General features: G+C 66.6%; 101 protein-coding genes, 3 tRNA genes and 2 pseudogenes (1 of these 106 running past the window's edge). 42 read left to right on the top strand and 64 right to left on the bottom strand.

The window, feature by feature from the left end:
* The 10 genes and pseudogenes from EO141_RS18425 to EO141_RS18470 form a co-directional block, all read right to left on the bottom strand.
* Positions 1–157 (bottom strand): annotated as a pseudogene (locus EO141_RS18425) (xylose isomerase); the annotation flags it as partial.
* Positions 158–204: 47 nt separating this feature from the next.
* A complete protein-coding gene (gene xylB / locus EO141_RS18430; protein ID WP_127169915.1) occupies positions 205–1,698 on the bottom strand; it encodes a xylulokinase in 1,494 nt (497 codons plus the stop codon).
* Entirely contained in the window at positions 1,695–4,067 is a 2,373-nt protein-coding gene (locus EO141_RS18435) for a glycoside hydrolase family 95 protein (RefSeq protein WP_164739307.1), read from the bottom strand. Before EO141_RS18435 ends, xylB begins: the two co-directional genes overlap by 4 nt.
* A 91-nt stretch (positions 4,068–4,158) precedes the next feature.
* Entirely contained in the window at positions 4,159–7,062 is a 2,904-nt protein-coding gene (locus EO141_RS18440; RefSeq protein ID WP_127169917.1) for a TIM-barrel domain-containing protein, read from the bottom strand.
* 121 nt (positions 7,063–7,183) lie between these two features.
* The gene (gene galD, locus EO141_RS18445; RefSeq protein ID WP_104582969.1) at positions 7,184–8,854 is read right to left on the bottom strand and encodes a GH35 family beta-galactosidase GalD; all 1,671 of its coding nucleotides are present in this window, start codon (positions 8,852–8,854) and stop codon (positions 7,184–7,186) included.
* A gap of 83 nt (positions 8,855–8,937) precedes the next feature.
* Positions 8,938–10,854 (bottom strand): sialate O-acetylesterase, encoded by a 1,917-nt coding sequence (locus EO141_RS18450; RefSeq protein ID WP_127169918.1) that lies wholly within the window; start codon positions 10,852–10,854, stop codon positions 8,938–8,940.
* Positions 10,855–10,960: 106 nt separating this feature from the next.
* Positions 10,961–13,222 (bottom strand): cellulase, encoded by a 2,262-nt coding sequence (locus EO141_RS18455; RefSeq protein WP_127169919.1) that lies wholly within the window; start codon positions 13,220–13,222, stop codon positions 10,961–10,963.
* A 109-nt stretch (positions 13,223–13,331) separates the two neighbouring features.
* The gene (locus EO141_RS18460; RefSeq protein ID WP_119128403.1) at positions 13,332–16,055 is read right to left on the bottom strand and encodes a TonB-dependent receptor; all 2,724 of its coding nucleotides are present in this window, start codon (positions 16,053–16,055) and stop codon (positions 13,332–13,334) included.
* Between the two features lie 340 nt (positions 16,056–16,395).
* Positions 16,396–19,326 (bottom strand): TonB-dependent receptor, encoded by a 2,931-nt coding sequence (locus EO141_RS18465; protein WP_047130315.1) that lies wholly within the window; start codon positions 19,324–19,326, stop codon positions 16,396–16,398.
* A gap of 262 nt (positions 19,327–19,588) precedes the next feature.
* On the bottom strand, positions 19,589–20,560 hold the full coding sequence (locus EO141_RS18470) for a LysR family transcriptional regulator (RefSeq protein WP_104582918.1): 972 nt from the start codon (positions 20,558–20,560) through the stop codon (positions 19,589–19,591).
* A 374-nt stretch (positions 20,561–20,934) separates the two neighbouring features.
* Between EO141_RS18470 and EO141_RS18480 the strand changes: the two genes are divergently transcribed.
* The 5 genes from EO141_RS18480 to fdxA all read left to right on the top strand — a co-directional run bounded on the left by EO141_RS18480 (position 20,935) and on the right by fdxA (position 24,932).
* Positions 20,935–21,567, top strand: coding sequence for a 2-dehydro-3-deoxy-6-phosphogalactonate aldolase (locus EO141_RS18480; RefSeq protein WP_104582917.1), 633 nt, complete (start codon positions 20,935–20,937; stop codon positions 21,565–21,567).
* Positions 21,564–22,712 (top strand): galactonate dehydratase, encoded by a 1,149-nt coding sequence (gene dgoD / locus EO141_RS18485; RefSeq protein WP_104582916.1) that lies wholly within the window; start codon positions 21,564–21,566, stop codon positions 22,710–22,712. The genes EO141_RS18480 and dgoD overlap by 4 nt, the downstream gene beginning before the upstream one ends.
* Positions 22,706–23,617: an SMP-30/gluconolactonase/LRE family protein gene (locus tag EO141_RS18490; RefSeq protein ID WP_127169920.1), complete on the top strand. Its 912-nt coding sequence runs from the start codon at positions 22,706–22,708 to the stop codon at positions 23,615–23,617. The genes dgoD and EO141_RS18490 overlap by 7 nt, the downstream gene beginning before the upstream one ends.
* Complete coding sequence (locus tag EO141_RS18495) at positions 23,614–24,492, top strand: 2-dehydro-3-deoxygalactonokinase (RefSeq protein ID WP_127169921.1); 879 nt, start codon at positions 23,614–23,616, stop codon at positions 24,490–24,492. Before EO141_RS18490 ends, EO141_RS18495 begins: the two co-directional genes overlap by 4 nt.
* Positions 24,493–24,608: 116 nt before the next feature.
* Positions 24,609–24,932 carry a ferredoxin FdxA gene (fdxA, locus tag EO141_RS18500; RefSeq protein WP_006453280.1) on the top strand — a complete coding sequence of 108 codons (324 nt, stop codon included), beginning with the start codon at positions 24,609–24,611 and terminating at the stop codon, positions 24,930–24,932.
* Positions 24,933–25,029: 97 nt separating this feature from the next.
* Here fdxA and EO141_RS18505 read toward each other — a convergent pair whose 3' ends face one another.
* Positions 25,030–25,548: a hypothetical protein gene (locus tag EO141_RS18505; RefSeq protein WP_104582913.1), complete on the bottom strand. Its 519-nt coding sequence runs from the start codon at positions 25,546–25,548 to the stop codon at positions 25,030–25,032.
* Positions 25,549–25,564: 16 nt separating this feature from the next.
* Positions 25,565–26,473, bottom strand: a complete 909-nt coding sequence (dapA, locus tag EO141_RS18510; protein ID WP_104648540.1) for a 4-hydroxy-tetrahydrodipicolinate synthase — start codon at positions 26,471–26,473, stop codon at positions 25,565–25,567.
* Positions 26,474–26,565: 92 nt separating this feature from the next.
* Between dapA and EO141_RS18515 the strand changes: the two genes are divergently transcribed.
* The 10 genes and pseudogenes from EO141_RS18515 to EO141_RS18560 all read left to right on the top strand — a co-directional run bounded on the left by EO141_RS18515 (position 26,566) and on the right by EO141_RS18560 (position 32,741).
* On the top strand, positions 26,566–27,192 hold the full coding sequence (locus EO141_RS18515; protein WP_002813792.1) for a glycine cleavage system protein R: 627 nt from the start codon (positions 26,566–26,568) through the stop codon (positions 27,190–27,192).
* Positions 27,193–27,205: 13 nt separating this feature from the next.
* Positions 27,206–27,556 carry a ribonuclease E inhibitor RraB gene (locus EO141_RS18520; protein WP_104582911.1) on the top strand — a complete coding sequence of 117 codons (351 nt, stop codon included), beginning with the start codon at positions 27,206–27,208 and terminating at the stop codon, positions 27,554–27,556.
* Positions 27,557–27,593: 37 nt separating this feature from the next.
* Positions 27,594–28,076 carry a peroxiredoxin gene (locus EO141_RS18525; RefSeq protein WP_104582910.1) on the top strand — a complete coding sequence of 161 codons (483 nt, stop codon included), beginning with the start codon at positions 27,594–27,596 and terminating at the stop codon, positions 28,074–28,076.
* Positions 28,077–28,158: 82 nt separating this feature from the next.
* Positions 28,159–29,556: a PhoH family protein gene (locus tag EO141_RS18530; RefSeq protein ID WP_104582909.1), complete on the top strand. Its 1,398-nt coding sequence runs from the start codon at positions 28,159–28,161 to the stop codon at positions 29,554–29,556.
* Positions 29,556–30,038 (top strand): hypothetical protein, encoded by a 483-nt coding sequence (locus EO141_RS18535; RefSeq protein ID WP_126971707.1) that lies wholly within the window; start codon positions 29,556–29,558, stop codon positions 30,036–30,038. Before EO141_RS18530 ends, EO141_RS18535 begins: the two co-directional genes overlap by 1 nt.
* A gap of 6 nt (positions 30,039–30,044) precedes the next feature.
* Complete coding sequence (locus tag EO141_RS18540; RefSeq protein ID WP_127169922.1) at positions 30,045–30,716, top strand: YoaK family protein; 672 nt, start codon at positions 30,045–30,047, stop codon at positions 30,714–30,716.
* A 37-nt stretch (positions 30,717–30,753) separates the two neighbouring features.
* Positions 30,754–31,563, top strand: a complete 810-nt coding sequence (gene thiD / locus EO141_RS18545) for a bifunctional hydroxymethylpyrimidine kinase/phosphomethylpyrimidine kinase (protein WP_164739309.1) — start codon at positions 30,754–30,756, stop codon at positions 31,561–31,563.
* Positions 31,560–32,440 (top strand): annotated as a pseudogene (locus EO141_RS18550) (alpha/beta fold hydrolase). The gene thiD and the pseudogene EO141_RS18550 overlap by 4 nt, the downstream one beginning before the upstream one ends.
* A 40-nt stretch (positions 32,441–32,480) precedes the next feature.
* A tRNA-Arg gene (locus EO141_RS18555) sits at positions 32,481–32,557 on the top strand.
* 107 nt (positions 32,558–32,664) lie between these two features.
* Positions 32,665–32,741: transfer RNA gene (locus tag EO141_RS18560), tRNA-Arg, on the top strand.
* A gap of 146 nt (positions 32,742–32,887) precedes the next feature.
* Here EO141_RS18560 and EO141_RS18565 read toward each other — a convergent pair.
* Together EO141_RS18565 and EO141_RS18570 are read right to left on the bottom strand one after the other, a co-directional pair.
* Positions 32,888–33,880 (bottom strand): DedA family protein/thiosulfate sulfurtransferase GlpE, encoded by a 993-nt coding sequence (locus EO141_RS18565; RefSeq protein ID WP_104648534.1) that lies wholly within the window; start codon positions 33,878–33,880, stop codon positions 32,888–32,890.
* Between the two features lie 44 nt (positions 33,881–33,924).
* On the bottom strand, positions 33,925–34,869 hold the full coding sequence (locus EO141_RS18570) for a LysR substrate-binding domain-containing protein (protein ID WP_104582903.1): 945 nt from the start codon (positions 34,867–34,869) through the stop codon (positions 33,925–33,927).
* 137 nt (positions 34,870–35,006) lie between these two features.
* Between EO141_RS18570 and EO141_RS18575 the strand changes: the two genes are divergently transcribed.
* The gene (locus tag EO141_RS18575) at positions 35,007–35,708 is read left to right on the top strand and encodes a pirin family protein (protein ID WP_127169924.1); all 702 of its coding nucleotides are present in this window, start codon (positions 35,007–35,009) and stop codon (positions 35,706–35,708) included.
* 197 nt (positions 35,709–35,905) lie between these two features.
* On the opposite strand, the gene EO141_RS18580 is transcribed toward EO141_RS18575, so the two are convergent.
* The 17 genes from EO141_RS18580 to rlmE all read right to left on the bottom strand — a co-directional run bounded on the left by EO141_RS18580 (position 35,906) and on the right by rlmE (position 53,746).
* Positions 35,906–37,870, bottom strand: a complete 1,965-nt coding sequence (locus tag EO141_RS18580; RefSeq protein ID WP_241236693.1) for a PAS domain-containing methyl-accepting chemotaxis protein — start codon at positions 37,868–37,870, stop codon at positions 35,906–35,908.
* A gap of 234 nt (positions 37,871–38,104) precedes the next feature.
* A tRNA-Ser gene (locus EO141_RS18585) sits at positions 38,105–38,197 on the bottom strand.
* A gap of 83 nt (positions 38,198–38,280) precedes the next feature.
* On the bottom strand, positions 38,281–38,493 hold the full coding sequence (gene csrA, locus EO141_RS18590; protein ID WP_003481884.1) for a carbon storage regulator CsrA: 213 nt from the start codon (positions 38,491–38,493) through the stop codon (positions 38,281–38,283).
* Positions 38,494–38,631: 138 nt separating this feature from the next.
* The gene (gene alaS / locus EO141_RS18595; protein WP_127169926.1) at positions 38,632–41,280 is read right to left on the bottom strand and encodes an alanine--tRNA ligase; all 2,649 of its coding nucleotides are present in this window, start codon (positions 41,278–41,280) and stop codon (positions 38,632–38,634) included.
* Positions 41,281–41,381: 101 nt separating this feature from the next.
* Positions 41,382–41,870, bottom strand: coding sequence for a recombination regulator RecX (recX, locus tag EO141_RS18600; protein WP_104582899.1), 489 nt, complete (start codon positions 41,868–41,870; stop codon positions 41,382–41,384).
* A 275-nt stretch (positions 41,871–42,145) separates the two neighbouring features.
* Positions 42,146–43,180 (bottom strand): recombinase RecA, encoded by a 1,035-nt coding sequence (recA, locus tag EO141_RS18605; RefSeq protein WP_016904265.1) that lies wholly within the window; start codon positions 43,178–43,180, stop codon positions 42,146–42,148.
* A gap of 172 nt (positions 43,181–43,352) precedes the next feature.
* Positions 43,353–43,997, bottom strand: coding sequence for a transcriptional repressor LexA (lexA, locus tag EO141_RS18610; RefSeq protein WP_104596802.1), 645 nt, complete (start codon positions 43,995–43,997; stop codon positions 43,353–43,355).
* A 91-nt stretch (positions 43,998–44,088) separates the two neighbouring features.
* Positions 44,089–45,765, bottom strand: a complete 1,677-nt coding sequence (ubiB, locus tag EO141_RS18615; RefSeq protein ID WP_115677095.1) for a 2-polyprenylphenol 6-hydroxylase — start codon at positions 45,763–45,765, stop codon at positions 44,089–44,091.
* Positions 45,765–46,043, bottom strand: a complete 279-nt coding sequence (locus tag EO141_RS21445; RefSeq protein ID WP_164739310.1) for a hypothetical protein — start codon at positions 46,041–46,043, stop codon at positions 45,765–45,767. The genes ubiB and EO141_RS21445 overlap by 1 nt, the downstream gene beginning before the upstream one ends.
* Positions 46,044–46,119: 76 nt before the next feature.
* On the bottom strand, positions 46,120–46,347 hold the full coding sequence (locus tag EO141_RS18620; protein ID WP_127169927.1) for a hypothetical protein: 228 nt from the start codon (positions 46,345–46,347) through the stop codon (positions 46,120–46,122).
* Positions 46,348–46,570: 223 nt separating this feature from the next.
* Complete coding sequence (locus EO141_RS18625) at positions 46,571–47,065, bottom strand: CinA family protein (RefSeq protein ID WP_164739311.1); 495 nt, start codon at positions 47,063–47,065, stop codon at positions 46,571–46,573.
* Between the two features lie 351 nt (positions 47,066–47,416).
* Entirely contained in the window at positions 47,417–48,736 is a 1,320-nt protein-coding gene (hflX, locus tag EO141_RS18630) for a ribosome rescue GTPase HflX (RefSeq protein ID WP_104648528.1), read from the bottom strand.
* A gap of 11 nt (positions 48,737–48,747) precedes the next feature.
* Complete coding sequence (hfq, locus tag EO141_RS18635; protein WP_005915027.1) at positions 48,748–49,026, bottom strand: RNA chaperone Hfq; 279 nt, start codon at positions 49,024–49,026, stop codon at positions 48,748–48,750.
* A gap of 77 nt (positions 49,027–49,103) precedes the next feature.
* Positions 49,104–50,087 carry a tRNA (adenosine(37)-N6)-dimethylallyltransferase MiaA gene (gene miaA, locus EO141_RS18640; protein WP_127169929.1) on the bottom strand — a complete coding sequence of 328 codons (984 nt, stop codon included), beginning with the start codon at positions 50,085–50,087 and terminating at the stop codon, positions 49,104–49,106.
* Positions 50,087–50,989, bottom strand: coding sequence for a dihydropteroate synthase (gene folP, locus EO141_RS18645; RefSeq protein WP_126971685.1), 903 nt, complete (start codon positions 50,987–50,989; stop codon positions 50,087–50,089). The genes miaA and folP overlap by 1 nt, the downstream gene beginning before the upstream one ends.
* A 123-nt stretch (positions 50,990–51,112) precedes the next feature.
* Positions 51,113–53,053, bottom strand: coding sequence for an ATP-dependent zinc metalloprotease FtsH (gene ftsH, locus EO141_RS18650; RefSeq protein WP_164739312.1), 1,941 nt, complete (start codon positions 53,051–53,053; stop codon positions 51,113–51,115).
* 60 nt (positions 53,054–53,113) lie between these two features.
* The gene (gene rlmE, locus EO141_RS18655) at positions 53,114–53,746 is read right to left on the bottom strand and encodes a 23S rRNA (uridine(2552)-2'-O)-methyltransferase RlmE (protein WP_104582893.1); all 633 of its coding nucleotides are present in this window, start codon (positions 53,744–53,746) and stop codon (positions 53,114–53,116) included.
* Positions 53,747–53,811: 65 nt separating this feature from the next.
* Between rlmE and yhbY the strand changes: the two genes are divergently transcribed.
* A complete protein-coding gene (yhbY, locus tag EO141_RS18660) occupies positions 53,812–54,117 on the top strand; it encodes a ribosome assembly RNA-binding protein YhbY (protein WP_104582892.1) in 306 nt (101 codons plus the stop codon).
* Between the two features lie 14 nt (positions 54,118–54,131).
* Positions 54,132–54,506: an Mth938-like domain-containing protein gene (locus EO141_RS18665; RefSeq protein ID WP_104648525.1), complete on the top strand. Its 375-nt coding sequence runs from the start codon at positions 54,132–54,134 to the stop codon at positions 54,504–54,506.
* Between the two features lie 181 nt (positions 54,507–54,687).
* On the opposite strand, the gene EO141_RS18670 is transcribed toward EO141_RS18665, so the two are convergent.
* From EO141_RS18670 to surE, 4 genes are read right to left on the bottom strand one after another with little or no spacing between them, the layout of a single operon-like run.
* Positions 54,688–55,464 carry a peptidoglycan DD-metalloendopeptidase family protein gene (locus EO141_RS18670; RefSeq protein ID WP_164739313.1) on the bottom strand — a complete coding sequence of 259 codons (777 nt, stop codon included), beginning with the start codon at positions 55,462–55,464 and terminating at the stop codon, positions 54,688–54,690.
* A complete protein-coding gene (locus tag EO141_RS18675) occupies positions 55,461–56,075 on the bottom strand; it encodes a YqaA family protein (RefSeq protein ID WP_104648524.1) in 615 nt (204 codons plus the stop codon). Before EO141_RS18675 ends, EO141_RS18670 begins: the two co-directional genes overlap by 4 nt.
* 18 nt (positions 56,076–56,093) lie before the next feature.
* Complete coding sequence (locus tag EO141_RS18680; RefSeq protein ID WP_104582889.1) at positions 56,094–56,771, bottom strand: protein-L-isoaspartate(D-aspartate) O-methyltransferase; 678 nt, start codon at positions 56,769–56,771, stop codon at positions 56,094–56,096.
* Positions 56,768–57,547: a 5'/3'-nucleotidase SurE gene (gene surE / locus EO141_RS18685; protein WP_127169930.1), complete on the bottom strand. Its 780-nt coding sequence runs from the start codon at positions 57,545–57,547 to the stop codon at positions 56,768–56,770. Before surE ends, EO141_RS18680 begins: the two co-directional genes overlap by 4 nt.
* Before the next feature lie 99 nt (positions 57,548–57,646).
* Here surE and EO141_RS18690 point away from each other — a divergent pair, with 99 nt between their 5' ends.
* On the top strand, positions 57,647–58,186 hold the full coding sequence (locus EO141_RS18690; protein WP_164739314.1) for a Smr/MutS family protein: 540 nt from the start codon (positions 57,647–57,649) through the stop codon (positions 58,184–58,186).
* A 141-nt stretch (positions 58,187–58,327) separates the two neighbouring features.
* Here the strand turns inward: EO141_RS18690 and truD are convergent, their stop codons facing one another.
* The 8 genes from truD to EO141_RS18730 form a co-directional block, all read right to left on the bottom strand.
* On the bottom strand, positions 58,328–59,437 hold the full coding sequence (gene truD, locus EO141_RS18695) for a tRNA pseudouridine(13) synthase TruD (protein WP_127169931.1): 1,110 nt from the start codon (positions 59,435–59,437) through the stop codon (positions 58,328–58,330).
* A 254-nt stretch (positions 59,438–59,691) separates the two neighbouring features.
* Entirely contained in the window at positions 59,692–60,183 is a 492-nt protein-coding gene (ispF, locus tag EO141_RS18700) for a 2-C-methyl-D-erythritol 2,4-cyclodiphosphate synthase (RefSeq protein ID WP_104582885.1), read from the bottom strand.
* A 146-nt stretch (positions 60,184–60,329) separates the two neighbouring features.
* On the bottom strand, positions 60,330–61,103 hold the full coding sequence (gene ispD / locus EO141_RS18705) for a 2-C-methyl-D-erythritol 4-phosphate cytidylyltransferase (RefSeq protein ID WP_104582884.1): 774 nt from the start codon (positions 61,101–61,103) through the stop codon (positions 60,330–60,332).
* On the bottom strand, positions 61,100–61,456 hold the full coding sequence (ftsB, locus tag EO141_RS18710) for a cell division protein FtsB (protein WP_016904016.1): 357 nt from the start codon (positions 61,454–61,456) through the stop codon (positions 61,100–61,102). The genes ispD and ftsB overlap by 4 nt, the downstream gene beginning before the upstream one ends.
* 3 nt (positions 61,457–61,459) lie before the next feature.
* Positions 61,460–62,752: a phosphopyruvate hydratase gene (gene eno / locus EO141_RS18715; protein ID WP_104582883.1), complete on the bottom strand. Its 1,293-nt coding sequence runs from the start codon at positions 62,750–62,752 to the stop codon at positions 61,460–61,462.
* Between the two features lie 283 nt (positions 62,753–63,035).
* The gene (gene kdsA, locus EO141_RS18720) at positions 63,036–63,869 is read right to left on the bottom strand and encodes a 3-deoxy-8-phosphooctulonate synthase (RefSeq protein WP_127169932.1); all 834 of its coding nucleotides are present in this window, start codon (positions 63,867–63,869) and stop codon (positions 63,036–63,038) included.
* Positions 63,870–64,073: 204 nt separating this feature from the next.
* Entirely contained in the window at positions 64,074–65,738 is a 1,665-nt protein-coding gene (locus EO141_RS18725; protein ID WP_104582881.1) for a CTP synthase, read from the bottom strand.
* A gap of 176 nt (positions 65,739–65,914) precedes the next feature.
* Entirely contained in the window at positions 65,915–66,163 is a 249-nt protein-coding gene (locus EO141_RS18730; protein ID WP_164739315.1) for a hypothetical protein, read from the bottom strand.
* Between the two features lie 162 nt (positions 66,164–66,325).
* Here EO141_RS18730 and parE point away from each other — a divergent pair, with 162 nt between their 5' ends.
* Both parE and EO141_RS18740 read left to right on the top strand, forming a co-directional pair.
* The gene (gene parE, locus EO141_RS18735; RefSeq protein WP_104582880.1) at positions 66,326–68,215 is read left to right on the top strand and encodes a DNA topoisomerase IV subunit B; all 1,890 of its coding nucleotides are present in this window, start codon (positions 66,326–66,328) and stop codon (positions 68,213–68,215) included.
* A 373-nt stretch (positions 68,216–68,588) separates the two neighbouring features.
* A complete protein-coding gene (locus EO141_RS18740) occupies positions 68,589–70,088 on the top strand; it encodes a S10 family peptidase (protein ID WP_127169933.1) in 1,500 nt (499 codons plus the stop codon).
* Between the two features lie 236 nt (positions 70,089–70,324).
* On the opposite strand, the gene EO141_RS18745 is transcribed toward EO141_RS18740, so the two are convergent.
* The 3 genes from EO141_RS18745 to EO141_RS18755 all read right to left on the bottom strand — a co-directional run bounded on the left by EO141_RS18745 (position 70,325) and on the right by EO141_RS18755 (position 72,971).
* Positions 70,325–71,086 (bottom strand): YdcF family protein, encoded by a 762-nt coding sequence (locus EO141_RS18745; protein ID WP_115676773.1) that lies wholly within the window; start codon positions 71,084–71,086, stop codon positions 70,325–70,327.
* Between the two features lie 121 nt (positions 71,087–71,207).
* On the bottom strand, positions 71,208–72,335 hold the full coding sequence (locus EO141_RS18750) for an inorganic phosphate transporter (protein WP_104582878.1): 1,128 nt from the start codon (positions 72,333–72,335) through the stop codon (positions 71,208–71,210).
* Between the two features lie 9 nt (positions 72,336–72,344).
* A complete protein-coding gene (locus tag EO141_RS18755) occupies positions 72,345–72,971 on the bottom strand; it encodes a DUF47 family protein (protein ID WP_104532321.1) in 627 nt (208 codons plus the stop codon).
* 274 nt (positions 72,972–73,245) lie between these two features.
* Between EO141_RS18755 and EO141_RS18765 the strand changes: the two genes are divergently transcribed.
* Positions 73,246–74,586: a hemolysin family protein gene (locus EO141_RS18765; protein ID WP_104582877.1), complete on the top strand. Its 1,341-nt coding sequence runs from the start codon at positions 73,246–73,248 to the stop codon at positions 74,584–74,586.
* Positions 74,570–75,241: an exopolysaccharide biosynthesis protein gene (locus tag EO141_RS18770; RefSeq protein WP_164739316.1), complete on the top strand. Its 672-nt coding sequence runs from the start codon at positions 74,570–74,572 to the stop codon at positions 75,239–75,241. Before EO141_RS18765 ends, EO141_RS18770 begins: the two co-directional genes overlap by 17 nt.
* Positions 75,242–75,275: 34 nt before the next feature.
* On the opposite strand, the gene EO141_RS18775 is transcribed toward EO141_RS18770, so the two are convergent.
* Both EO141_RS18775 and EO141_RS18780 read right to left on the bottom strand, forming a co-directional pair.
* Positions 75,276–75,776, bottom strand: coding sequence for a pyridoxamine 5'-phosphate oxidase family protein (locus EO141_RS18775; protein WP_127169934.1), 501 nt, complete (start codon positions 75,774–75,776; stop codon positions 75,276–75,278).
* A 60-nt stretch (positions 75,777–75,836) separates the two neighbouring features.
* A complete protein-coding gene (locus EO141_RS18780) occupies positions 75,837–76,838 on the bottom strand; it encodes an LLM class flavin-dependent oxidoreductase (protein ID WP_104582876.1) in 1,002 nt (333 codons plus the stop codon).
* Between the two features lie 365 nt (positions 76,839–77,203).
* On the opposite strand from EO141_RS18780, the gene EO141_RS18785 reads away from it, so the two are divergent.
* Positions 77,204–78,613, top strand: a complete 1,410-nt coding sequence (locus tag EO141_RS18785; RefSeq protein ID WP_164739317.1) for an MFS transporter — start codon at positions 77,204–77,206, stop codon at positions 78,611–78,613.
* 32 nt (positions 78,614–78,645) lie between these two features.
* Here the strand turns inward: EO141_RS18785 and EO141_RS18790 are convergent, their stop codons facing one another.
* The gene (locus tag EO141_RS18790; RefSeq protein WP_164739318.1) at positions 78,646–80,343 is read right to left on the bottom strand and encodes an ABC transporter ATP-binding protein; all 1,698 of its coding nucleotides are present in this window, start codon (positions 80,341–80,343) and stop codon (positions 78,646–78,648) included.
* Positions 80,344–80,461: 118 nt separating this feature from the next.
* On the bottom strand, positions 80,462–81,517 hold the full coding sequence (locus EO141_RS18795; protein WP_127169935.1) for a serine kinase: 1,056 nt from the start codon (positions 81,515–81,517) through the stop codon (positions 80,462–80,464).
* 156 nt (positions 81,518–81,673) lie between these two features.
* Here EO141_RS18795 and EO141_RS18800 point away from each other — a divergent pair, with 156 nt between their 5' ends.
* Together EO141_RS18800 and EO141_RS18805 are read left to right on the top strand one after the other, a co-directional pair.
* Positions 81,674–83,227 (top strand): radical SAM protein, encoded by a 1,554-nt coding sequence (locus EO141_RS18800; protein WP_127169936.1) that lies wholly within the window; start codon positions 81,674–81,676, stop codon positions 83,225–83,227.
* A gap of 56 nt (positions 83,228–83,283) precedes the next feature.
* Positions 83,284–84,498, top strand: coding sequence for a nucleotidyltransferase family protein (locus tag EO141_RS18805; protein WP_127169937.1), 1,215 nt, complete (start codon positions 83,284–83,286; stop codon positions 84,496–84,498).
* Positions 84,499–84,766: 268 nt separating this feature from the next.
* Here EO141_RS18805 and EO141_RS18810 read toward each other — a convergent pair whose 3' ends face one another.
* The 11 genes from EO141_RS18810 to EO141_RS18860 all read right to left on the bottom strand — a co-directional run bounded on the left by EO141_RS18810 (position 84,767) and on the right by EO141_RS18860 (position 95,907).
* Positions 84,767–85,882, bottom strand: coding sequence for a glycosyltransferase family 4 protein (locus EO141_RS18810; protein WP_127169938.1), 1,116 nt, complete (start codon positions 85,880–85,882; stop codon positions 84,767–84,769).
* Positions 85,879–87,009, bottom strand: a complete 1,131-nt coding sequence (locus EO141_RS18815) for a glycosyltransferase family 4 protein (protein WP_127169939.1) — start codon at positions 87,007–87,009, stop codon at positions 85,879–85,881. Before EO141_RS18815 ends, EO141_RS18810 begins: the two co-directional genes overlap by 4 nt.
* A gap of 136 nt (positions 87,010–87,145) precedes the next feature.
* The gene (locus tag EO141_RS18820; RefSeq protein WP_104648511.1) at positions 87,146–87,844 is read right to left on the bottom strand and encodes a class I SAM-dependent methyltransferase; all 699 of its coding nucleotides are present in this window, start codon (positions 87,842–87,844) and stop codon (positions 87,146–87,148) included.
* A complete protein-coding gene (locus EO141_RS18825) occupies positions 87,841–89,073 on the bottom strand; it encodes an amidohydrolase family protein (protein WP_164739319.1) in 1,233 nt (410 codons plus the stop codon). The genes EO141_RS18820 and EO141_RS18825 overlap by 4 nt, the downstream gene beginning before the upstream one ends.
* Before the next feature lie 12 nt (positions 89,074–89,085).
* Positions 89,086–89,928: a class I SAM-dependent methyltransferase gene (locus tag EO141_RS18830; RefSeq protein ID WP_127169941.1), complete on the bottom strand. Its 843-nt coding sequence runs from the start codon at positions 89,926–89,928 to the stop codon at positions 89,086–89,088.
* Positions 89,929–90,086: 158 nt separating this feature from the next.
* Positions 90,087–90,938, bottom strand: coding sequence for a Wzz/FepE/Etk N-terminal domain-containing protein (locus EO141_RS18835; RefSeq protein WP_127169942.1), 852 nt, complete (start codon positions 90,936–90,938; stop codon positions 90,087–90,089).
* 43 nt (positions 90,939–90,981) lie between these two features.
* Positions 90,982–92,124 (bottom strand): hypothetical protein, encoded by a 1,143-nt coding sequence (locus tag EO141_RS18840; RefSeq protein WP_127169943.1) that lies wholly within the window; start codon positions 92,122–92,124, stop codon positions 90,982–90,984.
* The gene (locus EO141_RS18845) at positions 92,124–93,062 is read right to left on the bottom strand and encodes a glycosyltransferase (RefSeq protein WP_127169944.1); all 939 of its coding nucleotides are present in this window, start codon (positions 93,060–93,062) and stop codon (positions 92,124–92,126) included. Before EO141_RS18845 ends, EO141_RS18840 begins: the two co-directional genes overlap by 1 nt.
* Positions 93,059–94,312, bottom strand: a complete 1,254-nt coding sequence (locus tag EO141_RS18850; protein WP_127169945.1) for an O-antigen translocase — start codon at positions 94,310–94,312, stop codon at positions 93,059–93,061. The genes EO141_RS18845 and EO141_RS18850 overlap by 4 nt, the downstream gene beginning before the upstream one ends.
* Positions 94,309–95,433, bottom strand: coding sequence for a DegT/DnrJ/EryC1/StrS family aminotransferase (locus EO141_RS18855; RefSeq protein ID WP_127169946.1), 1,125 nt, complete (start codon positions 95,431–95,433; stop codon positions 94,309–94,311). Before EO141_RS18855 ends, EO141_RS18850 begins: the two co-directional genes overlap by 4 nt.
* A complete protein-coding gene (locus EO141_RS18860) occupies positions 95,434–95,907 on the bottom strand; it encodes an FdtA/QdtA family cupin domain-containing protein (protein WP_127170004.1) in 474 nt (157 codons plus the stop codon).
* Positions 95,908–96,261: 354 nt separating this feature from the next.
* Here EO141_RS18860 and EO141_RS18865 point away from each other — a divergent pair, with 354 nt between their 5' ends.
* The 14 genes from EO141_RS18865 (at position 96,262) to EO141_RS18930 (ending at position 107,735) form a co-directional block, all read left to right on the top strand.
* A complete protein-coding gene (locus tag EO141_RS18865) occupies positions 96,262–96,828 on the top strand; it encodes a cytochrome b/b6 domain-containing protein (protein ID WP_184363505.1) in 567 nt (188 codons plus the stop codon).
* A gap of 83 nt (positions 96,829–96,911) precedes the next feature.
* Positions 96,912–98,255 carry a cytochrome C gene (locus EO141_RS18870; RefSeq protein WP_127169947.1) on the top strand — a complete coding sequence of 448 codons (1,344 nt, stop codon included), beginning with the start codon at positions 96,912–96,914 and terminating at the stop codon, positions 98,253–98,255.
* Between the two features lie 33 nt (positions 98,256–98,288).
* Entirely contained in the window at positions 98,289–98,720 is a 432-nt protein-coding gene (locus tag EO141_RS18875) for a c-type cytochrome (RefSeq protein ID WP_104582860.1), read from the top strand.
* A gap of 451 nt (positions 98,721–99,171) precedes the next feature.
* Complete coding sequence (locus EO141_RS18880; RefSeq protein ID WP_104582957.1) at positions 99,172–99,894, top strand: hypothetical protein; 723 nt, start codon at positions 99,172–99,174, stop codon at positions 99,892–99,894.
* 63 nt (positions 99,895–99,957) lie between these two features.
* Entirely contained in the window at positions 99,958–100,539 is a 582-nt protein-coding gene (locus EO141_RS18885) for a sigma-70 family RNA polymerase sigma factor (RefSeq protein WP_127169948.1), read from the top strand.
* Positions 100,536–101,192, top strand: a complete 657-nt coding sequence (locus EO141_RS18890; RefSeq protein WP_164739320.1) for a zf-HC2 domain-containing protein — start codon at positions 100,536–100,538, stop codon at positions 101,190–101,192. Before EO141_RS18885 ends, EO141_RS18890 begins: the two co-directional genes overlap by 4 nt.
* Positions 101,189–102,514, top strand: coding sequence for a S8 family serine peptidase (locus EO141_RS18895; protein ID WP_127169950.1), 1,326 nt, complete (start codon positions 101,189–101,191; stop codon positions 102,512–102,514). The genes EO141_RS18890 and EO141_RS18895 overlap by 4 nt, the downstream gene beginning before the upstream one ends.
* Before the next feature lie 10 nt (positions 102,515–102,524).
* Entirely contained in the window at positions 102,525–103,283 is a 759-nt protein-coding gene (ccmC, locus tag EO141_RS18900; RefSeq protein ID WP_104582856.1) for a heme ABC transporter permease CcmC, read from the top strand.
* Positions 103,280–103,489 (top strand): heme exporter protein CcmD, encoded by a 210-nt coding sequence (gene ccmD / locus EO141_RS18905; protein ID WP_127169951.1) that lies wholly within the window; start codon positions 103,280–103,282, stop codon positions 103,487–103,489. Before ccmC ends, ccmD begins: the two co-directional genes overlap by 4 nt.
* Positions 103,486–103,956 (top strand): cytochrome c maturation protein CcmE, encoded by a 471-nt coding sequence (ccmE, locus tag EO141_RS18910; protein WP_104582854.1) that lies wholly within the window; start codon positions 103,486–103,488, stop codon positions 103,954–103,956. Before ccmD ends, ccmE begins: the two co-directional genes overlap by 4 nt.
* Before the next feature lie 62 nt (positions 103,957–104,018).
* Positions 104,019–106,007 carry a heme lyase CcmF/NrfE family subunit gene (locus tag EO141_RS18915; protein WP_127169952.1) on the top strand — a complete coding sequence of 663 codons (1,989 nt, stop codon included), beginning with the start codon at positions 104,019–104,021 and terminating at the stop codon, positions 106,005–106,007.
* A complete protein-coding gene (locus EO141_RS18920) occupies positions 106,004–106,546 on the top strand; it encodes a DsbE family thiol:disulfide interchange protein (RefSeq protein WP_104582852.1) in 543 nt (180 codons plus the stop codon). Before EO141_RS18915 ends, EO141_RS18920 begins: the two co-directional genes overlap by 4 nt.
* Positions 106,546–107,028 (top strand): cytochrome c-type biogenesis protein, encoded by a 483-nt coding sequence (locus EO141_RS18925; protein ID WP_164739321.1) that lies wholly within the window; start codon positions 106,546–106,548, stop codon positions 107,026–107,028. The genes EO141_RS18920 and EO141_RS18925 overlap by 1 nt, the downstream gene beginning before the upstream one ends.
* Positions 107,022–107,735, top strand: a complete 714-nt coding sequence (locus EO141_RS18930; RefSeq protein WP_206514823.1) for a C-type cytochrome biogenesis protein — start codon at positions 107,022–107,024, stop codon at positions 107,733–107,735. Before EO141_RS18925 ends, EO141_RS18930 begins: the two co-directional genes overlap by 7 nt.
* A 96-nt stretch (positions 107,736–107,831) precedes the next feature.
* Here EO141_RS18930 and EO141_RS18935 read toward each other — a convergent pair whose 3' ends face one another.
* Both EO141_RS18935 and EO141_RS18940 read right to left on the bottom strand, forming a co-directional pair.
* Complete coding sequence (locus EO141_RS18935) at positions 107,832–109,904, bottom strand: PAS domain-containing sensor histidine kinase (protein WP_104582849.1); 2,073 nt, start codon at positions 109,902–109,904, stop codon at positions 107,832–107,834.
* Positions 109,891–111,405 (bottom strand): ATPase domain-containing protein, encoded by a 1,515-nt coding sequence (locus tag EO141_RS18940; RefSeq protein WP_104582848.1) that lies wholly within the window; start codon positions 111,403–111,405, stop codon positions 109,891–109,893. Before EO141_RS18940 ends, EO141_RS18935 begins: the two co-directional genes overlap by 14 nt.
* A 237-nt stretch (positions 111,406–111,642) precedes the next feature.
* Between EO141_RS18940 and EO141_RS18945 the strand changes: the two genes are divergently transcribed.
* Positions 111,643–111,987, top strand: a complete 345-nt coding sequence (locus EO141_RS18945) for a response regulator (protein WP_127169954.1) — start codon at positions 111,643–111,645, stop codon at positions 111,985–111,987.
* Positions 111,988–112,024: 37 nt separating this feature from the next.
* Here the strand turns inward: EO141_RS18945 and EO141_RS18950 are convergent, their stop codons facing one another.
* Positions 112,025–114,883, bottom strand: coding sequence for a PAS domain-containing protein (locus EO141_RS18950; protein ID WP_119128374.1), 2,859 nt, complete (start codon positions 114,881–114,883; stop codon positions 112,025–112,027).
* A gap of 416 nt (positions 114,884–115,299) precedes the next feature.
* Here EO141_RS18950 and EO141_RS18955 point away from each other — a divergent pair, with 416 nt between their 5' ends.
* Positions 115,300–115,343 carry the 5' end (the start) of a MarR family winged helix-turn-helix transcriptional regulator gene (locus tag EO141_RS18955; RefSeq protein ID WP_104582845.1) on the top strand. The gene runs 421 nt beyond the window's last position, so only the first 44 of its 465 coding nucleotides appear in the window; its start codon is at positions 115,300–115,302; the stop codon falls past the right edge of the window.

The following is a 115,343-nucleotide window of genomic DNA, read 5'->3' on the forward strand; positions in this document are numbered from 1 at the left end:
CAAAGCGCAGATGCTCGGCCATGGTCTTGTCGCCGATCTGCTTGTTGGCGTCGTAGACCTTGAAGGCCAGCGGGTTGTCCGAGTCGCGGCCTTCGAAGCCGATCTTGCCGATACCGGGGAAATATTCTTTGGCGCCGATGTAGACGGTGTTGCTCATGGGGTGGAATGTCCTTGCTGCTGGGGGAGTTGTAGAAAGCGGGTCGATCAGCCGGCGTAGAGCGGGCTGACCACCTGCAGGTGCTTGAGGAAGGTCTGATAGTGCTGCTGGTACTGGGCCACGCGTTGCGGATCCGGGCGCGCCGACAGGTCCTGGTCGATCTGCAGATGCTCCAGCACCACATCCGACAATGCGTCCGCACCGCCGTCGTCGCGATCGCAGGCCCACAGGGCCTGCAATGCGGCACCGAAGGCAGCGCCTTCGGGCTGGGTCGGCACCACGACCTGCAGATTGAAGACATCGGCCACCATCTGCCGCCATTGCGCGCTCTTGCTGCCGCCGCCGGTGAGCAGGATGGTGTCGAACTGCAGACCCGCCGCGACAAAGGCATCGAAGCCGTTGCGCAGGCTGTAGGTCGCCCCTTCCATCGCGGCGCGATAGAAATGCGCGGCGGTGGTGTTGTGCAGGTCCATGCCGAACAGGCAGCCGCGGGCGTCCGGCAAATTGGGCGTGCGCTCGCCGTTGAAGAACGGCAGCAGCACCAGGCCATCGGCGCCCGGCGTGGTGCTGGCGATCAAGGCCTCGGTCTGCTCGCGGGTGATCGAGAACATGCGCATCACCGCCTCGGTGGCGACGGTGCAGTTCATGGTGCAGATCAGCGGCAGCCAGCCGCCGCTGGACGAACAGAACGCCGCCCAGCGTGCCTCGTCGTCCACCACCGGGTGATCGGCGTAAGCGAACAAGGTGCCCGAGGTGCCCAGGCTCATGGTCAGGCGACCGGGCACGACGTTGCCGGTGCCGATCGCGGCCATCATGTTGTCGCCGCCGCCGGTGGTGACACGCACGCCGGCCGGCAGGTTCAATGCGTCGGCGGCTGCGTTGGACAAGGCATAGACCGCGCCGGTCTCCACCAGCGGCGGCAATGCCTCGCGCAGGTCGCGCTGTGCGTCCACCGCGCCTAGCATGCGTTCGGACCACTGCCGTGTGCGCACGTCCAGCCAGCCGGTGCCGGAGGCATCGCCGACTTCGGCAAAGCGCTCGCCGGTGAGCCAGAAATTCACGTAGTCGTGCGGCAGCATCACCGTGGTCATCGCTGCATACGCCTCGGGACGATGCTTGCGTGTCCACGGCAATTTGGAGGCGGTGTAGCCGGCCATGATCGGGTTGCCGGCGGCGGCCACGCTGCCTGCCGCACCACCCACCGCGTCCATGATTTCGTCGCATTCCAGCGCGGTGCTGGTGTCGCACCACAGCTTGACCGGCGCGGTGACGCTGCCATCGGCGGCCACCGGCACGAAGCCGTGCTGCTGGCCGGAGACCGAAATACCGCGCACCCGTGCACGCTGCTCGCCATCGAGCTGGGCGAAGCAATGCACGATGCCGTCGATCCACCACTGCGCCTGCTGCTCGCGGGTGCCATCGTCGCGGCTGATCAGCTCCATCGGCGCGGCGATCGTGGCGACCACGGCGCGCTCCTGCGGATCGTAGGCAACCAGCTTGACGCTCTGCGTGCCCACATCCAGTCCTACGTACAAGCTCATTGCATCACCAATCGGTTGTTGTTGAGGCCCACCTGCTGGGTGCGACCGGCGCCCAGTTCCAGGTCCAGGGTCTGCCCTGCGTAAGACAGTTGATAGCGCCCGCCACGATCGCTGTGCACGCGGGCCTGCTGCAGGCGGCCGCCGTCCCAGTGCAGGTCCACGCTGGCGCCGCCGCGCACGCGCAAACCCCGCACACTGCCGCGCGGCCAGGCCTTGGGCAGGGCGGGCAGCAGGAACACGCTGCCGCCCCAGCTTTGCAGCAGCATTTCGGTGATGCCGGCGGTGCCGCCGAAGTTGCCGTCAATCTGGAACGGCGGATGCGCGTCGAACAGATTCGGGTAGGTGCGTTCGGGCGAGATCAGCAGTTGCAGGATGCGGTAGGCATGCTCGCCATCGGCCAGCCGCGCCCACAGGTTCAGCCGCCAGCCGATGCCCCAGCCGGTGGTGTTGTCGCCACGGGTTTCCAGCGTGCGCCTTGCGGCAGCCGCTAGCTCGGGCGTATCGCGCAGATTGATCTGGCTGGATGGATGCAGCGCGTACAGATGCGAGACGTGGCGGTGATGGATCTCCGGTGCCTGCATGTCCCAGTCCTGCTGCCACTCCTGCAGCTGCCCTGCCTTGCCGATGCGGTTGGGCGGCAATTGCTCGCGCAATTCACCCAGGCGTTGCGCAAAGGCAGCGTCGACCTTGAGCAGCTTGCTCATCGCGATGCATTGGGCGAACAGATCGCGCAACAGCTGCGCATCCATGGTCGGCCCGGCACATACCGCCGCGCCGAACGGATGCTGGTTTTCCGGCGACATCGAGGGGTTGGTCACCATCGCGCCGGTCTGCGGATCCTTGACCAGCGTGGCGACGAAGAACTCCGCCGCGCCCTTGAACAGGGGATAGATCCTGCCCAGATAGGCACGGTCGCGGCCGTAATCCCAGCGATCCCATAGCTGTTGCAGCAGCCAGACGCCGCCCATCGGCCACAGGCTCCACTTGGCGCCATCGATCGGCCCGGCCTGGCGCCACAGATCAGTGTTGTTGTGCACCACCCAACCCGGTGCGTCGTACATCGCGCGTGCGGCGTGCGCGCCGGTTTTGGCCAGATCGAACAGCATGGCTTCCAGCGGTTCGACGCACTCGTGCAGCGCATTGGCCTCGCTGGGCCAGTAGTTCATCTCGGTGTTGATGTTGATGGTGTACTTGCTTTCCCACGGCGGCTGCATCAGGTCGTTCCAGATGCCCTGCAGATTGGCCGGCTGGGTGCCGGGCCGCGAGCTGCAGATCAGCAGGTAACGGCCGAACTGGTGATACAGCGCGGCCAGCGCCGGATCGTTGCCCTGTGCAAAACGCTGCACGCGTTCGTCGGTGGGCAGCTTGGCTGCGTCGCTGCTGCCCAGGTCGATCGCCACGCGCCGGAACAGCCGCTGGTGATCGGCCAGATGCGCACGCAGCAATGCCGGGTAATCCAGTTTGCCCGCCTTCTGCATGCTTGCCGCGGTCAGCGCGAGCGGGTCGCCATCGACGGCGTCGTAGCGCTGGTAGCTGGTGGCGGCGGTGAGCAGCAGCACCACTTCATCGGCCGCTTCGATGCGCAGACGGTCGCGCAGGCCACTGAGCGTGCCGCCCTTGACCTGTGGCAGCACGCGCAAGGCAAAACGCAGCTTGCCCTCGATGCCGGCGAAGCTGCCGTTGCGGCCGCTGAACAGCAGCCCGCCCTGCTCCACCGTGACCTCGCCGGTCTGCGGGCTGTCGATGCCCACGCGCAGGGAAATTGCGCGGGGCCGATCGCAGGACAGGCGCACCACGATGCATTGCGACTGCGCCGACACGAACACCTCGCGCGTGTGCACAGCACCGCCGGAGCGAAACGTGGTGGTGGCCACGCCGGTATCCAGATCGAGCTGCCGGCGATACTCGCTGATGCCGTCGGCACGATCGAAGTCCAGCAGCAGATCGCCCAGCGGTTGATACGGCATCTGCTTGAGCGGACGCGAGAGCAGCTTGGCGTCGGCCAGTGTTTCGGCCTCGGCATAGCGCCCGGCAAACACCAGCGCGCGCACCTGTGGCAGGGCCGCCAGCGCGTCGGGGCTGGTGGCGTCGTACGGGCCGCCTGCGTACAGCGTGTCCTCGTTGAGTTGCAGGCGCTCGTGGGCAATGCCGCCCCACACCATCGCGCCCAGCCGGCCATTGCCGACCGGCAGCGCCTGCACCCACTCGTTGGCCGGTTCGCGGTACCACAGCTGCAAGGCATCGGCGGGCGCCGCGGCCGGCAACGCGGCGTGTCTGGACGATGCGGCAGCCTGCACGGCAACCGGTGCAGCGCCCAGGACCGCAATCGCGGCCCCGGTTGCCTTGCACAGTTCGCGACGGGTCAGCACGGCCACCGCCGTGCTGCCTCACCGGAACCGCCCGCGACTGCCTTGCGGCGTTCCGGCATCTGCTTGCTCATCGACTGAAGACAGCCTGCGATCATCGACGACGCGCTTTGCCGGACGCAATCTTGCGCTGCAACACGCTGACCGGCTTGCCGTCGTACTGGATGCTGGCATCGGTCTTGGGCTCCAGCGCACCGGCATCCTCGCGCGGGCCGTCGACGAAGCGCACGTTGATGGTGCGCTTGGCCTGCATGCCGGTCCAGCTGCCCTCGCGCTTGCCGATGCTCAGCTCGCCCTTGGCCTGGTTCCAGACCAACGGGATGCGGCTGAACTCGCCCTTCTCGTAGCCGTAGCCCTTGCCGTCGTCCTCATACAGCGAGAACTGGCCATCGGCGCCGGTGTAGACCACCACGGTGAGCGGCGCATCCGGCTTCTGATCCACGTATTCCTGCACCGGGCCGGTCGGCACGATGGAGCCGGCACGTACGAACAGCGGCATGCGTTCGATCGGCGCAGCGGCTTCGATGCTCTGGCCGCCCTCGTAGCGCTTGCCGGTGGCGAAATCCAGCCAGCTGCTGCCGGCCGGCAGATACACCTGCCGCGAGGTGGCGCCGAAGCGGGTCACCGGTGCGACCAGGAACGCCGGTCCGAACAGGTACTGGTCGTTGATGTCGCGGACCTTGGGATCGTTCGGGAAGTCCATCATCATGCCGCGCATGATCACGCCATCGCGCTGGTAGGTATCGCCGGCCAGGCTGTAGATGTACGGCAGCAACGCGTAACGCAGGCGGTTGTAGTACGCCATGCTCTCGTAGAACGGCGTGCCTTCCGGGGCGATGTTCCAGATTTCGCGGTACGGGAACTGACCATGCGAGCGGAAGATCGGCACGAACGCACCGAACTGGAACCAGCGCGTGTTGAGCTCACGCCATTCCGGCAGATGCGCCGGGTCCTGGTTCTCGTAGCGCTTCTCCACCGCAAAACCGCCGATGTCGAAGGTCCAGTTGGGCAGGCCCGACAGCGCCATGTTGACGCCCCCGGAGATCTGGTCGCGCATGTCGTCCCAACGCGAGACGATGTCGCCGCTCCACACCGCCACTGCATTGCGCTGGGTGCCGGCATAGCCCTTGCGCGAGAGGATGAACACGCGTTTGTCGTCGGCCGCGCGGTCGCCCACGTACACGCCATGAGTGTGCGGCAGCGGATAGGAATTGAAGTATTCGGTGGACGAGCCCAGTGCGTTGGGCGTGGTGCGTGCCTTGCGCTCGCCGATGTCCAGGTTGGAATGCACGTCCGGTTCGTCGGCGTCCATCCACCAGGCATCGAAGCCCTTGCTGTTGAGCTTTTCGTTGACCTGGCGCCAGTAGATCGCCTGCGCCTTTTCCGAATACGGATCGTAGAACGAGTTCTTGTAGCCCTTGCCGATCCAGTCCAGCTCACCGACTTCGACATTGCGCTTGTACATGAAACCGGCAGCGTCCAGTTCCTTGTAGTTGGCGGTGGTGGGATAGAACTTGGGCCAGATCGAAATCATGATCTGCGCATGCATGTCATGCACGGCCTTGACCATGCCGTCCGGATCGGGGAAGTGCTGCGGGTCGAAATCGTGCGAGCCCCAGGCATTCTCGGGCCAGTACGACCAGTCGAGCACGATGTTGTCCAGCGACAGCTTGCGCTTGCGGTATTCGGCCACCGCACCGACCAGCTCGTCCTGGCTCTTGTAACGCTCGCGGCTCTGCCAGAAGCCATACGCCCACTTGGGCAGCATCACCGACTTGCCGGTGAGTTCGCGGTAGCCGGCCACGGCCTGGTCGTAGGAATCGGCCGAGACGAAGTAGTAGTCGATCATCTGGCCGGCTTCGGACCACAGCGACAGGTCCTTCGCTTCGGCGGCCGGCAGCGGGTCGCGATGCAGCAGCGCGATGTAGCTGGGGTCGATCAGGTCCCACTCGACCTTGACGGTGTGGCGCGTGCCCGGCTCCAGCGCCAGTTTGAACTCGTGATTCCACGGGTTCCAGTTCTGGCGCCAGCGATCGACGATCAGCTTGCCGTCCACGTACAGCTTGGCGTACTCGCTCGAATACAGCGAGAAGGTGTGCTCGCCACCGGTGAGTGCTTCGATCTGCCCCTCCCAGGTGACCTGCATGCGGCTGTTCTTGTCCTTGGTGATCGCCTTCTTCGGATACTTGGTCAAGTCGCTGAGGTACTGGTAGTTCACCTCGCTCTCGCGACGTTCGACGATCTGCTTGCCATCGATCGCATAACGCGCGGTCAGCGCACCGGCCTTGCCCTTGGCGTCGTACAACTTCAGCGTCTTGGGCAGCGGCTGCAGGCCACGCGGGTCGCCCAGGCGACTGATCGAGTTGTTGTCCCACAGCAGGCCGTAGTTGCGGCTGGACACCAGGTACGGCACCGCCATGTCGATGTTGTTCTGCTGCAGCTCGACGTTGCGGCCCTTCTGGTTCATCCAGCCCTGCTGGTGCTGGCCGAAGCCGTACAGCGCTTCGTCGTCGGGCGACTGGAAACGCTGACGCACGGTCAGGTATTGCTTGCCTTCCACCTTCAGCGGGGCAAAGCTGCGCCCGCCGGCCACTTCCGACAACACCGGCCTGCCATTGGCATCGGCAAAGCTGACGTGGCCATCGACGGTGGAGACGGTGGCGGTGACCTTGCCGGTCTTCAGCTGCACGCTGTCGCCCTGCTCGGCCAGCTGGAAGCTGCCATCGCCCTGCACCGGCACGCGCATCAGGCTGCGGCTGCGCGCGAAGTCGCCATCCGGGTCGGCACTGACGCGGATGATGCCGGCGTCGACGACCTGCAGACGTACCGGTGCGGCGCCCTTGGCGCTCGGCACCACGGTGACGCCGTCGGCGGCCTTGCGCACTTCCTGCGCGTGCGCGGCATTGGCCAGCAAGGCCAGCGACAACGCCAGGCACTGGGCAAGCGGTGTACGTCGGGGGGCAGGCGCATGGCCGGCGGAACGGTTGATGGTTTGCATTTTCACTCCCTTGGATTACGAAACGGTGCCGCGGGGGCGGCAGCGCATGGTTCATTGGATTCAGCCTGGCGGACCGCGTGCTGCGCGGCGGTGGGGCTGTGCAGCACGCGGCCGAGCAGGCTTATTTGTAGGTGGCCAGCTTGATCTTCAGCAGCTGCGGCGCGCTGGAAAAGTTGACTCCGTAATCGGTCTGGTCGCCGTTCCAGTTGCGCTCGAACTTCCAGTCGCTGCCTTCGTAGACGCCTTCCTCGACGCGGTCGTAGAGCATGTTGGCGGTCGCCTCGCTGGCCGGATGCAGGGTCACGCGCACGTGATAGCCGGTGACCAGGAATTCGTCCGGACCCAGCTCGGCGATCAGCGCCGCACCGATCGGCTCGGGGTTGCCCGGCGGCTCGCCCTTGAACCAGAACTGCGGCACGCCGTAGGTGATGGTGGCGCTCCAGCGGTCGTTGAGCTTGAGCTCCTGCACGGCCTGGCCGGGTTCTTCGGCGGTGCCGTGCAGCTTGCCTTCGGAGGCGGCCTTGGCGAACGGCCGCATGCCGCGCTTGACCAGGTCAAAGCCCAGCGCGAACGGCGCCAGGGTTTCTTCGTTGACGTGCTTGGCACCCAACGGGTAGTTGGAATAGCGCGTGTAATCCATGCCGAACGCCGACCAGCCGATGCCGTCGTGGCCAAGCGTCGGGAACAGGTAGCGCGCGTACTCGGGGCGGTTGCCGGTTTCGGCAACGAACAAGGCATTGTCCGGGCGGGCGTAGCGTTCCAGCACCGTGGTGTAGGTGCGGTATTCGGGCATGTAGATGTCCGGGGCCAGCAGGTCGATATGCGGGCCGGCCGCCTTCCACACGTCCAGCACGTTGTCGGTGGGGCCGCCGCTGGCGTACTGGCCGGGCTGGCCGGGATTGAACGGGCCGCGCAACGCCGCATTGACGTACATCGGCAGCGGGTATTCGGCCTTGCCGGCCTCGGCCACCTGGTCGATGTAGCGACCGATCGACCAGGCATGGAAGATCTCGTCCGCATCGGCACCGAACACCTGTGCCCAGCTGCCCGGCTGCTTGTTCAGGCGCTTGAGCAGTGCGTCCGGCACCGGGCCGTCGAACAGCTTCTGCGCCATTGGCGAGAAGTCGCGCACGCTGCCGTAGGTGCCCGGCTCGTTCTCGGGCTGGATCATGATCACGGTGTGCTGCGGATCGACCTGCTTCAGATGCTGCATGAAGGCCACGAAGGCCTTGCGGTCGGCATCCAGGGTGGCCTGCGCATGCGGCGACAGCGACCCGATCGCCTTGCCCTCGCGCGTCACCACGCGCGGGAAGCGCTGGTTGTCGGTCTTGACCCAATGCGGCGCGTACGCCGGGCCGTTGTTCTTCCAGGTCGCAAACCACAGCAGCACCAGCCGCACCTTGTGCTCGCGCGCTTGCGTGAGCAGCGTATCGACGAAGGAGAAATCGAACTTGCCTTCTTCCGGCTCGACCTGCTCCCAGGCGATCGGCACCTGCACGGTGTTCGGGCCCAGCACCTGCATCGCCGGCCACACCTTGTCCATCACGCCGGGATAGTTGCTGGAGTTGTTGACCTGCGCGCCCAGGATCAGGAACGGCGCCCCATCGACCATCAACGCGTGCTTGCCGTCCTTGCTGACGAACTGCGGCATCGGCGTCTGCGCAGCCGGCGCCGCTGCCGTGGCAGGTGCGGTCGCTGCGGTACCGGCAGTCGGTGCGACTGCGGCCGGCTTGGCTTTGTCGTCCTGCTCGCCGGATTGGCACGCAGCCAGGGCCAGCGTCAGCGCGGACAGCAGCAGCGGACGCAGGCAGCGGCGTGCAGGGGAAGGAGTAATCACACGTGCAACGGGGGAATGCATGGACATAAGACTCCGTGTCACCAGGTATCGGTGCGGAAGGGGGAAACAGGAAGGTGTTCGCGATTGACCAGGTTGGCGTCTTCCGGGTTTTCGCTCCAGCCGTAACGCACCGCGACCGGTGCAGCCACCGCGTCGCTGCGCACGATCACCCGATCGCCGTCGATGCGCGCGGTGGCCGGATGGAAGTGTTTGTCGGCACCGGCGACGCGGAAGCCCTGCACGTCGCCACCATTTCGCACCTGCAAGGCACTGCCCTGCAGATCGAAGCGCAGCACGGCCTGGCCCTGGGCAAAGCGCGCCTGCTTGAACATCGGCGCGCTGTACACCAGCGTTTCGCCGTACGCCACATGACGTGCAGCAATCGCAAGTCGATGGCCGACATCGCGCTTGTTGGTCGGATGGATATCGGTGGGGTTGCCGATATCGATGATCACCGCCTGCCCGGTCGCCGGCAGCGCCAGCGTCTTGGACTGCGACTCGCGCAACAGCGCCCACGGGCTCAGCTCGCCCCTGTCGCCACCGGCCTTGAAGTTGGCCAGCTGCACCCACAGGAACGGCAGCGTTTTCGCGCCGCGCTCGGCGCGCCATTGCTGGATCATCGCGGCGAACTGCGCGCGGTATTTCACCGCGCCGGCCTCACTGGCATTGGTTTCGCCCTGGTACCAGATCACGCCCTTGACCGGGAACGGCTGCAGCGGATGGATCATCTGGTTGTACAGCAGCGTGGGCAGCTGATTCTTGTTGTCGGCCAGCGACACGCGCACGGCGGCGGGACGGAACTTCCAGCCGCCCAACGCGCGCTTGGCACCGGCGCTGGTCTGCACGAAGCGCTGCTCGTCCGGGCCATGCATGCCGCCGCCTCCACTGAGATCTTCCACCCGCACCGCGATGTGGTTGACGCCTGCACGCAAGGCGGAGGCAGGCACCTGGTAGACGCGCGGCAGGTTCCACTCTTTTTCGGTCGTGCCGACCTGCTGGCCATTGACGTAAGTGATGTCCGAATCGTCGATCTGGCCCACGCCCAGTTCGATACCGGCCTTGGCCTCGGCAGCGCTCAGGGTGACCGTGGTGCGATACCAGGCGATGCCGTCCATGCCGTCATAGCCGCTGGATTCCCATTGCTGGCTGGTCGGGATGCTGTCCCAGTCGCTGTCGTCGAACGACGCTTGGCGCCACTGCGGCATGTCGCCATCGACCTTGGGCCAGCGCGCGATGCGCTTGCCGGTGGCGGCCTGCGCGGCGGCATCGCGCTGCTTGATCGCCTCGATCGCGCCCTGGTTCTGCTCGCCATTCAAGCCCAGCGAGGCCGCGTCCATCCACGCCTCGATCGCGCTGCCGCCCCAGGTGCTGTTGACGATGCCGATCGGCACGCCGGTGCTGGCGCGCAGCTCCCTGGCGAAGAAATACCCCACTGCGGTGAACTCGCCGGCGTTGTCCGGCGTGGCGGCCTTCCAGTCGCCGCCGGTCAGGCGCGCTTCCGGCTGCAGCGACCACGACTTGGGCACCTTGAAGTGCCGCAACTGCGGGTCGTTGGCCGCGGCCACCGCCTGCGGACCATCGCTGGCCTGCGCCAACGGCCACTCCATGTTGGATTGCCCGCTGGCCAGCCACACATCGCCGACCAGCACATCGCGCACCTGCAACTCGCCGCCGTCGCCCTGCACGCTCAGCACATAGGGGCCGCCGGCCTTGTGCGCGGGCAGGCTGACCTTCCACTGGCCCTTGGCATCGGCCTTGGCGGTGGCCCGCTTGCCGTCGAAGCTGACCATGATGTCGGCATTGGGCGTGGCCCAGCCCCACACCGGCATGGCCTGATCGCGCTGCAGTACCGCGCCATCGGCAAACAGCAACGGCAAGCTCGGTTGTGCCAATGCGGCGGGGCTGGCCAGGACCAGGCCCAACAGGCAGCCACGACGGATAAGGGAAGCGCTCATGCAATGATCTCCAGGGACGGCGCGACCAATCGGCGCGCAGCGATACGACGACGCACGCCGCCGTACACGGTAAGACAGCGCGATGACGCGCGCAGCGACGCAGCGCTCATCGTGGATCGCCGTAGAAGATGCCACGCCCACCGGTGGCGAAGTACACGCGCCCGGGGATGCGCGGATCGCCGGTGACGCTGTACGGCTTGCCGAACCGGTGCGCGTCGTCGTTGATGCGCAACCACTGCGCGCCTTCGTCGTCGGAGCGGAACACGCCGTCCACCCCATCCACGCGGCCGGCCAGATACAGCGCCGGCGGTGCGCCCGCGTGCAACGCCTTGCCGATGCCCAGCGAACGCGCCTGGTCCGGTTTGGACAAGGTCTGCAAACGCCCGCCCTGCCAGCGCATCACGCCCAGCGTGGGGCTGGCCAGATACACCACCCCCGCCCGCCATGGATCCGGGCGCAGCTGCGGACGCGCACGCTCGTCGCGCGCCGGGCTGCCGACCTGGGCACCGGTGTCGCGAAAGCTCGCTGCACCATCGCCGCTCTCGTACAAGCGCCCGCTGGCGGTATCCACTGCATACCAGCGCCGTGCATCAACGCGATCGGCCACCGCCACCGCGGTCTCGGGCAGCCCCTGCACCCGCTGCCAGTGCTTGCCGAAATCGGCGGTGCGCCAGTTGCCGCCTTTCTCGGGCGCCCACACCACATGGGATGCATCGGCGGCAATGGCGATGTTGCCGGCGCCCTGCCCGGCTGGCGGCTCGCTGGCGAACGCCGTCCACTGCGCGCCGCCATCGCGCGAGTACAGCGCGCGGATCTCGTTGTTGCGGCGATCGCGCACGGTACCGCTGCGCACCACCCACTGCGCGGCCTGCCCGGCGGCATCGATGCTCTCGCCATTGGTCAGGCGCGGGCCGGCGTACTGCAGCTGCGCACGCTCCAGATCGTCATGCCGGAAGCCGTCGATATCGCCCAGCGCACTGAGCAGGTGCGCGCCCTGCATCGGGCTGAGCAGATCCAGCGGCACGGTCTCTTCCAGCCCGCGATCCTGGAACCACCACTGCAACGGCCGCTGCTGCCTGGCGAAATCCTGCAGGTTGCGCGAGGCCCAGATGCCGTAGCCGGTGACGAACAGCGCGTGGTTGCTGTCAAACGGATCGATCGCCAGCGCGCCCATCCAGTGTGGCGTGGCCTGCGCGGTCCACGGCGCATCGCCGTGATCGAACTGCGCGCCCGCCAGCAACGGCGTCCAGCTGCGCCCGCCGTCGACGCTTCGGAATAGCTCATCGCGCGGGCTACGACGGCGGAAGGTGCTGGCCAGCAGCACCTGCGGCTGTTGCGGATCCACCGCCACCGCGCCCCAGCCGAAACCATCGCCGCTGGCCGGCTGCGCGATCGGGCTGATCTCGCTCCAGCGCGCCTGCGCCGGGGTGTATTTCCACAGCGCGCCGCCGGCCATCAGGTCCGGCCCGGGCTGGTCGCCGTAGCTCAGGTACCACTGCCCATCGCTGCCGCTGGCCATATGACTGGGACGCAGGCCCTTGGGCTGCCCGGCCACCGCCGACCAGCTGCGACCGGCGTCCTCGGAGACATACAGACTGGCCTGCGCGGTGGACACGCCGACATAGATGCGCGGGGTCGGACGGCCGGGGCGGCCGCTGGCGGCATCGAAGACGACAAAGGCGATGCCCACCGCCTGCTCGCGTCCGACATGATTGCGCGCCGTCGCGCCCGCCATTGCCTCGGCAGGAAATGCGTCCACCCGCGCCCAGTGCGCGCCGCGATCGTCGCTGCGCCACAGGCCTGCATCCCGTGAGCCAAGCAACAGCACACGGCCATCGTGCGGGTCCACCGCCAGCCGTTCGCCATTGGAACGGCCCAATTGATTGCCGCCGAGTTTGAACGGCAACTCGGCACGCTCGAAACTGCGGCCGCGGTCGAACGAGCGCAGCACCGCGGCATTGCCGGCGCGCTCGTGCATGTAAGTACCTGCGGCCAGATACAGCGCCTGCGGGTCGGCAGGATCGACCGCGAATGCGTCGATCCCCATCAGGTTCCAGTCGTCGGCGCCCAGCCAATCGGTCAGCGCCACCCACTGCTGCGCGCGCCCATCCCAGCGGTACGCACCACCGACATCGGTACGTGCATACGCAAGATGGCGCTCGGCGGGATGGAACAGCACACCGGTGACGAATCCGCCACCGCCAATGGCGACGCTGCGCCACTGGTAAGGCCCCTGCACCGCCGGATCGGCAGCCTGCAGCGGCAGGATCGAAAACGGCAACAGCAACAGCAGTGCCAGCCACGCACGGACCGGCCGCATCGCTGCGGTAACGCGGCGCACAGTAGGCGGATCGATTACAGCGATCATTCCTCCGGCTCCCTTGCGATCGACGGCGCGCCGTCGATAGGAAAAACACCGGTCCGACGGGCTGCCTGCACAGCTCGCCGAACCGGCGACGCACTTCCTACGGCGCGTTCTACAGGCTGGCCCGCAAGGTCAGGCCATACCGACGATCGTTGATCACGAAGTCGCGGTAGCGCGACTCGGTCCCCAGGTAGCTTTCGCGCCGGGTATCGAGCAGATTCACGCCATCGAGCGAAATCGACCACACATCATTGATGTTGAAACGCAGCGAGGCATCCAGCTGGCCGAAGCCCTTGTTGTAGACCGGCAGATTGCCGGTGCCGTTGCCTGCGGTGGTCACCAGCCAGTCGCTGCGCCAGTTGTAGGCCACACGGCCCTGGAAGCGCGAGGTTTCGTAGCTGAGGATCGCGTTGTAGCTGTTCTTGGACAGGCCTTCCAGCGGCACGGTCAGCGCCTGGCCGTTGGTGTCGGTGGCGGTGGGGCTCGGCGCCTCGCTGTCGACATAGGTGTAGTTGGTCTGCAGGCCGAAGCCGCTCAGCCAGCCCGGCAGGAAGTCGAAGAACTGCGTGTAGCCCAGTTCCGCACCGCGGATCTTGCCGGCATCGCCATTGACCGGACGGGTGATCTGCCACACGCGGCCGTCGTAGACCTCGTTGAACACGCTGTCGGCGATGAAGCCTTCGACCTTCTTGTAGAACAGGGTGCCGTACATCATCGAACCCTGGCCGAAATACCACTCCAGCGCCGTGTCGAACTGATCGGCCTTGACCGGTTCCAGATCGGGGTTGCCCGCCCTGCCGGTGAAGGTCGAGGCGCCGTTGGAGGTGCCGGTGCTCAGGCTCAGGTTCGGGTTGAGGCGATCGAAGGTGGGACGCGAGATACCGCGCGAGGCGGCAAAACGCCACTGCAGCTGATCGCTCAGCATCCAGCGCAGGTTCAAGCTCGGCAGCACGTCGGTATAGGTCTGCTGCGCGTCCACCGGAATCAGGCCGCCGCCCTCGCCGTCGGTGCCGGTACGCACGCCGGTGGAGCCGACCTCGGTCCGCACCACGCGCACGCCGATGTTGCCGTCGAACGGAATCGAATCGCTGTCCACACCGAAGCGCAACACGCCGTAGGCCGCGTAGGTCTTCTCGGTCTGCGCGTTGATGTTGTTGGGCGAAAACTCCAGAGGGCTGGCACCGAAGGTGGCCAGGGTCTGCCGATAGTTCGCCACCGCCGCATCGGAGGCGGTCAGGGTCGGGCCGAAGGCATGGCTTTCACCGCGGAAGAAATCGGTGATCGGATTGGTCACGACACCAACGCTGGGGAACTGCGAGAACGGCGCGCCCGCGCAGTTGTTGATGCACATGAAGCGATAGATATTGCCCTTGGTCTCGGCATCGCGGTCGGTGTAGCGCACACCGGCCTTGAAGCTGCGCACGAAGTCGCTGTCGAAGGCCAGATCCATGTCGGCGCGCCAGGCGAACTCTGTGCCCTTGTTGTCGTCCTTGTTGTCCAGGTGATAGCGCCAGCCGTCGTAATTGTTGACGTCGGCCAGGTAGCCTTCCGCGCCGCTGGCATCGGTCACCGACAGGCGCGGCAGATCGCCGCGGAAGTCGACGTTGAACTGCGGGCTGGTGGACTGACCGGTGGACAGGATGTAGCGCGTGCCGGTGGTGGTGGCATCGACATACTGGAAGTCTGTGCTCAGGGTCAGCTTCTCGTTGACCGTCCACTTGGCGCCCAGCGAGTAATCAGTGGTCACCGAATGCCGCTCGGTCAGGCTGGTGTTGGACTCGGTCGGCACGTTCTGGAACGCGCCGTTGACGAATTCGTTGCGGTCGTTGACTTCGATGCCGGGCAGGCCCTGCATCGGGTTGGCGCCGGTCAGGGCGAAGAACGAATAGTCGTGCCAGCTGAAGTCGTATTCCGAACGCAGCACCTGCGTGTAGACCTCCACCGCATCGTTGGGACGCCATTGCATCGCGAACGCACCGGTCTTGCGCTCACGCTCGCCGACGGTGGTGTTGATACCGGCGCCATGCGGCACCGACACGCCCTGGCCTTCATAGCCCGGCAGATCGGTCTGGGTGTACCACGGCTCGATCGAGATGGTGTCCTGGCGGAACGGGCTCTTCTGCTGCGAGTAGTTCACCAGCAGGCCGATTTCGCCGATGCCGGTCTGCCAGCGATCGCTGAACAGGCCCGAGAACGCCGGCTTGCCGTCGTCGGCCAGGTCGTAATAGTTGTACTGGACGCTGCCGGCGATCTTGCGGCCGTCGTAGTCGAACGGCAGGCGCGTGCGCAGGTCGACGGTGCCGCCCAGGCCACCTTCGATCATGTCGGCCGAGGGATTCTTGTAGACGTTGACGCCGCCGAGCAGTTCGGCCGACACGTCCTCGAAGCTCAGGCCACGGCCATCGTTGGCGGTGAAGATGTCGCGGCCATTGAGTTCGGTACGCACCTGGGTCAGACCGCGGATGGCGATCGAGCTGCCTTCGCCGTAGTTGCGCGTGATCTGGATGCCGGAGATGCGCTGCAGCGCCTCGGCGACGTTGTTGTCGGGCAGCTTGCCGATGTCTTCGGCAACGATCGAATCGACGATCTGCTCGGCGTTCTGCTTGACCAGCTGCGCCTTGGTGACGCTGCTGCGCGTGCCGGTGACCTGCACGGTGTCGAGCTGCTGGGTGGTGGAGTCCTGAGCCGGAGCGGCAGTGGTGGTCGCATCCTGCGCGTAGGCCTGCGCGCTCAACAGCGTGGCCACACTGAGGGCCATCGCGGAGCGGCGGAAATCACGGATCGAACGCTGACCCACAGTCCGGCCTGCCGGAATGTGGCGATGTTGCACTGACATGGTGCTCCCTCCCAGGACGCATGTACTTCTAATTTTTTAGCGGGTCGGTGCGCGAACGCCCTGCCCGTCGTTGGTGCTGGCCCGCATCCGCCCACGACCGGAAGGCCGGGCGGTTGCGATGCGTGGTAATCCTGACAAGGCTTACCTAGCGGCTGCGGCCGGAGCATAGGGCGGCGCCGTCGTGCCACACCAATGAAATATTCCTGGAAAGCTATTCTTAAAAACTATAGCAACCCCAACAAACCCGCCGGGTCTGGCATTGCCGACCCGGCGGGCCGGATCGGCAAAAGCGGGCTCAACTCCGCGAGCCCGGACACAGCAGTTCCGTGACGGGCTGCGCTTACCAGTTCATGCGCAGCACCAGCGAGTAGCGCCGGTCGTTGACGAAGGAAGAGCGCGTATACAGACGCCGATCCACTTCACCGCCTTCGTAGGAGGTCGGCCCCATCAGCACCTTGGTCACCGTGTTGGTCAGGTTGTTGGCCTGCACGCCCAGCTGCAGGTGCGCGTTGAAGCGGTAGAAGAACGAGCCGTCGAGCTGGCCGTAGTCGTCGGCCCAGGTGGGCAGTCGGGTGGACGCATCGCTGGTGGTCAGCAGGTAGCGCGAGCGCCAGTTGTAGGCCAGGCGCAGCGACAACGGCCCCTTCTCGTAGATGCCGGCCAGGTTGTAGCTGCGCCGCGACAGGCCTTCCAGCGGCAGCTCGACCCCGGTGACGGTGGTGTTGGTGTACGGGTCGGTGGCGGTGTTGGCGCCGCCCTGGCTGTCGACGAAGGTGAAGTTGGCATTGACGCCGAACCCGCTCAGCCAGCCCGGCAGCTGGTCGAAGAACTGGGTATAGCCCAGCTCCGCGCCGCGGATGGTGCCCTCGTCCATGTTGTACGGGCGTGTCACCAGCCAGGGGCGGTTGTCGTAGATCTCGCTGCGGGTCTGGGTGGAGAAGTAGTCCTTGACCTTCTTGTAGAACAGCGTGGCGTACAGCATGTCGCTGGTGTCGAAGTACCACTCCAGCGCAGTGTCGAACTGGTTGGCCACCATCGGCTTGAGGTTCGGGTTGCCGGCGGTGCCGACAAAATCGGTCGCCTGGCCGGCGTCGTTGGTTTCCACGTTGAGCAATACATACGGCTGCAACTGGGTGTAGTCCGGGCGCGCCATCGCCTTGGAGGCGGCGAAGCGCCACTGCAGGCTGTCGGTGAAGCGCAGGCGCAGGTTCAGGCTGGGCAGTACGTTGGTGTAGCTGCCCTGCGAGTTGTTCTCGAAGTACTGCCCGGTATAGCGCGCCTGCAGTTCCGGCGAGACATTGAGCCCGGCCAGGTTCTGGAACTGGCCGAAGCCTTCGGCCTGGGTCTTGGTCTGCACCACGCGGATGCCGATGTTGCCGTCCACCGGCACGCCCCAGGCCTCGTCGTTGCCGAAGTACAGCGCCGCGTAGGCGGCCTGGGTGCGTTCGTGCTGCCGGTTGGTGTCCTGCGGCTGATAGGTGTCCGGCGCCCAGCCGTAGCCGCGCAGCGCCACGATCTGCTGGATCATCTGCGAGGCCGAGGCGTAGTTGTTGACCAGGCCGCTGTTGGGCACCACCAGCGTGGTCGGCACGTTCACGCCGCCACGGAAAAAGTCGGAGAAGGTGAACAACGACGACTGGTCGGTCATGAACTCGGACATGTTGGCCAGGCCGTTGCTGGTGCCCGGAATGGCGGCCCAGTTGTCGGAGATCACGCCCCAGTTGTAGCCGGAATTCTTGTTGATCTGGTTGCGGTCGGTGGCGCGCATGCCGAAGCGCGCAAAGCGCAACCAGCTGCTGTCATCGAAGGTGTATTCCAGATCCACGCGCGTGGACAGCTGACGCCCGCGGTTCTTGCCCAGGTGGTCCATCGCCGCCGCCCAGAAGTAGTTGGACGGGTCCTGGGTGAAGGCCGGGTTGGCGATCTGCACGCTGGGATACCTGCCCGACACGTCATACGACAGGCCCGGCAGATAGGTCGCACTGAACACGGTGAAATCCAGCTGTTCGTTCTCCGACTCTACCAGCTGCATATCGCCCTTGATCTGCAGGTTGTCGTTGAAGAAGTGGCTGAAACCCACCGACATGTCGGTGGTGGTGGTGCGCTGTTCGGAATAGCGGTTGTCGGTGTTGAAGCGCACGCCGTCGCCGGTGAGCACCCCGCGCCACGAGCTGGACACCGGCGAGCCGCGCAGGAAGCCGCCGCGATCGTCGTAGTCGAAGGTCGTGCCTGGCGCCGGCGTGATGCTGTTGTTGCTGTCGTTGAAGAACGCGGCGCGCTCCTGCCAGTTCATTTCATAGCGCGAGCGCAGGAACTGCGCGTAGATCTCGGTGGCATCGCTGGGCTTCCACTGGAACGCCGCCGCGATGCCGTCGCGCTTGCGCTCGAAATCCAGCTGACGCCAGTTCACCCCGCCCGGCACGAACACCTCGCTGCGTCCGCTGCCGGCCAGCACGGCCTCGTCGGTGCGCCGCACGTACGGCTCCACCTGGATGCCGTCCGAGCGCGTGGCCAGCTCCGAGTGCGCGACGTCGATCATGAAGCCCATTTCGCCGATGCCGGTGTTCCAGCGGTCGCTGAACAGGAACGAGGCCGACGGCTTGTACTTCTTGCTCATGTCGCCGTAGTTGTAATCGACATTGCCACCGACGATCCGGCCCGGGTTGTCGAACGGCATGCGCGTGCGCAGATTGACCGTGCCGCCCAGGCCGCCTTCGATGATTTCCGCCGAGGGGTTCTTGTACACGTCCACCCCGGCCATCAACTCGGCCGGCACGTCTTCGAAGCTCAGCCCGCGGCCGCTGGCGGCGCTGAAGATGTCGCGGCCATTGAGTTCGCCGCGCACCTGGGTCAGGCCACGGATCATCACGCCACTGCCTTCGGCGGAGAAATGGTCCGGGTCACTGCGCGCGGCAAAGTGATCGATGGTCACACCGCTGACGCGCTGCAGGGTCTCGGTGACGCTGCGGTCGGGCAAGGCGCCGATGTCCTCGGCACTGACCGAATCCACGATCTGGCTGGCATCGCGCTTGATCACCTGCGACTTGATCAGGCTGGCGCGCACACCGCGCACTTCCACCGCATCCAGATCCACCGCGTTGCCGGCAGTATTGCCGGCGGGGGCAGTCGGGGGCGACTGCGTCTGTTGGGCGTACACCGGTGCGGCGAGCAAGAGCCCGATGCTGACGGCCATGGCGGAATGACGCAAACGCGGGGTACGACGTGCGTGCACGCCCGTCCCTGCCGAGGCATGGCTTGAAAACTTGTACATCTGAATCCCTCCCAGGACGCAAGACGACGGAAGACTGGTTAGCGCGGCACCGTCAACGGGCCGCGTGATCGTGCAGGACACGGACGTTGCCGCCCGGCTCCACCTCCCACTGCATGGCGGCTTGGCCGCCGATCACCTGCCCGACTTCACGTGCGCTTCAGCGTGCGATCTGGCTCACAGATATAGGCGCGTGGTCTAGCGCCAGCCAATGAAAAATTCACAGTCTGGTATGCCCTTCTGGAATACGAATGGAAGAGCCCGCTTATCCAGTGGATTCCGGCCCGCGCAAGGCCGGATACAAACGCCGTGCAGTGGTGCGCAGCGCCTGCAGGATGCGCTCGGCCCCCGGCGGCAGGATGTAATCGCGTCGGCGGATGATGCCGAACGACTCCATGCGCACACCCAGCTCGATCGGCAGCACGGTCAGCAGCTTGGCCTGGATCAGCGGCGCCACCGATTCCACCGGCAAGGCGGTCAGCATGTCGGTGCCGCGCAGCAGCGTGGAGGTCACCGGCAGCGACGAGGTCTCGATCGCATTGGTCGGCGTCTGCACGCCGTGCTCCATGAACATCGAGTCCAGCCGCGCGCGCAGCACGCTGTCGGCTGGCGGCAGGATCCAGCCATGGCGTACCAGGTCCGCATGCTGCAGGCCGACCCGGCTGGCCAGCGGATGGCCGGCCCGCGCGATCACCGAATGCGGCTCGTCGGCCAGCGGCTCGAATTCCAGCTCGCCTACGCCCTCGGGCCCCAGGATGCGGCCGATCACGATATCCAGCTGGCCGTCCAGCAACTTGGCCACCAGCGGACGGCTGTAGTCCATTTCCACCCGCACCAGGATGTCGGGGAACTCGCGCTTGACCTCGGCGATCGCCTGCGGCACCAGGTTGGTGCCTGGATTGACCACTGTGCCGATCGAGGCCTGGCCCATGCGCCCGGCCCGCAACGCGGCGATTTCCTCCTGCGCCCGGCCAATCTCCGACATCGCCGCACGCGCACGCCGGATCAGCACATGGCCGTACCAGGTAGGCTCCACCCCGCGGGCATGTCGCTCGAACAGTTTCACCCCCAGCATGTCTTCCATTTCCGCCAGCAGCTTGGAGGCGGCCGGTTGCGTCATGCTGGCGGCCTCGGCCGCGCGCAGCACCGAGCGTTGTTCGTGCAGATGCAGCAGCAGCAGCAGCTGGCGCGTCTTGAGGCGGGCAGCGTTGAACCAGGGAGTGCTGGAATTTGCCATGGAGTATCGCCACGCAGGTGTATTCGTAGGAGGAATAGAATATGCCGAAAATTTCATTTGCAGCACATATCTCCGCGCGCGAGGCTATCGAACGCCGCAGCAGGAGCCCCTACCTCCCGGGCGCGGCCAGAACAGACGTGATCCCATCTTCCACGAGATGGCAACACGCACGCCATGATTGCGGAGGTGGACGACGATGACGGCAATTTGCCGGCCAATTGCAGGCCGTTGGAGTGCGCACGCAGGTGCCGCAGCCACCGCGTCGTCGCTGCCTGCCATCCTCCGCGCAGCGCCGTGTAGCGCTGCACCCTCCCCCGACGTTGGCGGCCCTTCGGTCGCCGATGGCCGTTTTCCGCTCTATCGCGAGTAACACGATGACCTCAGACACCACCGCCAGCCTGTTCGCCCTGCCACTGATCGCCATCCTGCGTGGCATCACGCCGGAAGAAACGCTCGACCATGTCGGTGCACTGATCGACGCCGGTTTCGACGCGATCGAGATCCCGCTCAATTCGCCGCGCTGGGCCGAGAGCATCGCGCTCGCGCAGCAGACCTACGGCGAGCGCGCCTGGATCGGCGCCGGCACCGTGCTGCGCAACGACGATGTCGACACCCTGGCCGAGATTGGTGCGCGCTTCATCGTTACCCCGAACACGCGCCCGTCGCTGATCCGCCATGCGGTGTCGCGCGGGCTCACCGTGGTGGCCGGTTTCGCCACCGCCAGCGAGGCGTTCGACGCCATCGATGCCGGCGCAACGATCCTGAAGCTGTTCCCGGCGGCGACCTATGGCGCGGCGCACGTGCGCGCGCTGCGCTCGGTGCTGCCCACCCACATTCCGGTCTACGTGGTCGGCGGCGTCAGCCCGCAGACCCTGGCCGGCTTCCTTGCCCAGGGCGCCGCCGGCGCCGGCATCGGTGGCGAACTGTACAAACCCGCGCAATCGCTCGAAACGACCCAGACGCATGCACGCGCCTTCGTGCAGGCCTACCAGGAACTGCAAGGATGAAGATCACCCGCCTCACCACCTACCATGCCGCACCGCGCTGGCTGTTCCTCAAGGTCGAGACCGACGAGGGCATCACCGGCTGGGGAGAGCCGGTCATCGAAGGCCGCGCGCGCTCGGTGGAAGCTGCCGTGCACGAACTGGCCGGCTATGTGATCGGCAAGGATCCGGCGCGCATCAACGACCTGTGGCAGACCATGTACCGCGCCGGTTTCTACCGCGGCGGCGCCATCCTGATGAGCGCCATCGCCGGCATCGACCAGGCCTTGTGGGACATCAAGGGCAAGGCGTTGGGCGTGCCGGTGTACGAGTTGCTGGGCGGGCTGGTGCGCGATCGCATGAAGACCTATCGTTGGGTCGGCGGCGACCGCCCGGGCGCGATCATCCAGCAGATCACCGATTACCGCGCGCTGGGCTTTGACACCTTCAAGTTCAACGGCACCGAGGAAATGAAGCTGATCGACAGCGCGCGCGCGGTCGATGCGGCGGTGGTCAAGGTGGCCGAGATCCGCGAGGCCTTCGGCAACACCATCGACTTCGGTATCGACTTCCACGGCCGCGTCGGCGCGCCGATGGCCAAGGCGCTGCTGCGCGAGCTGGAACCGTTCAAGCCGCTGTTCGTCGAAGAACCGGTGCTGGCCGAGCAGGCCGAGTACTACCCGCGCCTGGCCGCAAGCACCTCGATTCCGCTGGCCGCCGGCGAGCGCATGTTCTCGCGCTTCGAATTCAAGAACGTGCTGTGTGCCGGCGGGATCGGCATGGTGCAGCCGGACCTGTCGCATGCCGGCGGCATCACCGAGTGCGTCAAGATCGCCGCGATGGCCGAGGCCTACGATGTCGGCTTCGCGCCGCACTGCCCGCTCGGCCCGATCGCGCTGGCCGCCTGCCTGCACGTGGACTTCGTGTCGCACAACGCGGTGCTGCAGGAACAGAGCATTGGCATCCACTACAATGAAGGTGCCGACCTGCTCGACTACGTCATCAATAAAGACGATTTTCAGTGTGTCGATGGCAGTATCGCCGCCCTGCCCAAGCCCGGGCTCGGTGTGGAGATCGACGAAGACATGCTCAAGCGCGCAAACGAAAACCCGCCGGACTGGCGAAACCCGGTCTGGCGTCACAGCGATGGCAGCATCGCCGAATGGTGAGCACGCCCGAACACACCGCCTTGCTGGCGGTCGACAGCCGCTGCACGCATGGCGAAGGCGTGCTGTGGTGCGAGCAGCGTGAAGCGCTGTACTGGGTGGACATCAGCGAGAAGCGCCTGTGGCGGCATCATCCGCACAGCGCCCACACCCGGTACTGGACGTTGCCGGACCGCCCCGGCTGCCTGGGATTGATGGACGACGGCCGCGTGCTGATCGCGCTGGCCAAGTCGATCTGCATCGCCGACCCGGACAATGCCGACGGCGACAGCCTGCCGCTCCAGCACCTGGCCGATATCGAAGCCGACAACCCGCATACGCGCAGCAACGATGGCCGCGCCGACCGCAACGGCAACCTCGTGTTCGGCACCATGGACGAGCACGACCACAAGGCCGCACGCGGTGCGATGTACCAGTTCTCGCTGCGCCACGGCCTGCGTGCGTTGCCGCTGCCGGGCGTGTCGATCCCCAACTCGATCTGCTTCAGCCCCGACGGCCGCACGCTGTACTACTGCGACTCGCTGCGCCCGCAGATCCTGTGCTGCGATTACGATGCCGACACCGCGCAGACCAGCAACGTGCGCGTATTCACCACGCTGGACCGCGACGATGCCGAGCCGGACGGCTCCATCATCGACAGCCAGGGCCATCTGTGGAATGCGCAGTGGCGCGCCTGGCGCGTGGTGCGCTACCGCCCCGACGGCAGCATCGAGCGCATCGTGCAACTGCCGGTCAAGCACCCCACCTGCAGCGCCTTCGGCGGCGCCGCGCTGGACCGTCTGCACGTGATCAGCTCGCGCCTGGACCACAGCGACGAGGAACTGGCCCGCACCCCGGAAGCCGGCGGCCTGTACGTCTGCGACGTGGCGATCAACGGCCTGCCCGAGAGTCGGGTGGCCTGCGCATGATCGCCATCGACTGGGGCACCAGCAGCCTGCGCGGCTATCTGCTCGCTGCCGACGGCCAGGTGCTGGAGCAGCGCCGCGGCAGCGACGGCATCCTGGCCTGCCAGGGCCGCTTCGGCGAGGTGCTGAGCACGCTGATCGAGGGCTGGGACGGCCCGCTGCTGCTGTCGGGCATGATCGGCAGCCGCAATGGCTGGGTCGAACAGGCCTATCTGCCCTGCCCGGCCGATACCGCCGCGCTGGCGCAGGCGATGCGCAGCTACGACGACCTGCTGCCCGGACGCACGCTGTGGTTCGTGCCCGGCGTGAGCACCGGCCAGCAGCACGGCGTACCCGATGTCATGCGGGGCGAGGAAACCCAGCTGGTCGGCCTGCTCGCCGCGCTCGGCGACGGCACGCACGTCGCCTGCCTGCCCGGAACCCATAGCAAATGGGCACAGCTCGACCACGGCCAGCTGACCGGTTTTGCCACCGTCATGACCGGCGAGCTGTATGCGGTGCTGCGCCAGCACAGCATCCTGGGCAAGCTGATGCAGGACGATCCTGCGGACCTGGACACCGACGCATTCGCGCAAGGCGTCGATCGCAGCGCCGAGCCTGGCGGGCTCAGCCACCACCTGTTCGGCGCGCGCACGCTGGGCCTGTTCGACCGCCTCACCGCCGCCGCGCTGCCGTCCTATCTGTCGGGCCTGCTGATCGGCCACGAGCTGCGCGAGCAACGCGGCGATCACGCCACCGTGCACCTGGTCGGCAGCCCCGGCCTGGCACAACGCTATGCGCTGGCGCTGGCGCATCTGGGCGTGCAGACACAGCGGCATCCGGAAGATCTGGCCGCCACGGGATTGTTCGCGCTGGCCAGGCAGCGCGGGTTGGCCTGAGCGCAAACGCCCAGCACGCAACCGGCCGGCCACGGCCGGGGCGGACAAATCCCCGCCAACCCCACACCGGCCACCGGACTGCTTTAGAATTGACAGGCTAAACGCCGGATTCCGCCATGCCTTTTGTTGTCACCGAAAACTGCATCAAGTGCAAATACACCGACTGTGTCGAGGTCTGTCCGGTGGATTGCTTCCATGTCGGCCCGAACTTCCTGGTCATCGACCCGGATGAGTGCATCGACTGCACGCTGTGCGAGCCGGAATGCCCGGCCAACGCGATCTACCCGGAAGACGACGTCCCGGCAGGCCAGGAAGGCTTCGTCGCGCTCAACGCCGAGCTGGCCAAGGCCTGGCCGGTGCTGACCGTGCGCCAGGAGCCGCTGCCCGATGCCGCCGAATGGGACGGCAAGCCGAACAAGCTGCCGCTGCTGCAGCGCTGACACAGCGTCTGGCCGCAGCGCAGCGACGACACCGCATCAAAAACGCAAAACGGGCGCCGAAGCGCCCGTTTTGCTGTCTGCGATGGCTGCAGCGGCCTCAGCCGCCCAGCTTGCCCTTCAACGCGGTGATCACCGCCACCGGCGCTGCCGCGGTGGCCGGCATGCCGCGCGGATCCACTGCCGACACGTAGCTGCCGGCGTCGACCTTCACCACGCGCACCAGGAAGCTGGACCCTTCGTAGCTCACGTCATAGGAACCGAGCATCTGCGCCTTGCTGGCGATGGTCAGGCCGGGAATGTCGGCCAGTGCCGCACCCACCTTGGCGAACACCTCGTCGCGCTCGCCCGGCACGGTGAAGCCGCTGTTGGCGCTGGCGGACGGCGGCGCCGAGGTGTTCTGCTGCGCGGTCGAAGCCAGCGTCGGCACCTTCATCGCGCCGGAGGTATCGGGCAGGTTCAGATCCGGCGGCACTTCCAGCGGACGGGCTTCCGGGGCCAGCGCGTAGTCACCGCGTGCGCCCTTGTGGAACCAGCTGCAACCGCTCGTGGCGGCGACGGTGGCGGTCGCCAGCAACGCGAGCGAGAGCACGCGGACGGGGGAAACGGAATGACGCATCGATAGATCTCCTGGGTCAGGCCGCGAGCATTTCGCGGCTGGAAAGCGCTTCCAACGCAACAGCGTCGGCGGCAAGGCGGTCGGCGGCAGGCTGGTGCGCCGCAGAAAGGGGCAGTAACGGCAAACGCAGGCCGTGCCCGATCCCGGCGCGCTGCAGCAGCGCCTTGACCGGGATGGGATTGGATTCGATGCCGCAGAAACTGTGGTACTCGCTCAGGCGTGCGTCCCACGTGGTGGCCGCCTCGCGCTGGCCGTCGCGGGCCAGGTCGCACAGGCGCCGATAGGCCGACGGCAAGGCGTTGGACGCCACCGAAACCAACCCGTCGGCACCGGACAGCATCGCCTGTGCGGCGCTGCCGTCATCACCGCTGAGCACCACGAAGGACTCGCTGCGCAGCGCCACCAGCGCGGCCACGCGCTCCGGCTCGCTGCGCGCTTCCTTGATGCCGACGATGTTCGGATGCCCGACCAGCGCGGCAACCGTCTCCGGCAACAGGTCGCATCCGGTGCGGCCAGGCACGTTGTACAGCACCACCGGCAAGCCGCCGTTGTCGGCAACCGCCAGGAAATGCGCCTGCAGGCCGGCCTGGGTCGGACGCACGTACGGCGGCGTCACCACCAGCGCGTACTGCGCACCCAGCGCAGCGGCGCGGCGCGTCTGCGCGATGGTCTTGGCGGTGCCCGACAGGCCGGTGCCGGCCAGCACCGGCACGCGGCCGGCCACCTGCGCAACGGCGGCACGCAACAAGGTGTCGTACTCCTCGTCGCTCAATGCGGCGGCCTCGCCGGTGGAACCGGCGACGACGATTCCCTGCACGCCGCCGTGCAGTTGCTGTTCCAGCAACCGCCGCCAAGCATCCAGGTCGAGTGCGCCGTCCGGACCGAAAGGGGTCGCCAGCGCGGTGATGATGCCGGAAAGGGACAAGATTCTGCTGCTCTTACGTGACAGGAAAGGCCCGCGCGCACGCGGGTTGTGGCCGCCTGCATGTTACTTGCGGCGCGAAACCACGGGCAAGTATGCTGGTCACCGCCAGGGCGCCTGCCCGGGCGGCCATTCAGCCTGATGCAATGCCGGAAGCCCCTTTGACCGACTCGACTCCCCGGCCCTCGCCGACCGAAAACCACCTCCTGATCAACGCCTACACGACGCATCCGGAGTCTCCCCTGTTGCCCGTCACCCGCCGCATCGCCGATAGCGGCTGCAATCTCGTGGACGCCCGCCTGGCCACGGTGGGGCGCGATGTCTCGGTCACCGCCCTGGCCACCGGCTCCTGGGACTCGGTCGCCAAGCTGGAGGCCATGCTGACCCGCCTCGAGCGCGAAGAGGGCCTGAAGCTGGTGTGGTACCGCACCGGCCCCAAGCAGACCCAGTCCAACCTGCTGCCCTACATCGTCGAAGTCATCGCCGCCGACAAGCCGGGCATCCTGTTCCAGCTGGCCGATTTCTTCGACCGCCAGGGCATCACCATCGAGAACCTGCAGAGCACGCGCTACCGCGCCATGCAGACCGGCGCGGAGATGTTCTCTGCGCAGGTGACGATCGGCGTGCCGGCCAACATGCACATCGCCGCACTGCGCGATGATTTCCTGGAATTCTGTGATCACCTCAATCTCGACGCGATCATGGACCCGATGAAGTTCTGAGGCAGACGTCCCGATGGCCATTGCCCTTTCCGCACTGAAACAGATGTTCGAGCACATCCGCTCCGAGACCGACTGGAATCTCGACGGGCCGTTGCGCTGGGAATATTTCTTCGCCGACCCGGCGCAGCAACCGCTGCAACAGCTCGCCGCGCAACTGACCCAGGACGGCTATCGCGTCATCGACATCTTCCTCGGCGAACGCGACGAAGACGATGGCGACGACGAGGAGTCCTACTTCCTGCATGTGGACAAGCTGGAACAGCACACCATCGAGTCGCTGAATCAGCGCAATGCGCAGTTCGACGCGCTTGCCAAACGTTTCCACGTGGCTGCTTATGATGGGATGGACGTCGGCCCGGCATGACCGCGCCGCACGCCCCTCCACTTTGGGCTGAGCAACGATGACCGACGCTGTACTTGACCTCCCCGCCGCAAGCCTGGACCTGCCACTGTCGCTGTCCGGTGGCATTCAGACCACCTTGCGCGGCTACGCCGGCAAATGGCTGGTGCTGTACTTCTACCCGAAGGACAGCACGCCCGGCTGCACCACCGAAGGCTTGGATTTCAACGCGCTGCTGCCGCAGTTCACGCAGGCCGGCGCGGTCGTGCTGGGCGTGTCGCGCGACTCGGTGAAGTCGCACGACAATTTCTGCGCCAAGCAGGGCTTTGCCTTCCCGCTGGTCAGCGATGGCGACCAGGCCCTGTGCCGCGCCTTCGACGTGATCAAGGAAAAGAACATGTACGGCAAGCAGGTGCTCGGTATCGAGCGCAGCACCTTCCTGCTGTCGCCCGAAGGGGTGGTGGTGCAGGCCTGGCGCAAGGTCAAGGTGGCTGGCCACGCCGACGCCGTGCTGGCCGCGTTGAAGGCGCACGCCAGACAGTGACGCCCCCTGGTTTCCCGTGTCCTCCATCACCCTGCCCCGCAGGCGTGATGGCTCGCCCCTGTTCCATCACTTGGAAGACCCAATGACCCGAGGCAAGCGCATCTACGTGCTGGACACCAACGTGCTGATGCACGATCCCACCGCGCTGTTCAAATTCGAGGAACACGATGTGTTCCTGCCGATGCAGGTGATCGAGGAACTGGACAACGCCAAGAAGGGCACGTCCGAAGTCAGCCGGAATGCGCGCCAGGTCAGCCGCTTTTTGGACGAATTGCTGGAGAACACCAACGCCGAGCAGATCCAGGCCGGCATCCTGCTCAGCCATCCGCAGGGCATCCAGCTCAAGGGCCAGGCCGCCATCGGCCGGCTGTATTTCCAGATCCATCCGATCGACCCGGGCCGCACCTTCGGCGCGATGATTCCGGACAACAAGATCCTGGCATCGGTGCTGGCGCTGTGCGAGGAGAACCCGGATGTACCGGTCATCCTGGTGTCTAAGGACATCAACCTGCGCATCAAGGCCTACATCAGCGGCCTGAATGCCGAGGACTACCAGAACGATCGCGCGCTGGACGATTTCAGCCTGCTGTTCACCGGCGCCATCGAGCTGCCGGAAAACTTCTGGGAAAAGCACAACCAGGACCTGCGCAGCTGGAACGAGCGTGGCCGCACCCATTACGAGATCGTGCTGGCCGACGACGAGGACTGGTATCCGAACCAGTACCTGTATCTGCCGGGCGAGGACGAAGTGGAACTGCGCGTGGCCAAGGTCGGCGGCGGCAAGGCCACGCTGTGCCTGGTCGACGATTTCCGCAGCGGCCAGCACGCGGTGTGGGGCATCGTGGCGCGCAACCGCGAGCAGAACTTCGCGCTCAATGCCTTGATGGACCCGGAGATCGATTTCGTCACCCTGCTCGGCACCGCCGGTACCGGCAAGACCTTGCTCGCCCTGGCCGCCGGCCTGGCGCAGACGATGGATCAGCAGCGTTACCGCGAAATCATCATGACCCGCGCCACCGTCAGCGTCGGCGAAGACATCGGCTTTCTGCCCGGCACCGAAGAGGAAAAGATGACCCCGTGGATGGGCGCACTGACCGACAACCTGGAAGTGCTCACCCACAACCAGGAAGGCGGCTCGTGGGGCCGCGCGGCCACCAACGACCTGCTCGCCAGCCGCATCAAGATCCGCTCGATGAACTTCATGCGCGGGCGCACCTTCCTGTCGCGCTACCTGATTCTGGACGAAGCGCAGAACCTCACGCCCAAGCAGATGAAGACGCTGATCACCCGTGCCGGCCCCGGCACCAAGATCGTGTGCCTGGGCAATGTCGAACAGATCGATACGCCCTACCTCACCGAGACCACCTCGGGCCTGACCTATGCGGTGGACCGCTTCAAGGCCTGGCCGCACAGCGCGCATATCACGCTGCGTCGTGGCGAGCGGTCGCGCCTGGCCGACTTCGCCTCGGAGGTGCTGTGATGCACCTGCTGCGCAGCGCGGCGGCGTTCACCGTCCTGGCACTGGCCGGCTGCGCGACCACGCCGCCTCCGGCCAGCGTGCCCACCAACCTCAAGAGCGGGCAATCCTGGGTCATCACCCGCCAGAGCGTCGCCGAGCAGGTGCTGGACACCTGCTCGCGCGACAGCCCGGCGCGTCATCCTGGCCAGATCACCGGCTACTGGACACCGAGCCAGCAGCAGATCGAGCAGCTCGAATCCAGGCAGGATGCCTTGACCCCGACCATCCCCGAGCCACGTGATTTCGACCGCCAGTATGTCGGCGTGGTGATCCAGGGCCAGCAGCTGATCTACATCAACGCCTTCAGGCTGCCGAACGATCCGCCAGTGAAACCGGCCAGGGACGCGATCCGGGTGTGCGATGGCGGCAGTGCATTCTGGGGCGCGTTGTACGACCCGCAAACCGGCGCGTTTTCGCAGATCGCCATCAACGGCACGCCCTGACCGGCGATGGGCCTGTTGCTGCCGCGCTGGGTCTGGATCGGCGCGGTCGCGTTGTCGGGTGTGGCCGGCATGGTCAACGTGGTCGGCTACCTGGGTTCCGAACACCAGGTGGTCAGCCACCTCACCGGCACCACCAGCCTGCTCGGCGTGGCCCTGGTGCAGGACAGCGCACCGGAGATCGGCTTCCTGTGGGGCATCCTGATCGCCTTCTGCGCAGGCGCCATGCTCAGCGGCCTGATCATCCAGGACGATGTCTTGCGGCTCGGACAGCGCTACGGCGCGGCGCTGCTGCTCGAAGCGCTGCTGTTGCTGGCCGCGATTCCGCTGTTCAAGCTGCATCACGTCGGCGGCGCGCTGGTCGCCGCAGGTGCCTGCGGGCTGCAGAACGCCATGGCCACCACCCTCAGTGGCGCCGCAGTCCGCACCACGCACCTGAGCGGCATGTTCACCGACCTGGGCATCGGCCTGGGGCACCTGCTGCGCGGGCGCCCGCTGCAGGTGCGCCGGCTCACGCTGAGCGGGCTGATCATCAGCGGCTTTCTCGCCGGCAGCATGCTTGGCACCTGGCTGTTCCAGCGCTGGCACTACGACGCGCTCTACCTGCCAGCCGGACTCACCGGATTGACCGGTGCCGGCTACATTGCCTACCTGCAATGGCGTCGCTGGCGTACGCGATGATCCGCACTTCCGCCAGGCGGCAGTGCAGAATCCCCTCATGACCACGTCCAGCACGCTGTCCGCCCTGACCATCGCCGGTTCCGATTCCGGCGGTGGCGCCGGCATCCAGGCCGACCTCAAGACCTTTGCCGCGCACCGCGTGCACTGCTTGTCGGCGATCGCCGCATTGACCGCGCAGAACACCCGCGCCGTCACTGCCGTGCATGTCCCGCCGATCGCGTTCCTGCAGGCGCAAATCGATGCCTGCTTTGCGGACTTCGAAATTCAGGCAGTCAAGCTCGGCATGCTCGCCAATGCCGAGGTCATCCATTGCGTGGCCGATCTGCTTGAAAGACATCGCCCGCCCTTCGTAGTGCTCGACCCGGTGATGGTGTCCACCAGCGGCGCCCGCCTGCTCGAAGACGCCGCGCTGGAGGCGCTGCGCACGCGCCTGCTGCCGCTGGCCACGCTGATCACACCGAATACGCCCGAAGCCGAACTGCTGACCGGCCGCCGCATCGACGATGCCGATGCCGCCGAGCATGCCACCGCCGCCCTGCTCGACCTCGGCGCCAACGCGGTGCTGCTCAAGGGCGGTCACCTGCACGAGGGCACGCGCGTGATCGACCGCTTCGATGACGGCGTCACCCAGGACGTGTTCATGCATCCGCGCCTGCAGGTCGATGCGCACGGCACCGGCTGCAGCCTGTCGGCGGCCATTGCCGCGCAGGTGTGCCAGGGCCTGTCCCTGCTCAATGCCTGCGAAGCGGCCATCGACTACGTCGCGCGCGCCATCCGCCTCGGCCACAGCCCCGGTCACGGCGAGGTGCTGGTCCTGGACCATTTCGGTGCCGCGCCCAGCCCATGAGCGTGCACGCCAGCACGCTCACCGTCACCGCCGTGGATGGACATGCCTGGCAGGTGCTGCGTCACGCCCCGGCGCGGCCGATCGCCAGCCTGCTGTGGCTGCCGGCACTCGGGGTCGCCGCGCGACAATACCAGCCGTTCGCGCATGCACTGGCCGGCACCGGCATTGCGGTGTACCTGCACGAATGGCGCGGCAATGGCAGCAGCACCCTGCGCCCCTCGCGCCAGCACGACTGGGGCTATCGCACGCTGCTTGCCGACGATATTCCCGCCAGCCGGGCGCTGCCCGACCTGCATGACCCGCAGCTGCCGTGCGTGCTCGGCGGTCACAGCCTCGGCGGCCAACTGGCATGCTGCCATGCCGCGTTGCGGCCTGCACGGATTGCGCAGCTGTGGCTGGTCGCCAGCGGCTCGCCGTACTGGCGCAATTTCCCGGTGCCGATGCGCTACGGCCTGCCGCTGATCTTCCGACTGTTGCCATGGCTGGCACGTACCCAGGGCGTGCTGCATGACGAACGCTCGGTTTCGGCGGAACCGAGGCGCGCAGCCTGATCGCCGATTGGGCGCAGGTCGGTCGCAGCAATCGTTATCGTGCGGCCGGCACGTCATGGAATCTCGAACAGGCGCTGGGCCAACTGCGCATGCCGATCAGCGCAGTGACCTTCGCACGCGACCGCTTCGGCCCGCCCGGCGCCTTGCAGGCCTTGCTGCAGAAAATGCCGCAGGCACCTGCCGAGCGCATCGCCCTGGACGATGCGCAACTGGGCACGCGTAGCGATCATTTTGCGTGGATGAAGACGCCTGTTGCCGTTGCCGCTGCGCTGCGGCGGCAGCTTGGCGATGCGGGCAGCGACGATCGACTTTCACAAAGGGATTGACGAGCACTCCAGGCATCCGCATAATTCCGCTCCTGACGACGCGCCCGTAGCTCAGTTGGATAGAGTACCTGGCTACGAACCAGGCGGTCGGGAGTTCGAATCTCTCCGGGCGCACCATCTTCAGAACAACGAGAGACAGCCTTCAAACGCTGTCTTTTTAGTTAAAAGGTCTTATCGCACTGCGATGGATCTGCAAGTCGAAACGCAAGTCAAAACAAGATAATGCGCCCGTAGCTCAGTTGGATAGAGTACCTGGCTACGAACCAGGCGGTCGGGAGTTCGAATCTCTCCGGGCGCACCAATCTTGAAGAAAACGACCAGCTTGCTGGTCTTTTTTTTGCCTGCCGTTCGAGGACGAATCGTGGCTGCGCCGTTACGACGCAGCCAACACCAAGCAAGACGCGCGACAGGCCGGCATGCGCGCTGCAAGTCACTGCATCATGGCGATCAGGCCATCGCATCCAGCGCATCGGCCCCGGCCACCACCACGACCGGCAGCAGCGAGGTCACCGGATGCCCGGCGTCGCGCCAGGCATCCAGCCCACCCAACAACGGCCGCACGTCGCGATATCCGCGCTCGCGCATCCGAGCGGCCAGCCACGCCGCCGACACCTCGTCCGGACACGCGCAATAGATCACCACGCTGCGATCGCGCGGCACGCTGGCAAGGATCTGCGCCAGCTGACGCTCGTCGGCAAACACCGCGCCGGGAATCGTGTACGGCTGCAGATCGCGATGGCCCGGCGCACGGATATCCAGCACCGTCGGCCGCAGCGCTTCGTCGCCATCGAGCAGCGGCACCAGCTCCTCCACGGCGATCCGCGCATGCTCCAGCGAACGCAGCAGGGCATGCCGGCGCCACCAGCGCCAGCCGACGTAGCAGGCCAGCGACACGGCCACGACGACGATCGCACCGGACCCCAGGTCGGACAGCAACGCCAGCACGTCCTGCACCTGCTGCGCGAACAGCGCGCCCAGGCCCAGGCCGACCAATGCCCACAGCGACGCGCCCAGGGCGTCGTAGCGCAGGAACGCCGCCGGGCGCACCCGCATCGCACCGGCCATCGGCACCGAGACCATCGATAGACCGGGCACGAACTTGGCCACCGCCAACACCCGCACACCCCAGCGCGAGAAGAACCGCTCGGTCTTTTTCATGCAGGTATCGCGCGACAGCGACAGCCGGCACAGCGACTGCAAGGTGCGATTGCCGAAACGGCGGCCGGCCAGATACCAGGCCAGGTCGCCGAGCAGGCTTGCCAGCACCGACACCGCCAAGGCCGTCAGTCCGGCCAGCCAGGCATCCTCCCCGCCCTGCAGCGCGTAGCCGGCCCCGACCAGCACCAGGGTCGGCAGCGCCGGCACCGGCAGGCCCAGCGACAACGCCAGCACGTTGGCAAAGACCAGCGCCAATCCGTACTGTTCGATCAAGCCCTGCATGCGGCGCCCCTGCGCGACGGCGAGGGCCCATTATCGGCCCTTCTTCACGCGCGCGACTGCCCGGCGGCGACGGAACGATACGTTTCGGCAAGCGACTGCAACCAGCCATCGAACAGCCCATCGCTGCGCAATGCGCGCCGCCACCAGCCCAGCGCCTCGCCCTCTTCGCCCGGACGCCAGGCCAGGTAGAACGTTTCGTCGGGTTTGCGGGTTTCCACCTGCAGCTCGCACAGCAGGCCATCCTGCAGCGCGCCGCGCGCATATGGCTCGGGCAGAAAGCCGTAGCCAGCGCCGGCCAGCTGCAGCTGCAGCTTGGTCTGCATGTCCGGCACGGTGAGCACATCGCGCGCGGACAGCAGGCCGACCGTGCGTGGCAGCAGACGCCGTGCCGAATCGGCCACTGCGATCGCACGATGTTCGGCCAGTTCGGCCGCGCCCAGCGTGCCGGCGCCGGCCAGCGGATGTGTGGAGGCCACCGCGAACACAAAGCCCAGCGTCCCGATCGCCTCGGCGACGTAGCCACCACCGCTCGGGCCCTCGCCCGCCGCGACGATCAGGTCCACGCGCCGATCCAGCAGCGCCTCCCAACTGCCGGACAAGGATTCGCTCACCACGCGCAGGCGCGTACTGTCGGCCACCGTGTAGAAGTTCAGGATCTGCGCCTGCAGCAGGGCGACCGGCAGGATCGCGTCCAGCCCGATCGCAAAGTCCGACTCCCAGCCCGACGCCACCCGTCGCACCCGCACCTCCAGCTCCTGCGCGGCGCGCAGCAGCTGCCGCCCTTCGCGCAGCAGCTCACGCCCCGCCTGCGTGGGCGTGGCCTTCGGTCCAACCCGCTCGAACAACTGCACGCCCAGATCGTCCTCCAGCTTGGAGACCGTGTAGGAAATCGTCGACGGCACCTTGAACATCACCTTGGCCGCCGCGGTGAATGAACCGCGGCGGTCGATCGCGTCCAGGATCTGCAGCGCTTCCAGGCTGATGTTCATTGTTCGATTTTTTCGATGGTAGTTGCCAAATCTACTCGCTTTTCGTTGCCGATGCGCGGGCCCAGACTACGCATCAAGCCGCTGGGACACCGATTTCCCCTTCTCGGCGACACTCGAACCTTTCAAGGAGAAGCAGCATGTTGACTGTCCGCAAGAGCGAAACCCGTGGCCGCGCCGAACATGGCTGGCTGTCCTCGCGCCATACGTTCTCCTTCGCCAGCTACCACGACCCGCGCCACATGGGCATCGGCCCGCTACGGGTGATCAACGAGGACAAGGTGACCCCGGGCGAAGGCTTCGGCACCCATGCCCACCGCGACATGGAGATCATCTCCTACGTGCTGGGTGGCGCGCTGGAGCACAAGGACAGCATGGGCACCGGCTCGGTGCTGCACTACGGCGACGTGCAGCGCATGAGCGCCGGCAGCGGCGTCTCCCACAGCGAGTTCAACCACTCGGCCAGCGAGCCGGTGCACTTCCTGCAGATCTGGGTGATGCCCGAACGCAACGGCATCGAGCCCAGCTACGAGGAGAAGCATTTCGATGCCGACAGCAAGCGCAACCAGCTGCGCCTGATCGCCTCGCCCGGTGGCGAGCACGGCTCGCTGCGCCTGCACCAGGATGCACGCCTGTATGCCTCCATCCTCGATGGCCAGGTGCGCCTGCAACAGCCACTGGCCGATGGCCGCATCGGCTACGTGCAGGTGGCGCGCGGCAGCCTGAGCGTCAATGGCCAGGCACTGTCGGCCGGCGACGCGCTGCAGATCACCGGCGAGCCGGAGATCGTGCTGGCCGATGCACGCGATGCGGAAGTGCTGGTGTTCGACCTGCCGCAGTAAACGGCGCCAGCCCGGCATGCAGCGTGCTGCAGACAATGCGGCACGCTGCGCGCTGGAGACTCGCCGACAGCACAAAGCCCGCTTCCGGCGGGCTTTTTTGTGCTCAGGCGATCAGCCTGCAAGGCACCGGCGATGCCGCTGCCATGCATGACGCCATGCATCGATGCCGCCGCGCATCAGCACATCCCTGCGCGGGATCACGCGGCCTGCGGCTTGGCGAGCGGCTTGATCGGGGCCTCGCTGCGCACAGCCGCCGCCCCGGTGTCGCGATCACCGTCGCCATCGCCATTGACCAAGGCAAACAGCGCATCGGCATCGGCTTCCAGCACACGCGCCGAGCGCGCCAGGTCGTCGACCATCTGCGCCTGGTCGCGCGCCTGCACACCGATCGATTGCAGCGCGGTATTGGCGGTGGAAATGTCCCGCGCCTGCTCCTGGCTGGCAGCGGCAATCTGCTCCACGGTCGCGGTGACGCGCAGCACCGAGCCGACCATGTCCTGCATCACCACACCGGCCTGCTCAGCCAGGCGCGAACCATCGCCCACCTGGTCGGTCGCATTGTCGATCAAGCCACGGATCTCCTTCGCCGAGACGCTGCAGCGCTGCGCCAGGCTACGCACCTCGGTCGCCACCACGGCAAATCCACGGCCCTGCTCGCCAGCACGTGCCGCTTCCACGGCGGCATTCAAGGCCAGGATATTGGTCTGGAACGCAATGCCGTCGATCACCTCGATGATCTGGCCGATACGATCGGTCGCCGAGCGGATGCCGGCCGTGGTCTTGACCATGTCGGCGATGACGGTGGCGCCGCGTCGCGCAACATCGGCCGATGCTTCGGCCATGCGCTGGGCCGAATTGGCGCTGTCGGAATTGGTGCGGACGGTCTCTGCCAGTTGGTCGATGGTGGTCGAGGTCTGCGCCACCGCTGCCGACTGCGTGGACGAGCGGCTCACCAGCTCCTGATTGCTGACCGAAATATGGTGTGCCTCGCGCTGCACGTTCTGCGCGATGCTCAGTGTCTGCTGCATCAACTGCCCCATGCGCTCGGCAGAGCGCACCTGGTCGGTGACATCGGTGGCGTACTTGACCACCTTGTACGGCCGCCCGGACACGTCCAGGATCGGGTTGTAGGACGCCTGGATCCATACCGAACTGCCATCCTTGTGCAGCCGACGGTAGCGGCCCGCATCGAACTGGCCACGCGCCAGCTTTGTCCAGAAATGCCGGTAGTCTTCGGAGGCGCCGTAGCTTGCGTCGACGAAGATGCGGTGATGCTGGCCGATCGCCTCCTCGGCGGAGTACCCCAAAATGGCCAGGAAGTTGTCGTTGGCGGTCAGCACACGCCCTTGCAGATCGAACTCGATCACGCCCATGACCTTGTCGATGGCCTGGATGCGGCCATCGGCATCGGCCGAATCGACTACCTGACGGGTCACGTCGGTGGCGTACTTGACCACCTTGTACGGCCGACCGTGCTCGTCCAGCACCGGGTTGTAGGACGCCTGGATCCACACCTCCCGGCCGTCCTTGCCGATGCGCTTGTAGCGGCCCGCGTCGAACGCGCCGCGCCCGAGCTTGTCCCAGAACGCGCGATAGGCCGCCGACTGACGCGTTTGCGCGTCCACGAACATGCCGTGATGCTTGCCGCGGATCTCATCGAGCCGGTAGCCCATGGCCGCAAGGAAATTCTCGTTGGCATCGAGCACCGTGCCGTCCAGCGAAAACTCGATGACCGCCATGACCTTGTCGATCGCATCGATGCGGCCTTCGAAATCGGCGGTCTGGCGCACCTGCGCAGTGATGTCGGTGGCGTACTTGACCACCCGATAGGCCTTGCCCGCACGATCCAGCAACGGGTTGTAGGAGGCGTTGATCCATACCTCGCGCCCATGCTTGTCCAGGCGACAGAACCGCCCGGCGTTGAAGTCGCCGCGGCGCAGCGCCTGCCAGAACTGCCGGTAGCTTTCGCTGTCGCGGTCGCCAGGAGTCACGAACATGCGGTGATGCTGACCGACGACTTCGTCCAGCCGGTAGCCCATCAGTGACAGGAAGTTCTGGTTCACATGCAGGATGCGGCCATCCAGATCGAACTCGATCACCGCCATCACCCGGTCCACGGCATCGGCCTTGTGCTGCAGCCCACGGCTCCGGGAAGAAAACAGGCGTCCAAGCAGCGGCGGTAGGCGCATCGGGTTGAGATCCGAAAGAGGTGTCACAGCCTTAGCGACCCATGCCCGGGTTACTTGAATCGCTGCCTACGGCACGTTTGTGGCAATTCAGACGCTGCCGCCGGTGCGGCTGCCGGCGTTGCGCCGGCGCCTGCCTGCAATCGCCACCACCACGTCCACACAAATGAAAACGCCCGCAAATCATGGATTTGCGGGCGTTCAAAACACTGGCGGAGCGAGAGGGATTCGAACCCTCGATAGAGCTTTTGACCCTATACTCCCTTAGCAGGGGAGCCCCTTCAGCCGCTCGGGCATCGCTCCAGTTTTTGCGTCCTGCCGCGGTGTCCGTTGCAGGCCGCGAAGAATACCGGGTAAGAGGGGCTAACGTAAACCCTTTATGACGATCAATTCGAAGAATCGTCGCCGTGATGCGCACCGGAAGCGACCGGCTCATCCCCACGCTGGATCCGCTGATAGATTTCTTCGCGGTGTACAGCAACATCTTTCGGTGCGGTGATGCCGATGCGCACCTGATTACCCTTGACGCCGAGTACGGTCACAGTGACCGAGTCGCCGATCATCAAGGTTTCGCCTACCCGGCGAGTGAGGATCAACATTTTGCAAATCTCCTGGAACCGGTGGGCTTCCCACCAGCATCGGCGGCCGATTGATAAGGCCCGCCCTAGGTAAAGGGAATAGACCGGAAATGGTAGCGGGACACCCTGCCAACCAGCAAGGCATACCAGCACAAGTGTTCAGCCCAAGTGTTGCTTGACCCAGGAGGGCACGCCGTCGAGCGCGGTCGCAAGGGCGGGACCATCCTCGCCACCACCCTGGGCGAGATCCGGACGACCGCCGCCCTTGCCCCCGATCTGACTGGCGATATGGCCGAGGAGTTCCCCCGCCTTCACCTTGCCAGTTGGGCTGCCATTCACACCGGCCACGAGCGCAACCTTGCCGCCGGCGGCACCTGCCAGCACGATGACCGAATCGCCAAGCTGCTGCTTGAGACGATCCATCGCATCGCGCAGCGCCTTGGCATCGAAGCCCTCCAGACGCACGGCGACCACCTTGACGCCTGCCACGTCGACGGCACTGGAACCCAGGTCCGCAGTGGCACCGGAGGCCAGCTTGGCCTTGAGCGACTCCAGCTCACGCTCAAGCCGCTTCTGACGCTCGGTGAGCGCGCGCACCTTGTCGACCACCTCGGTAGCGTTGCCGCCGAGCAGGCTGGCCGCCTCGAACAGACGTCGCTCTTCATCGGCGACATGATCCAACGCGCCCTGCCCGGTCACCGCTTCGATGCGACGCACGCCCGAGGACACACCGCCTTCGGAGGTGATCTTGAACAGGCCGATATCGCCGGTACGGGTCACGTGCGTGCCACCGCAGAGTTCGGTGGAATAGCCGCCCATCTTCAGCACGCGCACGTTCTCGCCGTACTTTTCACCGAACAAGGCCATCGCGCCGAAATCCAGCGCTTCCTGCATCGCCATGTTGTGCACTTCGACGCTGTGGTTGGTGCGCACCTCTGCGTTGACCTTGCGTTCGATCACAGCAAGCTCTTCGGGCGTGATCGGCTGGAAGTGCGAGAAGTCGAAGCGCAAGCGGTCCGGCGCAACCAGCGAGCCCTTCTGCTGCACATGCGTGCCCAGCACCTCGCGCAGGGCCGCATGCAGCAGATGCGTGGCCGAGTGGTTGAGGATGGTCTTGCCACGACGCTGCACGTCGATGCCGCCCGCCAGCACATCGCCCACTGCCAGCGTACCCTCGGTGATGCGCCCCACATGGCCATGGAACTGGCCGGCAAATTTCTGGGTGTCGACGATCTCGATGGAGACATCGCCACCGCTGAGCTGGCCGCTATCACCGACCTGGCCACCGGATTCGGCGTAGAACGGCGTGCGATCGGTGAATACGATGACCTCGTCGCCGGCTTGCGCGCGCTCGACCGGGCGGCCCTGCTTGAGCAACGCCACCACCTTGAGCGCATCGGCGTCATAGGCTTCATAGCCCAGAAACACCGTCGGCGACATGGTGGCGACCAGATCGGCCGGCAATGCGACGCCACCGCCGAACTTGCCGGCGGCACGCGCGGTCTCGCGCTGACGCTCCATGGCGAACTCGAAGCCCTCCATGTCCACGCGCAAGCCACGCTCGCGTGCAATGTCGGAGGTCAGATCGACCGGAAATCCATAGGTGTCGAAGAGGCGGAACGCATCGGCGCCGGGAATCACTTCCTGCGAGCGCGCGGCGACCTCGTCGAAGATCTTCATGCCGGCGTCCAGCGTCTCGGCAAAGCGCTCCTCTTCGGCCAGCAGCGCCCGCGTAACGGTCTCCCGTGCGACCACCAGTTCGGGATAGGCCTCGCCCATCAGCTCGACCAGGGTCGGCACCATCTTGCTGAAGAACGGCTGGCGCATCCCCAGCATCCAGCCATGCCGCAGCGCACGCCGGATGATCCGGCGCAGCACATAACCACGGCCCTCGTTGGACGGCAGCACACCATCGACGATCAGGAACGAACAGGCGCGGATGTGATCGGCGATCACCCGCAGCGACTTGTTCTCCAGATCGGCGACACCGGTCAGCGCACTGGCCTTGCCGATCAAGGCCTGGAACAGATCGATCTCGTAGTTGGTATGCACGTGCTGCAGGATCGCAGCCAGCCGCTCCAGGCCCATGCCGGTGTCCACGCACGGCGCCGGCAACGGCACCAGGGTGCCGTCGGGCTGGCGGTCGAACTGCATGAAGACCAGGTTCCAGATCTCGATGAAGCGATCGCCATCCTCGTCCGGCGAACCGGGCGGACCACCGGCGATGTGGTCGCCGTGGTCGAAGAAGATCTCGGTGCACGGGCCGCATGGGCCGGTATCGGCCATTTGCCAGAAGTTGTCCGACGCATACGGCGCGCCCTTGTTGTCGCCGATGCGCACGATGCGACTTTCGGGAATGCCGATCATGTCGCGCCACAAGGCGAAGGCTTCTTCGTCGGTATGGTAGACGGTGACCAGCAGCCGGTCGGCCGGCAGCTTCCAGACCTGGGTCAGCAGCTCCCAGGCCCAGCTGATGGCGTCCTTCTTGAAGTAATCGCCGAACGACCAGTTGCCCAGCATCTCGAAGAAGGTGTGATGCCGCGCGGTGTAGCCCACCGAATCCAGATCGTTGTGCTTGCCGCCGGCACGCAGGCAGCGCTGCACGTCGGCTGCGCGCACGTAGCTGCGCTTCTCCGCGCCGAGGAAGACGTCCTTGAACTGGACCATGCCGGAGTTGGTGAACAGCAAGGTCGGGTCGTTGCCCGGCACCAGTGGCGCGGATGGCACGATGGTGTGGCCTTTCCCCTCGAAAAACGCGAGGAAGTCACTGCGGATCTGGGAAGTGCTGAATTTGGCGGGTGCGTTCATGTGCTGGCATTGGGCGGGCGGCAGTCCCGTTCACCCAATGAGATGTGGGCGCAGATGAGCGGAACAACCTGAAACCACGAAGGGTAGCAGGCCTGACGCCCTCAGTCCTCAAGGTCGAAGCGCGTGGCACTACGAATGCTGTTGCCATCAAAACCACGCCGGGCCAGCAGATCGGCGGCCTTGCGCCGCTGCGGCAGATCGGTGGGGCCCTGGTCGCCAAAGCGACGGCGGATCAGATCGCGCGCGTTTTCGGTCCAGTCGCCCTCGAATGTCGCCATTGCGGCACTGATGGCGTCGCTGTCCAGTCCATGGGTTCCGAGCTCGGCACGGATATGCAGCGGGCCGTAGCCCGAGCCTGCGCGATTGCGCACGACCGAAGCCGCAAAACGGGTGTCGTCCTGCCATCCTTCATCCGCCAGGCGCTCTACGGCCGCCTGTGCGGCGTCCGGCTCGATCCCGCGCGCCAGCAGCTTGCGGTTCAATTCCTTGCGCGAATGCTCGCGCCGCACCAGCAATCCCAGTGCGCGTTGGACCGGCGTCTGTTCCTTGAACCGGCGTCCCCGCTTTGGCGCGGGCGGTTGCTCGTCCATCGTGGGTGTCCCGAGTACGAAACTCAAACAGCATCAATGCGCCATCCGTGGCGCCTGCCCTCCTGGCCTTCGATAGATCTACCGCGGGAAGCGACGGCACTGACTCCGCCGTCCCCGCGATAGAAAACTTGCCGCAGCCATCAGTTCGGCCGTTCTGCCATCAGCCGGGCGCGGCTGGCAGGCGGAACCGGGGATGGCCCACTCGGACATCCTGGTTCGCGCTTGCCGCCGACACCGACCTGATCACGGCTCAGCTCGCTCTGACGGGGCTGCTGTCATTCCTTCTCGACGTCGTCACCGGCTTCGCGCGGCGCTTCGGCCGGCTGGAACTTCTCGCGCAGCTCGGCTTCCAGCCGCACCGCAACCTGCGGGTTGTCGCGAAGATAGCCGCGTGCGTTGTCCTTGCCCTGCCCGATGCGTTCTTCGCCATAGCTGTACCAGGCGCCGGCTTTCTCGACCAGCTTGGCTTCCACGCCCATGTCGATCAGCTCACCCTCGCGGCTGATGCCTTCGCCGTAGAGGATTTCGGTCACGACCTGCTTGAACGGAGGCGCCAGCTTGTTCTTGACCACCTTGATCTTGGTCTGGTTGCCGATGATCTCGTCGCCCTTCTTGATCGCGCCGATACGACGGATATCCAGACGGACCGAAGCGTAGAACTTCAGCGCGTTACCGCCGGTGGTCACTTCCGGGCTCTGGCCCGGCATCATCACGCCGATCTTGTGGCGCAACTGGTTGATGAAGACCACCAGCGTGTTGGAACGCTTGATGTTGCCGGTCAGCTTGCGCAGCGCCTGGCTCATCAGGCGGGCCTGCAGACCCGGCAGCTGGTCGCCCATTTCGCCTTCGATTTCGGCCTTGGGGGTCAGCGCGGCGACCGAGTCGACCACCACGATGTCCACCGAACCGGAACGCACCAGCATGTCGGCGATTTCCAGCGCCTGTTCGCCGGTATCCGGCTGCGACAGCAGCAGGTCGTCGACGTTGACGCCCAGCTTGGCGGCATAGATCGGGTCCAGCGCGTGCTCGGCGTCGATGAAGGCTGCGGTGCCGCCCTTCTTCTGGCATTCGGCAATCGCCTGCAGGGTCAGGGTGGTCTTGCCCGACGATTCCGGACCGTAGATTTCGACCACACGGCCCTTGGGCAGGCCGCCGATCCCCAGTGCGATGTCCAGCATCAGCGAGCCGGTCGGAATGACTTCGACGGCCTCGATCACACGGTCGCCCATGCGCATCACCGAGCCCTTGCCGAATTGCTTTTCGATCTGGCTCAGTGCGGCGGAAAGGGCGCGCTTCTTGTTCTCATCCATCTGGGTGATCCTTGTCAGTGATTTCGGTGTAGGGCTAATGTAACGGCGGTGTATCGCACAGGCTGAGACTGGCTGCGACACACTCAGATTAGAAAGGTGGCCATGGCGATGGCAGCGGGAAATCCTGTGGTACCGGCTCGGGATAACGCCAGTGCAGCCATCGGCGCATTGCTCAACGATTCGGCCTCAACAGCCCGCAGTACAGGCCCTCGATTGCGAAATCCTGATCCGGCAATACTTCGATCGGCGCATAGTCCGGGTTACGCGGCAGCAAGCGGATGCGGTCCTTGCCGATCTTCAACAATTTGACCGTGATCTCCTCATCGATGCGCGCCACCACGATCTGCCCCGAGCGCGCATCGCGGGTGCGGTGCACCCCGATCAGGTCGCCGTTGAAGATACCCTCGTCGCGCATCGAGTCACCCTGCACCTTGAGCAGGTAGTCCGGCGACGGCGAGAAGAACACCCGGTCCAGCACCACGAAGTCGTCCGAGCCGATATCCGCACCGATCGGCAGGCCTGCCGCCACACGTCCCAGCACCGGCAGGCGCAGTACATCGTCGCGCATCGGCTCGTTTGCGGCAGGCGGGGTGCGTGACTGGGCGCCCTGCCCGGCCAGGCGGATGCCGCGGGCCTGCCCGGGGACACGCCGGATCGCACCGGCCTGCTCCAATGCCTCCAGATGGTATTGCGCGCCGCGCACACCCTTGAAGCCGAAGGCGCGCGCGATCTCGGTCTGCGAAGGCGGTACGCCATCGGCATCGATGCGCTCGGCGATCAAGGCCAGGATTGCTTGCTGGGTATCGGTCAGGTCCATGGTTAGTAGTATTACTACTAACTGACGCCTGCGCAAGCGCCGCGTGGTGCCTCACGCGCAGGCCGGCAACCGGGCGGTACAGGCGCCGCGTCTAGCGCCGACTCCGCCAGATGGAAAACAGGATCCAGACACCGCAGATGGCTGCGCCGATGAAGCCGCCGACCCCCAACGCAAGCAGCCAGCGGCTGGCACTGCCGCCGACACTGTTCATGACGATCGACGAGCCGATCACCAGCGCGGCCGTCACGATGCCCATGGTGAGCCGGTTGGCCGCGCGATCGACCTGTTCGCCGAATTCGCGCAATGCCCGCGTTTCGACCTGCAGTTGCAACTTGCCGCGCCGTGCGGCCTGCAGCAGCCGTTTGAGATCGCGTGGCAGGTCGCCGATCAGATCGATTGCGCCGGTCACGGTGCGACGGCTGCGCCGCAGCATCGCGCTGGGCGCATAACGCTGCAGCACCACGCGTTCGAGATACGGGCGTGCCTCGGTGGCCATGTCGAAATCCGGATCGAGCTGGCGGCCCATGCCCTCGAGGGTGAGAAACGCCTTGATCATCAGCGCCAGATCCGATGGCAGGGTCAGCCCGTGATCGCGCAGGATCGAGGTGACATCGCCCAGCATCGCGCCGATGCGCAGCTCTTTCAGCGGCACGCCGCGGTACTCGTCGACGAAGGCACCGATGTCCTGCTGCAGCCGCGATTCATCGATCTCCAGACTGGTGCCGGCCCATTCCAGCAACACGTCGATGACCGCTTCGGCGTCGTAGCTGACCATGCCATGCAGCAGTTGCGCGACCTGGAAACGACGTTGCTCGGAAACACGTCCGACCATGCCGAAATCGATGACGGCGATGCGCCCGTCGCGCAGGTAAAAGATGTTGCCCGGATGAGGGTCGGCGTGGAAGCAGCCATCCTGCAGCACCATTTTCAGCACGATCCCGGCGCCGGTGCGAGCGAGCGCCTTGCGGTCCAGCCCGGCCGCGTCCACAGCGCGCATGTCCCGCCCGGGAATGCCGTCGATGAATTCCTGCACGTTGAGCGATTCGCAGGTCCACTGCCAGTAGACCGACGGCACCACCACCCCGGGGTCGTTGACGAAGTTGGCCGCGATGCGCTCGGCATTGCGACACTCGGCGGCGAAATCCAGCTCGCGTCGCAAGGAGACGGTGAATTGCTGCACCACTTCGGCGGGGCGATAACGCTTGAGATCGGGCGCGCGCGTTTCCACGATTTCCGCCAGGCGTGCCAGCAGGCGCAGATCTGCATCGATGACATCGCCAATGCCGGGGCGGCGGATCTTCAGCACCACCGGTGTGCCATCGGCCAGCCAGGCGCGATGCGTCTGCGCCAGCGATGCCGCAGCCAAAGGCTGTTCGTCCAGGCGTGCGAACACGCTTTCCGGCTCCGCGCCCAGGGCCGCGACCAGTTGCGGGCGGATCTGTTCGAACGGCAGCGCGGGCACTGCGTTCTGCAGCTCGCTCAGTTCTTCGATCCACTCCGGCGGCAGCAGGTCCACGCGCGTGGCCAGCACCTGCCCCAGCTTGACGAAGGTCGGCCCGAGTTCCTCGAGCGCGCGCCGCACCCGCATCGCCGCAGACAGGCGCAGGCGCCCCTCGGCGTTGTGCCAGTGCAGCAGCTTGCCGGCACGTTCGAGCACGTCGGCCAGGCCGATACGCCGCACCACGTCGCCGAATCCGTAACGGATCAGCACCGCGGCGATTTCCTGCAGCCGCCCGAGATCACGAACGGTGCCGAGTGCCTCCCACATCAGCACACCGCCTGCGACTGCGCTGCGGCAACAGGCGGCATCGCATCACGCCGCATCGCCGGCCGCTTGTCGTCGTTCGAAACCAAGGTTGACCACGCACCGCCACGCGCAACACCCATCGCTGCGCGATCGCTCGCGCACAGGACGGCGCAATCACCGGCTGCCTCACGCATCGGGCGCCAGAGGGCTGCGCACCGGTCATCCAGCAATGCCAGGACACCGCCAGCAGATGGATGCGGCGCGGACAACGACAGCACATGAGCAGAAAGCGGAAGCATCGGCACGCAGGTTGAAGGCGAGACCTTGTTTGTAGCCGATCTGCACGTGCCTGTCGCGCCATGGACAGCTGCGGGCTTAGCCGAGGTTGCGCTCGCGCAGGCATCCTGATGCCTTGGCAAGGCCGCACCAGGGCCTGATGCCGCAACCGCGAGCTCGGCCCGTACGTGCGGGGGCGCCCGGAAACGCATTCCACGCCCCGGCCTGTAGCGGCGCATCGATGACGATCGGGCGACAGGTTGCGTTGCCGATATCTTCTGCCCACGCTTCCAGCACCAGCACCAGCACCAGCACCAGCACCAACACCAGCGCTCGTCGTCGGCGCCGATGCCCAGCCACGCATCGAGCACCGTACAGCCCGGTTGCACCTTCTTCGGATGCAGATCGGAGCGCGCAGCGAACCCGGCGCAGCCAAGGCTGCATTGCCACCATGCATCACATGCGCAACCGCCCGCTGTCGACGAGAACCGCCGCGGCCAGAGCCACACCCCGCGCAGCAGGTACGTGCGCGTGGCTGCTGCGGCGTGGCCTAGAGCAGCGCGCTCAAGCCCCGCAACGCGGCAACCACGGTCTGGCGACGTACTGCATCGCGATCGCCAGCGAAGTGGAACAACTGCGCAGTGGCATAGCCGCCGCGCCGCTTCCAGCCGATCCATACCGTGCCGACCGGCTTGTCCTCACTGCCGCCCCCCGGCCCGGCGATGCCGGTCACCGCCACCGCAATGCTCGCACCGGAATTGACCAGCGCGCCCGAGACCATTTCGATCACCGTTTCGCGGCTGACCGCACCATGCACTTCCAGCGTGTGGGGGCGCACTCCCAGCAAGGCCTGCTTGGCCTCGTAGCTGTAAGCGGCCATGCCGCAATCGAACCAGTGCGAAGACCCCGCCACATCGGTGACCGCCTTGGCGATCCAGCCGCCGGTACAGCTCTCGGCAGTGACCAGGCGCTCGCGCGCGGCAAGCAGCTGTAGCCCGAGGTGTTCGGCCAGCTGCTGCAGTTCGGAATCGGCGGACATGGACATGGGCACGGCGAATGAAGGGGCAGCCGACGTTTTAGCCCAATTTGCCGCCCCTGTCTGCGCCGGCGTCCATTCGGCACCAGCGACGACGTGGCCCAGGTTCAGTGGCAGTGTGCGGCCCATCGCAGCAGGCATCGGCTGCGATGGCGAGCGGATCGCCAGGCTGTCGGCTGCGATGGCCTGCATCGTCCTGCCCTGGCGACTGCGGCAGACCTGTGTTGGCCGCCATCTGCCAAAGCGCCACGACCGGCGCGGCGCGATCGCCACACCGTATGACCCCACCGCTCCGACGCCATTGGCCTGCCGTGCCAGCGTCACGCTGCACGGCCGGCCACGCCGACCGTGCAGCGCCGATTACGACTCCCAGTCTTCGCGACGATCCGGCAGCATCGCGCGCAGTGGTGCACCGTCGTCGCCGGCAGCCAGGCGCTCGGCCTCGACCATCGGCAGGTCCACATCCAGCAACCAGCCGTCCTCGTCGGACTGCTCGCCGCGCACCACTTCCAGTTGATGCAACTTGGAGCGCAGGCGGCCTGCCGACGGTGGCAACCGCAGTTGCCCGGTCACATGGCGCAGATCCAGTCGCTGCCCCAGGGCGTGCTGCAGTTCCGGCAGCCCGCGCCCATCACGCGCAGAGACCCACACGCGCTCACGCCGCGCCTGGTCGGGAATGCCGTCCTGCGCATCGTGACGCACCTGCGCGCCTTCGATCTTGTCGATCTTGTTGAACACCAGCAGCTGCGGCAAATCGCCCGCGCCCACCGCATGCAACACCTCATCGACCTGCTGGATGCGTTCTTCGCGCAGCGGGTCGGCCGCATCGACGATATGCAACAACAGATCGGCGTCGCGCGCCTCGGACAAGGTCGAACGGAATGCAGCGACCAGTTGATGCGGCAGATCGCGCACGAAGCCGACCGTATCGGCCAGGATCGCACTGCCGCCCGGCAGCGCAATGCGACGCACGGTGGGATCGAGCGTGGCGAACAACTGGTCGGCCACGTAGGCCTCCGCACCGGTCAAGGCATTGAACAACGTGGATTTGCCGGCATTGGTGTAGCCAACCAACGCAATCCGCGGCAGTTCGCTGCGCATGCGCGCACGCCGCATCTGGGTGCGCTGCACCTCGACCTTCTCCAGCCGCTGCTGCAACTGCTCCACCCGCTTCTGCAGCAGGCGGCGGTCGGTTTCCAGCTGGGTTTCGCCAGGCCCGCGCAGACCGATCGAACCGCCGCGCTGACGTTCCAGGTGGGTCCAGCCGCGTACCAGCCGGGTGGCCATATGCCGCAACTGCGCCAGCTCCACCTGCAGCTTGCCTTCGTGGCTGCGTGCCCGTTGCGCGAAGATGTCCAGGATCAGGCCGGTGCGGTCGATCACGCGCCGCTCCAGGTAGCGCTCCAGATTGCGCTCCTGGCCGGGCGACAAGGTGTGGTTGACCAACACCAGATCCGCGCCGGTGGCCTCGGCGGCGGCCTTGATCTCTTCCAGCTTGCCGCTGCCGATCAAGGTCGACGGGTTCGGTTTGTCGATGCGCGCGGTGAGCGTGGCCGCCACCGTGGCGCCCGCCGACTTGGCAAGGTCGGCGAACTCCTCCAGCACATCCTCTTCGGCAGGCCCACCGGAGTGGGTCTGAATCAACAACGCGTGTTCACCCTTGCGTGAGCGATCAAACACGCACTACTCCATTACTGCTCGACGTCGTCATCTTCCGCCTGGTTGCCTTCATTGGATTGCACATACCCACCACCCGGCCCCACGCGCACGTTGCGCGCCGGCACGACCGTGGAGATGGCGTGCTTGTAGACCATCTGACTCACGGTATTGCGCAGCAGGACCACGAACTGGTCGAACGACTCGATCGTGCCCTGCAGCTTGATGCCGTTGACCAGATACACAGAGACCGGCACCCGCTCGCGCCGCAGCGCGTTGAGGAATGGATCCTGTAAAGATTGCCCCTTAGCCATCGAAAACTCCTCGTCATTATTGTTCTTATAGTCCCGGTCGACACCTGCCATCCCCAGCCGGTCCCGGAAACGGGATGTTACACGCCTGAAGCCTGCGGTACATCGGGACGTTGACCGAGGAAGCCGACAAGTGCGCATTCCAGTCGATGCCGGTCAGTGTCCGGGTCGAACCAGCGTGCGTCGAGCTCGCCACGCAGCCAGGTGAGTTGCCGCTTGGCCAGTTGACGGGTGGCCTGCACCGCCCTGTCGCGGAACTCAGCCAGGCTACCGGCCCCATCCAGATACTCCCAGGCCTGGCGATACCCCACCGCGCGCACCGCTGGCAGATCCAGCGGCGCGGCGACCGCGCGCAGTTGCGGCAGTACTCGGAGACGTTCCACTTCGGCCAGGAAATCCTGTGCCAGCATCATGTCCAGGCGTCGTTCGATGCGCGCATGCAGCACTGCGCGCTCGCGCGGTGCCAGTACGACCTTCAGCACCCGCACCGGCAGACGTGGCCCCGGCGGCAGCGCCTGCCAGTAACTGATCGGCTTGCCGCTGATGCGATAGACCTCCAGGGCGCGCTGGATCCGCTGCGGGTCGGTGGTATGGATGCGCGCAGCGGCGATCGGGTCCACGTCCGCCAGCTGCGCATGCAGCCTGGCCCAACCGAGCTGTTCGGCTTCGGCTGCGATGGCCGAGCGTACCGCCGGATCGGCCTCGGGCAACTGCGACAGCCCTTCCAGCACGGCGCGGAAGTAGAGCCCGGTGCCGCCGGCGAGAATCGGCAGCTTGCCGCGCGCCACGATCTGCCCGATCGCCTGCCGCGCATCGCTGGCGAATTCCGCCGCCGAATAGATCTGCCAGGGATCGCGCAGGTCGATCAGATGGTGTGGCACCGCCGCGCGCATCGCGGCATCCGGCTTGGCCGCACCGATGTCCAGGCCGCGATACACCAGCGCCGAATCGACACTGACGATCTCGCCGTTCCAGCGCTGCGCTGCCTCCAGTGCCAGCGCGGTCTTGCCGCTGGCGGTCGGCCCCATCAATGCAATTGCCAGCGGGCGTCGGTCGGCCGGCATCAGTCCTCGTCCGGCCAGCGAATGCCCGGTGCCGCAGGCGCGCTCACGCGTGGCAGCGGGATCGCCGCCATCGCGCTCCACACCTTCAAGGCATCCACGGTAGCAGCCACATCGTGCACGCGCAGCACCATCGCACCATGCTGGGCGGCGATCAGGTGCGCGGCGACCGAGCCGTACACGCGTTCTGCGGCGACCTGCCGCCCGGTCAGTTCACCGATGCTGCGCTTGCGCGACAGCCCGGCCAGGATCGGCAGGCCGAACTCCTGCAGGCGCTGCAACTGCGCCAGCACGGTGAGATTGTGCGTAGTGGTCTTGTCGAAGCCGAACCCCGGGTCGAGGATCAACCGGCGCTTGTCGATACCGGCCATTTCCGCCGCGAAGATGCGTTCGGCCAGGAAGCGATGCACCTCGGCCACCACGTCGTCGTAATGCGGCGCGTCCTGCATCGCATGGGGTGCGCTGCGTGCATGCATCAACACCACCGGCACCCGCAGTTCGGCCGCGGCATCCAATGCGCCGGGCGAACGCAGCGCGTGCACGTCGTTGATCATGCCGGCGCCGGCCGCGACCGCTGCGCGCATCACCTCCGGCTTGAAGGTATCCACACTGATCGGCACGCCGGTGTGCTGTGCCAATGCCTGGATCACCGGGATCACGCGCTGCAGCTCTTCGTCCAGCGATACCGGGGTTGCGCCCGGACGGGTGGATTCGCCGCCGATATCCAGCAGCGCAGCGCCCTGCTCGACCAGGCGCAGGCCATGCGCGATGGCAGCCTCGCAACTGGCGTGCTGGCCGCCATCGGAAAACGAATCCGGGGTGACGTTGACGATCCCCATCACCTGCGGCGCGTCCAGTCGCAGTTCGCGACCGGCGCAATCCAGCTTGAGGGCGGTGTCGAACATCGGGGGTGTCTCCTTGGAGGGGTTGCGGTAGGGCGTGGTCGGCGATGTGGCCGTATAACGCATCAAGGCCGGGAATCGCTTCCCGGCCTTGATGAATGCTTCTGCAGCTGACCGATGCGGGCGTTACAGCTGCTCGGCTGGCCCGGCAATCGGCGCCAACGGACGCGGGCTGCCCTTGTCGTTGTTGTTGCCGCCGTCCTTGTCGGACTTGCCCCAGCCCGCTGGCGGCGGCGGCTCGCGGCCTTCCATGATGGCGTCGATCTGCGGCACGTCGATGGTCTCGTACTGCAACAGCAGCTGCGACATCGCGTGCAGCTTGTCCAGGTTCTCGGTGAGGATGGCCTTGGTCTTGCTGTAGGCCTTGTCCAGGATCGAGCGCACCACTTCGTCGATCATGCGCGCGGTCTCGTCGGAAACGTTCTTGTGCTGGGTCACCGAACGACCCAGGAACACCTCGTCTTCCTCCTCACCGTAGGCCACCGGGCCCAGCTCGTCGGACAGGCCCCACTTGGTGACCATGTTGCGCGCCATCTTGGTCGCACGCTCGATGTCGTTGGACGCACCGGTGGTAACCTTGTCACCGCCGAAGATCAGCTCCTCGGCCACGCGGCCGCCGTACAGCGAGCACAGCTGCGACTCGATCGCCACGCGGTTCATCGAATAACGATCACCTTCCGGCAAATACATCGTCACGCCCAGGGCGCGACCGCGCGGAATGATCGTGACCTTGTAGACCGGGTCATGCTCGGGCACCAGACGGCCGACGATGGCGTGACCTGCCTCGTGGTAGGCGGTGAGCGTCTTCTCGTCCTCGCTCATGGCCATCGAGCGGCGCTCGGCACCCATCAGGATCTTGTCGCGGGCACGGTCGAAGTGGTCCATGCGGACTTCCTTCTCGCTGCCGCGCGCGGCAAACAACGCTGCCTCGTTACACAGGTTGGCCAGGTCGGCACCCGAGAAGCCCGGCGTACCGCGTGCGATGACCATCGGCACCACGTCGTCGGCCAACGGCAGCTTGCGCATGTGCACACGCAGGATCTGCTCGCGCCCCTTGACGTCCGGCAGGCCGACCACGACCTGGCGATCGAAACGGCCCGGACGCAGCAGCGCCGGATCCAGTACGTCGGGGCGGTTGGTCGCAGCGATCACGATCACGCCCTCGCCACCCTCGAAACCGTCCATCTCGACCAGCAACTGGTTCAGGGTCTGCTCGCGCTCGTCGTGTCCACCGCCCAGGCCGGCGCCGCGATGACGGCCAACGGCATCGATTTCGTCGATGAAGATGATGCAGGGCGCATGCTTCTTGGCCTGCTCGAACATGTCGCGCACGCGGCTGGCGCCAACGCCCACGAACATCTCGACGAAGTCGGAACCGGAGATGCTGAAGAACGGCACCTTGGCCTCGCCGGCAATCGCCTTGGCGAGCAGCGTCTTGCCGGTACCCGGCGGGCCGACCATCAGCACGCCGCGCGGAATCTTGCCGCCCAGCTTGGTGAACTTGGTCGGGTCGCGCAGGAAGTCGACCAGCTCGCTGACTTCTTCCTTGGCCTCGTCGCAACCGGCAACGTCGGCAAAGGTGATCTTGACCTGGTCCTCGCCCTGCAGCTTGGCGCGCGACTTGCCGAAGCTCATCGCGCCCTTGGCACCGCCACCACCGCCCTGCATCTGGCGCATGATGAACAGCCAGAAGCCGATGATCAGGATGACCGGCAGGAAATTGAGCACCAACGACCAGAAACCCGGCCCGGTGGAGGGCTTCTGGCGGGTCATTTCGATGTTCTTGCTGTACAGCACGTCGACCAGCTTGTCGTCGCGCGGCCCGTACACGGTGGCTTCGCTGCCGTCGGTGCGCTTGAAGCGGATCGCGTTGACCGCCAGATTGGTCTCGTCGGTGTAGTCCACCGATTTGACCCGCCCGGCATCCACTTCCTTCAGGAACTGGGTGTAGGTAATCGCGTCGGGGCCGACACCGCCCGCCATCCGCGGCGAGAAGCTCTGGAAGACGACCATCAGCACAACCGCGACGACCACCCACAACAGCAGATTCTTGGTCAAGTCGTTCATCCTCATTGGCTCCGGTGCCCTCTACTCTTCAATTCTTGAAACACGGTGGTCATTGGCAGCTTACTTGATCTGGGCACGCTTGCCCTGACCGAGCGCATAAACTTCCGGGGAGCGCTTGCGCGAGGCCGCCGGTTTGCGAATCGTCACCTTGTCATAGCGGCGGCGAAGCTCACGAATGTAGTCGTCGGACCCGACGCCCTGGAACAGCTTGATCAGGAACGCCCCGCCCGGTTTGAGGTGGACATCGGCAAATTCCATTGCCAGTTCCGCCAGGTGCATCATCCGCGGTTGGTCGACCGCGTCCATGCCACTCTTATTGGGGGCCATATCGGACAGCACAAGGTCCACCGGCACATCGCCCAGCATCGCCTCGAATTCCGATAGGACTGTTTGCTCCCTGAAGTCGCCGTGAAGGAACTCCACCCCGGCCAGCGGCGGCATCTCCAGGATATCCAGCGCCACCACCCGGCCGCTGTCGCCCATGGACTTGCGTACCTGCTGCGACCAGCCGCCCGGCGCCGCGCCCAGGTCGACCACCACCATGCCCGGCTTGAGCAGACGGTCGCGCTGGAGCAGTTCTTCCAGCTTGTAGGCCGCGCGCGAGCGCATGCCTTCGGCCTGCGCCTTCTTGACGAACGGATCGGCGAAGTGTTCCTTGAGCCAACGCTGGCTGCTTTTACTACGGGAAGGCATCGGCAAAGGGGTCTGAACGGGTCGCCATGATACCCTGAACACCCTTTGCTTCCCTTTGATCCTGCATGTCCATTGTTCTCACCTCCGCCCAGAACCGTTTCCTGCGCGGCCAGGCCCACGATCTCAAGGCGCTGCTGCAGACCGGGGGCAAAGGGGTCACGCCGGCATTTCTGGCCGAACTCGAGGAAGTGCTCGAGCGCCACGAATTGATCAAGGTGAAGGTGACATCGGAGGATCGCGAGGCCCGTGACGCCATGATCGCCGAACTGACCCAGCACACCGGCAGCGCGCTGGTGCAGCGGATCGGCCATGTCGCCATCCTGTACCGCCCCAGCAAGGAAAAGCGTCAGATCGTGCTGCCGCGCGGCTGACAGACGAGTTCGCCATGCCTTTAAGCCAGGAACACCCCGACTACACCTATGCGCTGCGCGCGGCCGATGGCCGCCATGCCAAGGTGAACGACCAGATTCTGCAGCGCAGCTTCATCCTGATGCCCGACGAGCTGGTGGAAGGCTGGCCGGTGCCCGGCCTGGCGCAGCTCCAGGTCGCGCATATGGACGCGGTGCTGGCACTTGCCCCGGCGGTGATCCTGCTCGGCACCGGCGAGCGGCAGCAGTTTCCGAAGACGGACGTGCTTGCAGCCTGCCTGACCCGCGGCATCGGCCTGGAAGCGATGACCAATGCGGCCGCCGCACGCACCTACAACGTGCTGGCCAGCGAAGGCCGCCGGGTGGCGCTGGCGATGATTCTCGAAGGCTGATTAGGGAATCGGGAATCGGGAATCGGGAATCGGGAATCGGGAAAGCAGGCTGGACTGAAACTTCGCTGTCAAGCGAAATTTACCGAGCCTTAGATGCCCTGCTCGGGTCAGGCGTCGTCCGCCATCCATCAATAAAGCCCCGGCCCAAGGCTGTTGCGATTCCCTATTCCCTACTCCCGATTCACTTCCTAGGCAGATACAGCAATGGATCCACCGGCTTGCCGTTGTAGCGGATCTCGAAGTGCAGCATGTCGCGGGCAGCGCCGCTGCGGCCCATCTCGGCAATCTGCTGGCCGGCCTTGACGCTCTGGCCTTCGTTGAGCAGGCGCTTGCGGTTGTGTCCGTAGGCGGACAGCCACTGGTCGTTGTGCTTGATGATGATCAGCTCGCCGTAGCCGACCAGGCCGGCGCCGGAGTACACCACCACGCCATCGGCGGCAGCGCGCACCGCCTGCCCGCTGGCGCCGGCGATGTCCACGCCCTGTTTGGTGGTTTCGCCGGTGACGAAGGTGCCGACCACCACGCCATCGGCCGGCCAGCGCCACGGAAATCCACTGCTGACCGGCGCTGCGACCGGGGCACTCGGGCGCGGCGGAACCACCGTGCCGGCAGTGGAGGTGCTGCCGCCAGGCTTGCTGGCCCCGGGCGGGTAGAGCTTGAGGGTCTGGCCGGGATAGATGGTGTTCGGCGAGGACAGGCCATTCCAGGCCGCCAGATCCGGCGCGGTGATGTTGGTGCGGCGCGAGATGGCGTACAGCGTGTCACCGCGCTGGACGGTGACGGTCGCGCCCGGGCGCGGCACCGACGGACGTGGCGCCGCAGACGGACGTGCAGACGCCGAACCGCCGCCGGCTCCGGGCGAACGCACCACCGTGGCGCTGCTGCAGGCGGCCAGCCCGATGGCCACTGCGAGCAGGACTGCTGTCTTACATACCGAATTCATCTGCAACTTGCTCATCCGTTGGTTGTCTTCCACGCCAGCCACCCTGCTCCCACTGCCAGCACGGCCATGGCCACCCAGCCCAGCGGCTCGATCCAGCGATGCAACGCGGCTTCGGCACGCGCCCCACCCAGCCGGATCGCGCCGGCCACCAGGTACACGCGCTTGCCCCGCCCCACCAGCATGCTGGCGATGAAGGGCAGGATCGGCACGCCGACCACGCCCGAGGCCCAGGTAAAGATCTTCAGCGGAATCGGGGTGAAGCCCACCAGCACCAGCGCCCAGAAGGCCTTCCACGGCGAATCGGCGACCAGCGTGCGCAGGGTTTCGATCTGCGCCTGGATCTTCGCGCTCCAGCCCAGCCATTCGATCAGCGGCGACAATGCGGCAAAGGCGAAATGGCCCAGCAGATAGCCGACCAGCGCGCCGCAGACCGAGCCGAGCAGGCTCAAGGTGGCGAACCACAACGCGCGCCTGGGTTCGGCCAGCGACATCGGCGCCAGCATCACCTCCGGCGGCACCGGGAAGATGAAGCCCTCCACGAAACTGAGGCCGGTCAGCAGCGCCGGAGCGCGGCGATTGCGCGACCAACGAATGGCCACGTCGTACAACGGCCCGAAGATCTTCATCGAGGAACTCTCATGGATTCAATCCAGCATGCCCGACAACAGCGGGACGAACGTGACCGGCGCCAGAACCTGCTGTTCGATCGCGCCGTCGGCAGCGCGCGTGAGCTGCACCAGCGACTGCGACGAGGCGCCACCGACCGGGGCGACCAGCCGTCCGCCGACCGCCAGCTGATCGACTAGCGCATCGACCAGTGCCGGGGCGGCGGCGGTGACCACGATGGCATCGTAGGGGCCGTGTTCGGGCCAACCGATGCGGCCGTCGTCGTGCTTGCTGCGCACATTCATGCCCAGATGCCGGAAGCGCTTGCGCGCCTGCCGCAGCAGGTCGCCGATGCGCTCAACCGTGTACACCTCCAGCCCCAGCGCGGCCAGGATCGCGCCCTGGTAGCCGGAACCGGTGCCGACTTCGAGCACCCTGGTCGGGCCGACCTGCAGCACCGCCTCTGTCATCCGCGCGACCACCCAGGGCTGCGAGATGGTCTGGCCATGGCCGATCGGCAGGGCGGTGTCTTCGTAGGCGCGCGAGGCCAGCGCTTCGTCGATGAACAGATGGCGCGGCACCGTGCGCATCGCGTTGAGCGTGGCTTCGTCCTGGATGCCGGCCTCGCGCAGGCGCTCGACCAGCCGGTCGCGCACGCGTTGCGAGGTCATGCCGATCCCGACCGATTCCGGTTGCAGGCGCAGCCTGGGCGTCATGCCGGGGTATCCAGCGCGGCGGTCAACCCGCCCACCCAGCCGGCCACCGTCTCCAACGCCTGATAGCGGGTCAGGTCGACATGGATCGGGGTGATCGAGATATGCCCGGTGCGCACCGCGTGGAAGTCGGTGCCGGGGCCGGCATCCTGCTCCGGCCCGGCCGGGCCGATCCAGTACACGATGCGGCCGCGCGGATCGCGCTGCGGCACGCAGGGCTCGGACCGATGGCGGTTGCCGAGCCGGGTGACCTCGAAACCGAGCACATCCGACCAGGCCAGATCCGGCACGTTGACGTTGAGGATGGTGTTGGCGGGCAAGGGGTCGGCCTTCAGCCGTGCCACGATCTCCACCGCCGCGCGTGCGGCGCTCTGGTAGTTGTGCGCCTCATGGTTGTGCGTTACCAGCGACACCGCCACCGCCGGCAGGCCGAGGAAGCGGCCTTCCATCGCGGCGGACACGGTGCCCGAATAGATCACGTCATCGCCGAGATTGGCCGAGTTGTTGATGCCGGAGACCACGATATCCGGCTCGTAATCGAGCATGCCGGTCAGCGCCAGATGCACGCAGTCGGTCGGCGTGCCGGCCACCGCGCAGGTCTGCGCGTCGATGCGGCGGGTGCGGATCGGCACATCCAGCGTCAGCGAATTGCTGGCGCCGGAGCGGTCGCGGTCGGGTGCGACCACCATCACTTCATGACCGGCATGGCGCAGCGCCTCGGCCAAAATCTGGATGCCGGGGGCGTCGACACCGTCGTCGTTGCTAACCAGTACGCGCATGGGACTCCTCGGAAAACCGGGCAATGATACCGGATGCGTCCGCGCCCTTCGCGCTTGATCTTCGCTTGCACCTGAGGTTGGGCACGTTACGCTGTGACCATGTCGCATCCAGAAGACGAAGACGACGGCGCGCTGTTCCGCGCAGCGATCGGCGCGGTCAAGCCGATTCGCGAGGTCGCCCCACCGGCCAATGCCAAGCCGCGCCCCAAGCCGCGCGCGCGCATGGCCGAGCGCGACGACGCCGAAGCGCACACCGAATTCGCACGCCTGCTGCGCGACAGCGCGCCACTGGAAGCCGGAGATACCGCCAGCTACCGACGCGAGAATCTTCCCACCCGATTGTTTCAACGGCTCAAGCGCGGGCAGTTCTCGATCCAGGACGAGCTGGATCTGCATGGCGCCACCGCCACGCAGGCCGAATCCCTGCTGCGGCAGTTCCTGCTGGAGGCACATGCGCACGACCATGGCTGCGTGCGCATCATCCACGGCAAGGGGCTGCAGTCGGACAACGGTGCGCCGGTGTTGAAGAACCTGATGGATCGCCTGCTGCGTCAGCGCAATGACGTGCTGGCGTTTCATTCCGCACCGGCCACGCAAGGTGGCACCGGGGCGTTGCTGGTGTTGCTGGCGCGGCGTTAGGGCCGATGGGGTGGCCGGTTACCGACCTGGATTGCAGGCATGCGCTTGCGTGGGGACGGGCTGAGGGGAAAGCCCGTCGCGGCCTGGTCCGCTCCTACGCGTTGGCGTGTTTGCCGGGCGGCTGACGACCACCGGGCAGGCCTAGGCGTCGGAACGCGGGCCGGTGTTGAGACGGCCGGCGTCGCTGACCTCGCCGAGCTCCCACAGCACCGCGGTGGCGTAGCAACCGGGCGGCAGTGCGAATTCGAGCTGCAGGCTGTGTGCATCCAGCCAGCGGAACTCCAGCTGTTGCGGACGCAGGCGCAGTGCGCGGCGCTCCTGCTTCAGGCCCGCCGCTTCCAGGCCGTGGCGCAGCGCGTCGGATTGCGGATCGGACAAGGCGCCCTGCTCCACCGCTGCGGCCTGGCCGGTCGAACGCAGCTCGCCGGCACCCCACAACGGCCCGCTGGGATGGATATCGAAGCGCGCCAGGCGCTCTGCCAGTACATCGCTGAACGGCTCGGGGCCGAACACGCTGCGCGAGCCGTCCAGCATCCACGCCTCGCCCTCCAGTGCGGTGTCCCAGGTGCCCTGCCCCACGCGTGCGCTGAGCACTCGATTGAACAACGCCGAGCGCGCCGCCGACAGCAGCATCGAGCGCTGATCGTTGCGCAGCCGCCGCCTGGATGCCGGCGCCGCTGACAACGTGCCGTCGGCATTGGACTGGTAGCCGAACATCGCCAGCGCGGAGGCCACGTTGCCCCCATCGCGACCGAAACGCTGTTCGCCAAACCAGTTCGGGATACCGCGCGCGGCGATCGCCTGCAGGCGCTGTTCGATCGCAGCGCGCTCGCCCTGCACCTGCCGCAACGTCAACACGAAACGATTGCCCAGCAGTGCGCCGCGTTGCAGCTTGCGGTTGTGCCAGGTGCTGTCGATGACCTGCATCTCGTCGTCATCGAGCGTGGCGAGCTCCGGCGCGATGCGCTTGGGCAGATGCACGCTGAAGCGCTGCGTGGTCACCGCATGGCGGTCCTTCAGGCCGGCGTAGCTGACGCCCATCTCGGCGATCCCGGCCCAGTGCGCGAGTTTCTTCGCGATATAGGCGGTGTTCTGCCCACGCTTGCGGATGGTGAGCAACAGGTGCTCGCCCTCACCGGAGGGCTCGAAAGCCGGCAGCTCATCGACCTGAAAATCGTCGGGCGTGCTGCGCATTGCCGCGCCAAGCACCGCAGCGCCATGCGCACGTGGCAGAACAGAGGTGTCGCTCATGCTGTGATTTACCTTCGCGCCGACAGGTCGTGCGCTGTGTGCCGAATGCCTCGGCGCGGTGATGTCGCGTTGCAACGCCAAGATGAGCCCGGCGCGGGCAACCGCGATGTGGAACGGCTAGAAACCTGGCCGGCAGTGGTCAGATGCGTGTGGACGGTGCATGCAGGGCATGCGTAATGAGCGCTGTGCCTGGCACCATCGCCTGGCACCGTCCGTGCCCGGCCGGCGGTGGGCACCGGCCTTGCCGGCTGCGGTTATGCAGCGATCTTGCCAAGCAATACCGCCGCCTGCGCCGCAATGCCCTCGCTGCGGCCGGTGAAACCGAGTTTTTCGCTGGTGGTGGCCTTGACGCTGACCGCATCGAGCTCGATCGCCAGCAGGCCGGCAATGCGTTCGCGCATGGCCAGCGCATGCGGGCCGATCTTGGGACGCTCGCAGATCACGGTGACATCGGCATTGCCGACACGCCAGCCACGCTCGCGCAGCAAATGATCGCAATGCTGCAGGAACTGCGCGCTGTCGGCATCCTTCCAGCGCGCATCGGACGGCGGAAAGTGCTGCCCGATATCGCCCAGCGCCAGCGCACCCAGCATTGCATCGCACAGCGCATGCAGCACCACGTCGCCATCGCTGTGCGCAAGCACGCCATGGCTGTGCGCGACGCGCACGCCGCCCAGCATCACGTGGTCGCCCGCGCCGAACGCATGCACGTCGTAGCCCTGACCGATTCGAAAATTGAAAGACATGGAAAATCCGTGGTGAGTGAGAGTGCCCAACAACAGGGAGCAAGCAGTCGTTTAGGTCGGCATGGACGCTGCAAACAGACCGCAGTGTACGAGTGGCCTACACGGCCGGTTCCGCAAACCGGCCTCGCAATCGTTCGACAGCCGCCCTAACGCGTGTTGACGTCGTGATTGGCATCGGCAACCACCGCATCGTTGCGTGTGGCCACCAATTCGGCATCCACCGCCACGCCGCGGCGTGCGAGCTCGAATTCGAAGCGCGCCAGATCCGTTGGCGTGGTCACCTTGAAGTTGTCTTCGGCACCTTCCACCAGCAACGGGCGCAATCCCAGCCGCTCCATCGCCATCGCCTCGTCGGTCACGTCCACGCCGGCGGCCGACGCTTCGGTCAGGCCGCGGATCAGTTGATGGCGACGAAACAGCTGCGGGGTCAGCGCGCGCCACAGCCGCTCGCGCGGTTCGGTGGCATCGATGCCGCCATCGTCGCCGGCACGCTTGAGGGTGTCGCGCACCGGTGCAGCCAGGATCGCGCCGACCGGATCGCCGCGGCCGATTTCCAGCAGGCGCTCCAGGTCGGCCAGGCCGAGATTGGGCCGCGCGGCGTCGTGCACCAGCACAAAGTCATCGGCGCGCACGCTCTCGGGCAAGGCCAGCAATCCGGCCAGCACCGATGCCGCACGTGTCCCGCCGCCGACGCAGGTCAGCACCGGCTTGGCCTGCACCGACGTCCAGCCCGGCCAATCCGCATCGTCGGGCGCGATGGCCACCACGATGCCGGCCACCACCGGATGCGCGGCAAGCGCCGCCAGCGTGTAGGCCATCAGTGGTTGCCCGGCGGCGGGCAGATATTGTTTGGGGGTCTGCCCGCCAAAGCGCGTGCCGCGCCCGGCGGCCGGCACGATCGCCCAGATCGAACCGGTCATGGCTGTTCCGCCGGCGCGTCGGGCTCGACGGGTGCGGCCGACGGCGCGGCCACCGCGGGCGGCAGTGGCGGTGCATCCTCGACCACGCGATAGAAGGTCTCGCCCGGTTTGATCATGCCCAGCTCGCTGCGCGCGCGTTCCTCGATTGCCGCCTCGCCGTCCTTCAAATCCTTCACCTCTGCTGCCAACGCCTGGTTGCGTTGGCGCAGACCTTCGTTGTCCTGTGTCTGATGCGCAACCTGGGCTTCCAGCATCATGACTTCGCCGGAATTCCCAGGCCCGAACCAGAAGCGGTACTGCAGCCAAGCCAGCAGCACCGCCAGCACCAGCAGTAGCCAGCGCCAGTTGCGCACGGCTTATCGCTTGATCGAAACGAACGCGTCGCGGCCGGCGTAGCGTGCGCCGGAGCCCAGCGCCTGCTCGATGCGCAGCAACTGGTTGTACTTGGCGACGCGATCGCTGCGGCACAGCGAGCCGGTCTTGATCTGGGTGGCGGTGGTGGCCACGGCGATGTCGGCGATGGTGGTGTCTTCGGTTTCGCCCGAACGGTGCGAGACGATCGAGGCATAGTTGGCCGCGTGCGCCATCGCGATGGCCTCCAGCGTCTCGGTCAGCGTGCCGATCTGGTTGACCTTGATCAGGATCGCATTGGCGGTGCCCGAGTCGATGCCCTGCTTGAAGATCTTCGGGTTGGTGACGAACAGGTCGTCGCCGACCAGCTGCACCTTCTTGCCAACGCGGTCGGTGAGCAGCTTCCAGCCGGCCCAGTCGTCCTCGGCCAGGCCGTCTTCGATGCTGATGATCGGATACTGCGCGACCCAGTCGGCCAGGAAGTCGACGAACTGCTCGCTGGTCAGGCGCTTGTTCTCGCCAACCAGGTTGTACTTGCCGTTGTCGTAGAACTCGCTGGAAGCCACGTCCAGGCCCAGCAGCACGTCTTCGCCCGCGGTGTAGCCGGCCTTGCCGATCGCCTCGAGAATGGTGTCCAGCGCTTCGACATTGCTGCGGAAGTCCGGCGCAAAGCCGCCTTCGTCGCCGACTGCCGTGCTCAGGCCGTGGCCCTTGAGCACCGACTTGAGCGCGTGGAAGATCTCGGTACCGGCACGCAGCGCTTCGGAGAACGAGCTGCAACCGACCGGCAGCACCATGAACTCCTGGAAGTCGACGTTGTTGTCGGCATGCGCGCCGCCGTTGATGATGTTCATCATCGGCACCGGCAGCGCCACGTCCGATTCGGTGATGGTGGACAGGTACTGCCACAACGGCTGCTTGCGCGAGGCGGCCACGGCATGCGCGGCGGCCAGCGACACACCCAGCAGCGCATTCGCGCCCAGGCGGCCCTTGTTCTCGGTGCCGTCCAGATCGATCAGGCGGCGGTCCAGGCCCTGCTGGTCGGCGGCATCGAAGCCCTTCAGCGTCTCGGCGATGGTGCCATTGACGTTCTGCACCGCGTGCAGCACGCCCTTGCCCAGGTAGCGGGTCTTGTCGCCATCGCGCAGTTCCACCGCTTCCTTGGTGCCGGTCGAGGCGCCCGAGGGCACGGCGGCGCGGCCGAAGGAGCCGTCATCCAGCGTGACTTCGGCCTCCAGCGTGGGATTGCCGCGGGAGTCGAGGATTTCGCGGGCGAGGATCTTGGCGATAGTGGTCATAGGTCGATCGGTTACCAGTAAGGGGGAAGGACACCGGAAACAAGCTGCCGGATTATCGCCGCAGGACTGCGGCTTGCCAAATGGCGTGAGCATGCGGCCGCCGCGATGGCGACACGTCAGGACGCCGGAGCAGCAGGTGGGCGGCAGTACCGACTGCGCAGTGCAGCGGTGTCAGCTGCAGCTGCCACACGCGGCACTGCTGTGCGAACACCAGCACCACATCCGCATCCGCGGCGCTAACGGACCACGCAGCAGCGGCCGCGCGCGCCACCGCATTGCCTGATCAGACGCCTTGTTCGAGGAAGCCGTGACGCTTGGTGATGGTGTCCAGCGCCAGCAGTGTCTCCAGCAGGGCTTCCATCTTGTCCAGCGGCCAGGCGTTGGGGCCGTCCGACAAGGCCTTGGAAGGGTCCGGATGGGTTTCGGCAAACAGGCCGGAAATGCCCACCGCCACCGCGGCGCGCGCCAGCACCGGCACGAATTCGCGCTGGCCGCCGGAACTGCTGCCCTGCCCGCCCGGCAGCTGCACCGAATGGGTGGCATCGAACACCACCGGGCAACCGGTATCGCGCATCACGCTCAGCGAGCGCATGTCGCTGACCAGATTGTTGTAGCCGAACGAGGCACCACGTTCGCAGACCATGATCTGTTCGTTGCCGGTCGACTTGGCCTTGTCCACCACCGGCTTCATGTCCCATGGCGACAGGAACTGGCCCTTCTTGATGTTGACCGGCTTGCCGGCGGCACAGACGTTCTTGATGAAGTCGGTCTGGCGCACCAGGAAGGCCGGGGTCTGCAGCACGTCGACGACGGCGGCGACCTCGTTCATCGGGGTGTATTCGTGCACATCGGTCAGCACCGGCACGCCGATCTGCTTTTTCACCGCTTCCAGCACTTTCAGGCCTTCTTCCAGGCCCGGGCCGCGGAAGCTGGTGCCGGAGGTGCGGTTGGCCTTGTCGAAGCTCGACTTGAAGATGAAGTTGATCCCCAGCCTGCCGGTGATCTCCTTGAGCTTGCCGGCCACGTCGAGCTGCAGCTGCATCGACTCGATCACGCAGGGGCCGGCAATCAGGAACAACGGCTGATCCAGGCCGACGTCGAAGTCACAGAGTTTCATCAGGTCACCTTATTGATTAAGCCCCTCTCCCGTCGGGAGAGGGGTTAGGATGAGGGGGCGGTTGCAACGCGCTGGTGAAGCCCGATGGCTTGCCCAGGCCGGCGCATGGCGACGCGTTCGCCATGGCTGCCATCTTCCAGTGCGTTGCGGCACCCACTCATCCGGCACGGCGCGCCCGCGTCTCCCGCAGGGAGAACAAGCGGCTCACGCACGCGCTTCCTTCAGCAGTTTTCCACCCGCCTTCTTCTCGCGCGCGGCGCGCACGAAGCCGATGAACAGCGGATGCCCGTCGCGCGGGGTGGAGAGGAATTCCGGATGCGCCTGGCAGGCCAGGAACCACGGGTGCGTTTCGCGCGGCAGCTCCACCATCTCCACCAGCGTGTCGTCCATCGACTTGCCGGAGATCACCAGGCCGGCGTCTTCCAGCTGGGTGCGGTAGCGGTTGTTGAACTCGTAGCGGTGGCGATGGCGTTCGGCGACCACGTCCTTGCCGTACACCTCGCGCGCCAGCGTTCCCGGTTTGAGCCGTTGCTCCTGCAGACCCAGGCGCATGGTGCCGCCCAAGTCGGATTTCTCGTCGCGTTTTTCCACCTCGCCGGTGGCGGTGCGCCATTCGGTGATCAGGCCGATCACCGGGTGCGGCGACTGGCGATCGTTCTCGGTGCTGTTGGCTGCGTCCAGGTCGGCCACGTGGCGGGCATAGTCCACCACCGCCGCCTGCATGCCGTAGCAGATGCCGAAATACGGCACCTTGTGCTCGCGCGCGTATTTGGAGGTCAGCACCTTGCCTTCGAAGCCACGGTCGCCGAAGCCGCCCGGCACCAGGATGCCGTCGATATCCTGCAGCGCCGCCATGTCGCTGCCTTCCAGGTCCTGCGCTTCCAGCCACTTCAGGTTGACCTTGGTGCGCTGGCGCAGACCGCCGTGACGCAGCGCTTCGGCCACCGACTTGTAGGCGTCCTGGTGGTCGACGTACTTGCCGACCACTGCAATGGTGACCTCGTCCAGCGGATGCTTGACCGCATCCACCACCGCCGCCCATTCGGACAGGTCGGGCGCAGCCACCTTGTCGCGCAGCTTGAACTGATCGATGACCAACTCGTCCAGGCCCTGGCGACGCAGTTCCAGCGGCATGCCGTACAGCACGTCGATATCGGGGCAGCTGATCACCGCGCGCTCGGAGACGTTGGTGAACAACGCGATCTTGCGGCGCTCCGAATCCGGAACCGCCTGCTCGGAACGGCACAGCAGCACGTCCGGCTGGATACCGATCGAGCGCAGTTCCTTGACCGAGTGCTGGGTCGGCTTGGTCTTCAGCTCGCCAGCGGCGGCGATGTATGGCACCAGCGTGAGGTGCATGAACATGGCCTTTTCGGCGCCCCGCTCGGTGCGCACCTGGCGGATCGCCTCCAGGAACGGCAGCGACTCGATATCGCCGACGGTGCCGCCGATCTCGATCAGCGCCACGTCGAAGCCGGCGGTGGCCTCGTCGATGCAACGGCGGATCTCGTCGGTGATATGCGGGATCACCTGCACGGTGGCGCCCAGGTAATCGCCACGACGCTCCTTGCGGATCACGTTCTCGTAGATGCGGCCGGTGGTGACCGAGTTCTTGCGCGACAGCCGCGTGCGCACGTAGCGCTCGTAGTGACCCAGGTCCAGGTCGGTCTCGGCGCCGTCGTCGGTGACGTAGACCTCGCCATGCTGGAACGGGCTCATCGTGCCCGGGTCCACATTGATGTAGGGGTCCAGCTTCATCATCGTGACCTTCAGGCCACGCGCTTCCAGAATGGAGGCAAGCGAAGCGGCGGCAATGCCCTTGCCTAGCGAGGACACTACGCCGCCGGTAACAAAAATCAGGGGGGTCATGGGGCTTGGAGCCTCCCGGAAAGCCATAGTTTAGCGGGTGACGGGCGAATGCCCAAGGGTTGCGTGACGATCATGTCGTCACAGCGGCGAAAGCGGCGCTGCGCCTGGCGCCCAAATGCAGACGCCCCGGCCAAGGCCGGGGCGTCTGTGTGGCGTGGCACCGACTCGCACTGGCATCAACGCGCCGGCTTTTCTTCTTCCTCTTCCTCGCGCGGGGCGTCATCGGCCTTGGGCTTGTGCGCCGCGGCGGCGGCACGGCGTTCGGCCTTGCGCTCGGCTTCGGTCTTGGCCTTGGCGTCGTCGGCCTTCTGCGCGCTGGCGCCGGTGCCCTGCCCGGTCTGCTGCGGGGCCGCCTGGGCCAGGGCAGGAAGCGCGGCCACTGCGGCAGCACCGAGGGTGAGCATCAGGATGTGCTTGAACTTCATGGTGTCCTCCGGTTTCGGTGACATCCTCAGGTGGGGACGTTTGGTTCCGAATCCAATGCCAGGGTATCCAGCCGCACCCCGCCCTGCACTGAACGTCTGTCGCGTGCAAAAAATCGGCCCAGCCCCCACACTTGCGCGTCGTTTCACGTGCCAACGAGATGCATGAACACCCGTTATAACGCCGCCGATATTGAAGTGCTGTCGGGCCTGGACCCGGTCAAACGCCGCCCTGGCATGTATACCGACACTGCGCGCCCGAACCACCTGGCGCAGGAAGTGATCGACAACTCGGTCGACGAGGCGCTGGCCGGTCATGCCAGGCAGGTCGAAGTGACCCTGTACAAGGATGGCAGCTGCGAGGTGTCCGACGACGGCCGCGGCATGCCGGTGGACATGCACCCGGAAGAAAAGATTCCCGGGGTCGAGCTGATCCTGACCCGGCTGCATGCCGGCGGCAAGTTCAGCAACCGCAACTACACCTTCTCCGGCGGCCTGCATGGCGTTGGCGTGAGCGTGGTCAATGCGCTGTCGACCAAGGTCGAGCTGTTCATCAAGCGCGAAGGCAGCGAGCACCGCATGGAGTTCCGCGACGGCCACGCCGCGTCCAAGCTGGAAGTGGTGGGCACCGTCGGCAAGAAGAACACCGGCACGCGGCTGCGCTTCTGGGCCGATCCCAAGTACTTCGACACGCCCAAGTTCAACGTGCGCGCGTTGCGCCACCTGCTGCGCGCCAAGGCGGTGCTGTGCCCCGGCCTGACCGTCAAGCTGCACGACGAGGCCACCGGCGAGCAGGACAGCTGGTACTTCGAGAACGGCCTGCGCGACTACCTCAAGGGCGAGATGGCCGCCCACGAGCTGCTGCCGGCCGACCTGTTCGCGGGCAGCCTGAAGAAGGACACCGAGATCGTCGACTGGGCCGCGGCCTGGGTGCCGGAAGGCGAGCTGGTGCAGGAAAGCTACGTCAACCTGATCCCGACCGCGCAGCACGGCACCCACGTCAACGGCCTGCGTTCGGGCCTGACCGATGCGCTGCGCGAGTTCTGCGACTTCCGCAACCTGCTGCCGCGCGGGGTCAAGCTGGCGCCGGAAGACGTGTGGGACCGGGTCACCTTCGTGCTCAGCCTGAAGATGACCGACCCGCAGTTCTCCGGGCAGACCAAGGAGCGCCTGTCCTCGCGCCAGGCCGCCGGCTTCATCGAAGGCGCCGCGCACGATGCCTTCAGCCTGTACCTGAACCAGAACGTGGAGATCGGCGAGAAGATCGCGCAGATCGCCATCGACCGCGCCAGCGCGCGGTTGAAGACCGAAAAGCAGATCGTCCGCAAGAAGGTCACTCAGGGCCCGGCCCTGCCCGGCAAGCTGGCCGACTGCATCAGCCAGGACCTGTCGCGCACCGAATTGTTCCTGGTCGAGGGCGACTCGGCCGGCGGCTCGGCCAAGCAGGCGCGCGACAAGGATTTCCAGGCGATCCTGCCGCTGCGCGGCAAGATCCTCAACACCTGGGAAGTGGCTTCGGGCAGCGTGCTGGCCTCCGAGGAAGTGCATAACCTGGCGATCGCAATCGGCTGCGATCCGGGCAAGGACGACATCACCGGGCTGCGCTACGGCAAGGTGGTGATCCTGGCCGATGCGGACTCGGACGGCCTGCATATCGCCACCCTGCTGACCGCGCTGTTCCTCAAGCATTTCCCGGCGCTGGTTGCCGCGGGCCATGTGTTCGTGGCGATGCCGCCGTTGTTCCGCGTGGACGTGGGCAAGCAGGTGTTCTATGCGCTGGACGAAGAGGAAAAGACCACGCTGCTGGACAAGATCGCGCGCGAGAAGATCAAGGGCCAGGTCAGCGTCACCCGCTTCAAGGGCCTGGGCGAGATGAACCCGCAGCAGCTGCGCGAATCGACCATCCATCCGGATACGCGTCGCCTGGTGCAGCTGACCATCGACGATGGCGAACAGACCCGCTCGCTGATGGACATGTTGCTGGCGAAGAAGCGCGCCGGCGATCGCAAGCAGTGGCTGGAGACCAAGGGCGATCTGGCGTCGCTGGAAGTTTAAGAACCTCTGGAAAGCGTTAAGGACCTAAAGGTCAAGCCCCTCTCCCGTCGGGAGAGGGGTTGGGGTGAGGGTACGTGCGAAGCCACTGGGTAAGTAACCGCCTGAGGCTGCGCCCCGTACCCTCATCCGCCCCTGCGGGGCACCTTCTCCCGACGGGAGAAGGGAGTGTCATCGGTTTTCTCTTAGGTCGATGCCTATTTCAGCAGCCTGCCCAAACCTCGCCCTCTGGGTCAGACGGCTGCCTGCCGCGGCACAGACGGCGCCATGCCAGGCATGCGGCGTCGGCCGACGCGACACATGTGCCTTTGTGCACATCCATCGGGCGCCGCCGGGGGCCTAGCATCGTCGCTCCCCTGCCGAACGTCCGATGCTCATGTCCTTTTTTCTCCGCGCCAGCCTGCTGGCCTGCGTCCTGCTCAGCGGGACGGCGCTGGCCGATGCGCCCGACAAGACCGATGCAAAACCCGATACCAAATCCGACGCGGCGGTGGCCAAACCCGCGCCACTGCCGGCCGATGCCAGCGTGCGGCAAAGCACGCGCGTGGCCGGGCGCTCGCTGAGTTACACCGCAACCGTCGGCACGCTGCCGGTGCGCGACGCGCAGGGCAGGACCACCGGCGAAGTGGTGTTCACCGCCTACACGGTCGATGGCAAGGACCGCCCGGTGACCTTTGCATTGAATGGCGGGCCCGGCGCGTCGTCGGTCTATCTGAACATGGGCGCGATCGGGCCGAAGGTGGTCGGCTTCGGCGCCGAAGGCGACAGCGCGTCCGCACCGGCGACCTTGCGCGACAATCCGGGCACCTGGCTGGACTTCACCGACCTGGTGTTCATCGACCCGGTCGGCACCGGCTTCAGCCGCGCGCTCATCGGCGACGACGAGGCCAAGAAGCAGTTCTACAACCCGCAGGCCGACGTGGAATATCTCTCGCGCGTGATCTACGACTGGCTGCTGAAGAATCGCCGCCTGCAGACGCGCAAGTATCTGGTCGGCGAAAGCTATGGTGGCTTCCGCGGCCCGCGCATCACCCAGTATCTGCAGACCCGCCTCGGCGTGGCGATGAACGGCGTGGTGCTGGTGTCGCCGTACCTCAACCCGACCCTGGACGACAACAGCGATGTCTCGCCCCTGGCATGGATGATGACGCTGCCCTCGATCGCCGCCGCGCATCTGGAGCGCCAGGGCCAGCTCAGCGACACGGCGATGCGCCAGGTGATCGACTACACCCGCGGCGACTATGCGGTGGCGCTGATGAAGGGCCGCACCGACCCGCAGGCCACCGAGGCGATGCTGCAACAGGTCGCCCGCATGACCGGACTGGACGCGACCTATGTGCGCCGCTCCGGCGGACGCCTGGAAACCCAGGCATACCTGCGCGAGGTGTTCCGCGACAAGGGCGAGCTGGGCAGCCGCTACGACTCCAACGTCACCGCGTTCGACCCCTTCCCCAACGATCCGGAGCAGCGCGCCAACGACCCGCTGCTGGACAGCATCATCGCGCCGACCACCACCGCGATGGTGGACTTCGTCACCCGGGTCGTCGGCTGGAAAGTCGATGCCCGCTATCAGGCGATCAATTACGAGGTCAATACGGCGTGGGAATGGGGCGATGAACTGCGCAAGGGCGCGGTGACGCAGCTGCGTCAATCGGTGGCGATCGACCCCAAGCTGCGTGTACTGATCGCACATGGCTGGAACGATCTCTCCTGCCCGTTCATGGGCTCGGTGCTGACGGTGGACCAGATGCCGGCGATGGGCGACCCCACGCGCGTGCAGGTGCGCGAATATCCCGGCGGCCACATGTTCTACAACCGCCCCGACAGCCAGGCCGCGTTCCGCAACGACGTCAAGGCGCTGTACGAAACCCGCTGAGCACAGCCATCGCCGGCCGCACACGCGGCTGGCGATGCAGCACACCGACGGCGCGCGCGTACCAACCCGTCGCCAAGCCACCGGCAAAGCCAATAGTGGTTTCGGGCCGCCACACGTGTGACTTGCCCGCGTCAACGTTCAACACCACTCGCTGCCGTCGAGATTCAAATCAGCCGAACAAACCAAAACGCGCACCAGCTGTTACGAATCCCGATCCCCTACTCCCGATTCCCCATTCACAACGCCCCAGGCGCCACAGCCCGCACATTCCACCCCAGCCACTCGTAGACCCGATAACGCGCAATGCCCAGATACTCGTGCAGGGCGACATCGGCCACGGTGAAGTTGTAGCTCTGCGGCAACCACGCCCAGGACGCGGTCAGCCAATCCGACCGTACCGGCGTGGCATCGATGCCGAAATGGCGGAAATACAGTTCGGCGCGCCGCAGATGGGTGGCCGAGGACACCAGCACGACGCGATCGGGGCGGTACGTGCGCAGCAGTGGCTGGCTGAACTGCGCGTTCTGCCAGGTGTTCATGCTGGACGGCTCCATGATCAGGTCAGCCTGATCGATCCCGAGCCCGATCAGCACCTTTCGGTACACCACCGCCTCGGACAGGCCCAGCCCGCGTGCATCGCCGCCACTGATCTCGATCTTGCAGTCGCCGCCGTGCGCACGGCACTGCCGGTACAGCCGCGCCGATTCGACGATGCGGCCATAGGCGAACATGTTGGACTCGGCGGTGGCGTCGGGGCCATCCGGCCGCACCGTCCCTGCGCCCAGCAGCACGATCATGTTGCGCGCGCGCCAGTCGTTGAAGTCGTTGACGCCGGTCTGCTGCAAGCCGTGCAGCATCCAGCTCGCCAACGGGCCGCAGCCCACCAGCAGCAGCAGGGCCAGCGTGGCCGCCGCCAGCGCACGCGCACTGCGCAGCCAGCGCCGGCGGCCGATCAACCAGGACAGCAGGAACAGCACGCACACCAGCGCAAGCATCATCGGCGCGTTTCCTCAGGCAGGACGCGTTGGGATATCAGGGTCGAACCGGATGCCCTGCAACCGGACGCCCTGCAGTCGGCGCGCATGCTCGCCGACCGAGGTGACCATCGCGCGACATCGCTCAGGTCCAGCCGAACCACTCGAAGCAGCGCAGGATCACATACGCCACGCCGCCAGCGGCCGGGATGGTCAGAATCCAGGCCCAGACGATGCGCTCGATCACGCCCAGCCGCAGCGAGCGTGGATTCTTGGCAAAGCCCACGCCCATGATCGCGGTGGAAATGCTGTGCGTGGTCGACACCGGCATGCCGAAGTGCGCGGCCACGGTGAGCACGGTGGCCGAGCTGGTTTCCGCGGCAAAGCCGTGGATGGGATGCAGCTTGACCATCTTGTGGCCGAGCGTCTTGATGATCTTCCAGCCGCCCGAGGCGGTGCCGGCGGCCATCACCACCGCACAGGTCAGCACGATCCACATCGGAATGCCGGCGCCTGCGGCCAGCCCGGTGCCCGGATGCAGGAACGACAGCCAGCCCGGCAGCTCGTCCAGTGCACCGGCCGACTGCGCGCCGATCAGGGTCATGGCGATGATGCCCATGGTCTTCTGCGCGTCGTTATGGCCGTGGGCATAGCCCATGTAGGCGGCCGAGGCGATCTGCGCCTTGCCGAAGAAGGCATTGACCCAGCGCGGACGCGCCAGCCGCCCGATCGGCCCGCCCAGCCTGGCCATGCCGGCGATGATCGCCCACAGCAGCAGCATCACCACGATACCGAGCAGGAAGCCGGCGATCGGCGAGGTGATCATCGGCACGAACACCTTCCACAGCAGGCCCTTGTTCTTGGCCCAGTTGCCGATGTTTTCCGACCAGATCAACGCGTTCCAGTTGTTGTGCGCGGCCGCCAGGCCGGCGCCGCACAGCCCGCCGATCAAGGCGTGCGAGGACGACGACGGCAGGCCCTTCCACCAGGTGATCAGGTTCCAGATGATGCCGCCCAGCAGCGCGCACAGGATCACCTGCGGGGTGACCTCGACCACCTCGGTGTTGAGCAGGCCGGAGGCGATCGTCAGCGCCACCGCGGTGCCGGTGAGCGCGCCGATCAGGTTCATGCCGGCGGCCAGCATCACCGCCCAACCCGGCGACAGCACCTTGGTGGCGACCACGGTGGCGATGGAGTTGGCGGTGTCGTGGAAGCCGTTGATGAACTCGAACACCAACGCCGCCAGGATCACCACCAGGACTAGGGTAAGCACGCGGCGGCCTCAGCTGTTCTTCAATACGATCTGGTACACCACCACCCCGGCCTCGCGGCAACGGTCGATGGCCTTTTCCAGGATCTCGAAGAATTCCTTGAGCAGGAACATCTGCAGCGTGTCCAGGCGGCCGGAATAGATGTCGCGGTACAGCTCGAGCATCAGCCGGTCGGCTTCGTTCTCCAGCATGCGCAGCTTGTCGTTGAGCGCGGTCATGCGATCGATGTTCATGTGCGGCAGGTCGGTCACCATCTCCACCACCACCGCGGCGGCCTGTTCCAGCATCGCCGCGCGCGGGGCGAAGTCGATGTGCTCCAGGTGCTTGGTGGCCAGCGAGTACCGGTCGGCGAACTTCTCGACCTGCTTGGGAATCTTGTACAGCGCCGACCCCAGCGCCTCGATGTCCTCGCGCTCGATCGGGGTCATGAAGCTGTCCACCAGCGCCTGGCCGATCTTGTCGGAGGCGGCGCGTTCGCGCAGGCGGGCCAGCTTGAAGGCGTCCAGCGCGGGTTGGCGGTCGGACGTGCGCATCATGGCGTGCAAGGCCTTGGTGCTGTCGTAGGCGGCCTGCGCCGCTTCGTTCAGGAGCGCATAGAACTGCTTGCCGGAACCGAAGATGGTCTGCAACGAGAACATGGGTGGAGAACTTCCTGCCGTCGAGGGAGAGACGGACGCCAAGCGCGAATTATGACCGTTCCATGACCTGTCTGGGTATCTCGGCGCCACAAGTGGCCTTCACATCGGCATTTCCCGGCTCGAACCACCCTGTGGTTTGCTAACATGCTCCCGCGCCCTCGGGTGCACCCTATGGAAGACGACCCTATATTCCCCCGTTGCCGCCCCGCCCTTGTGCGCGCCGGCCAACCCAGTGCTCGCCCGCCCTCCCCTTCACTGACCGGGGAAGACGCCCGTGGTTGAGTTTCTGATCGTCATCGCGCTGATCCTGTTGAACGGCTTCTTCGCGATGTCGGAAATGTCCCTGATGACCTCGCGCAAGAGCCGGCTGAAGCAGATGGCCGGCTCCAGCAAGCGCGCTGCGCGCGCCCTGGCACTGGCCGAAAGCCCGGAAAACTTCCTGTCCACGGTGCAGATCGGCATTACCCTGATCGGCATCCTGACCGGCGTGTTCGGTGGCGAGGCGATCGGCGAGGCCATCAGCAGCTGGCTGCAGGGGCTGTTCCCGGCGCTGTCGGCCTCGTTCGAGCTGGTCGGCAAGCCGCGCCCGTATTCGGTGGTGATCGGCAGCACGCTGGCGGTGGCGCTGATCACCTTCCTGACGCTGATCTTCGGCGAACTGGTGCCCAAGCGGCTGGCGCTGCGCAACTCCGAGGACATCGCCGGGGTGGTTGCGGTGCCGATGGCCTGGCTGGCGAAAATCGCCGCTCCCGGCGTGTGGGTGCTGGCGCGCTCGACACGGCTGGTGCTGCGCATGCTCGGCATGGGCAAGGACGAATCGGCATCGGTGACCGAAGAGGAGATCCGCATGCTGGTGGCCGAAAGCCACGAGGCCGGCGTGATCGATGCGCACGAGCGCGACATGATGAATCGCGTGATGCGGCTCGGCGACCGCACCGCCGACAGCCTGATGACCCCGCGCAACCGCATCGCCTGGCTGGATGCCAACGCCGAGCCGGAACGCAATCTGCAGGTGATGCGCGAGCACGAATTCTCGCGTTACCCGGTGTATCGCGGCAGCGACCAGGACATTGCCGGCGTGCTGGAAGTCAAATCGCTGGTCACGCGCATGGGTGGGCACGGCGAGAATCTTTTCCAGGCGCTGCGCGATACCTTGTTCGTGTCCGAGTCCACGCATGCGATGAAGCTGCTGGAGATCTTCCGCGAAGAGCAGCAGTCGATGGCGCTGGTGGTGGACGAATACGGCGAGATCCGTGGACTGGTGACCATCAGCGACCTGATGGGTGCGGTGGTCGGCCGTCTGCAGGCGGTGGAAAACACCGACGAGGATGCGCTGGTGGTCACGCGCGCCGACGGCTCGCTGCTGATCGACGGGTCGCTGCCGGTGGAGGAACTGCGCGAAGTGCTGGGCGCCGAACTGCCGGAAGCCGACGAAGGCGACTATCACACGCTCGCCGGCCTGTGCATCTACTACTTCGGGCGCATTCCGCAGGCGGGCGAATTCTTCGATTGGGCCGGTTGGCGCATCGAGATCGTCGATCTGGATGGCGCGCGCGTGGACAAGCTGCTGCTGAGCCGTGTCGGCGACGAGGGCAGCGATGACATCGTCGGATAACGGCGTGCCGCCGCCGGATGCGGCCGACGGCGAGCAGATGCGCTATCGCAACGAAGGCATCCGCAGCCTGCTGGCGGCCTTCAGCGAAGGCGATCCGGCGCAGGTGTTGCGGGTGCGCGAGATCCTGGCCGACCTGCAGCAGAGCGCGTTCGGCGTGTTTCTGTTCCTGGCGATCCTGCCCTCGTTCATTCCCATTCCCGGCGTGGCCGGCGGCATCAGCGGCCCGCTGACGGTGCTGATCGGGCTGCAGATGCTGTGTTGCCTGCGCAAGCCGTGGGTGCCGCGTTTCATCGGCGAGCGCGGGCCGCGCCGCAGCACCAGCCAGCGTTTCGTCGCGCGGCTTGCGCCGACGCTGCAACGCCTGGACCGGCTGCTCAAGCCACGCCTGCACGGCATGCTGGACCGGATTCCGGCGCAGATGTTCACCGGCGTGCTGCTGGTGCTGGTCGGCGTCCTGCTGACGTTGCCGATCCCGTTCACCAACTACCTCTTCGGGCTGATCCTGCTGCTGTTCGCGCTGGCCCTGCTCGAGCGCGACGGCGCGCTGCTGCTGGTGGGCTGGGCCGCTGCGCTGATTTCGGTGACGGTGTTCGGGGTCACGTCCGACCAGCTGCTGGATCTGGTGCGCGATTGGTGGCCGGCCGCCTGGCGCTGATGCGCGAGACGATCGGCCCACCTGATCGTCGCCGTTACTTCAGATCGACCACACGGTTGTCGGACAGGCTGCCGGTGTCGTCGGTGACTGCCGTCATCACGAAGTACAGCGCCTTGCCCAGCAGCCCGCTCGGGCCGTCCCAGTACTCGGCCGATTCGGCACGCACATGGATCAGGCGCAGATTGGGGTCATCCTTGCCGCCGGGGAAAAACACCTTCATCGCCGGCGACCACAGCTGCTCGATCTTGGCGCGGTCATCGACCACGCGCGCGGTACCTGCGACCGACACGTAGCTGTTCTTCGAGGCCGAGGCATAGGCCACGTTGACGCGCGGGTCGGCAGCGATTTCGGCCACCTTCGGGCTGTCGGCGGCGGTGGCGAACCACAGGTCACCATCGAATTCGACTTCCTGCGTGCCCAACGGCCGGCTCACCAGCTTGCCGTCGGCAGACATGGTCGTGAACATCGCGATGTCCACGCCGCGGATCAATTCCGCCAACTGCTTGATGCTCTCGCTGCGTTCCTGAAATTGCATGCTGGTCTTCCCAATGGAGGTGCATGCATCTGAGCGGATCGCCGCGCAAAGCGACGTGAATCACGCAGGAGTCACGTCCAGCTCGCGGCAGGCCATGGCGGCGATTTCGAACGAACGCAGGCGCGCGGCATGGTCGTAGATGTTGGCGGTGAACAGCAACTCGTCCGGCGTATGGCGCTCGATGAACTCGGCCACGCCCCGCGCGATCTGCTCGGCATCGCCCAGCACCGTGCAGGCCAGCGCACGCTCCACGCCGGCACGTTCGTGCGGCTGCCAGAAGCTGTCGATGTCGTCGATCGGCGCGGGAATCTTGCCCGGCTTGCCGCGGCGCAGGTTGACGAAACTCTGCTGCTGGGTGGTGAACAGGCGGCGTGCCTGCGCTTCGGTCTCCGCGGCCACCACGTTCAAGGCCAGCATCACGTGCGGCTTGGCCAACTGCGCAGACGGGCGGAACTCGCGGCGGTAAATCGCCACCGCCTCGTCCATCGCATCGGGCGCGAAGTGCGAAGCAAACGCGAACGACAGGCCCATCGCTGCGGCCAGCCGCGCACTGAACAGGCTGGAGCCCAGCAGCCATACCGGCACGTCGAGCCCGGCGCCCGGCACTGCCTGCACCAGTTGCCCCGGCACGGCGGGCGCGAAGTAGCGCAACAACTCGGCCACGTCCTGCGGAAAATGGTCGGCGCTGTCGAAATAGCGACGCAGGGCGCGCGCGGTCGGCTGGTCGGTGCCGGGCGCGCGGCCCAGGCCCAGGTCGATCCGCTGCGGATACAGCGAGGCCAGCGTGCCGAACTGTTCGGCCACCTGCAGCGGCGCGTGGTTGGGCAGCATGATGCCGCCGGCACCGACGCGGATGGTCTTTGTGCCGCCGGCGACGTGGCCGATCAGCACCGCGGTGGCGGCGCTGGCGATGCCCGGCATGTTGTGGTGCTCGGCCAGCCAGTAACGCTGGTAGCCCCAGCGCTCGGCGTGCTGGGCCAGATCGAGCATGTTGGCGAAGGCATGGGTGGTGTCGCTGCCTTCGCAGACCGGCGCCAGGTCGAGCACGGAAATGGGCGTCATCGGATGACTCCGGGGAATGAATGATGTGCAAGAGATGGGGCTGGGCAGGCGGCTTTGCTACCTGCCCAGGTGGCGCTGTGGGGATTACAGCATTCCAGTGGTCGAACAACGGGAGGATCTGCAACGGCCATTCCCCCGCTCCGTGCCCAGGCCCGCACTTCGTTGCACCAGCACCGCAACGCACGCGCGCAACAGCGCGCAAGCCATGCATTCGCCTCGGAGGGAGGGACCCCGGGTTGTGCGCGATGGCTGTTGGTGTGTTGCGCGCGTTGGCTCGCCTGCGAATGCAGTTGCCAGGCCACGAAGCATGGGCGTCGGGTGACACCGTTGCTGGCTATGATGGTCACCGCACTGGCAGCGCCTGCATGACAATGGCTTCGACCGCTCCGCTTGACCCCGCTTCGGACACCCTGCACATCGCCGCGCGGATCGACCGGCTACCGGCCAGCGCCACGCTGTGGCGGCTGGTCGGCCTGCTCGCGCTGGGCGGTTTTTTCGAGTTGTACGACCTGTTCCAGACCGCCTACATCAGCCCCGGGCTGATCCGCGACGGCATCTTTGCCAGCGGTGCCGATGGCGCATTCGGCATGTCCGACCAGGCTGCGTTTGCGGCGGCGACGTTTCTGGGGCTGTTTGTCGGCGCTGCCCTGTTGAGCCCGTTCGCCGACCGCTTCGGGCGCCGGCCGGTGTTCACCTTCGCCCTGGTCTGGTACACCGCCGCGACCGTGGCAATGGGCCTGCAGGACACCGCCACCGGCGTCATCGTGCTGCGCCTGGTGGTCGGGATCGGCCTGGGCATCGAGCTGGTCACCATCGACACCTACCTGTCCGAGCTGGTGCCGCGGCATATGCGCAGCGCCGCGTTCGCGTTTGCATTCTTCGTGCAGTTTCTGGCGGTGCCTGCAGTGGCGCTGACCGCCTGGCTGCTGGTGCCGCATGCACCGCTGGGGGTGAGCGGATGGCGCTGGGTGGTGTTGCTGAGCGGGGTGTTTGCGTTGGCGATCTGGTGGCTGCGCAGCCGTTTGCCGGAATCGGCGCGCTGGCTGGCAGCGCAGGGACGCCATGCCGACGCCGATGCGGTGCTGAGCCAGCTCGAAGCGCGCTGCACGCGCGATCTGGGCGCGCCCCTGGCTGCACCGCAGTTGCCCGCCCCCTCGCCGGCCGGCGGCGTACAGACCGCGGCGCTATGGCGGGCGCCGTATCGCGGGCGCATCGGCATGCTGGTGGTATTCCATATCTTTCAGGCGATCGGCTTCTTCGGCTTCGGCAACTGGCTGCCGGCCCTGATCTCGGCGCAAGGCACCGGCGTGACCAGGAGCCTGGGCTATTCCTTCGCCATTTCGCTGGCCTACCCGCTGGCGCCGCTGCTGTTGCTGCGCTTTGCGCAACGCTGGGAAAACAAGTGGCAGATCACCGCATCGGCGCTGGGCGCGGTGCTGTTTGGCGTGCTGTTTTCGCAGCAGCACCAGGCAATCGGCATGGTGGTGTGCGGGGCAATGATTGCGTTCTGCAACGCCTGGATGAGCTTTGCCTATCACGGCTATCAGGCCGAGCTGTTCCCCACCGGGCTGCGCGCGCGGGCAGTGGGCTTTTGCTATTCCTTCAGCCGCCTTTCCACGGCGGTAAGCAGCGTGCTGATCGGCTGGCTGCTCGCCCAGGTCGGCAGCCATGGCGTACTGGCCTTCATCGTGGTCAGCATGTCGATCGTGGCCGGCGTGATCGCGCTGTTCGGCCCGCGCACGCGCAACCGTGCGCTGGAAGAGATTGCCGGTTGAGCGTGGTGCCGACCCAACCCAGCCAGGTGGTATTACGCGCCTGAGCTTGCAAGCGCATCACCGTGGACGGCGGGCTGCGCGGCAGGCGCAACGCCCAGGGCCACCGTGCGATCGGCCACCGCCGCCAGGCTGGTGCGATGCGAGACCACCACCAGCACGGTCTGCGGCAGGCGTTGCCGCAGCATGCACAACAGCTGCTGTTCGGCCTCTGCATCCAGTGCGCTGGTGGCCTCGTCCAATACCGCCAGGGCCGGCTGGCGCAACAGCACCTGGGCCAGCAGCAGGCGCTGCGACTCGCCGCCGGACAGCCGCCCGTCCTGGCCGTTGATCGGGCTGTCCAGGCCTTGCCCGTCGCGCCGCAGACGCGCGCTCAGGCCGACGTCGCCCAGCACCTCCCACATGCGCGCATCGGGAGCGCCGGGCAAGGCCCAGTCCAGGCACGCGCGGACCGTGCGCTGCCACGGCCGCACGCCCTGGCCCAGGTAGGCGCCATGCCGCACCAGGGCGCGATACGCGGCGAAATCCAGCCGGCGCCCGCCCATGTGCGCGGTGAACTGCGCCGGCGCAGTCTGACCCGAGAGCACGTCCATCAGGCTGCTCTTGCCGACGCCGGAGGGCCCGACCACCAGGGTCAGTTCGCCGGGCAGCAGCAGCATCGGCGCGAGATCGAGCCTGGGCAACGGCGGCGCCAGGCCGATGTGTTCCAGATGCACGGCTGCCGGCAGCGGTGCTGCCGGCGCGGCCGCCGTGCGCGCGCGGGGCGCGCCCAGCGCCACATAGCGCCGCCACAACTGCAACGCCGGCCAGGCCGAGCGCAGTTGCTGCACGCTCTGGCGGGTGCTGACCAGATACGGCAGCAGGCGCCCGAGCAGCAGGCTGACGGTGATCAGCGCAGCGCGGTCCGCGCCCTGCCAGAGGTTGGCCAGCACCAGGATGGCGGCGATTGCCGCCACCGCGGTGGCTTCCAGCAGCAGCCGGCTGCCCGCCACCAGCGCCTGCTGCTGCGCATAGCCCTGCCCCAGCCGTGCGGAAATGCGTTCGTAATGGCGCGTTTCCAGCGCTTCGCGCTGGAACGAGCGCACATGCCGCAGGCGACGCGGGAAGTCTTCGCTCAACCAGAACAGCTGCGTCATGTCGGCCACATAATCGCGGCTGATGCGCGCCTGGTTGTCGCTGCTGGAGATGCGCAGGCCCAGCCACGCCAGCCCCAGCAGCAACGGCGCCGCCAGCAGCAATGCAGGCGCGATCATGACCGCGATGCAGAGGCTCACCAGGGCGGTCATGCCGGCCACCAGCAGCTGCAATGCCGCACCGAAGCCCTGGGTGGCGATTTCGATGTTGTAGGTCAGCACATTGGCGATTTCCGCCGAGCTGGCGCCGGACAGCGCAGGCAGCGGCGCATCGATCAAGGCGGCATGTACGCGCTGGCGCAGCCCGATGGCGTAGCGGCTGGTCAGCCGCGCGGCCAGCCCTGCGCCATGCCAACGCAGTGCGGCAAACACCAGGCTCACAGCTACGAACAGCGCCACCTGCATCGCCAGGGCCTGCGGTAAGGCGAGCGCGTAGCCGGCCAGGCGGACGGCGTGCCCGGGCTGCACCAGCGGCACCAGGCTGACCGCGACGAGGCTGCCGGCCAGTGCGGCAAGCAGCGATACGCCGACGTAGAGCGCGATGGTCGGCACGTCCGCCGGCACCAGCGTGCCGACGAAATCGCGCCACATCGCGCGCATGGGCCTGCGCTCTGCGGCGGCGCGTATCTCAGTCACGTGTGGGGCGCACGGTGGCATGCGGCATGCCGCATGGCGTTGACCCTGCAGACGCATGCGCGCGGCGGCCGCGCGCATGCGCTCACCGCAACACCTGCAGCAGCGCGTGCAGCGAGGCCTGCGGATGCAAACCGCGGCGCAACGTGAACATGCCGATGCGCTGCACCTGCTCGACAAAGCGCGGCCAGCCCGGTTGACCGGCCGCATACGGCTGATCGCCTGCCAGGCAATCGGCGATGCGTTCGGCCGGCATCGCCAGCAGCAACTGCGCGGGATCGCTCGCCGGCGTTGCAGACAGCATCACCACCGCAGACAACGGCAGGGGCGCACGCGCCAGCTGCGCGCGGCCGTGGCGAATATCGATCTCGAACTTTTCCACGCCGCTGCGGCGCCGGATGGTCGGCGAGGCGCTGATCCAGGCTCGGGTCTGCGCGTCGACCAGGCCCAGCGCGCCGGCGCGCAGGTGCAGAAAGTTGGCCACGCCAGTGGTGAGCAGGCTCTCCGGCGCCACGAACACGCCGTCTTCGGCGATGAAGTCCAGGCCATGCAACAGGCTGTGCAGCGCCAGGGTCGATTTGCCGGCGCCGCTGGCACCGAGCAACAGCACGCTGCGTCCGTGCCGGCCCACGCAAGCGCCATGCAGGGGCACCAGGCCCATGCCGCGCGCGGCCAGCAGGAACACGGCAAATTCGATCAGCTCATACCGCACGTGATAGGCGTGGGCGAGCATGTCGTCGGAGACCACCAGCATGGCCCGGCGCGCGGGCACCGACAGCATCAGGTAATTGCAGGCATCCATGACGCCACACAGCAGGCCGCCGCTGGCATGGGTGCGCACCGGTGGCGGTTCCGCGCCGGGTGGCGCGTGCCCGCGCGCCACCAGATCCAGCGTGACATGAAACTCCGGCGCGCCCGGCAAGCGATGTGCGGGCAGGCCCGCGTAGGCGTGGTCCACCAACGCCAGCAGCACCTCGCTGTCGCTTTCGAAGTGAAACAGCGCGCCGAGGATCTGCCGGCGCACGCCATGCCGGCGCGGCCGATGTTCGCCAAAGGGATCTGCTGCCGTCGCATCCGGCGTGCCGGAGCGTGTGTCATCGCCCACCGGCAGGAGTTGCGCCAACGCAGCCGACTGCGGCATGCCGTTCCATCCATTGCATCGATCAGCCGGTATGTGCCGATCGGCAACGGAAAGGTTGCCTGGCCGGCGTCGACGCGCATACCCGACGCAAGCCGGCAACCGGGCGCGCATCCGCACAACCAAAGCGGCCTGCATCCGCACCTACTGCCGAGCCGAATGCCGGTGTCTGCGCACGCCACCGCTGCGTCCACCTGGCGACAGAACGAGAGCCTTGTGCAGATGCTAAAGATCCAGGTCAGTCATTCGTATTTCCTGCGTTACGACCCCAAGCAATGGGAGCGCGGCAAACCCTATCCACCGCTGGCGACGCTGCAGGTCGCGGCGTTGCTGCGCGAACGTGGCCATGCCCTGAGCCTGTTCGACGCGATGCTGGCAGACGACGTGCAGGAGTACGCCGGCGCCTTGCACCAGGCGCAGCCGGATGTGGTGGTGTTCTACGAAGACAACTTCAACTTCCTCACCAAGATGTGCCTGAGCCGGATGCGCGAGGCCGCCTGCCGCATGATCGCGCAGGCACGTGCCGCCGGTTGCCGCGTGCTGGTCGCCGGCTCCGATGCGTCCGACAACCCGGACGTGTTCCTGGACGCCGGCGCGCATGCGGTGCTGGTCGGCGAAGGGATCGCACCGCTGCTTACGCTGATGGAACGGCTGGAAGCCGATCCGGACATCGACGGCGACGCCTGGCTGGCCGGCGTGGCACGTCTCGCCACCGCGCAACCTGCCGCCACGCGCGCGCATCCCGGCGCGCAACCACCGGACGCGCGCCTGAGCGGCCTGCCGGCCTGGGACCTGGTCGACATGCCGCGCTATCGGCGTTTCTGGCAGCAACGGCACGGCTATTTCAGCCTGAACATGGCCGCTTCGCGGGGCTGCCCGTTTCGCTGCAACTGGTGCGCCAAACCGATCTGGGGCAATCACTACACGCGTCGCGCTGCGGACGACGTGGCTGCCGAAATGATCCATCTCAAGCGCAGCTTCCAGCCCGATCACCTGTGGATGGCCGATGACATCTTCGGCTTCCATATCGATTGGGTGGAAACCTTTGCGCAGCGCCTGAGCGAGGCCGATGGCGCGATCCCGTTCACCATCCAGACCCGTGCCGACCTGGCCAGCGAGCGCATGGCCGCTGCGCTGGCGCGCGCCGGCTGCGCCGAGGCCTGGCTGGGTGCCGAGAGCGGCAGCCAGCGCATCCTGGACAGGATGACCAAGGGCACCGAGGTTGGCGAGGTGATCGCCGCACGCCAGCGCCTGGGCGCGCACGGCATCCGTGTGGGCTTCTTCATTCAACTCGGCTACCTGGGCGAAGAACTCGAAGACATCCTGGCCACGCGCGCACTGGTGACGCAGGCCAACCCGGACATCATCGGCGTCAGCGTGTCCTATCCCCTGCCCGGCACCAAGTTCTACGAGGAAGTGAAGAACCAGCTGGGCGGCAAGACCCATTGGCAGGACAGCGACGACCTGGCGATGATGTTCCATGGCGCCTACGACTCGGAGTTCTACCGCAGCGTGCGCGACCTGCTGCACACCCAGGTCGACCTGCAGCAGGCGCGTGCCACGCTGGGCGCCGATGCGTTTGCACAGGCCTCGCAGACGCTGGAAGCGCGCTGGTCCGCCTTGATCGCCAGCGAACGGCAGCACCGCACCGCGCCGCTTGCCGGCGCTGCCGAACGCCAACCGCGCCAGTTGGCCAGCGTGCTGGTCGGCTAGCGCGCAACGCGCCGATCTCGCTTCCCCCCTCACCTCGCCCTTCGGATCACAGCCGCATGCAGCCTTCCCTTCGCACCATCAAGCACGGCCTGCGCACGGCCACCGAACGGCTGGCCAGGGAGTTGGCGCAGCCCGGCGCAGCGGTGCCGCAGTGGGACCGGCTGCAATGGCAACTGGCTGCGGCAGCGGCTGCAGCGCATGGCGTGTCGCCGCTGCTGCAACGCCGCTCGTTGTGGCAGGACGCCGACTGGACCGCGTTCCTGAGTGAGCAACGCAACCATGTCGAAGACCGTCATCGGCGCATCGCGCTGCTGCTGACGCGCATCGACGCGGCAGCGCGTGCGGCGGGCATCGCCCTGGTCGGTCTCAAGGGCACCGCCTTGCATCGGCTCGGCGTCTATCTGCCCGGCGATCGCCCAATGGCCGATATCGATCTGCTGGTGGCGTCGGAGGATGCGCCCGCGGCGGCGGCGCTGTTGTGCGAACTCGGTTACGTGGCCTGCTTCGAACAATGGAAGCACCAGGTGTTCAAGCCGCTGCATGGCGTGGCGGTCGCGGGACTGGGCGAGCATCGCGATGCGCCGATCAATCTCGAGCTGCATACCCGCATCCAGGAACGCCTGCCGCTGAGCAGCGTGGACATCACCGCGCGCATCCTGCCGGAGCGTCCGCAGCCGGGATTGAACCCTTACCCGTCGGTCGGCGCGCTGATGTGCCACCTGCTGCTGCATGCGGCCGGCGGCATCTGCCACCGCAGCATCCGCCTGATGCATCTGCATGACCTCGCACTGCTGGCCACGCGCATGGGGCCGCGTGACTGGGAACAGTTGTGGGACGACCCAGCCGTGGCGCCGTGGTGGGCGCTGCCGCCGCTGCTGCTGCTGCAACGCTATTACCGCAGCGTGGTGCCACCGACGGTGATGGCGCGGCTGCAGGCCGGTTGCCCGCGCGTGCTGCGCATGCGTGCGGCCCGCCAGACCCTGACCACCGCCTCGTGTTCCAACCTGTGGTTGTCGGCCCTGCCCGGCATCGAATGGTCACGCTCGCTGGGCGAGGCGCGACAGTACCTGCGCAATCGCGTGGTGCCGACGGCCGAGAGCCGCAAGGAACGGGCGGACATGCTGCAGACCCAGTTGTGGCTCCAGGGCCAGCCCTGGGTGCGGCAGACCCAGCTGCGCCGGGTGATGACGCGCCTGACCCGGCCGGTGCCGCGCACCGACATGCTGTATGTGGTGCGTGCAGCGCTGGACGGCTATCTGCAGCCGGCCTGAGCGCGGCTGACACCGCTGCTGCGCTCAGCATCAGGTCGGCACGGCCTGCCCGGAGTCGGCAGGCGTCCGCCGCAGCGTCCGATTCCGGGCGCCGCCTGCACCCAGCTATCGGCTGCTCGCAGCAGCTTTGTCGGTGATCGCAGGCCGGCAGCAGGCGCGCAGGCTGGCGCTTGTGCAGCCGATCACCGTTGCGATCACGTCCCCACGTTTTGTTTGGCAGCCTCGTTGCTGCACCACGCGCGTTGCCTTGCGGCTGATGCGATCTGCGTCATTGCACCGCAGGCCGCGCCTCGCACAGGTGCCGATACAGCTGCTCGAACAGCCGCGTGGTCAACGCCGCGTCCTCGCGGACCGCGCGGCATTGCGCTGCCCAGGCCAGGCGCAAGCGCAGCTCGTCGTCGGCCAAGACCTGGCGGACGGCTTCTGCCAGCCCGGCCCAGTCGCCCGGCGGCACCGCGAGTGCGCACACCGGTGCCCATTCGACCAGGTGCCCGACCGCGGTGCCGACGGTGGGCACACCGGCGACCGCCGCTTCCAGCAGCACCAGCGGTCCGGCTTCGTGCAAGGACGACAGCACCAGCAGGTCGGCCGATTGCATGATCGGGCGCAGCTCGCGCTGGGTCTTGAAACCGAGAAAACGCACCTGGGCGCCCAGGCCGAGCTGTTGCACCAGGCGTTGCATGGCGCCATCCAGCGTATCGACGCCGACCATGTCCAGGGTAAAGGCGACCTCTGCGCGTTTGAGCGCTGCCATCGCCTGCAGCAAGGTGGTCTGGTCCTTGACCGGATTGAGGCTGGCCACATGCAGCAAGCGGGCGATGCCGCCCGTGCGTGCACGTGGCGCGGCCGGCGGCCAGGCACGCAGATCCACGCCCAACGGCACCCGCTGCGCATGGATGCCGAGCGCCTGCAGCGACGCGAGGATGGGCGCGCTGGCCGCGGTGACGCGGTCGGCCAGGCGCAGGATCACCGCTTCGCGCAGGCGACCGCGCCAACGTCGCCGGCCGCCGTAGCCGATGCCATGCAACGCGACCAGCTCGCCACCGGCGATATGCACCACGCTTGGACGCCGCAACAGCCGTGCCGCGGCGACGGCGACCAGACCGCAATAGCCGGAAAAGATGGCCTGGATCACATCGAACGGAGCACGACGATGTTCGTCGGCAATGGCGGCGATCGCACGCGTGCGGGTGCGGCGCGCGCCGATGTTGTGCACGGTGGCACCACGCAACGCCCAGGTGCCGGGCAGCGGCTCCTGATGCAGCACGAACACATGCACCTGGTGCTGGCGCGCCAGCCATTCGATCAGGGTCAGGAATACCGGGATCACGCGGACCTCGCCGCTGCGATCCACGCCGCCCGGAACCACCAGGGCCAGTTTCATGCGGTTCGCCCTGGCGCGGCGGCCAGCAGCTGGATGTACGCTCGCTTCCAGCGCTGCCCCACGGCGGCAAACGACAGCCGTGCATCGAAATGCGCGCGCACCTGTGCGCGATCGGGGCGTTGCCGGACGACGCGCAGCAGTAGGTCCGCCAGGGCCGAGGCATCGCCGACCGGCCACAACGCGCCGACCGCCCCGCCATCGCTGAGCGCACGGAAGGACGGGATATCGGTCAGTAGCGGCAACGTGCCGCAGGCATAGGCTTCCACCGCGGCATAACCGCAGCTCTCCGCGTGGCTGGCGGAGACGAACAGGTCGCAGGCACGCAACAGGGTTTCCACGCGGGCATGCGGCACCCTGCCCAGCAGCTGCACGCAGCGTGCAAGCAGCGGATCGGCGCGCAGACGCTGCCGTACCTGCTCCAGCAACGGCGCCTGGTCAAACACGCACCACAGCCGCAGCCCCGGTAACACGCGGGCGGCCATGGCGACGGCATCGAGCACGCACAACGGATCCTTGGCCGCGCTCAGGTGCCCGACCCACAACACGCAGGGGTCGCCATGCAGACAGGTCTGCTCGCGTGCCTGCAGGCGATCGCCCGGCGAAAAGCGGCTGCTCGATTCGGGAACCGCAAACAGCTGCGTCTTTGCCTTGAACAGGCGCGCCTGGACGAACGGCTGCGCCATCTCCTGCGCGGTGAACGCGATCCCGGCGGCGGCCGCGTAGCGAAGGCGCCACCCACTGCGGGCCCACCAGCGCGGCGGGCGGTTGGCGTGATCCTGCAGCAGGATCGGCATCTGCGGCAGCAGGCGGGCGAGACGGCGTGCATCGCCGGCAAATTCCAGGCCGTGGATGTGGACCACATCGGCACCGATCTCGTGCAGCATCGCAGCAAGCAGACCTGCACGCTGCGCACTGCCGCGCGCGCCGAGCTCGACGAAGCGGTAATCCACGCCCTGGCGAGTGAGCCGCAAGTTCAGTGCAGAAGCCTGGACCACAGATACGCGTACCCCGGCACTGGCGACGGCCTCGGCGATATCGGCCAGCGATGGCCACTGCGCGAACACCTGCTCGGCAGTCAGGCCGGCGGGAGTCGGCAGCAGATTGAGCTGCGCCACCTGCAGGCTCATGGCACCGACCGCGCCCGGATTGCTTGCCCTGCCATGCTGACCAGGCCACGTGCCGCGCACTGCACCGCGCGCAAACGGCACCGCTCGCCTGCCACCGAGATGCTGCATGCGCACGCCACCATGGCCAGTACGTTGGTCACGCGATGCGCCGCAGCCGCAGCACCAGCGCGACCGGCACCCGCAGCGCGGCCTGATCGAAGCGCGCGCCGGGCGCGATGTCGGCCGGGTCCAGCATCGGCTCGGCCACCGCTTCGATCTCCATGCCCAGTGCCACGCAGGCCGCATGCCAATGGCTGTAGAGATGTTGCGTATGCCGCACCGCGTACTGCCGGCCGTCGGCCTTGAAGTCGCGTTGCCAACCCAGCGCATGGCCGATGGGGTGCACGTCGCTGCACAGCACCAGGCCGCCGATGCGGGTGACGCGGTGCAGTTCTTCCAGCGCCGTCCATAGCTGCTGCAGATGGCCGACCACCAGACCGCAGACGCTGAGATCGGCCACTGCGTCGCCCAGCGGCAGCTGCTCCAGGCTGCCCTGCTGCAGGCGCATGCGCGCCGATGGCCAGTCCTGCGCCAGCTCGGCGCGCGCACGCTGCAGCATCTGCGGCGACAGATCCACGCCGGTGACCTGCAGCGCGCCACGCCGCAAGGCATGCAGCATGTAGCGGCCGCTGCCGCAGCCGGCGTCGAGCACGTGCTGGCCCTGCAACACGTTCGGCATCAGCGCGAGCATGGCGCGCTCTTCGGCCAGCATCACCGGGTTGTGTGCGTGCGGCGGATACGCCTGCGCCCACAGTGCATACGCCGCTGCCGGCTCGAGGATCGGTACTGCGCTCACGACACCGCACCGCTGGCGGCCATGGCCACGCCGGGCTGGCGCGCAGGTTGGTGTGCAGGCTGGGGCACGCGCTGCAGGCCGGGTTCCAGTGCCAGTACCGCCGGATCGGCCAGCGTGGCGTCGAGCAGCTTGGGGCGTCCGTCCAGCAGCACCGGGACGGTGCGAATGCCGGCCGCGTCGAACCAGTCGGCAAAATCCGGGTCGGCGATGCGCGGCGCGCCATCGCGTATCACCGCACGCAGATCGCCGCGTGCACAGCCAACCACGCTGAGCGCGGGGTCGCCACCGCGATCGCGCACGATTACCAGGTCCGCCGCCGCCCCCGGCGCCAGGCGTCCACGCGTGGCCATGCGCAGGATGCGCGCCGACTGATGGGTGACCAGGCCGAGCAACAGATCCGCAGCCAACCCGCTGCTGGCGGCGATGCGCAGCTCTTCCAGCAGATCGCGCGAACCGCTGACACGCGAATCGTTGCCCAACACGAGCCGGCCCGCCATGCACAGGCGCCAGGGGTCGAGCGTGCGGCCCAGCAGTGCAAGATTGCTCGATGGGCACCACACCACCGCTGCGCCACGTGCGATCACCCGCTCGATGTCGCGCTCGCCCATGCCCACGCCGTGGATCAGCACGCTGTTGGGCGCCAGGCAACCGAGCCGGTCCAGTTCCTCCAGTTCGGCGGCCGCCGCCGCATCGGTGCCTTCGGCCAGATGGATCATCCAGGGATGCGCGGGCGAGGTTGCGGCAAAGCTGCCCTGCACCGGTGGGCCATAACCGGTCCACCCCAGCGCATAGCTCCAGCCGAACTCGCGCAACACCCCGACCGGAAAGCCGGTCTCGTCCAGCGTGGCGTGCCACGGGTCGTGCTGGGCCACGCAGGTGACGCCGGCCAGCAGGTTCTTCAACCCACCATGACGCAGACGCACCGCCTTGGGCACACGCAGGGCAGCGACCACATCGGGATGCCGGAAATGCGCCTGGAACGCCTCGATCCATGCATAGCTGTTGGGAAACACCGCGCCCTGCGGCAGTGGCGGCACGCAGTTGACCTGCAGATGCTCGTGCGCATTGATCAGGCCGGGCGCCAGCACATGCCCCTGCAGGTCCAGGCGCTGGCTGCCGGTGCCGAGCGTGCCGCCGAAGCGCCCCGCGCGGATGGTCAACGGCGCGCGCGACGGGCCCGCCAGGGTGATCGCGCGCGCGCCCTGCAGGCAGACATCGGCCATGGACATCGGCATCTCCACTCAGCGCTTGCGCAGCACGATCAGGAAGTGGTCGCCCATGTCGCGCAGCAGCGGCAGCCCGCCCAGGCGGTCGTCGCACCGGCCCAGACGCTCGGACAGGCGCGGATGCCGTTGGCAGAAATCCACCAGGTACGGCGGCGGCAGGAACAGGCTCAAGGCGCGATAGCGGTCCAGCACGAAGTGCCTGGCGAAGGCGCGGTAGAACTCGCGCGGCAGGTGGTACCAGGTCCAGATGGTGTGGCCGTTCATGCCCACGGCGGTGACCCCGCGCGCGGCCCGCACCGCGGCGCGCCTGAACCGCCCGCGCACGCTGTAATGGCCGATTTCCCAGGGGCAGATGCGCCCGATCACCGAGAACACCAGGCAGCCATCGGCGCGCAGCAGGCGCGCGCATTCGGCCGCCACCGCCGGGAGATCCGGCGCGCAATTGAGCGGGCCGAAGTTGGAATACATGCCGTCGAAGCTGCCCTCCAGCCGGTCCAGCTGCTGGATGCCGACATGGGCGGCGCTCAGGCGCTCTTCCAGGCCTTGCGTGGCCGCGCGCTGGCGGGTGCGCTCGACCATTGCCGGCGACCAGTCGGTGGCCAGCACGCGGTAACCGCGACGTGCGAATTCGCCGGCATCCAGGCCGGTGCCGCACCCCAGGTCCACCAGCCGCGAGCCCACCGGCAACTCGGCCGCGACCGTGTCCCACAGCGTGGTGCGCATACGCTGGATCAGCGCGTTGTTGCCGCGTGGGCCGTCGTAGTCCGGCGCCACGCTGTCGAACGCGCGTTGCGTCTCCAGCAGGCGATCCGGGGCCACCGTGCCACCGCGCGCCGCATGCTCATTGGCCACCGACATGCGCAGCCTCCCACCCCGATCCAGCTGTTCTCACCACACTCTCCAGGCGCGACACCGCCGACGCGGCATCGCTTAATTGACCGGTGAGTGCCGCGTGCCGACGGTTTGGTTGCAGCGTCGGGCAGCGATGTCCACCGTGCCGCGCGCCGCGGCGCGGCTCAGCCGGCAGTCTGCGGCGCGGCGCCGGTACGCCGCCGCCAGGCATTGCGCAACACCGCGGCCAGCACCGCCAGCCCTGCCCCGCCGAGCAGGCCTGCGGCCCAAGCGGTGACGGCATTCGGAAACGCCCGCTGCTCGGGTACGTACAACGGCCATGCCAGCGAGGTCTGATAGGTGTAGCGCGTGGTCAGGCGGGCAATGAGATCGTCGCGCTCGCTCTTCAATGCGCGCACGGTGGCGTTGCTGTCGGTCAGCAGCACGCCCGCCAGGACCTGGGCCGGGGTCGCCGCAGCGGCGCCCTGCCCGGCCTGCACCTGTTGCTGCAGTTGATCGCGGTTACGGGTGGCCACGCGCAGATCGTCGGTCAGGCCCTGCAGGCGCGTGCGCGCCAGTGCGAGCGCCACTGCGTTGGTGTCACCGTGCAGACCCTGCAAGGCACTCACCGTCGCCAGCGCCAGGCTGCGCGCCTGCGCCGACGATTCGGCCCGGATGGTCACCCCGATCAGGTTGGCATACGGGTCCGGATCCGGCTTGAGGCTGCCGCGATACAACTGCGCCGCGCGGCTTTTCAGCGGCACGCCAGCCTGGCGCAACACCGCGTCCTGGAACAGCCGCGTCTTCATGCGATCGATCACGCGCTGGAACGGTTCGACCTTGGGATCGCGCCCGGCCGGCGTGGGGCCGATCTCGCCGACCTGGATCCAGGCGGTGGCTTCCCACTGCGGCATGGCCAGGCGGGTAAAGGCAACGGTCAGTGCAAGCACCACCACCAGCGCGGCCAGCGCCCAGCGCCATTCGCGACGCAGGATGCGCCACAGGTCGATCAGATAGATGTCGTCGTGTTGAGTCATGGTGCACCGGCTCTGGAACATGTGAAAACGAAGCTGCCGCGCATTACGCAGCAGCGGTGGGTGCGGCATTGCGGTTGGGCAGCAGCACCGTGCCGGCATGCAGCACCAGGCACAGCGCGATGAAGCCGAAATTGGTCCAGGTGAAGGCCTGCGGCGCGAACGGCGACATCAGGCAGGCATAGGCGATGCGCAGGAAGATCAGCACATGGAAGATCGATAGCGAGCTGTCGAGCAGGCGCACGCTCCACAGCAGGCCTGCATACAACGCCAGCAGCGCCAGCAACGCACCGGGCGCGCCCCAGGCCATCAGGAATGGAAAGAACTCGGTGCCCACATTGATGTTGGGCGCATCCAGCGGGATGCCGGTGCCGGCGTTGGCGATCGAGCCACTGAACGGCACCAGCTGATTGACCAGGAAGCTGGCGTTGACATACCCCTTGGCCAGGATCGCGCCGAAGTTGTACGGCCCGGCGCTGATGTACAGCAGCAACCACTGCACGCCCTGCGGCATGGCGCGATACACGGCACTGAACGGCAGGGCGACCGTGGCCAGCGAGCCGGAACGCAGTGCGCCGAGGATGGAAAACACCCCGCCGCCGGCCAGCACCAGCAGGCCGATGGTCTTCCACGGCAGGCGGCGCGACGGGTCGCGGCGCAACAGCATCACCAGCACGAACGAAAACAGCCCGGCAAAGATGCGGTTGCGGTCGATCACCACGATCGGGAACACGAATCCCAGCACCACCATCGCCGCGCGCAGGCCGCGATGACGCACGCACAGCAGCGCGATCGGCGGCAGGATCCAGCACATGTTGGAGATGTGCCGCACATGCGCGCGCAACGGGCTCAAGGTGGCATACGAGGACGGATCGCTGAACAGCGGAACCGGAAACAGCGCCACATCCACGATGCAGAACACCGTCACCACCGCCGCCAGCGCCATCACCAGGAACGCGTCGCGGGTGCCGGCATAGCGGTAGGCGCGAAAGCGCTCAAATGCCGGCAGCTTGATCCCAATCAGCACGTCCAGGACGAGCAGCAGCCAGGCCGCGACAATCAACAGGAAAATGCCGTTGAGGTACCCAACAGGCAGCTGATAGGTTCCCACAGAGACCAGGCAACTGATCACAAGCGATGGAAACAGATAGGTCGCAGGCCTACGTAGCCCCCCCCCCGTTACCGACATCACCGAATTCTCCCGCTACCATACAGACACCAGGCAAGCATTGACTTGGCAAAATACGCCAGCAGATGCGTCGACGCCCTGAAATAGCTTCTTTTCAAGAACCATATTTTTGCGTCAATCAGACTTTTCTGTGCTCGCAGGAACCAGTGTTCAAACCCCTCAAAAAGCGCAGAACTCCGCGACGCCACCAGTCCGAATTCAGCAAGGTTGTCCAGCCGCCTGGACACATCCCTGGTCTTACTGACGTTGGTTCCATGCAATCTGTATGCACACACCTTGACGTCAATGAAGCCGAGAGCATCACGCGCGACAAGCCGAAGAAAAAAATCCCAGTCTTCAATCCTAAGCGTCGCGTCCCAGACAGCCCCCGCGCCAAACGCGCTACGTCTGAGCATCGTGACAGCGCCACTTATCGCCCAATTGCAGATTACGGCACGACGAATCCCCGCATCAGAAAGATACAACTTTTTATCGGCGCCATGGAGATCGCACATGGCGCTTTCGTACAACTTCCATCCCTCGGAATTGACAACAAACGCGTCACCGACCACGGCATCCTTACCAGGATTCAAATCCAGGTAGACAACCTGGACCTGCAAACTTCCCGGAACCAAATAATCGTCACTGGCGACAATGCGTAAATGCTCACCCCGCGCACGCAGCGCCAACTCGTTGAGCGTGGCCGCCACACCGCGATTGGCGCGCTGGACGAACTGCACCGGCAGCCGGTGGCCGTGGGAAGCGATCCACTGCACGATCTTCTCGCCGGTCGCGTCGCTGGAGCCATCGTCGATGATGACCAGTTCCTTGCACGGGTAAGGGTCTTCCAGCACGCTGTCCAGGCAGCGTTGCACGAAGCGTTCGTGGTTGAAGGCCGGAATCAGCACCGACACCAACGGCCAGCGCGCACGCCGCGTGGGATGGGTGGAAGCGCTCATGCCGGCTGCACCAGATAGCGGCGCACCACCACGATGTTGAACAGCAGATACAGCACATAGTTGGCGACGAAGGCATACATCGCACCGATCAGCCCCCACTGGGCGGTGAACAGGTACACCAGCGCCAGGTAGCTGGCGGCAAACACACATTCGGAGATCACGAACAGCCGTGTCATCGCCTTGGCCAGCATCACGTACGACAGCACGAAGGCCGCGATCTTGATCACATCGCCCAGCAACTGCGGGGCATACAGCGGCGTGGCCTGGGCAAACCGGGCGTCGAACAACAGCCAGGTCACCCAATCGCGACACACATACACGCCCAGCGCCATCACGATCACCGCCGGCATCACATGGCGATACGCGGTCCGCAGCTCGCGCCCGAGCGCTGCGCGCTGCTGCAGCGATGCCAGCTTGGGCAGGTAATACACGTTGATGGCGGTGGTGAAGAACAGCAGATACGCATCCGACACCCGGCTCACCGCCTGCCAGTAACCTACCTGCTGCCAGCCGAACTGCAGCGCCAGATGGTCGCGCACCAGGATGGCCACCAGTTGCGGCACCAGCGTGGCGGTCAGCGTCATCACCGAGAAGGCCGCCAGCCTGCGCGTCATCTGCGCATCGAAGCGCATGCGCAACATGTCGCGCCGAAAATAACGGCTGCGCCGCAGTGCCGGCACGCCGGCCAGCAACCACAGCACCTGGCCCAGCACCAGCGCCAGCAATGCGCCCTGCAACTGTGCCCGGCTGGACAGCCATGCCACCAGTGCCACGCTCAGCACTGCGCCGCTGACCTGCACCAACGCCAGGCGGCGCACGTCCATGAAGCCGTTGATCACCGCCAGGATGTAGTTGACCAGTGCGATGCCCAGCTGTGCCACGGCCACCACGCAGATCAGCGGCCGGTACGCCGCATCGCCGAGCAGGCGTTCGGCGATGGCGCCACTGAACAGCAACGCCAGCACCGCCATCACGCAAGCTGCGCAGAAGGCGTACCACAGCGCCGCGCTGAGCAGACGTGCCAGCGCAGCGGCATCGTCGCGATATTCGGCCACATACTTGACGATGCCCGCGCTGATGCCGCCACCTGCCAGCACCGCCAGCACCGACATCAGATTGAGGAACTGGCCCAGGCGGCCGACCCCTTGCGGGCCGGCGTACACCGCCACCAGCTTCACCACCACCAGCGCGGCCAGCAGCTTGGCCAGCGTCGCAGCGCCGGTGTAGGCGCTGCTGCGCACGAGATTCATGCAGCGGTGCCAAACGACTGGCATGCGGCAATCACACGCGCAACCGAGGCATCGTCCAGCGCAGGCCCCATCGGCAGGCTCAGCACCTCGCGGTGCAGCCGCTCGCTCACCGGCAGGCAGGCATCGCCCAGGGTGGTGTAGGCCGGCTGCCGGTGCGGCGGCACCGGGTAATGGATCTGGGTCTGGATGCCCGCGCGCAGTAGATGCGCCTGCAAGGCATCGCGCTGGGTGCTGCGCACCACGAACAGATGCCAGACATGCTGCGCCTCGGCCACCACCGTGGGCAGCGTGATCAAGGGGTTGTCGATCCCGTGCAGGTAGCGCTGCGCCACCGCGCGGCGGCGGGCGATTTCATCGTCCAGATAGCCCAGCTTGACCCGCAGAAACGCCGCCTGCATCTCGTCCAGCCGTGAATTCACGCCCTGGCAGAGGTGGTGATATTTCACCTGCGAACCATAATTGCGCAGCGCGCGAATACGCTCGGCCAGGCGCACATCCGAGGTCACCACCGCGCCAGCATCGCCGAGCGCTCCGAGGTTCTTGGTCGGGAAGAAACTGAAGGCCGCCGCATCGCCGAAGGCACCGGCACGGCGCCCCTGCGCGCTGGCGCCATGCGCCTGCGCGGCATCCTCGATCAGCAGCAGCCCGTAGCGATGCGCCAGCGTCTGTAGCGCCGGCATGTCGACCAACTGCCCATACAGATGCACCGCCATGATGGCGCGCGTCCGCGGGCCGATCGCCTTCTCCACGCTGGCCGGATCGATGTTGAAGGTCGCAGGGTCCGGCTCCACCGGCACCAGCACCAGGTGGTTCTGGCTGATTGCAAGGAAGGTGGCGATGAAGGTGTTGGCGGGCACGATGATTTCATCGCCCTCGCGCAACACGCCCAGCTCGCGATAGCCGCGCAGGATCAGCGACAACGCATCCAGCCCGTTGCCCACACCCACCGCCTGCGCCGCGCCGCAGTAACTGGCGAATTCTTCCTCGAATGCGGCCAGCTCCTGCCCGAGCACATACCAGCCGGCATCGATCACCCGCGCCGCAGCAAGCTTCAGCGCATCGGCATAGCGCGCATTGACCGCGCGCAAATCCAGGAACGGCACATCCATCGGCGCAAGCATCTAGGGTTGAACTCCCAACAGCGCATCAGAGTGAGAAGCAATGCCTTCAAACATATTCAAGGCCTTTCTGCTAGCGCGCACTTCGCTGAGGAACTGGTCGTAGTCCAGAATGTAGTCGGCGGGATCGTAGAACTGGTCGGCCAACACCATCAGCACGCAGTCGGGGCTGAAGCGATGCAGGTCCCGCCACACCATGCGGCCGAGCAGCAGGCCCTGCGATGGATCGTCCAGCACCACTTCCTGCTGGCCGTGGCCATCGCCCTGGTCCAGCAGGATCGTCACCGAGCCATGCAAGGCCACCGCAAGCTGGTTGAGCTGACGGTGTGCATGCTGTCCGCGATGGACGCCGTTGCGGGTGCCGAACAGGTAATACACGCGACGTATCTCGAACGGGACATTGCGCTGCTGCTCCAACGAAATGAGCAGTCCGCGATCGTCGCCGTGGGTATGCAACTGGATGCGTTCGATGGCCATGATCGGAAGGGCGTAACCGCTGACTGCACGTAGTGCGACATGCCTGAGTGCGCCGGGATGCGCGAAAGGTTGCGCGCGGTCACGGCGCTGCGAAGCCAGGTGCGCACAAGCGCAGTTGCGCACGCCGCAGCACATCGATGTGCGGCGCATGCGAGCGAAATGCCGACTGCAACGCAACCTTTCTCCGACATCGCCGCACATATCGGTGCACGTTCACCTGGCCGCCGTTCGGCCGGCGTGGGGAGCCAGGCCTGGCAGCGCACTGCCGGAACCAACGACCACCACCGGAAGACAGATCAGATGAGTCCATCCCCCCAGCCGCCCGCCAGCGCGTCCGCCAGCGGCGCAGGCCCCATGCCATTGCCGGAACAGGCGCCGGCAGCCGCGCGCGTGCTGCCGCTGCCAACCTCGATGCGTGTCCTGCACTGGCTTACCGTGCTGTGCCTGACCATGGCGGCCACGCTGATCCTGCTGCGCGCCGAACTGGATGGCCGCGCACTGCGCCAGTGGCTGCTGGAAGGTCACCGCCACTTCGGCCTGTTGGTACTGGTGTTGTTCGCCTTGCGGGTCGGTTTGCGGTTGCGCCTGCGCACGCTGCCACCCGGCCCGCCCGCCTCGCTGCCGATGCGCCTGGCCGCTGGTGCCACGCATGTGGCGATGTACGGGCTGATGCTCGCGTTGCCGTTGCTGGGCTGGGCGCTGAGCGGTGCCTTCGGCAAGACGGTGTATTTCTTCGGCATCCCGCTGCCCGCGTTGGTCGCACCCGATGGTGACCTCGGCGACACCCTGGGCATGTGGCACTTGAATGCCGCCTGGGCGCTGCTGGCGCTGGTGCTGCTGCATATCGGCGCCGCGCTCTGGCATCACCTGGTCTTGCGCGACGGCCTGCTGCGTCGCGTGCTGCCGGGCAAGCGCGCATGAGCCGCCGCATGCCGCCCTCTGTGACCCGTTTCCTCGCCCGTTCCCGCACCGCTGCATCCCGCACTGTCGAACAAGGACTTTCCATGCCTGCTCCCCAGCCCGCTCCGCGTCGCACCGCCACGCGTCCCGCTTCCCTGACGTCCTTGTTGTGCGTGTCCGGCCCGTTGCTGCTGCTGGCCAGCACGCACGCCCAGGCGATCCCCTCGTTCGCGCGCCAGACCGGCTCGTCCTGCGCGGATTGCCACATCGGTTCCTACGGCCCGTCGCTCACGCCTTACGGCATGCGCTTCAAGCTTGGCGGCTTCACCGATACCAATGGCGAAGGCACCAAGATCCCGGTGTCCGGCCAGCTGACCTGGGCGCGCAACAATCCCAGCCGTGGCGACAGCACCGCGCGGCTGACCCAGGCCGACCTGTATCTGGCCGGCCGGGTCAGCGACAACATCGGCGGCTACTCCAAGATCCGCTCCAACAACAGCGGCAACGCCACCTTCGATACGCGCCTGGACGATGTGGACCTGCGCTTTGTCAGCAAACCGTTCCAGATGGCCGGCAAGGACACCATGCTCGGCGTCAGCGTCAACAACAATCCGGGCATTTCCGACCCAGTGCATGTGTTGCCGAATGCGTCCACCCTGACGCCGGCATCCAATGGCGGCGCGTCCACCATGCTCAGCTCCTCGTCACTGTCCAACCGCGTCATCGGTGCCAGCGTGTACGGGCTGTACGACAAGAACTGGTACGGCGAAGTGGGCAGCTACAGCGCGTTGTCGCCCTCGGCGCAGGATCGGCTCGGCTGGCCGATCAACGGCGACCCGGGCAAGCTCAGCGACACCAGTTATGCGCGTCTTGCGTACATGAAGGACATGAAGCGGCAGTTCTTCTCGGTGGGCCTGACCGCGCTCAACACGCGTCGCCAGCGTCCGCGCAACGGGCCCAGCGATGACCTCACCGATTTCGGCTACGACCTGACCTATCAATTCCTCGGCACCCGCGAACACGTGCTGTCGCTGGCCTACGTCAACATCTACGAGCGCCGCAGATACGGCAGCCCGCTGATTCCGTCCGACCCGACCATGCCCGCGCTCGACCGTGGCAGCGTGCGCGACCAGACCATCAGCATGAACTACGCGTTCAAGCAGACCTACGGCGTGCTGGCCGCGCACATGATCAACACCGGTTCGTTCGATGCAGCGCGTTATTCGCCGGTCGGCATCCCCGACACCACCAGCAATCTGATCCTGGTGTACTGGAGCCCGTTCGGGCGCGAAGGCACCTACACCACCAATGCCAACCTGCGCGTGTCGGCTGGCTGGTTCCGCTTCGACAAGTTCAACGGCAGCACCTCCAACGTGTTCCGCGGACCGCCGATCACCAATCCGCGCGACCTCGACAGCTTCACGCTGTCGGTGAACCTGGCGTTCTGATTTCCCCTGTTGCACGCAACCGTACGGACTCCCATGCCTTCATTTCCCAAGACCCTGTTGTGCGCTTCGCTGGCCGGCCTGCTGCTGGCCGGCGCCACCCTGACCGCCCCGGCGCGGGCCGCCGATGGCAAGAGCGTGTTCGCAAGCGAATGTGCCGAATGCCACAGCGCCGCCCAGGGCAAGAACAAGAAGGGCCCGTCCCTGTTTGGCATCGTCAACCGCCCTCCCGGCAGCGTGGCCGATTTCAGCGGCTACTCGCCCGACCTCAAAGCTTATTCGGCCGTGCTCAAGGGCCGCTCGACGGACCTGATGCCGAACAAGGGCGTCTGGGATGCAAACAGCCTGAAGGCATTCCTGAAGCAGGACTCCAAGAAGGCCCTGCCCGGCACCAAGATGAAGTACGAAGGGCTGGAGGACGAAAAGGAACTGGACGCGCTGATCGCCTACCTCGCTACCCTGCATTGAGACCGTCCGGCAGGCGACGGACCGGCCGCGCCGGCACCCCGGCGCGGGATGCCTGCCCCAGGGCGGTCCCGGCACCGGCCTGACCGCGCCGCCGGTGGAGGGGGATGCCCGCTTCAAGCAGCGTACAGCCGGCCGGCCGCAGTGTCCGCGTCCAGCACCGCCCCCCGGACCAGCACTGCACATGTGTGCCGGGCCGCGTTGCCTGAACCGGTCCCTTCGCGTATACGGACGAAACCGTCGCAGCCGCGGCGGTCTCGTCCTGCGTGATGGGTGACTATCCCGCCCCGCCCTGTGCCGACGTCCTACGCCCTTGCCCACCGTGTCACCCGCCCAGCACGCCCCCTTACGACCGCGACGCCGCTGCGCCTGCGGCGGGCAGCCGTGGGGCGCGATCGGTGCACGCCCGACGCTGTCCGCCGTGTTTTTGTCGCCAGGCCTGCCTTGTACGTCTCTGCGCTGCGGGCGGCGCCACCGCGCGCCGTTGCGCCGCAGTCTGTTGCTGGCGCTGGTGCTGGGCCCGTGCGGCAACGCGCTGGCGGATAACCTTGGCGGCGCGGTCGCCGTGGCCTCGACCCTGATCGACCGCGGCATCTCGGTCGCACCCAACCGCGTCACCCTGCAGGCAGCCGGCTACTGGCTGCCCTCCCCCGGCTGGTCGGTCTCGGTGTCCACGGCACTGCAGTCGCCCTCGCTGAGCCGGCCGGTGGCGGTGACTGCCCAGGGCGCACGCGCCTGGATGCTGGACGACCGTTGGCAGATGCAGGCCAGCCTGTTGTATTACGCCTACCCCGCCGACCGCCAGTCGCGCACCTTCGACCGCCAGGAAGCGAGCCTGGCGTGGTCCTACCGCGACATGCTCACGTTCTCGCTGTCCACCTTCAATTTCCCGCGTGCGCAGCGCTCGCCCTGGAACAAGGTGATCGATGTCACCGCCAGCGTGCCGCTGTCGGCCAGTGTCAGCCTCTCGGCAGGCGCCGGCATCTCCGACTTTCCGGCCATGACCTACGGCGCCCAGAGTTCCGGCCGCTATCGGTATGGGCAACTGGGCCTGAAATGGAACCACGCCGCATGGACCGTGAAGCTGGACCGGGTGCTGACCAGCAGCAACACCCCGCGCGCGCAGGGCGGCCCCGGCGAAACGCCGTGGGTGGGCATGGTGTCGCGCGCGTTCTGATCCACCCGCAACCTTTTGCCCGCTCCCGGGCACCTAGAGGTGTCCTCTGCCGTGCGTGCCTTGATGAATGACTCCGACACCCTGGGTGATGCCACCGATCGCATGCTGCTGCGCCGCATGGCGGCGGGCGATCGCGCCGCGTTGTCCACCATGTACACCAGCTATCACGGCCGGCTGTGCCGGTTCCTGTCGCGCCTGACCCGGCGCCCGGACATCATCGAGGAAGCCATCAACGACTGTTTCTGGATCGCCTGGCAGAAGGCCGGCGACTTCCGCGGCGATTCGCAGGTCTCGACCTGGATCATGGGCATTGCCTACCGCTGCGGCCTCAAGTGCCTGCGCCAGCACGACGGCGAGGCCATCGACGATACCGCCATGGTGGAAGACCACGCCCCCAGCGCCGACGACAACGACGACCGCGAACTGCGCGACTGGCTCGACAAGGGCATGGATCGGCTGTCGCCGGACCAGCGCCTGGTGATCGAACTGGTCTATGGCGTCGGCCACAAGCTGGAAGAAGTCGCCGAGATCATGCAGTGCCCGGTGGGCACCATCAAGGCCCGGCTGTTCCATGCGCGGGTCAAATTACGCAATGTGCTGCCCGGCCTGGCCGGCGGCGCTCCCTATACGGAGACCATGCAATGAAGACGTTTTTCATCGCGCCTGGCAAGGAATGCTCGCACGCCTGGGAACTGATGCCCGCGGTCCTGCTCGACAGCGCCACCGAGGAAGAGAACACCTGGCTGATCGCGCATGTGGCCAAGTGCGCCTCGTGCAGTGCCGAGTTCGCCCAGCAGAACCGCCTGCGCCAGGCGCTGGCACTGCCGTCGGCGGTGAAGCTGGACCCCGACGCCGGCCTGCAGCGCCTGCTCGGCCGGCTGGATGCGCCGGAGCAGACCAGCGCGCCTGCGCCGCCGCCGGCAGCGCGCCGCTCCGGCAGCTGGACGGTCCGTGCCCTGGCGGCCGCGGCCCTGGTGCAGGCGATCGGCCTGGGCGTCATGGGCGTCAAGCTGGCCGCGCCGGCGCCCTCGCACGACTACCGCACGCTCAGCAGCGCCACCACCCAGCCGGTGCCGCAAGGCGCCATCCGTGTGGTGCCGGACGCCAGGATGACCGTGGCCGACTGGGACCGCCTGCTGCATGCGCAGCAGTTGCAGGTGATCGGCGGGCCCAACGACATGGGCGCCTACACCGTGGTGCCGGCCGCACTGCAACCGCCGGCACAGCCGCAGCGGACCGTGCAACAGCTGCGCGCCAACCCCGGCATCCGGATGGCCGAGATCGTGTCCGCGCCATGAAGCGCATGCTCGCCATCGGCGTGATCGCCGCATGCATCGGCCTTGGCACGCACACCAGCGTGCAGGCCGCAGCGCAGGAGCCGGCGCAGGTCGTCGCCGCCGGCAGCAGCACGCCACCGGCAGCCGATGCGCAGACGCCCGACAGCAGCCGCGACATCCTGCTGGCGGTGGCCAACCCGCTCAGTGCGCCGCCGGCGCGCGCCGGTTCCAGCCTGATCGGCTACGCCTCCAGTTACTACGGCGCCGGCCAAAAGGCGGCCGCGCGCATGGAAGCGCTCAAGCAGCGCTACAAGCTGCGCGAAGTCGCCGGCTGGCCGATCACCTCGCTGGGCCTGTACTGCGCGGTGTTGCAGCCGCCGCCGGGCGTGTCGCGCGACGAGCTGGTCACTGCGCTGGCCGACGACGACGGCGTGGAGCTGGTGCAGCCGGTGCAGGATTTCTCGGTGTTTTCCGCCGACGCGTCGGAAAAGACCACCGCGCTGTCCGGCTACAACGACCCGTACGTGGATCTGCAACGCGGCTTCATCGCCACCGATGCGGCCAGCGCGCAGACCGTCACCCAGGGCCGCGGCGTGGTGGTGGCGGTGGTGGATACCGGCGTGGACACCACCCATGCCGACCTGAAGGCGCGCATCCGCGATGTGCACGACCTTGTCGACGACGCGCCGGTGATGACCAGCAGCGACTCGCACGGCACCGAGGTGGCCGGCATCATCGCCGCCGGCAGCAACAACCATCAAGGCATCGTCGGCATGGCGCCCAAGGCCATGCTGAGCATCTACAAGGCCTGCTGGTATGCGCCCAGCGTCGGCGCCACCGCACGCTGCAACACCTTCACCCTGGCCAAGGCGCTGGCGGCGATCAACAACAGCTCCGCGCGCGTGATCAACCTGAGCCTGGGCGGCCCGGCCGACCCGCTGCTGAGCAAGATGCTGCAGCACCTGGTGCAGCAAGGGCGCATCGTGGTCACCGCAATGCCGCCGAACGGGCGCCTGGACGGCTTTCCCAACGATGTGCCGGGCGTGCTGGTGGTCCGCAGCAGCAGCTCCAGCGCCGCCATGCCCGGCGTGCTCAGCGCCCCCGGCAAGGACATCCTGACCACCCAGCCGAACGGCCGCTACGACTTCACCTCCGGCTCGTCGATGGCCACCGCGCATGTCAGCGGCATGGTCGCGTTGCTGCTGTCGCTGTCGCCCTCGCTCGATGCCAAGGCACTGCGCGAGCTGATGCAGCGCACCAGCAAGATCTCCGACGGCCAGTTGCAGGTCAACGCCGGCGCCGCCGTGCAGGCACTGGCGCCTCCCGCCCGACATCCCAACTGACGACACCGGCATGGCCAAGTGGATTCCCCTGTGGCTGCATAAACTCAGCTCGCCGCCCGTCTTCTATCGCGTCGCCGGACGCGTGCGCCCGTGGGCATTGGGCCTGGCGCTGTTGCTGGGTGCGGTGGCCGCCTACGGTGGGCTGGTGCTGGCGCCGCCGGATTACCAGCAGCACGATGCCTACCGCATCATCTTCATCCACGTGCCCAGCGCCTGGATGAGTCTTTTCATCTACGCGGCGATGGGCGTGGCGGCGTTCATCGCGCTGGTATGGCGGATCAAGCTGGCCGAGGTGGTGACCATGGCCTCGGCGCCGATCGGCGCGGCCTTCACCTTCATCACCTTGTGCACCGGCGCGCTGTGGGGCAAGCCGATGTGGGGTACCTGGTGGACCTGGGATGCGCGGCTGACCTCCGAGTTGCTGCTGCTGTTCCTGTATCTGGGCGTGCTCGGCCTGTACCACGCAGTGGAAGAGCGCCGCCAGGCGATGCGCGCGGCCGGGCTGCTCGCGCTGGTGGGCCTGGTCAATCTGCCGATCGTGCATTACTCGGTGGTGTGGTGGAACACCTTGCACCAGGGCTCCACCGTGCGCCTGCTCGGCCCCTCCACGATGAGCGCAGACATGCTGTGGCCGCTGCTGACGATGCTGCTGGCCACCAAGTGCTACTACGTGGCCAGCCTGTTCGGCCGCGTGCGCGTGGACCTGCTCGCCCTGGACAGCGGCAAGGACTGGGCACGCCGCATCGTGTTGACCGGGCGCACCGCATGACCACCTTGCTGGACATGGGCGGTTACGGGCAATACGTGTGGACCGCGTACGCCGTGTTCGTGCTGGTGCTGCTGGCCGATCTGGCATCGCCGTGGTTGCGTCGGCGCCGCCTGCCGCGCGAACTGCGCGGCCAGCTGCAACGGCAGACGCCGCGGCGCCCACGCGATGTAGCGTCTGCAGCGCCGCTGGAGCGTGAGGCCCCATGAACGCCACCCGCAAGCAACGCCTGTGGCTGGTGCTCGGCGCACTCGCCGCCGCCGCTTTGGCGGTCACGCTGATCGTGCTCGCACTGCAACGGAACATGAGCTATCTGTTCACGCCCAGCCAGGTGCATGCCGGCGCAGCGGCAAGTTATCAGCAGTTCCGCCTCGGCGGCATGGTCAAGGCCGGCTCGATCCAGCGCGCCACCGACAGCCTCACCGTCCATTTCACCGTGATCGACAAGCACGCCGCGACGCAGGTCGAATACACCGGCATTCTTCCGGACCTGTTTCGCGACAACCAGTCGGTGATCGCCAACGGGCGCATGCAGGGCGGGCGCTTTGTCGCCAACGAAGTGCTGGCCAAGCACGACGAAACCTACATGCCGAAGGAACTGAAGGACGCGATGGCCGAAGGCCATGTCGGCAAGCCGATGCCCGCCACCGCCGTGCCGCTGTCTGCGCCGCGCTGATGCGACGCGCACGGTGTTCCACCAATCGATGATCTCTCTTCGCTGCACGATGCGATTTGCCCATGACGCCTGAACTCGGCCAGATCGCACTGATCCTGGCGTTACTGCTCTCGCTGGCCCAGGGCGTGTTGCCACTGGTCGGCGCCTGGCGCGGCAACCCCGCGTTGATGGGCATTGCGCGGCCTGCCGCGGTCGGCCAGGCGCTGTTCGTGTGGATGGCGTTCGGCCTGCTCGCCTGGTCGCTGCTGTCGCTGGATCTTTCGGTGCGCTATGTCGCCGACAACGCCAACCTTGCCCTGCCCTGGTACTACCGCTTCGCCGCAGTGTGGGGCGCGCACGAAGGCTCGCTGCTGCTGTGGATCGCGATCCTGTCGACCTGGACGGTGCTGCTGGCCGCCTTCAGCCGGCATCTGCCGCAGCAGTTCGCCGCGCGCGTGCTGGCGGTGCTGGGGATGGTGTCGGTGGGCTTTCTGGCCTTCATCCTGCTGACCTCCAATCCGTTCGGGCGGCTGTCGCCAATTCCGCTGGATGGCAACGAGCTCAATCCGGTGCTGCAGGATCCGGGCATGACCTTCCACCCGCCGGTGCTGTACACCGGCTATGTGGGGTTCTCGGTGGCGTTCGCGTTCGCGGTGGCGGCCCTGCTCGGCGGCGAACTGGAACAGGCGTGGGTGCGCTGGGCGCGGCCGTGGACCAACGTGGCCTGGGCCTGCCTCACCGCCGGCATCGTTGCCGGCAGCTGGTGGGCATACGCGGAACTGGGCTGGGGTGGCTGGTGGTTCTGGGACCCGGTGGAAAACGCCAGTTTCATGCCGTGGCTGGTCGGCACCGCGCTGATCCACACCCAGGCGGTCACCGAAAAACGCGGCAGCCTGCGCGCCTGGACCATCCTGCTGTCGATCCTGGCGTTCTCGCTGTCGTTGCTGGGCACCTTCCTGGTGCGCTCGGGCGTGCTGACCTCGGTGCATGCCTTCGCCGCCGATCCGCGCCGCGGCCTGTACATCCTGATCTTCCTGATCGCCGTGGTCGGCGGCTCGTTGCTGCTGTACGCGCTGCGCGCACCCAGGATCGCCAGCGGCAAACCGTTCGCCGCCGCCTCGCGCGAGACCGCGATCCTGATCGGCAACCTGCTACTCACCGTGGCCGCGGCGATGGTGTTGCTGGGCACCTTGTTTCCGCTGGTGGCCGATGCCTTCGGCCTGGGCAAGGTGTCGGTGGGGCCGCCCTACTTCGGCTTGCTGTTCCCGCTGCTGATGATGCCGGTGATGCTGTTGCTGCCGTTCGGCCCGTACCTGCGTTGGGGCAAGGCCGAGGCGGCGCCGTTGCGGGCACTGGGCACGCGCGCCGGCATCGCCGCGATTGCCTGTGCGCTGGTCGGCAGCCTGTTTGCCGATGGCCAGGTCAAGGCGATTGCCGGGATCGGCGTCGCCGCGTGGGTGGCGGCCGGCACCGCGCTGTACATGCACAAGCGCTGGCGCGAGATGCCGCGCGGCCGGCGCTTTCCGGCGGAAATGGCCGGCATGCTGCTCGCGCATGCGGGCGTGGCGGTGTTCGTGGCCGGCGTGCTGGTGTCTGAAAGCCTGTCGGTCGAACGCGACGTGCGCCTGGCACCCGGGCAGACCGCCGAGATCGCCGGCTACGCCTTCCGCTTCGATGGCGTGCAGTTGATCGACGGGCCGAACTGGAAGGCCGAACAAGGCAGCGTGCAGGTCAGCCGCGATGGCCAGGTGGTGGCGCAACTGCATCCGCAAAAACGCCTGTACAGCAGCGAGCGCATCCAGACCGAATCGGCGATCGACCCCGGCATCACGCGCGATCTGTATGTCGCACTCGGCGAGCCACTGGACGATCAACACATCGAATACGACTGGACGCTGCGGCTGTACTACAAACCCTTCATCCGCTGGATCTGGGCCGGCGGCCTTTTGATGATGCTGGGCGGTTTTGTCAGCGCCTGCGCCCGCCGTTTCCGTGCGCCGGCCCTCGCCGGCACGGCGGCCAGGGCACCGGCACACGGCGCCCTGGTCACCGCACAGGAATCGCACGCATGAACCGTCTGCTGCCCTTGCTGGGTTTCCTGTTGCTGGCGGCGCTGTTCGGCTTCGGCATCTACTGGACGATGCAGCACAACCCGCGCGAGGTGCCCTCGCCGTTGATCGGCAAGCCGGCGCCGGCGTTCTCGCTGCCGCTGCTGGATCAGCCCGGGCAACGCGTCAGTCGCGATCAGCTGCTGGGCAAGGCCTACGTGCTCAATGTGTTCGGCAGCTGGTGCGCCGAATGCGTGCACGAACATCCGGTGCTGATGGCCCGCGCCAGCCGGCTCGGGGTGCCGCTGATCGGCTACAACTACAAGGACGCGCCTGCCGACGCCACCGCCTGGCTTGCGCAACATGGCAACCCCTATGCGTTGGTCATCGCCGATGAAACCGGCCAGACCGCGATCGACTTCGGCGTCTACGGCGCACCGGAAAGTTTCCTGATCGATGCGCAAGGCGTGATCCGCTACAAGCACATCGGCGTGCTCACGCCCGAGGTCATCGACGACGCGCTGCTGCCCGCCATCGCCGCATTGCCCAGGACCACGCCGTGATGGCGGCGCGCCGCGCATGGCGCTGGTACTGGCGCATGCAGGGCCGGCCATTGCGTTTGCTGCTGGTGCTGCTGCTGGGCGCGCTGCTTGCACCGCCGCTGGCGGCGCAGGCGGTGGACCCGCTGCCGTTCAAGAACCGCAGCGACGAAGCGCGCTACCAGCGCCTGACCGCACAGCTGCGCTGCCTGGTGTGCCAGAACGAGAACCTGGCCGACTCCAACGCGGCACTGGCGCGTGACCTGCGCCATCAGGTGTTTGCGCAACTGCAGGCCGGCAGGAGCGATGCGCAGATCAAGCAGTACATGGTCGATCGCTATTCGGATTTCGTGCTGTACGACCCGCCGGTCAAGCGCGGCACCTGGCTGCTGTGGTTCGGCCCGTTGCTGCTGCTGGGCGCCGGTGCGGGCGTGGTGCTCCATACCGTGCGCAAACGTGCGCGTGCCGGCACCCCGATGGCGCCGCCGGCGGAGGAAGAGTGGTGATGACGGGTTTCTATGTCGCAAGCGCCGCGCTGGTGGTGGTTGCCTTGCTGTTGTTGCTGACGCCGTTGCTGCGCCGGCCCACACGCAATGGCAACGCACGCTACATCTTGCCGATTGCCCTGGTGCTCGGCGTGCCCATCGCCACGGCCGGTCTGTATCGGCTGGTGGGCGCGCCGGAGGCGATCGCGCGGCGCGTGTACGCGGCGGCGCAGCCCCTGGCGCAACCGGCCGCCGCGCCGCCGTCCATTGCCGGTGCTGAGCAAACGCGGGCCGCCCAGGCCGACGCTGCGCAGGAGCAGAGGCTGGAAGCGTTGATGCAGCAAGCTAAAGCGCACGAGCAGGACAGCCGCCCCGCCGATGCGCGTGAAGCCTATGCGCAAGCGCTGAAGATCGCGCCCGATCTCAGCGCTGCCCTGGTCGGCTGGGTGGCTGCGGACATGGCCACGCGCAGCGATTTCGCCATCGACGCCGACGCACGCGCCCGCCTGCAACAGGTGGTCGCACGCGAGCCGGATCATCAACGTGGCCTGTGGCTGCTGGGCATCAGCGACTTTCAGCAGCACGACTACCGCGCAGCCAGCGCGCACTGGCGCCATCTGCATGGCTTGCTCGACGCCGGCTCGCCGATGCAGAAAGCGGTGGCCGACAAGATCGCCGTGGCCGAAGCGCTGGCAAGCGCGCGGCAATCCAGGCGCGCGGCGCCCTGAAGCCAGCTGCGGACTGTGTCCGCGTTCAAAGACACCACGCTGCCAGCCGACCGCAGCGCCGCCGTGGTGCCGGGCGCAATCGCCCGCGCAACCCACTCAGGCCGACGGCCCCAGCACCTCGTGCAGCTTTCCGCTGAACTCGCCCAGCGTAAATGGCTTGGCGATCATGCTCATGCCTTCGGCAAGAAACTCGCCGCGATCGCGCGCGGTTTCCGCATAGCCGGTCATGAAGATCACCGGCAGATCGCCGCGCGACTGCCGCGCGATCTCCGCCAGCTGGCGCCCGTTCAGTCCAGGCAGGCCCACATCGGTCACCAGCAGATCGATCCGCCGCGGCGAGGCCAGGATCGGCAGCGCCGCATCGGCATCGGCAACCACATCGGCCTGATAGCCCAACTCATTGAGCAGCTCGGTCACCAGCAGCCGCACCTGTTCGTCGTCTTCGACCACCAGCACTTGCTGGCCGCGCCCGGCCACCACCGCGCCGGCTTGCGGCTGCGGCGACACCGCCTGCGGATGGAGACCGGCCGGCAGATACAGGCTCACCGTGGTGCCCTTTCCCAGCTCGGATTCCACCCATACCTGCCCGTTGGACTGCTGCATGAAGCCGTAGATCATCGACATGCCCAGGCCGGTGCCCTGCCCGATCGGCTTGGTGGTGTAGAACGGTTCGAACACACGCTCCAGCACATCGGCCGGCATGCCGGCGCCGCTGTCGGTCACCGACACCACCGCGTAATTGCCCGGCGCCAGCGTCACCCCGCGCCCGAGTGCCAGCGGCTGCCCTTCGACCTGCAACTGCCGGGTGGCGATGCGCAACCGCCCGCCGTCGGGCATCGCATCGCGGGCATTGATCGCCAGGTTGAGCAGCGCGCTTTCCAGCTGGTTTTCGTCCACATACGCCTGCGGCAAGTCGGCCTGCAGGTCGGTGTCCAGGCGCACCGATTCGCCCAGCGTGCGCGCCAGCAACTCCTGCAGCGACACCACCAGATCGTTCAGATGCAGGTGCCGCGCTTCCAGCGATTGCCGGCGCGAAAACGCCAGCAGCCGCTGCGTCAGTGCAGCCGCGCGCAGGGCCGATGCCGACGCCACATCCAGGAAGCGGCCCAGCCCCTCGGTGCGACCCTGGTCGATGCGCAGGCGCGCCAGATCCAGCGCCGACAGGATGCCGGTCAGCATGTTGTTGAAGTCGTGCGCGATGCCGCCGGTCAGCTGGCCCACTGCTTCCATTTTCTGCGCCTGGCGCAATGCTGCCTCGCTGGACTCGCGCGCCAGCATCTGCTGCTGCAGCTCGGCGGTGCGCTCGGCCACCTTGATCTCGAGCAGACTGGCCTGCTGCTGGATCGATTCCAGCGCCAGCGCGCGCGCGGTGATGTCGGTGGCAAATACATGAAAGCCGTCCACCTTGCCGTCCGCATCCAGGCGCGGCATGTAGCGGATCTCCGCATCCCGCCGGCGCCCGTCGGCGTGCGGCCAACTCGCCTCCACCGTCAGCGCCTGCCCGGCCAACGCGGCTTCGATCCAGGCGCGACGCTCCTGCACCACCGCAGGTCCGACCACGTCCACCAAGGGCTGCCCGATCACTTCTGCAGGCGGGATGCCGATCCAGTCCTCGTACGAGCGGTTGGCAAAGCGGTACACCAGGTCCTTGTCGATGAAGGCGATCAGCACCGGCAGCGCATCGGTGACCCGGCGCAATTCGGCCTCGCTCGACATCAGTGCGGTCTTGCTTTCGGCCAACTGCGCCATCTGGTCGCGGATCACGAACTGCTTCTGGCGCGAGCGCAATGCAGTGGAAATGGCGCTCAGCAACGACGACGAACTCAGCGGCCGTTCCAGCTCGATGACATTGGTCACTTCCGGCGGCAGCGTGGCCTGCCGCCCGCCGTGGGCGCCGCGTGGTGCACGCAGCAGCACGAACGGAATATCCGACCAGGCAGCCTGGCTCTGCAGGATGTGCGAGAGCCGCTGCAGATCGCCGCCGACCGCTTCTTCGGTCAACACCACCACACCGGAGGCATCGAGCAGGTCGTCCGCCAGCGCTGCCAGCGAGCCATACACCCGGCGTGTCAGTCCGCGCTGGCCGACGATGCCGGCAATGCTTTCCGCATCGCGGCCGAATGGCGCGATGATGTGGACGATGGATCCATCCGGGTCACAGGTAGTCAAGGGGACGATCCAGCAATGGCGTATCGTCCCCGACGAAGTGCGGCGTACCGGTCAGCACGCCGTGGAATTTCTCCAGCGGCTCGCTCAGATGGATACCGCTCGTCCCGATGCGCAACTCGCGGATCGAATCCTCATGCGCGCCACTGCGGTTCTTGATCACCGACAAGGCCTTGCGGATGCGCCCCTGCGCCTCGAAGAAGCGGAACAGGATGACGGTATCGGCCATGTAGGAGATGTTGAGGTTGCCGGTGGACATCGTGCCGACCAGGCCATGCTGCGGATTGACCAGGAAGGTGGTCACGCCGCTCTGGTTGAGATAGGAAAGCAACTCGTGCATCTGCAGCATCAACTGCTTTTCCTGCGGCATCGAGGTGAGATAGCCGTTGAGGCTGTCGATCACCAGCAAGCGGCAATCGCGCTCTTCCACACTGGCGCGCACCGCCCAGGCGAACTCGCCCGGGGTCAGTTCGGCCGGATCCATCTGATGCAGTTCCAGCAGGCCCGCGTCCAGATACTTGCGCAGATCCATGCCCAGACTCTCGGCACGCGTCAGCAAGGTGCCGGTGCGCTCGTCGAACTCCAGGATGCAGCAATGCTCGCCGCGCTCGCAGGCGGCGGTGACGTACTGCAGCGCGATATTGGTCTTGCCCGACCCGGCAGGCCCGGTCAACAGCGTGCTGGTGCCGCGCAACGGCCCGCCGTGCAGCAGCGCATCGACCCGCTCAACGCCACTGGACACCGCATCGCCAATGAACGGCACGTGGTGATCGGAGGCGATCAGACGCGGATAGATCCGCATGCCGCCGGTGGTGATGGTGATGTCGTGATAGCCGGCGATGAAATCCACGCCACGCAATTTCTGCACCTGCATGCGCCGACGCGCCGCACCGAAATCCAGCGTCATGCGTTCCAGCGAAATCACCCCATGGCACAGGCTGTGCAGATGCGCGTCGCGTTCGCCATTCTCGCCGGTGAGGTCATCGACCAGAAACACGGTGATATTGCGCGGCGCAAAGAACTGCTTGAGCGCCAGCACCTGGCGCCGGTAGCGCAGCGAATCCTGTGCCAGCAGGCGCAACTCGGACAACGAATCGAAGACCACACGCGTCGGCTTGACCCGATCCACCTCGGCCTGGATCAGCTTGATGGTGCCGTCCAGCTCCATTTCCCACGGGTGCAGAATGGACTGCTGGCGTCCATCGCCCAGAAACGCTTCAGCCGAAGCGAGCTCGAAGATATGCAGCGCCTCCAGCGACCAGTCGTGCGAGGTGGCCACCTCGTTGAGCTCGTCGATGGTTTCCGACAAGGTCACGTACAGACAGCTCTCGCCCTTGGCCGCGCCATCGAGCAGGAACTGCAGCGACGCTGTGGTCTTGCCCGAGCCCGGCTGGCCTTCCAGCAGGTACAGGCGGTTGGGCGGCAGCCCGCCGCGCAAGATGGTGTCAAGCCCTGTCGTACCAGTCGTAATGCGGTTTGCGATCATCGGCTTCAGATTTCCCATGGACCTAAATTTATCACGGGCGCGTCATGCGCCGCTGCGCGCGCGTGAATCGATCAGCTTGCTTGGCGCGCCCTGCGCGCCTGCACTACCGGCATCGTGCCGTGATCGGTGCCGCGCTTTATGACAGTTCCGACACGTTCGTCACGCGCGCAGGCCTAGCGTTGCAGCTGAAGTGCATCGCGTGGTTGCGATCGCTCGAGGACTGCGGTGAATCACGCATCATGTAACGCCCGTATCTTGCTGGTCGAAGACGACGATGCCATTCGTGCGATGACCGCCGATATCCTGGGTGACGAGGGCTATCAGGTCACCGCTTCGGCCGACGCCGAGCAGGCGCTGGAGCAGCTCAACCGGTCGTGCCCGTTCGATCTGCTGCTTTCCGATATCTGCCTGCCCGGCATGAACGGGCGCGACCTTGCAGACAGCGCGCGCCGCCTGTATCCCGCATTGCCCATCGTGTTCATGACCGGCTACGCCGGCTCCATTGCCAAGCGCGCGGATTTTCTCGATACCGGCATGCGCCTGTTGACCAAGCCATTTTCCTTGCGTGACCTGCTCGGCATCGTGCGCACCGCGCTGTAGGCGCACCCAACCGCCCGCAACGTGCTCCACCTCCGCATCACGGCGCCTTGCGCTCCAGCAGTTGCGCCACACGGCGCTCCAGGTCCACCGCCAGGAATGGCTTGGTCAACACTTCCATGCCCTCATCCAGCTGCCCGGCGCCCACCGCCGCCGTTGCCGCATAACCGGTGACGAACAGCACCGGCAGTGTCGGCCGGTACTGCCGGCCCGCGTCGGCAACCTGACGTCCGTTCAACCCGCCGGTCAGGCCGACGTCGGTCACCAGCAGGTCGATCGCTTCCTGCGAACGCAGGCGCTCCACCGCCGCGCTGCCTTCGGCGGTCTCGATGACACGGTAGCCCGCTTCGCCCAGCACTTCGGACATCAGCACGCGGATCGCGGTTTCATCTTCCACCAGCAGCACCGTGCAGCTCTGCGCCGCCGAGTGCACCGGTTGCTCGCTCGCCGGCACCGTCTCGTCCTGCGGCAGCGCGCCGTTGAAGCGCGGCAGGTACAGCGCCATCGTAGTGCCCACGCCCACCTCCGAGTCGATCCGCACGTGCCCGCCGGACTGGCGGGTGAATCCGTAGATCATCGACAGCCCAAGACCGGTGCCCTGCCCGATCGGCTTGGTGGTGAAGAACGGCTCGAAGACCTTGGACATCACCTCGGCGCTCATGCCGGTGCCGGTGTCCTGCACGCTCAGGCACACGTACTCGCCAACCGGCAGGTCCAGCTGCTGGGCGGCTTCGGCCTCCAACACCCGGTTGGCGATACCGATGGTGAGCTCGCCGCCATCGGGCATCGCATCGCGCGCATTGATGCACAGGTTCAGCAGCGCGTTTTCCAGCTGTGGTGCATCCACCAGCACTTTCCAGGCATCGGGTGCGGGGCGCAGCCGCAAGGCAATCGACGGCCCCAGCGTGCGCGCGATGATGTCGTGCATGCCGTGCACCAGTGCCTGCACCTCCAGCGCGGTGGGCGCCAGGGTCTGCCGGCGCGAAAACGCCAGCAGCCGCTGGGTCAACGCGGTGGCGCGCGCGGCGCTGGATTGGGCCATCTCCACATAGCGTTCCAGGCGGTCGTACTTGCCCTGTTCGATCCGCGTCTGCAACAGCTCCAGGCCGACGCTGATCGCGGTCAGCAGATTGTTGAAGTCGTGCGCCAGCCCACCGGTCAGCTGGCCAACCGCCTCCATCTTCTGGCTCTGGCGCAGCTTCTCTTCGGCCAGCAGCAGCGCCGCGCTGCGTTCGCGCACACGCTCTTCCAGCGTTTCGGTCAGCTGGCGCAGCTGCTGTTCGGCCAGCCGCTTGTCGGTGATGTCGGCAGCGGTGCCGAACCACTCCACGATCTGCTCGCGCTCGTCCAGCAAGGGGATCGCGCGCATCAGGGTCCACCCCACCTGCTGATCGGCATCCAGCACGCGGTATTCCAGATCCAGCCCGGACTTGTTGACGATCGAATGCGCAATGGCTTCGGACAGCCGTGCGCGGTCGTCCGGGTGCACCATCTCCTGCTGCCAGTTCAGGCTCGACGAGAGCGCATCGCTCAGCGCGCCCTCGCCCACCAGCTGGCGAAGCTCGCGCCAATCGGCCGTGGCCGAAAAAATCGATTGCGAGGACGCGCGCACCAACGCATCCAGCCGGCGCTCGCTCTTGCGCAAGGCTTCGCTGGCCAGCCGCTCGGCGGTACGGTCGCGCAACACCTTGACAAAGCCGATCGCCGCACCGGTTTCGTCGCGCAGCACCATCAGCGAACCATTCGCCCAGAAGCGCTGGCCGGACTTGCGCACATGCCAGCGCTCGTCCATGCCGCTGCCGCTTTCCAGCGCCGCCGCTGCCTCGATCAGGATCTGCCGGCGCTCCACGTCTTCCGGGGTGAAGGTGCGCTCCAGCGTCTGGCCGAGCATCTCGGCCTCGCTCCAGCCCAGGATGCGCTGCGCGCCCTCGTTCCAGGACGTCACCAAGCCGTACAGGTCGGTGGCGATGATCGCGTAGTCCATCACGCTGTCCAGGATCTGCCGGTTGCGCACTTCGGCTTCGCGCACCGCGCGTTCCAGGCCGATGCGATCGGTGATGTCCAGGCCCTGCACGAAGACGCCGGAGACGGTGCCGTCGGCACCGGCGATCGGCTGGTAGACCAGGTCCAGCAGGCGCCGCTCCACCGCGCCGCCCGGCTCCACCTGCACGTTGTAGGCGAGCGCGTTGGCCGTGTAGGCGCGCCCGGACTGATACACCTCGTCCAGCAGACGCAGATGCCCCTGCTCGACCAGATCGGGCAAGGCCTCGGCCAGGGGCTTGCCGATCACGTCGCGGTGGCCGATCAGGCGCGAATAGCACGGGTTGGCAAACTCCACCCGATGCTGCGGACCGCTCAGGAACGCCATGAACATCGGCGCCTGCTCGAACAAGCGGATCAGCCGTTCGTGTTCATCGGCAAGCCGGTTCTGCGCCACCTTGCGGGCGGTCACTTCGTTGGTCACGCAAAACGCGCCGCCCACGCGTCCATCGTCCAGATAAATCGGCGAGAACGAGAACGTCCACCAGGTGTCTTCCGGCGTGCCGTAGCGGTTCATGCCGATCGGCACTTCATCGAAGCGCGAGGCGCGCCCCGCGAACGCGGCCTCGATCGGCGCACGCACGGCCTCCCAGGCATCGGCCCACAAGTCCCGCAACGGCGCACCCAGGGCGTGCGGCTGCCGCGGCCCCAGGATGGGCGCATACGCATCGTTGTAGAAAAAGGTCAGCGCATCGCCCCACACCACATACATGCTTTCCGGCGAGCTGAGCATCAGGCTGACGGCATTGCGCAACGGCGACGGCCACTGCGTGGTCGGCCCTAGCGAGGTTGCGGCCCAGTCGTATGCGCGCACGGCCTGGGCCATGGCGCTCTGGCCATAAGGAAACGGCGCGCTCATGCGGCGCCCGGGCGTGCTGCCGTCCAGCGGCAGGCGTCATGCATGCAGCGCGCAACGCGGTGTGCGGCCAGCTTACCAGTCACCCAAACAAGCATCTTTGACAAAACCATTGAAGAGGAATCAGGGGCCAACGCCGCGCATCGCCGGCCGGCAGGGTCGGACATGCCGGCCTGACCTGCCAGCGCAACGCCCTCCGGCATCGCCGTCGGCACAGCGCGCAGCGTGCAGCGCCCGCCTACGTTACAACACCCAGGTGGCTGACGTGACCCGACTGCGCGCCGCCCACCGCACCGCGCGCGTCGCTGCCCGGCATGCTTGGCTGGGAGACCTCGCCATGGCGCGCAAGCAGTGCCCCGTGGCGCGGGTGCCCGGATAAAATCGCCAGCTGGCCCAAAAGGCGTGGCACGGTAACGCAGATGCAGGATCGCGACGTACTCATTCACCCCCTGGCCGCGGTAGC

This window comes from Xanthomonas sp. BRIP62415, from assembly GCF_003993515.1.
Taxonomy (GTDB): Bacteria; Pseudomonadota; Gammaproteobacteria; order Xanthomonadales; family Xanthomonadaceae; genus Xanthomonas; species Xanthomonas euroxanthea.

What these genes read in the sequence shown, in the direction of transcription:
- rlmE (WP_104582893.1), bottom strand. Translation starts at nt 53,746, where the DNA reads ATGCCTTCCCGTAGTAAAAGCAGCCAGCGTTGGCTCAAGGAACACTTC.
- EO141_RS18455 (WP_127169919.1), bottom strand. Translation starts at nt 13,222, where the DNA reads ATGATCGCTGTAATCGATCCGCCTACTGTGCGCCGCGTTACCGCAGCG.
- EO141_RS18675 (WP_104648524.1), bottom strand. Translation starts at nt 56,075, where the DNA reads ATGAAGATCTTCGGGCCGTTGTACGACGTGGCCATTCGTTGGTCGCGC.
- EO141_RS18625 (WP_164739311.1), bottom strand. Translation starts at nt 47,065, where the DNA reads ATGTCCATGTCCGCCGATTCCGAACTGCAGCAGCTGGCCGAACACCTC.
- folP (WP_126971685.1), bottom strand. Translation starts at nt 50,989, where the DNA reads ATGTTCGACACCGCCCTCAAGCTGGATTGCGCCGGTCGCGAACTGCGA.
- EO141_RS18505 (WP_104582913.1), bottom strand. Translation starts at nt 25,548, where the DNA reads ATGCGTCATTCCGTTTCCCCCGTCCGCGTGCTCTCGCTCGCGTTGCTG.
- EO141_RS18835 (WP_127169942.1), bottom strand. Translation starts at nt 90,938, where the DNA reads ATGACTCAACACGACGACATCTATCTGATCGACCTGTGGCGCATCCTG.
- fdxA (WP_006453280.1), top strand. Translation starts at nt 24,609, where the DNA reads ATGCCTTTTGTTGTCACCGAAAACTGCATCAAGTGCAAATACACCGAC.
- EO141_RS18470 (WP_104582918.1), bottom strand. Translation starts at nt 20,560, where the DNA reads ATGGCAAATTCCAGCACTCCCTGGTTCAACGCTGCCCGCCTCAAGACG.
- EO141_RS18825 (WP_164739319.1), bottom strand. Translation starts at nt 89,073, where the DNA reads ATGTCCATGGCCGATGTCTGCCTGCAGGGCGCGCGCGCGATCACCCTG.
- EO141_RS18490 (WP_127169920.1), top strand. Translation starts at nt 22,706, where the DNA reads ATGGTGAGCACGCCCGAACACACCGCCTTGCTGGCGGTCGACAGCCGC.
- recA (WP_016904265.1), bottom strand. Translation starts at nt 43,180, where the DNA reads ATGGATGAGAACAAGAAGCGCGCCCTTTCCGCCGCACTGAGCCAGATC.
- EO141_RS18770 (WP_164739316.1), top strand. Translation starts at nt 74,570, where the DNA reads ATGACATCGTCGGATAACGGCGTGCCGCCGCCGGATGCGGCCGACGGC.
- EO141_RS18530 (WP_104582909.1), top strand. Translation starts at nt 28,159, where the DNA reads ATGACCCGAGGCAAGCGCATCTACGTGCTGGACACCAACGTGCTGATG.
- dgoD (WP_104582916.1), top strand. Translation starts at nt 21,564, where the DNA reads ATGAAGATCACCCGCCTCACCACCTACCATGCCGCACCGCGCTGGCTG.
- EO141_RS18465 (WP_047130315.1), bottom strand. Translation starts at nt 19,326, where the DNA reads ATGTACAAGTTTTCAAGCCATGCCTCGGCAGGGACGGGCGTGCACGCA.
- ccmD (WP_127169951.1), top strand. Translation starts at nt 103,280, where the DNA reads ATGACCACCTTGCTGGACATGGGCGGTTACGGGCAATACGTGTGGACC.
- EO141_RS18865 (WP_184363505.1), top strand. Translation starts at nt 96,262, where the DNA reads ATGCCATTGCCGGAACAGGCGCCGGCAGCCGCGCGCGTGCTGCCGCTG.
- EO141_RS21445 (WP_164739310.1), bottom strand. Translation starts at nt 46,043, where the DNA reads ATGCTTCCGCTTTCTGCTCATGTGCTGTCGTTGTCCGCGCCGCATCCA.
- EO141_RS18890 (WP_164739320.1), top strand. Translation starts at nt 100,536, where the DNA reads ATGAAGACGTTTTTCATCGCGCCTGGCAAGGAATGCTCGCACGCCTGG.
- EO141_RS18690 (WP_164739314.1), top strand. Translation starts at nt 57,647, where the DNA reads ATGTCGCATCCAGAAGACGAAGACGACGGCGCGCTGTTCCGCGCAGCG.
- EO141_RS18925 (WP_164739321.1), top strand. Translation starts at nt 106,546, where the DNA reads ATGGCGGCGCGCCGCGCATGGCGCTGGTACTGGCGCATGCAGGGCCGG.
- EO141_RS18845 (WP_127169944.1), bottom strand. Translation starts at nt 93,062, where the DNA reads ATGAGCGCTTCCACCCATCCCACGCGGCGTGCGCGCTGGCCGTTGGTG.
- xylB (WP_127169915.1), bottom strand. Translation starts at nt 1,698, where the DNA reads ATGAGCTTGTACGTAGGACTGGATGTGGGCACGCAGAGCGTCAAGCTG.
- EO141_RS18830 (WP_127169941.1), bottom strand. Translation starts at nt 89,928, where the DNA reads ATGTCGGTGGCCAATGAGCATGCGGCGCGCGGTGGCACGGTGGCCCCG.
- EO141_RS18855 (WP_127169946.1), bottom strand. Translation starts at nt 95,433, where the DNA reads ATGCTTGCGCCGATGGATGTGCCGTTCCTGGATTTGCGCGCGGTCAAT.
- EO141_RS18565 (WP_104648534.1), bottom strand. Translation starts at nt 33,880, where the DNA reads ATGCAGGGCTTGATCGAACAGTACGGATTGGCGCTGGTCTTTGCCAAC.
- EO141_RS18515 (WP_002813792.1), top strand. Translation starts at nt 26,566, where the DNA reads ATGCTGGTCACCGCCAGGGCGCCTGCCCGGGCGGCCATTCAGCCTGAT.
- EO141_RS18520 (WP_104582911.1), top strand. Translation starts at nt 27,206, where the DNA reads ATGGCCATTGCCCTTTCCGCACTGAAACAGATGTTCGAGCACATCCGC.
- EO141_RS18810 (WP_127169938.1), bottom strand. Translation starts at nt 85,882, where the DNA reads ATGAAACTGGCCCTGGTGGTTCCGGGCGGCGTGGATCGCAGCGGCGAG.
- recX (WP_104582899.1), bottom strand. Translation starts at nt 41,870, where the DNA reads ATGGACGAGCAACCGCCCGCGCCAAAGCGGGGACGCCGGTTCAAGGAA.
- alaS (WP_127169926.1), bottom strand. Translation starts at nt 41,280, where the DNA reads ATGAACGCACCCGCCAAATTCAGCACTTCCCAGATCCGCAGTGACTTC.
- EO141_RS18440 (WP_127169917.1), bottom strand. Translation starts at nt 7,062, where the DNA reads ATGCAAACCATCAACCGTTCCGCCGGCCATGCGCCTGCCCCCCGACGT.
- ubiB (WP_115677095.1), bottom strand. Translation starts at nt 45,765, where the DNA reads ATGTGGGAGGCACTCGGCACCGTTCGTGATCTCGGGCGGCTGCAGGAA.
- EO141_RS18860 (WP_127170004.1), bottom strand. Translation starts at nt 95,907, where the DNA reads ATGGCCATCGAACGCATCCAGTTGCATACCCACGGCGACGATCGCGGA.
- EO141_RS18850 (WP_127169945.1), bottom strand. Translation starts at nt 94,312, where the DNA reads ATGAATCTCGTGCGCAGCAGCGCCTACACCGGCGCTGCGACGCTGGCC.
- EO141_RS18915 (WP_127169952.1), top strand. Translation starts at nt 104,019, where the DNA reads ATGACGCCTGAACTCGGCCAGATCGCACTGATCCTGGCGTTACTGCTC.
- ccmC (WP_104582856.1), top strand. Translation starts at nt 102,525, where the DNA reads ATGGCCAAGTGGATTCCCCTGTGGCTGCATAAACTCAGCTCGCCGCCC.
- EO141_RS18870 (WP_127169947.1), top strand. Translation starts at nt 96,912, where the DNA reads ATGCCTGCTCCCCAGCCCGCTCCGCGTCGCACCGCCACGCGTCCCGCT.
- EO141_RS18940 (WP_104582848.1), bottom strand. Translation starts at nt 111,405, where the DNA reads ATGGGAAATCTGAAGCCGATGATCGCAAACCGCATTACGACTGGTACG.
- ispF (WP_104582885.1), bottom strand. Translation starts at nt 60,183, where the DNA reads ATGTCTTTCAATTTTCGAATCGGTCAGGGCTACGACGTGCATGCGTTC.
- EO141_RS18840 (WP_127169943.1), bottom strand. Translation starts at nt 92,124, where the DNA reads ATGTCGGTAACGGGGGGGGGGCTACGTAGGCCTGCGACCTATCTGTTT.
- eno (WP_104582883.1), bottom strand. Translation starts at nt 62,752, where the DNA reads ATGACCACTATCGCCAAGATCCTCGCCCGCGAAATCCTCGACTCCCGC.
- EO141_RS18725 (WP_104582881.1), bottom strand. Translation starts at nt 65,738, where the DNA reads ATGACCCCCCTGATTTTTGTTACCGGCGGCGTAGTGTCCTCGCTAGGC.
- csrA (WP_003481884.1), bottom strand. Translation starts at nt 38,493, where the DNA reads ATGTTGATCCTCACTCGCCGGGTAGGCGAAACCTTGATGATCGGCGAC.
- EO141_RS18740 (WP_127169933.1), top strand. Translation starts at nt 68,589, where the DNA reads ATGTCCTTTTTTCTCCGCGCCAGCCTGCTGGCCTGCGTCCTGCTCAGC.
- EO141_RS18800 (WP_127169936.1), top strand. Translation starts at nt 81,674, where the DNA reads ATGCCGGTGTCTGCGCACGCCACCGCTGCGTCCACCTGGCGACAGAAC.
- EO141_RS18885 (WP_127169948.1), top strand. Translation starts at nt 99,958, where the DNA reads ATGAATGACTCCGACACCCTGGGTGATGCCACCGATCGCATGCTGCTG.
- EO141_RS18535 (WP_126971707.1), top strand. Translation starts at nt 29,556, where the DNA reads ATGCACCTGCTGCGCAGCGCGGCGGCGTTCACCGTCCTGGCACTGGCC.
- EO141_RS18495 (WP_127169921.1), top strand. Translation starts at nt 23,614, where the DNA reads ATGATCGCCATCGACTGGGGCACCAGCAGCCTGCGCGGCTATCTGCTC.
- EO141_RS18780 (WP_104582876.1), bottom strand. Translation starts at nt 76,838, where the DNA reads ATGACGCCCATTTCCGTGCTCGACCTGGCGCCGGTCTGCGAAGGCAGC.
- EO141_RS18920 (WP_104582852.1), top strand. Translation starts at nt 106,004, where the DNA reads ATGAACCGTCTGCTGCCCTTGCTGGGTTTCCTGTTGCTGGCGGCGCTG.
- EO141_RS18480 (WP_104582917.1), top strand. Translation starts at nt 20,935, where the DNA reads ATGACCTCAGACACCACCGCCAGCCTGTTCGCCCTGCCACTGATCGCC.
- EO141_RS18745 (WP_115676773.1), bottom strand. Translation starts at nt 71,086, where the DNA reads ATGATGCTTGCGCTGGTGTGCGTGCTGTTCCTGCTGTCCTGGTTGATC.
- EO141_RS18665 (WP_104648525.1), top strand. Translation starts at nt 54,132, where the DNA reads ATGCCTTTAAGCCAGGAACACCCCGACTACACCTATGCGCTGCGCGCG.
- EO141_RS18805 (WP_127169937.1), top strand. Translation starts at nt 83,284, where the DNA reads ATGCAGCCTTCCCTTCGCACCATCAAGCACGGCCTGCGCACGGCCACC.
- EO141_RS18785 (WP_164739317.1), top strand. Translation starts at nt 77,204, where the DNA reads ATGACAATGGCTTCGACCGCTCCGCTTGACCCCGCTTCGGACACCCTG.
- parE (WP_104582880.1), top strand. Translation starts at nt 66,326, where the DNA reads ATGAACACCCGTTATAACGCCGCCGATATTGAAGTGCTGTCGGGCCTG.
- EO141_RS18540 (WP_127169922.1), top strand. Translation starts at nt 30,045, where the DNA reads ATGGGCCTGTTGCTGCCGCGCTGGGTCTGGATCGGCGCGGTCGCGTTG.
- lexA (WP_104596802.1), bottom strand. Translation starts at nt 43,997, where the DNA reads ATGGACCTGACCGATACCCAGCAAGCAATCCTGGCCTTGATCGCCGAG.
- ispD (WP_104582884.1), bottom strand. Translation starts at nt 61,103, where the DNA reads ATGACCGGTTCGATCTGGGCGATCGTGCCGGCCGCCGGGCGCGGCACG.
- EO141_RS18525 (WP_104582910.1), top strand. Translation starts at nt 27,594, where the DNA reads ATGACCGACGCTGTACTTGACCTCCCCGCCGCAAGCCTGGACCTGCCA.
- EO141_RS18815 (WP_127169939.1), bottom strand. Translation starts at nt 87,009, where the DNA reads ATGAGCCTGCAGGTGGCGCAGCTCAATCTGCTGCCGACTCCCGCCGGC.
- ftsH (WP_164739312.1), bottom strand. Translation starts at nt 53,053, where the DNA reads ATGAACGACTTGACCAAGAATCTGCTGTTGTGGGTGGTCGTCGCGGTT.
- EO141_RS18875 (WP_104582860.1), top strand. Translation starts at nt 98,289, where the DNA reads ATGCCTTCATTTCCCAAGACCCTGTTGTGCGCTTCGCTGGCCGGCCTG.
- yhbY (WP_104582892.1), top strand. Translation starts at nt 53,812, where the DNA reads ATGTCCATTGTTCTCACCTCCGCCCAGAACCGTTTCCTGCGCGGCCAG.
- ccmE (WP_104582854.1), top strand. Translation starts at nt 103,486, where the DNA reads ATGAACGCCACCCGCAAGCAACGCCTGTGGCTGGTGCTCGGCGCACTC.
- EO141_RS18670 (WP_164739313.1), bottom strand. Translation starts at nt 55,464, where the DNA reads ATGAGCAAGTTGCAGATGAATTCGGTATGTAAGACAGCAGTCCTGCTC.
- EO141_RS18575 (WP_127169924.1), top strand. Translation starts at nt 35,007, where the DNA reads ATGTTGACTGTCCGCAAGAGCGAAACCCGTGGCCGCGCCGAACATGGC.
- EO141_RS18570 (WP_104582903.1), bottom strand. Translation starts at nt 34,869, where the DNA reads ATGAACATCAGCCTGGAAGCGCTGCAGATCCTGGACGCGATCGACCGC.
- truD (WP_127169931.1), bottom strand. Translation starts at nt 59,437, where the DNA reads ATGAGCGACACCTCTGTTCTGCCACGTGCGCATGGCGCTGCGGTGCTT.
- EO141_RS18790 (WP_164739318.1), bottom strand. Translation starts at nt 80,343, where the DNA reads ATGCGCGCGATGTGGCGCGATTTCGTCGGCACGCTGGTGCCGGCGGAC.
- surE (WP_127169930.1), bottom strand. Translation starts at nt 57,547, where the DNA reads ATGCGCGTACTGGTTAGCAACGACGACGGTGTCGACGCCCCCGGCATC.
- EO141_RS18730 (WP_164739315.1), bottom strand. Translation starts at nt 66,163, where the DNA reads ATGAAGTTCAAGCACATCCTGATGCTCACCCTCGGTGCTGCCGCAGTG.
- EO141_RS18755 (WP_104532321.1), bottom strand. Translation starts at nt 72,971, where the DNA reads ATGTTCTCGTTGCAGACCATCTTCGGTTCCGGCAAGCAGTTCTATGCG.
- EO141_RS18950 (WP_119128374.1), bottom strand. Translation starts at nt 114,883, where the DNA reads ATGAGCGCGCCGTTTCCTTATGGCCAGAGCGCCATGGCCCAGGCCGTG.
- hfq (WP_005915027.1), bottom strand. Translation starts at nt 49,026, where the DNA reads ATGGCTAAGGGGCAATCTTTACAGGATCCATTCCTCAACGCGCTGCGG.
- EO141_RS18895 (WP_127169950.1), top strand. Translation starts at nt 101,189, where the DNA reads ATGAAGCGCATGCTCGCCATCGGCGTGATCGCCGCATGCATCGGCCTT.
- kdsA (WP_127169932.1), bottom strand. Translation starts at nt 63,869, where the DNA reads ATGAAACTCTGTGACTTCGACGTCGGCCTGGATCAGCCGTTGTTCCTG.
- EO141_RS18460 (WP_119128403.1), bottom strand. Translation starts at nt 16,055, where the DNA reads ATGTCAGTGCAACATCGCCACATTCCGGCAGGCCGGACTGTGGGTCAG.
- EO141_RS18680 (WP_104582889.1), bottom strand. Translation starts at nt 56,771, where the DNA reads ATGACGCCCAGGCTGCGCCTGCAACCGGAATCGGTCGGGATCGGCATG.
- EO141_RS18450 (WP_127169918.1), bottom strand. Translation starts at nt 10,854, where the DNA reads ATGAGCGCTTCCCTTATCCGTCGTGGCTGCCTGTTGGGCCTGGTCCTG.
- EO141_RS18795 (WP_127169935.1), bottom strand. Translation starts at nt 81,517, where the DNA reads ATGCCGCAGTCGGCTGCGTTGGCGCAACTCCTGCCGGTGGGCGATGAC.
- miaA (WP_127169929.1), bottom strand. Translation starts at nt 50,087, where the DNA reads ATGCCGGCCGACCGACGCCCGCTGGCAATTGCATTGATGGGGCCGACC.
- EO141_RS18775 (WP_127169934.1), bottom strand. Translation starts at nt 75,776, where the DNA reads ATGCAATTTCAGGAACGCAGCGAGAGCATCAAGCAGTTGGCGGAATTG.
- thiD (WP_164739309.1), top strand. Translation starts at nt 30,754, where the DNA reads ATGACCACGTCCAGCACGCTGTCCGCCCTGACCATCGCCGGTTCCGAT.